Origin of the sequence: Streptomyces griseofuscus (assembly GCF_014673495.1) — a bacterium.
GTDB classification, from domain to species: Bacteria; Actinomycetota; Actinomycetes; order Streptomycetales; family Streptomycetaceae; genus Streptomyces; species Streptomyces murinus.
In genome coordinates, this window is the sequence record NZ_CP051006.1 from 1,655,500 (window position 1) to 1,767,645 (window position 112,146).

Here is a 112,146-nt window from a genome sequence, read left to right on the forward strand (position 1 = left end):
GGCCGGGTCTGCCGTACGGCGGGCTACGGCGTCCCGCAGGACTTCGGCGGCCATGGCATCGGCCGCCGTATGCACGAGGACCCCTCGGTCCCGAACGAGGGCCGCCCCGGCCGCGGCTTCCCGCTGCGCCCCGGTCTGGTCCTGGCGATCGAGCCGATGCTGATCGGCGGCGGCCGGGACGACTACTACGAGGCCCCCGACGGCTGGACCCTGCGCACGAGCGACGGCTCCCGCGCGGCGCACGCGGAACACACGGTGGCGATCACGGAGCAGGGCCCCCGGATCCTCACGGCACGCGTCCCCGCCTGAGGGGCGCCCGTTCCTCCGCTCGGGCGAACATGCCCAGCCCCCTACTTCATGCCATCGTGGGCATGAGCAGCCCCACTCCGGGTTACCCGGCGGAGCCACCGTCAGCGAAGGAAAGCATCGCCATGACCAACGGCTACCCTCCTGACCCCTTCGGCGAATTCCTCGCCCGTTTCTTCAGCGGCGCCGCCGGAGGCAACAGCGCGCCCGGCCCGCGGCACATCGACATCGGCCGGCTGCTCAGCCAGCCGGCGCGGGAGCTGGTCAAAGGGGCGGCGCAGTACGCCGCCGAGCACGGCAGCCGGGACCTGGACACCCAGCATCTGCTGCGCGCGGCCGTCTCCGCCGAGCCCACGCGGAGCCTGCTGACCCGGGCCGGGGCCGATCCGGACTCGCTCGCCACCGAGATCGACGACCGGGCGGGCCCGGTGCAGCATCCGCCGGGCGAGGTGCCGCCGCCGACCTCGCTGTCCCTGACGCCCGCGGTGAAACGGGCCCTGCTGGACGCGCATGACATGGCCCGCTCCAGCGGCGCGGGCTACATCGGCCCCGAGCATGTGCTCAGCGCGCTGGCCTCGAACCCGGACTCGGCGGCGGGGCACATCCTGCACGCGGCCCGCTTCCCGGCGAGCGGGCTGCCGCCGGAGCCGGCGGAGGGCACCGGGCAGGTCCGGGTGGAGCGGCAGCGCTCCACCGGCACGCCCACGCTGGACAAGTACGGCCGTGATCTGACCGAGCTGGCCCGGGAGGGCCGGGTCGACCCGGTGATCGGCCGGGACACCGAGATCGAACAGACCATCGAGGTACTGTCCCGGCGCGGCAAGAACAACCCCGTGCTGATCGGCGACGCGGGCGTGGGCAAGACGGCCATCGTGGAGGGCCTCGCGCAGCGGATCGCCGACGGGGACGTGCCGGACCAGCTGGCCGGGCGGCGGGTGGTCGCCCTGGATCTGACCGGGGTGGTGGCCGGCACCCGCTACCGGGGCGACTTCGAGGAGCGCCTGAACAACATCGTGGAGGAGATCCGCGCCAACTCCGACCGGCTGATCGTGTTCATCGACGAGCTGCACACCGTCGTCGGCGCGGGCTCCGGCGGCGAGGGCGGCGCGCTGGACGCGGGCAACATCCTCAAGCCCGCGCTGGCCCGGGGCGAGCTGCACATCGTGGGCGCGACCACCCTGGAGGAGTTCCGCCGGATCGAGAAGGACGCGGCGCTGGCCCGCCGCTTCCAGCCGGTCCTGGTGCCCGAGCCGACCGTCCAGGACACCATCGAGATCCTGCGCGGGCTGCGCGACCGCTACGAGGCGCACCACCAGGTCCGCTACTCCGACGAGGCGCTGGTGGCCGCCGTGGAGCTGTCCGACCGGTATCTCACCGATCGGCGGCTGCCGGACAAGGCGATCGACCTGATCGACCAGGCGGGCGCCCGGGTCCGGCTCGGCGCCCGTACCAAGGGCACCGATGTACGGGCGATGGAGCGCGAGGTGGACCAGCTGGTCCGGGACAAGGACCAGGCGGTCGCCGACGAGGACTACGAGCAGGCCAAGCAGCTGCGCGACCGGATCGCGGAGCTGAAGGGGAGCATCGCCGAGGCCAGCGGGGGCGAGCAGGCCGACGAGGGGCAGCTGGAGGTCACCGCGGAGTCCATCGCCGAGGTGGTCTCGCGGCAGACCGGCATCCCGGTCAGCCGGCTCACCGAGGAGGAGAAGGAACGGCTGCTCGGTCTTGAGGAGCATCTGCATCAGCGGGTCGTCGGCCAGGAGGAGGCCGTCGCGGTGGTCGCCGAGGCGGTGCTGCGCTCGCGCGCCGGGCTCGCCAGCCCCTCCCGCCCGATCGGCAGCTTCCTCTTCCTCGGTCCGACCGGTGTCGGCAAGACCGAGCTGGCCCGCGCGCTCGCCGAGGCGCTGTTCGGCAGCGAGGACCGCATGGTCCGCCTCGACATGAGCGAGTACCAGGAGCGGCACACCGTCTCCCGGCTGGTCGGCGCCCCGCCCGGCTACGTCGGCCATGAGGAGGCGGGACAGCTCACCGAGGTGGTGCGCCGGCACCCGTACTCGCTGCTGCTGCTGGACGAGGTGGAGAAGGCGCACCCGGACGTCTTCAACATCCTGCTCCAGGTGCTGGACGACGGCCGGCTCACCGACTCCCAGGGCCGCACGGTGGACTTCACCAACACGGTCATCGTGATGACCAGCAACCTCGGCTCCGAGGCGATCACCCGGCGCGGCGCCGGGATCGGTTTCGGACCGGGTGGCGCGGAGGCCGACGAGGAGGCGCGGCGGGAGCAGATCATGCGGCCGCTGCGCGAGCACTTCCGGCCCGAGTTCCTCAACCGCATCGACGAGATCGTGGTCTTCCGGCAGCTCACGACCGGGCAACTGCGGCAGATCACCGACCTGTTGCTGGAGAGCACCCGGCGGCTGCTGGACGGGCAGGGCGTCGCGGTGGAGTTCACGGACGCGGCGGTCGACTGGATCGCCGAGCGCGGCTATCAACCGGAGTACGGCGCCCGGCCGTTGCGCCGCACCATCCAGCGCGAGGTGGACAACCGGCTGTCGCGGCTGCTGCTGAACGGCACGATCTCCGAGGGCGGCCGGGTCACCGTGGACGTCAGGGACGGGCAGCTGGACTTCCGCACGCCCGAGGCGCCGGAGGCCGCGCAGGCCCCGCCCGCCGGATGAGACCCGTGCGCGAAGGTGCCGGAGGCGAGCCGCCTCCGGCACCTTCGCGCAGGTCGTGCGTACGGCGGCTACGGGGCCGGGTCGACCACCATCGCCGAGCCCCCGCCGCGTCGTACCTTCTCGGCCGCGGCCAGCCACTCGCCGTTCGGCAGCCGCTGCACCCCGGTCGCGGCGCCGATCTCCGGGTTGAGGGTGAAGTGGTGGCCGATGGCCTCCAGCTGCTGTCTCAACGGGCTGTTGTACAGGGCGGGTTCGAGTTCGGTCTGGGCCGCGTTGCGCTGGCTGGCGCGGGGCGCGGCGATGGCGTCGACCAGCGGCAGGTGCCGGTCGAGGAACTCGGTGAGGGTCTGGAGCACCGTGGTGATGATGGTCGCGCCGCCGGGCGAACCCAGCGCCACCACGGGCCGGTTGCTGCCGTCGAGGACGATCGCCGGCGAGATCGAGGAGCGCGGCCGCTTGCCCGGACCGGGCAGGTTCGGGTCGGGCACGGACGGGCTCGCCGGGGTGAAGGAGAAGTCCGTCAGCTCGTTGTTGAGCAGGAAGCCCCGGCCGGGCACGGTCATCGCGCTGCCGCCGGTCTGCTCGATGGTGAGGGTGTACGAGACGACGTCACCCCACTTGTCGGCCACCGTGAGATGGGTGGTGTTCTGGCCCTCGTACGTCGTCGGCGCCGCCTTGCCGCCCTTGGCGCAGTCCTTCGGGTGGTACGGGTCGCCGGGGGCGAGCGGGCTGGTGAGGACCGCGTCGTCCTTGATCAGGCAGGCCCGCGAGTCGGCGAACCTCTGCGAGAGCAACTGGCGGGTGGGGACCTTCTCGTAGGCGGGGTCGCCGACCCAGCGGCCGCGGTCGGCGAAGGCGATCCGGCTGGCCTCGATGAAGTGGTGCAGATACTGCGCCTCGCTCATCTTCGACAGGTCGGAGCTCTCCAGGATGTTGAGCGCCTCGCCGACCGTGGTGCCGCCCGAGGAGGACGGGGCGATGGAGTAGACGTTCAGACCGCGGTACGCCGTCCTGGTGGGCGCCAGGAGCTTGGCGCGGTAGACGGCGAGGTCCTTCTCGGCGAGCTTGCCGGGGCGGGCGTTCCAGCCGGAGGCCGGGTCCACGGGCGGGTGCTCGACGGTCCTGACGATGTCGTCGCCTATGTCGCCGTGGTAGATCGCCCCCATCCCTTTCTTCGCCAACTCCTCGTAGGTCTTGGCGAGTTCGGGATTCTTGAAGGTCGAGCCGACGGCCGGCAGCTTGCCGCCGGGCAGGAACAGCCGGGCGGTGTCCGGGAAGTAGCGGAACCGGGTCTCGTTGCCGGCGGTCTGCGAGCGGAAGGTGTCGTCCACGGTGAAGCCGTCGCGGGCGAGCTTCTCGGCCGGTTTCAGGACGCTGCCGAGCTTCTGACTGCCCCACTGGTCCAGGGCGGTCTGCCAGGTGGCGGGGGTGCCCGGGGTGCCGACGCTGAGTCCGCTGCTGACGGCGTCGTTGAAGGAGAGCGGTTTGCCGTTCTCCACGAAGAGATCGGAGTCGGCGCTGCGCGGTGCCGTCTCGCGGCCGTCGATGGTGTGGACCGTGCGGGTCCGCGCGTCGTAGTAGACGAAGTAGCCGCCCCCGCCGACGCCGGACGAGTAGGGCTCGGTGACGCCGAGCGCGGCGGCGGTGGCGACGGCGGCGTCCACCGCGTTGCCGCCGTGCTCGAGGACCTCGATACCGGCGGCGGTGGCGTCCTTGTCGACGCTGGCGACGGCACCGCCGTAGCCCACGGCCACCGCTTGTTTGCCGGTCGGCTCGCTCGCCCTCGGGGCGGGCGGCGGTGCCGCGGCCCCCACCGTCACCACGGCGGCCGAGACCACCGTCAGAACCGCCAGTCTCCGCGTGCCTGGACGACCCATCCGTACCTCCCGTCGGGACAGTCAGCGCAGCGTAGCCAGATTGTCACTTTAACGACAGTAGGCCTGGGCCGCTCGCCACACGACCGACACAGTTCGAACACCGGTACGCCCAGGGCACCCTGGCCCGCTACCATGCGCGGCCATGAACGACGACGTGCGCAACATCGTCCTGGGCCTGGTGGCGACCGCCATCTCCGCCTCCCTTGGCTGGCTGGCCCGTACCTGTCTGTGGCGCCGCAGTCTCCGGCGCGAGCAGACCTTCTTCGGACTGCCGGAGCACGCCGAGTCGCTGCTCGTCGTCAACCGGGACCCGGCCGCGACCGAGCCCGCGGTGCACCGCTACGACGTGTTCGCGCTGCTGGAGTTGTCCGCCCTCATCAAGGAGTGCGGGGCACACGCCGAGGTGGCCACCCAGGACACGGTCCGCCAGGGCTTCGGCGAGCGCACCGAGTTCTGCGTGGGAGGGCCGGCCTCGAATCGCCGTACGGCCGCGCACCTGTCGGCCATGCTGCCGGGGCTGCGGATCACCACCGACCCCGAACCGGTCGCCGAGCGCGGCATGTTCCGTATCGGCGGGGAGGTGTACCGGATGGAGCGGGGCGTGTCGGAGTACGTGCTGCTCGCGCGGGTCACCACCGAGGGCCGGGCCCGTCCGGTGTTCCTGTTCTGCGGCCAGAGCGCGGTCACCAATCAGGCCGCGACCCGCTATCTGGCCCGCCATCACGCGCGGTTGGCCCGCAAGTACGGCGACGGCACGTTCGTACTCCTGCTGAAGGTCCTCAACTCACAGGCGTACGGGCCGGACGTGGTGGAGTTGGTGGCGGATGTGACCCGGGCGGCGCGCAGTCCGCTGCCGGAGCCCGAGCCGGAGCCCGCGAGTTCCGCGTGAGGCGGGGCGGTGACGGCCCGTCGAGCGCAACTCGTCCGGCGCAGCTGACCTTCTCCTCGCCGGTGCGAGCAGTGATCTCCGGCTGCCGCCGGACGAGCCTGGCCCGTGTGAACTGCCGCCCCTCTCACGGTGCGGGGGCCATGGGGTCCCCACCCGGCGGCAGTGTCTCCGTCCCGGTGCGGCGGGGCTTGATCACCTCACCACGGGGCGGAACGCACCATCGTAGTCGAGACGTCGGGGGCCGGGGTTCCCGGCATGGGGGTAGGGCCTGTCCGACCGTTCCCGTCGTCGCCCGTCGCGCGGCAGACGGGAACGGTCGGGCAGGCCCTGAGGGCCGGGGGAAGTCGCCGGGGCCGGGTGCCGGAGGTGTCCGCGGGCCCCGGTAACCGGTGGGCCGCGAAGGGGTGTGAGGGACGGGTATTGACGGGGCGCCGGGTGAACCGGCCGGTGCGCGTTGCCTGGTACGCCTTCTTCCAGTCGCCGTTCCTCGGTTCGATCAACGGATCGACGGCCATACGCAGCCCTACTCCACTCTCCGCTGGGTGGTGGTTGCCGCAAACTATCCAGCCGGGCCCGGGAGTCGGAGGGCGACACGGCCTTTCCGGCATTAGCCGTATTTAAGGCCGTGTCGGAAAGGGCGTGGCCCCAAGGCCGCCGCGGGTTCAGACCTCGGCGATCTCCGCGTACAGCTGGGACAGCTCGGGCACGCCGGTCGCGGCCCACTGGCGGCCCGCGTCCACCACCTCCACCTCGCGGCCGGAGGCGAGGCGCAGGACGGGCTCGCCGCCGGCGCTGATCCGCCAGGCGGCGCCGGGCACGGTACGCACCACGACGGTGCCCAGATACAGCGCGGCGTCATGGCCGAGCCAGGGCAGCGTCTCGGCGTCGTCGCGCCAGCGCGGGACCATCTGGTCCAGGGCCTCCAGGGAGGCCGGGGTGTCGTCCAGGCGGACGCCGCCCCGGGCCGCCTGGGCACGCAGCAGATCGCACTCGGACAGCAGCGCGGCCACCGACTCGGGGTCGGCGGGCAGCGCGGGGTGCTTCTTGTGCCGTGGGCCCAGGAACGGAAGGTTCATGGGACCCAGCGTGGCATCAGACGTCGAGGTCGACCACCACGGGCGCGTGATCGGAGGCGCCCTTGCCCTTGCGCTCCTCGCGGTCGACGTAGGCGTCCTTGACGGCCCCCGCGAAGGCCGCGTTGCCGTACACCAGGTCGATGCGCATACCGCGGTTCTTGGGGAAGCAGAGCTGGCGGTAGTCCCAGTAGGTGAACGGGTGGTCGTACTTGAGCGGGCGCGGTACGACGTCGTCGAGGCCCACCTCGCGCAGGGCGGTGAGGGCGGCGCGCTCGGCGGGGGTGACATGGGTGGCGCCCTCGAAGGCGGCCCGGTCGTAGACGTCGTCGTCGGTCGGCGCCACGTTGTAGTCACCGAGGACGGCGAAGGGCCGGCTGCCCTGCGCGTCGCCGAGGACGGCGGCGCGCAGGGCCTCGAACCACTGGAGCTTGTACGCGTAGTGCGGGTGGTCGACCTCGCGGCCGTTGGGCACGTACACCGACCACACGCGGACGGGGCCGCAGGTGGCGGAGATGGCGCGGGGCTCGGTCACGCCCTCGTACCCGGGGTCGCCGGGCAGTCCCCTGACGACGTCCGCCAGACCGACGCGGGAGAGCACCGCCACGCCGTTCCACCGGCCGGTGGCGTGCACCGCGGCCTCGTAGCCCAGCTCGCGCAGCGGCTCGATCGGGAACTGCTCCTCGGCGACCTTGGCCTCCTGGAGGCAGAGCACGTCGGTGCCGCTGCTCTCCAGCCAGGCCAGCAGGCGCGGGAGGCGGGCGGTGATCGAGTTCACGTTCCAGGTCGCGATGCGCATGTCTCACAACCTACCTGGCGGGTACGACAACCCGGCCCGCCCCGCCTCACAGCCGGGCCGAGGCCCCCGGGGCGAGCCGCTGGTGGTCAGTGCCGCCGAGGGCGCCGATCTGGTGGTCGTAGATCGGCCGGGCCAGGTCGGTGAGCAGGGCGTCATGGATGTCGTAGGCGCGCTGCGGGCGCACCTCACGGACGTAGTCGATCACCTCGGCGATCTTGTTCCAGGGGGCCATGACCGGGAGCATCAGCGTCTCCACGGGCTGGTCGGGGACGGTCAGGGCGTCGCCGGGGTGGAAGATCCTCCCGCCGTCCAGGAGGTAGCCGACGTTGGTGATGCGCGGGATGTCCGGGTGGATCACGGCATGCAGCTCGCCGTGCACCTGTACGTCGAAGCCGGCGGCGGTGAAGGTGTCGCCGTGCCCGACGGTGTGCACACGGCCGGGGAACGCGGCCGCGATCTTCTCGGCGACGGACCGCAGCGTCCAGATCCGGGCGGCCGGGTTGTCCTCCATCGCCGCCCGCAGCCGGGACTCCTCGAAGTGGTCCGCGTGCTCGTGCGTCACGAGGATCGCGTCCGCCCCGAGCGCGGCGTCCTGCTCGCTGAACCCCCCGGGATCGATGACGAGCACCTGCCCGTCCTTCTCCACCCGGACACAGGCATGGGACTTCTTGGTGAGCTTCATGCCTCACCATCCTGCCGGAGGGGGCGGGGGGACGCCCGGGGGGTGGGGCGACGCCCGGGGGGGGCGGACGCCCGGGGGTAGGCGGACGCCTGGGGGTGGGGCGACGCCCGGGGGGGCGGACGCCCGGGGGGTGCCGCCCGGGGGCCCCGGGAGGGAGGCCGGCGCGCCCGGGGATAGGCCGACGCCCGGAAGGGGGGCCGGCGCCCGGCGGGTCGGCCGACGCCCGGGGGGCCGACGCCCGGCGGGGGCCGACGCCCGGCGGGGGCGAACGCCCCGGGGGGGTCCGCGCCCGGGAGGGGGGCCGGCGCCCGGGGATAGACGGACGCCCGGGGGGGGGGCCGACGCCCGACGGGTCGGCCGACGCCCGGCGGGGGTCGACGCGCAGGGGCCGCTGGATGTTCGCGGGGCAGGGGCTCTTCCCACCCCGCGGACGGTCGGTTTCGCGGCTCACTCCGCGGGGGTCGTCTCCTCCTGGATGATCTGCTGGGCCACCTTGAAGGCGCTGGTGGCGGCGGGGAGGCCGCAGTAGAGGGAGATGTGCAGGAGGATCTCGCGGATCTCGTCGGGGGTGAGGCCGTTGCGCAGCGCGGCGCGGGTGTGGGAGGCGAGTTCGTCCAGGTGGCCGCCCGCGATCAGCGCGGTGAGCGTGATGCAGCTGCGGGTACGGCGGTCCAGGCCCGGCCGGTCCCAGATCTCGCCCCAGGCGTAGCGCGTGACGAACTCCTGGAAGTCCCTGGAGAACCGGTCCGCCCCGGCCAGCTCCTGGTCGACGCGTGCGTCACCGAGCACCTCGCGGCGGATCTTCAGCCCGGTCTCGTACCGGCCGGCCCGGTCCGCGGGCGGCGCGGTGGCGGCCGGCGGAGCGATCTCCGCGACCGGGACCACGGCCTGCGGCGGCACCATCGGCGGCGGCGCCGTGACCTGAGCCCCTGGCAGGGCGAGCTGGCCGGTGTCGTACGGCTGCTGCCAGGCCGTGGCGAAGTGGTGGACCAGCAGATCGGTGACGGCGGCCGGCTGCTCGACCGGGACCAGATGGGAGGCGCCGGGCACGACCGCGAGCCGCGCGTCCGGGATGCCCGCGACCAGGGTGCGGGCCTCGGCCGGGCCGGTGACCTGGTCCTCGGAGCCGACCAGGACCAACGTCGGCGCCGCGACCCGGCCCAGCTCGGCCCGTACGTCGAACGCGGCGAGGGCCTCGCAGGAGGCGATGTAGCAGCCGGGGTCCGTGGTGCGCACCATCTGCACCGCCCACTCGGTGATCGCGGGCTGTGCCGCCGAGAACCCGCTGGTGAACCAGCGGTCCGGCGAGGTGCGGGCGATGGGGTCCAGGCCGTTGGTGCGTACGATCACGCCGCGCTGGCGGAACTCGTCGGCCGTCCCGAACCGGGGCGAGGCCGCGACCAGCGCGAGGGAGGCCAGCCGCTCGGGGTGCCGCAGGGCCAGCTCGATCCCGATCGCGCCGCCCAGCGCACAGCCCGCGTACCCGAAACGCTGCACACCGAGCGAGTCCAGGGTCGCGAGCAGCCGGGCGCTCAACTCCCCCACGGACCCGACCGGATGCGCGGGCGCCCCGCCGTGCCCGGGCAGATCGAACCGGAAGATCCGCCACTGCTTGGCCAGCTCCGGAACCTGCCGGTCCCACATGTGCCATGTGGTACCCAGTGAGGGACCCAGGATCAGGACCGGAGCGTCTTCTGGCCCGTCAAAGCGGTATTGCAGGGTGTTGGGGGGTGTCTCACTCACGCCCCAGACCCTCTCACGTCTCACGAAATCTCACACGGCCAGGTGAACCCGGCGGCTCGTGACCCTCGCGGCGCGGCACGCCCGGCACCGCCGAGACCCTCATGGGTCCACGTACGGGTTCTTCGATGTGCACGCCTGACCGTGGGGACAGCGCGTCCTCCCGGCTCGCGCACCCTCCCAACCCCTGCGCCGCACAGCTTCCCACCCTCGGCGGGGCTTCCAGACGGTCTCGTTTGCAGCAAAGCGTGTAGTGCCGTCCCCAAGGATCGGCATGACGCACCTGAATACCTTCCAAGACACCCGAGCAGCGTGCTGAAGCCGACGAAGTCATCTGGGGGCCGTACCGCTTCAGGCCCGGAGTCGATTACGCGGATGCACTGGGCCGGGCGGTCCCCCCGTTCCCCCTCCTCCCCGGCGGCCGCACTCGGCTCGCCGTAGACCCCTCCCCGCGGCCCTCCTGGCACGAAGGCTCCGACGGCGAGCAGGGCTGGCGCGACCGCTACCGCACCTCTCCCATCCGCCTCTGGGCGACCTGCACCGTTCCGGATCACAAGCCCTGGTCGCTCGCTTTCGCGGTGCCGCAGGACGGCGGCTGGGCCCTCGGCGGCGCCTGACCCGGACGGGGGTCGGCCTCACTACTGGCCGTCAAGGTCGAGGCGTGGGCCGGTCTTGGCGTATGCGGCGTTCCCAGCGAACTGGTACTTCTCCCAGGCGGACTGGCGGGTGACTCCGAGCGCGTCGGCGACCTTCTGCCAGGGCTCCTTCCGGTGCCGAGCGCGAGCCACAGCGATCACCCTCAGGGGCTCGGTTCGCCCCTCCAGCTCACGCAGCGCGGCCAGGGCGGCGCGCGGGACGCGGGGGCGCACGAAGCTCGATTAAGAGCACCCGGCGCGGGGGCGAACGCACAATCAGCCCCTAATTAGCAGGTCACAAGCGTGTCGGGTCCAAGACCATGCGAGAAGAACAAAAGTGCGAGAACTTCGGAGATGCGAAACCGTTTGACATGCGAGAAATTTCTAAGGTTGGCTGGCCGCCAAACCACCAACCTGGACGGGAGTTGCCTCCATGGCGACGACGACCGCCCCGGCCCCCAAGGGCGCCGAGGGCAAACGGGGGACGAAGACCGCCCCCGTCCGCAAGGTCACCGTGCGCAAGCAGCGCGGGAAGGACGCGCCGCCGCAGTACGAGCCGGTGCCGCACGACGACCGGCCCGTCTACTACCGGAAGATTCCGGTGGGCCTGCTGGAGGTCGACCCCAGCCTGGACTCCCAGCGGATGTTCCAGCGCCCCTGGGCCAACAAGCTGGCCAAGATCTGGAACCCCGCCGTCCTGCTCCCCGCGATCGTCGCCCGGCGGTCCGACGGCCGGTACTACGTCCTGGACGGCCAGCACAGCAATCAGGTGGCCCTGGAGAAGCACGGACCGGACTTTGAACGGCACTGCCTGGTGTACGAAGGGCTGGACATCTCCGAGGAGGCCGCCTTGTTCCTCGCCGCGAACCGCGACCGCAAGGCGGTCAAGCCCGCGGACAACTACCGGGTGGCCCTCAAGGCCGGCGAACCGCTGGTGACGCGGATCGACGCCGAAGTGCGGTCCTGCGGTCTGACCGTCACCGGCAGCAGCACGGTCAACCAGGTGGGCGCCGTCCAGGCCGTCATGGCCGTGGGCGAGAAGCGTGAGGGACTGCTACCCAAGGTCCTCAACACCGTGGCCGCCGCCTGGGGCCGGGACGCCTCCTCGTGGGACAACATGGTCCTCCGCGCGGTCGGCCTGGTCATCGACAACAACTGGGACAAGGTCGACCTCGATCGTCTGGCCAAGGCCCTGCGCAAGTACACGGTCCGCCTGTGGAAGACCAACGCCATCCGCATGACGAAGTCCGGCGGCGGCTCCCAGTCCCGTTCCCTGCCGCTGGCCGAGAACATCATCACCGAGTACAACAAGGGCGAGACGGACCCCGCGAAGGTCCTGATCGCGCCCGTGGGCCGCGCCTCCCGCGCGTAGCCGTCCCCAGGCCGGTAGGCCCCACCCCGATGCCGACGGGGTGAGGGCCTACCGCGGGCGACCCTACCCGTGGGCCCGGCAGCAGCCCCGGCTCACGCTGGTCCCCGGCCTGGGCCACGCCGCACAGATGAAGAGTCTGCGCCAGGCCCTCGACGGCGCCCAGGACGTAACCGCAGCGCGCCGGGAGAGCGAGAGCCGGGTCAGCGCACGTGATCAATTTCAGCGCCAACGGCTGTACCGATGTTCCAACCGCCGTCCCAGCCCCCTGCGATCAGCCGTAGTACGCGTCGCGCGCAGCGGTGAACGCGACCGCTGCCCTTTCGACCTCTTCGAGGGCAGCCCACTGCTTGTCGGTCAACTCCTCCTCGGTCTGGTCAATCGGCCAAACCTCATCGAGTTCCCGACGCTTCGTCGCGAACTCCGCCCGGGCTGCCTGATAGATTTCACGCTCCTGCTGGTTCATGGCGCAAGGCTACGGCAGTTTCCGGAGATCAACCGTCAGTCACCATCGGGCTGATCACCGCGGAGAACTGGCGACAGTTGAATACGCGAGCCCACCAGTACCTCGCACACACGGCGGGCAAGCTCTGCCTTGCCTCGCAGGAGGGGAGACGTTGGCGGTAGCCTGGCCGCCCCTCCCCCTTGCCGTCGCTGGTCCACAGCCAGCAGCGACCTCCGGGTCCACTCGATTTGACTGCCATACGGCTGGGCAGGTCGCTAAATCGGCAGGCCGCCTGAGTCACGCTTGCCCCTCCGTCGCAGCACCGTGCAGGCCGTCCCACGTTGTGGCGGCTCCGCGGAGGTCCTCCACGTCCGGCTTCACGTACCACTTCTTGGTGGTCTTGACGTTCGTGTGCCCGGCCCACCGGGCAAGGATGTGATCCGGCACGCCTTTGTTGGCGAGGTATGTGAGGCAGGAGGAGCGAGCGTCGTAGAGGCGCACTCTGCGGAGTTCAAGGATCTCCATGAGCCGGTAAGCGCGTCTGCGGAGCTGCTTGATCGTGAAGGCTTCCCCGGTCTCATGCACCACGACGTATCCGGAATCTGAGTAAGCCTCACCGAGGACGAGCTTCTCCTTGGCTTGGAGAGCCCTGAACGACTTGAGGGCAGCCAGCACCGGTGCCGGCAAAGGAAGATCCCGTTCCCCGGCCAGGGACTTGGTGTCCTTCTCTACAACGTACCGGTTCCCCATCATTGTCCGCGTGTTGGCTATGGTGATCGTGGCGGCTTCCAAGTCCACGTCTTCCCATCGGAGTCCGCAGACTTCAGCCGGACGTAGACCCATGAGGGACAGCAAGAGAGCAGCGTAAAGCCGTTCTGTCCGGACACCGTGAATGAACGTATGAATCTCCTGCACGTTCCACGGCTTCACCTCCTGCTTCTTCTTTCGCTCTTCTTTACGTGCTCTGCGTGGGATGGTCACATGTTGGGCTACATTCATGGTTACTAGCCGACGCGTAACGGCTCGATTCAGGGCGTCCTTCAATCGGGCGAGACTCATCTCCACGCTGGTCACTCCAAGCGGAGTACCTGCTTTGCCACCGCGCACCCGCCCATGCTTCAACGCCCAGTGCATCCAATTTTCTACATCTTCCTCGGTGAGTTCTTGAAGCCGGATGCGCCCCAACCTCCCCCGAACTCGATCGAGGGTAACCCGATAGTTGTAAATAGTGGTCTCTTCCAAATCCTCTGCCTTCATGGCCAGCCACTGATCAAGCCACTCATTTACATTTATCTGGTTGGGCGGTACGAACGTCCCTTCCTCGCGGCGGTTTGTGATGCGCGCGTACTCAGCCTTCGCCTCCTTGAGAGTGGCGAACGTACGAGTCAGCTGTTTGCGCCTCCCGGTGTCAGGGTCGATGCCTACGTCGACTACGAAACGGTAGCGCACCTGTCCCCTGGAGTTGGGTGGAAGCTTCTTGATCGGAACGGACAGGGGGTACTCACTCTCCTTCAAGGGGACCTGCACGAGCAGGGCGCCGGATCATCTGGCTGGCACCAGACCAGTGCCATTCCGTTTCACGGGCTGCTGAGTTCGCTGCAGCTCCGCCGCCAAGCACAGCCGCGCATGCGAACGTCCTCAAGGAACCTCACGATCGCCGGTTTTGCTAACCGGCGATCGTCGTCTATGTTGCGCACCGCATCACGAAGGCAGCATCGGCTTAGGCTCGCCGCAGCCAGGGCCAGCCGACGCGCAACCAGGTGCGCGTCGTCCGTGGCGAGCACGAGCAGACCGTCATCGGTGAGGCGGTCGAGATTCCGGGCAGCGAGTCGCTCGTCCTGATGGTGAGTGCCACTTGCCGTGTTGCGTCGCCAAGACGTGCCGCACGGTATGCGAGGGCGGCACTGACGCTGCGATAGCCGGGTTGCAACAGGTCCTCGCCGAGCAGGCCAGCCACGCAAAGGCAGACGTACAGCTCGGCGGAAAGGGTCCCGTAGTCGCCCGCTGCTTGGCTGTACCAGGCGTTCAGACGCGCCGCGGGTATAAAGAACGGGTGCAGTGAAGCGAGCGGATCGAATAGCGGGGTCAGACAGGCGGACCTCCCCAAGTAGGAGCCCTGCCAGCAAGGCAGTCAAACGGGTGCAGGATTTCAAGGCATTGCGCAACCCGAGCCGCAGTGGACCATCTGCACATCCTGGCTTGGTGTTTTCCGGGACGTTGTACGTTGACATGGTCCGGACGGAGGTATCCAGTCCTGTGGTCCTATTTCTCGTCTGCCGTGAGCGAATGGCCGCCGACAGCCAGCAAATCCTCCTGTCGTGGGCTTGTGAAGCGCACGAGCCCCGGCGCCTGCCTCATGCAGCCGCACGACCTCGTTGACGAGAACCTGCCACCGCGGTGCCGAAGCGACGCGCCACCCCGCATGGCCCACCGGCACCTGACTGGTACAGGCACGTGGTCGAGCCTCACTCGCCTTGAGCGGTGGCTACCAGCTTTCGGTGTGCCCTGGACGGCTGGGTAGGGTCGCGGTACCCGAGCTGGAGAGGCAGTTGCATGGCCCACGATATTGTGATTGCGCAGACGACCAGCGACGACGAGGGACAGGCGACGATGCTGGCCCGAGGTGCGGTCGAGAGCAAGCTGGCAGCGGGAGTCCACATCGATGCGCCAATCACCGCCTTCTACTGGTGGAAGGGGAAGGTCGAGGCGGCGCGGGAGTGGCGCATCTCGTATATGACTACGACAGACCGTCTTCCCGCGCTAGAAGCGTGGGTGCACGAGAAGCACTCGTACGACGTCCCCCAATGGATCACACTGCCCGTAACCGGCGGGTCGGAGGCGTACCTGTCCTGGGTCTTCGAGGAAACGGAAACCGACTGAGGACCCACGGGCCGGGCGTCGGCGGCGTTGGTGCCCTGGGCTTGCCGCGTGCCACCCGAGGTGGATCAGGATGCGAACCGCCGGAAATGAACGGCAAGTTCGTGCTCGCTGTCAGGGAGCAACGCTGCAATAGCCGCCGCCCGCTCCTTGCCCATGGTGTTGGGCTTGGCCTGTGCCGCCGCAGCGAACTGGCGGGCCACGTAGACGCCTTGGCCGACGTCGCCCCCACGCAGTAGGGCCGACGCCAGATCACCGAGGACTACGGCGCCCCCGTCCGGTAGCCCGTCTCCGAGGCGGTCGACCGCGGTATCAGCTGTGGACGTGAGCTCGGGGCGCCTCAGCTGGCCGTACACGGACAGGGCCAACGAGTCCATGCGGTATGGGGTCACGAACCTGACCCATGCCTGCTCGCTGGTGTGGTCCGCGAAATCGTAGACGAAGCGCGCTCGGTCTAACGCCCGGAGCGCCCCGACCTCGTCGCCGGCCGCCGCAGCTTCTTCCGCGTGCCTGCCGAGAACCCAGGCCGCAGCAGTAGCGTTGCCGTGGCCTCGCACGTCGTTGGCGGCTTGGGAGAGGAACTCCATCTTCGCCTTTGGCGTCAAAGCGCCGTAGCTGCTGTAGGTCAGGGCCAGGGCTCGAAGTGGAGGATGCCCGGCAGCCGCCGCGCACTGCGACGTGACTTTGTAGTAGGCGTTGGCTTTGTCGTGCTCCCCCAAATCCCAGGCCACCCAACCGGCCAGAGCGGCGGTTTCTCCAGCGGCGATAGTGAGAGCGCCTTCGTGTTCGCCTGCACGAGGCAGGGCCGCAGTGATCGCGTCAAGATGCGACTCGACCGTTTTCTGCAGCCGCCGTGCGCTGAGGTTGAGGTCTGAACGTGCAGTTCAGCGGCTCGGTCGATGAGCGCGGCAGCAGCGGGCGAATCGATCTTGGTCCCCTTGCTGAGGGCGAAGGCGAGGCGCCCCCAAGGCTCGGCGGCCACGCTCACGCCGATAGTGGCGCTAACCAGGAGCGTGCGACGCTTCACGGCGTCTTGGTCCTCCCCTGCATCGGCATGCTCCTTTCTTTTCCGAGCGCGGGCGGCCCTGGCCTCTCGCTGTAGTTCCTCGAAGGGGACACCGCAGGCCGCCGCTATGTGGCCGATTGTGTGGTTGGTAGGAATGTTCTCGAAGTTCTCATAACGGCTGATCTCTCGGCGGGTCATGGTGTCCCGGCCGGAGACAGCGTTGATCGCCTCCGCCTGCTCCTCCTGCGTCCGGCCCGCTTCCTGTCGAAGCCGGAGGAGCAGGTCGGCGAACGGGTCTGGCATGAGTGTGACCTCTGTCGGTGGACGGAATCCCATCATGGCCTCAATTCCCCCCTGCAGTTTTCCCCTTGACGCGAACTTCCCCCTCTGGATTCCCCTGGTCGACGGCGTCGCAGCACGGTGCCATAGCCCACATGACCAGGCTCCAAGAGGCGGCCCCGCCTGGCGGGGGCATCCGTAGCTGTGCGGCTACAGCAGGCGCGTCATGCGTCAGGCCGGTTCAGGAAGACGGGGCCGGCGCATGGGCGAGGGCAGAGGTACCGGCGGCATACCATGCCTGTCAGGCGGCCCTTCTCCCCGACCTTGCGAAGGTCGGGGAGATGCGGCGCATAGCCAGGGCGTTCCTGCGGCGGTGCCGTGTTTCAGAGCCGGTGGCGGGGTTCGTCGTACTGGCCGTTTCGGAGCTGGTCACCAACGCCGTGGTCCACGGTGAGGGCGAAGTCGTGCTCCACATCACGGTGGCCGTCGACGTGGTGCGTGTCTCGGTAACCGACCACAACCCGGCGCCCGCTGTGCTCAAGGAAGCCGGACTCGACGGCGAATCGGGGCGCGGGATCCGGCTGGTCGATGCGATCTCAGACGCATGGGAGAGCAACGGCGAGGAGACGTGGTGTGAGTTCCGAGACGCGAGGGCTGCAGCTTGAGCCAGACCTCCAGTTGGGTCCCGACGATGCAAATGGCAAGCCGGGCAGCTCAGTCGCTTCTGTCATACAGGGCGCTCCAAGGGCCGTTCGCTTGCCTTCGCCCAGTAATTCGGTTCGAGCATCTCGCCGGGCCAGGCGGGCTGACGGATCGGGCCACGAGGCCCCATCTGTTCGAAGTACGGTGCCAAGTCGATCACGGGCGTTCCGTCTACAGCGTCGAGATCGGTGACCAACAGGTCCCGTCCCTCGACCTTGAGCAGCCGCGGGTAGCTGATCGCCAGTTGATTGGGACGCCGATGGTTGCGGTGGACGAAGGTACCGGTCGACGGCCAGGCCGGATTCCCGCGGGGGCTGCGTGCGTGGAGTTGGACGTCTTCCGGTCGCGACAGGTGGAAGAGCCAGGTCACCGTCAGGTGGGAAAACTCTTCGATTCCCTGCAGCGTCTCAAGGGGGTACGCCTCGTTGAGTCGGATGACCGACTCGACTCCGCCCTGGTAATCGTCCTGAACGCGGGTGTGGCCCCCGACCACCGTTGCGATCGATTCGACCTCGTACGTTGCCATCGGCGCTCGTTCCTCTCTAACGGGGTCGCGTGTTCAGCAGCTGCCGTCAATAGCTGCGGACGTGCCCTGTGGTCAGCCTATGGCGCGCAGCATTTCCCGCGCCCGGCGGTCCAGTTCAGCGACGTGGCGGCCACCACGTTGCCGCACAGGCGAGAGGTCGCTCTGCATGCGGACGATGACGTCGCGGGCGCGGCCGGACTGGACGCCAGCCATGGCGTCCAGTGCTTGTCCCCAGGTACCACATGCCTCATCGAGGCGTCCCTGCTGGACCTGGACAGCACCGAGGTAGCCGAGGGTCACACTGTGGGTACGGGCATACTGCTGCCGCCGGCGGGTGGCGACGCTGCGCTGGAAATGCAACTCCGCGTCGAGAGGATTTCCCAGGTCCCGCAAGGCACACGCAGTCTCGTGGGCGAGGGAGGCTTCCTGGAAGAAGCTGACGCGGTCGGGGGCGTCCTCGTTATCGGCACGTGCGAGGTCCCTCTCCGCGCGACTGATGGCCGCGAGAGTGCCGCGGCGGTCGCCGCCGGCGGCCAGGGCGCGGGCATGGACTACCGCGAGCAGGGCCTTCTCCCGCGAGCTGGCCTGGCCGTAGTGGGTGCGGGACGTGGAGGCGTCGGCCAGGTCGAGCGCTCTGCGTGGGTGCCCGAGGTCGACTGCTTGATGGGCGAGGGCACGCAGGATGTGGCCGCCCAGCGGTCCGTCTGCGGCTTCGGCCGCAATGCGTGCGGCGAGGGTGAGGTAGCGCTGGGCGGTCCGATGCTCTGAGGCGTCGAAGGCCATCCAGCCGGCGAGGTAGGTCATCTCTGCCACGGCCGAGTACGTATCCCGGCGGTGCCGTTCCGTTCGGAACCTGCTGCCCAGGAGCGGCACCGCTTCGTCGCGAAGATGGCCGGCCAGGGCCGAGCGCCCCGAGGCTCCACCGCGCTGCTGGTCCCTCGCGGAGTAGAAGGTGGTCAGTTTGCGGACATCGTCGATGTCAGCCTGAGTCACCAGCCGGGAGGAGACTGCAGGGCGCGAGGCCGCCGCGGCCGGGGCGGCTGCCCACCAGGGAGCGGCAGGCAGGACGAGGCCGGCGGCCGAGTACGCGGTGGTAGCCAACAGCTTGCGTCGGTGCATGTCCAGATCGTCGCTTCCCAGCTCGGCCAGCACGGTCAGAGGGTCGACGCTCCAGTCAGAACTACTGTTAGTGGATCCTGTCGGCCCATCTTCCAGTCCGAGGTCAGCGAGGGTGAGGCGTCGGCCGAGCCTGCGGGACAGCGTCTCACGCAGGATATGAGGCGCTCGTCCACTGGGCTTCGTGCCCTGGACCCACATGGCGATGTGGGAGCGGGAAATGGCCTCCAGTTCGCGTACACCGCTCTCCGCGGCAACGCGAGCGACCGCGGCGGCTGCTTGGGGCTGGGACCAGCCCGCTTCGCGCAGGAGCGCGGCAAGGGCGACGTTTCTCTCACGGGCCATGTACTGCCCCTCGGTTCCGAAATGATCTTTGACGCCTTTGACGACCTTGAGGGCCGCGTAGGCATACCCCCTGACAGGGATTCGCGGTACGCTCAACGTAGCCGCAGGATCACTCACCTTGCACGTCAGTTGCCTGCGGTCCACAGCGTTCCTCGCTCAAGTTGGCTTGATTCACTTAGGAGTTGCGTCATGCGTCCCTCGCTAGCCCTTCGCCGGGCGTGCCAACTCAGTGATCAGGGAAGGAGAAGCCACGCCCTTGGTGAGCCCATCCTGCGACGGGACCCGGCGGCCTCGGCGACGGAAACGGTGGCGCTCGTGCTGGGCGAGGACTCGCCGTTACCCGATACTGCCGCCGATGTGGAGGACCTCGCACTGCGGCTGCGAGGACACGTCAGCCAGCTCGGAGCTCTGACGCCTTCGCAAGAGCCAGCCCTGCTCCGTGCGCAGCAGCTCTGTTCGGGCGGCCTCCCCGATGGCTACATGCCCAGCAGGGTTCATCTGGTCAGGCTGGCCGAGGCGACCCAAGACCTTATCGCTGCCGTGCAGGCCCACGACGTGGCCCCTGCGAAGTCGGTCCAGAGACGGCGCTGGTGGAAGCCGCCGATCAACGTGCTGCGCGGCGCGGTCTTCGCTCTCGCCCTCGCGTGCGTGGTTCTGGCCGCGTCGGTGCCCCGGACATGACCGCCGCCGGGGCAGTTCTGATCGCGCTGATTCTCGGTCCCATGGCGTGGCTGGCTCTTCGTGGTGAGCGAGTAACCGACCGCATTGCTCCACGGGACGTGGATCCCCGGCCGAGGCAGAACAGTCCTCCCCCGGACCGGTAACCACCGTGCCTCTCTCACCGACACTTCCCGGCCGCCCCGGCGGCCCCGAAGCCACCCCCGGGTCCACGGGGACTACGGAGACCCACACGATGAAACGCCTCCCGCGCATCGAGCAGTACGGCCTGATCGGCGACATGCAGACCAGTGCCCACGTCTGCGATGACGGTTCGATCGACTGGCTGTGCCTGCCCCGGTTCGACTCGTCGGCCGTCTTCGCCGGCCTGCTCGGCACGCACAAGCACGGCACCTGGCAGATCGCCCCGGCCGCGCCTGGCCCCTCCGGGCCCAGAGCGGTCGCCGAGCGCCGGTACCGCGGTGACACGCTCGTTCTCGAATCGATTTGGCGCACACCGGACGGGTCGGTCCGCGTCCTGGACTTCATGCCGCCTCGCGACGGGGCACCGCAGGTGATCCGGATCGTCGAGGGCCTGGTCGGCGAGGTTGCGATGGTCTCGGCCATGTGTCCGCGGCCGGGATACGGCAGTGTCAGCCCGTGGATCCATGAGGCCGGTGGGCGCATGGTCGCGGAGGCTGGCGCGGACGCGCTGTGGCTCGACACCTGCGTCCGGCAGGTGGAGAAGGACGGCGTCGTCGTCAGTGCCTTTGCCGTCCGAGCCGGGCAGAGCGTGGCGTTTGTGCTCAGCTGGTCCCCGTCCCACGCACCGGCTCCGGGGATCCCCGATGCGAACGCGGCGCTCACCGAGACACTCGCCCTCTGGCAGGACTGGACGCGGCAGTGCGCCTACGACGGCCCCTACCGTGAGGCCGTGGTCCGGTCTTCGATCGTGCTGAAAGCGATGACCTACGGGCCGAGCGGCGGGATCGTCGCCGCGCCGACCACGTCGCTGCCCGAGGAGATCGGCGGCGACAGAAACTGGGACTACCGCTTCACCTGGCTGCGCGACGCGTCCACCACCTCGGCGGCGTTGCTGGGGACCGGGTACCGGCAGGAGGCACAGGCGTGGCGGCGATGGCTGCTGCGTGCCGTGGCCGGGGACCCGGAGAACCTGCAGATCATGTACGGAATCACCGGAGAGCGTGACCTGCGGGAGCGGGAGCTGCCGTGGCTTCCCGGATACGAGGGCTCGGCCCCAGTACGGGTGGGAAACGGGGCGGCGGACCAGCTCCAGCTCGACGTGTACGGCGAGGTCATCGACACCCTGTACCTGCCGCACCAGAGCGGTGTCGCCCACTGCGCCGACACCGCGGTCCTGCACCGGCGGCTCATCGAGCACCTGGCGCGGCGCTGGCAGGAGCCCGACGAGGGCATCTGGGAGATCCGCGGGGGCCGCCGGCACTTCGTCCATTCCAAGGTGATGGCCTGGGTGGCGGTCGACCGCACCATCCGCCTGGCCGAGGCCGGCGCGCTCGACATGGACGTGGCCCCTCTGGTCGAGCTGCGGGCGACGATCCACCGGGAGGTCTGTGACAAGGGCTTCGACCCCGTGCGCAACACCTTCACCCAGTCCTACGGCTCGAAGGAACTGGACGCTGCCACGCTGCTCATCCCCCGCACCGGCTTCCTGCCACCCGACGATCCGCGCGTCATCGGCACAGTGGATGCCGTACGTCGTGAACTCTCCACGGACGACGGGCTCGTGTACCGGTACCGGACCTGCGGTGAGGCCGCCGGGGTGGACGGCTTGACCGGCGACGAGGGCACCTTCTTCCTGTGCGCCTTCTGGCTCGTCGATGGCCTCGCCCTGACCGGCCGCCTCGACGAGGCCCGCGCCTTGTTCGAACACCTCCTCGCTCTGCGCAACGACCTCGGGCTCCTGGCGGAGGAGTACGACCCCATCCAGCAGCGCCAGCTCGGCAACTTCCCGCAGGCGTTCAGCCACATGGGCCTGATCCAGAGCGCCCTGCTCCTTCAGCAGATGGTGGCGCAGTCCTCCCGCCGCCAAGGTGGCGTCGCGGTTCCGACGCCCCGCTCGGCCTCCCGCAGCACGCGCCAGAGCGCCGCAGACCTGACGCCGCAGCACGCTTAGCCACCCCACCCCCCTGACGAGGATTTCCATGTCTGACAGCGCCTTCCTGGCACGGCCAGCCGCTACCAGCCACCGCAGGCGGCGGCCCCCGGTCGACGCGAACACGCTGTACCTCGCTCGCCGCGCAGTGGCACTGCCTCTGGTGCTCCTTGCCGCGCTGCTGGTCGCCGCCTTCGTTCTCCGGTCGGTGTCCGTCGTAGGCACCGGCTGGGTCCTGGCCGGCCTCGTCTGCGGACTGGCGGGGGTCGCCGCGGTGGCGGCACGCGGAGCGCGCGCCGTCGCCAGAGCCGTGCAGTCGGCCGTGGAGGATTCCCAGGCGGCAGCGCTGCAAGCGGTCGCAGTGGCAGCGGCAGCCGTCGAGAAGTCAGTGCAGTGGTCGGCGGACCAGCTGTGCCGCGGAAAACGCCCGCCGTTGCCAGACCCGCAGACCCCGCGGTCGCCCCATCCGAACGCCGGGATCGACAACGCCCTGAGTGCCCTCCAGGCGCAGGCCATCGCCTCGCTGATCCGCGTGCACGACGAGTCCCAGTCCGTCGTTCTCCTGGAAGTGCTTCGCCGCCTGGCCATGCGCGAGCACGCCCTGGTCAGCAAGGCACTCCAGGCGCTGAGCCAGCTGGAGATGCTGACCGACGACCCGGAGCTGCTGGCCCAGATCTTCGAGATCGATCACCTCGTGACGCGGATGCGCCGCCAGGTCGAGAGCACGGCGGTCCTGGGCGGGCAATCCCTGCGCAGCGTGCGCCGGCCCGTTCCCGTCACGACGGCCCTGCGCGGCGCCGTCTCCGAGGTCGTGCAGTATCCGCGGGTGGCCGTCGCGGCCGGATCTGTGGGCGCCGAGCTGGGTCTGCCCGGCCATATGGGCCCGGACCTGACGCACCTGCTGGCCGAGCTGATCGAGAACGCCTGCGAGTGCTCGGATCCGGCGACGCGGGTGATGGTGCGCGCGCAGCGGGTGCCGCACGGGCTGGCCATCGAGGTCGAGGACCGCGCCATCCCCATGCCCCCGCAGACGCGGGCACAGATGAACCACCTGCTCAAAGCCCCGGACGAGGTCGACGTCAGCGGCCAGGTCCGGGCCGGACAGCTCGGCCTGCTGGTCGCCGCGAAGATCGCACAGTCACACGGGCTGTCCGTCCTCCTGCAGGAGAACCCGACGGGCGGCACCACCGCCCTGGTCGTCATACCGGCACGCCTCCTGGTAGCAACTCCATCGGTCAAGGACGCGGACGCACTGCCGCCCGAGGAAGCCCGCACCTCCGGGCGGCACCCGCAGGTGGCTGCGGCTCCTGCCGCCCCGAGGGCGGGTCAGGCCGCACGCCCCGGCGCTGCTGGGGCACCGATCGCAGCGGGGCATTCGGCCGACGTGCCCGCTCTTCCCACGCGCACAAGCAGGCCGGACTCTTTCCGTCCGCCACACGAGCGGGAGCAAGCACCCGTGGCCGCGGCAACGCCCGGGCTCGCAGCCGCCTTCCGCAACGGCCTCCGGGCCGGCGGCACCGCCGGTTCCCTTCCTGCCTCGGCAGAACACCCCACACCCTGACCCGACCTTTCGCGTTCCCGGTGGCCGCGTACGTCCGCTGGCCCTTCCCCCTTCTGGAGCGATCCCTATGAACACCCACCCCGCGACGAGCAACGTGACTGGCGATGCGCCCGCATCCGCGACCACCACAAGCGGACAGCGGGACGGCATGGCCTGGCTGCTGCGTCAGTTCGCCGCCGAGACGCCGGGCGTCACGCACGCCGTCCTGATCTCGCGCGACGGACTGCGGCTGCTGGACAGCGACGTCGACAAGGACTGGGCGGACGAACTGTCGGCCGCCTTCAGCGGGGTTGCCTCCCTCGCAGCGAACATCACCGGCCCCAGCCACAAGAAGAGGCCGGCCCGGCAGGTCATCATCGAGCGCGACGACTGCCTGTTCTTCGTCCAGAGCGCCGGCCGCAGCGCGGCCTTCGACAACCACCCCGGCAACGACCGCGGTGAGGTGGACACGATCCTCGCCGTCATCGCCACCAGGGACGCCGACGCAGGCACCGTCGGGTTCGAAATGGGCCGCCTCGTCCAGAAGTTCGCCCCGTACATGCTGATCTCCGTCCGTGTCAGCACGGACGGAGAAGTCCGGTGAGCACGCCCGGCCCCGCGGCCGAGCAGGCGGTGTTCGTGCGGACCTACATGCTCACGCGCGGGCGCACCAAGCCGCGGCACCTGCTCGGCCTGGAAACCGTGCTGGAAGCGGGACCAGGCAGGCCCGGCCCGGCGCAGGCCGAGGAGTGCGAGGAGATTCTCGCCCTGTGCCGGGAGCGCCGGCGGTCGGTGGCCGAACTGGCCGGCCGACTCTGCCGGCCCGTGACCGCCGTCAAGATCCTCGTCTCCGACCTCCTGGACGCCGACGCCCTGACCGTCCCCCTGCCCCACCCCTACGCCGATACCGGCGCGGGATCCCGTCCCTCTACCCAACTGCTGGCAGCCCTTTCAGCGGGCTTGAGGAGGAAGTGGCCTGATGCCATCGCCTATCCCCAGGCCGGATGACCCGGCCACCGTTGGGCCGCACCCGCAGGCCGGTGCGCCGACCGTGCTGAAGATCGTCATCGCCGGGGGCTTCGGCGCGGGCAAGACCACCGCCGTGGGCGCCGTCAGCGAGATCACACCACTGAGCACGGAGGAGTACCTGACCGAGGCGAGCGCGGGCGTCGACAACCTGGCGGGCATCGAGGCCAAGCAGACCACCACGGTCGCCTTCGACTTCGGTCGCCTGAGCCTTCCCGACGCGCTGACGCCCCTGGAGCTGTTCCTGTTCGGCACGCCCGGCCAGGACCGGTTCGTCGATCTCTGGTACGACATCTCCCGCGGTGCCGTCGGCGCGGTCGTCCTCGTCGACACCCGCCGCCTGGAAAGCAGCTTCACCCCCGTCAGCTTCTTCGAAGACATCGGTCTCCCCTTCGTCGTCGCCGTCAACCAGTTCGACGGGGCGCACCGCTACCACCCCGAGCAGGTCCGCACCGCTCTCGGACTCCCCGCCGCCGTGCCGGTGGTCACCTGCGACGCCCGCGACCCGAATCACGTCGCCGGCGTTCTGCTGACCCTCGTCCACCACGCCGACGCCGTCACGAGCCGCGTTGGTCACACACCTTCCACCACCCTCCAGGACGCCTGATGTCACAGCACCCCAGCGACTCCTACCGCACGCCGCAAGCCGCCGCCCCATCCGCACGGTCCTTGCCGCGACGCGACATGCGGGACGCCCACCGTGGCCTGGTCACCCCGCCCGCCACCGCCCTCACCAGCCAGCCGCCCCAGCGGGCGTCGGAGCTGGCGCAGCGTTACGAGCTGCTTAACCGCTTGGGCGTGCCCACCGTGCCCAACGAGGATTTCGACGACCTGGCCCGCGACATGGCCACACAGGCCAGATTCTTGTACGGGTTCGTCAACCTGTTCCTGGAGGAGCAGACCTTCATCGGGCTGCACCAGCCGCCCGCGGACAGCGGATACGTGATCGTCGGCCGCACCATGAGCCGGGACCACGGCTGGTGCCCGGAGGTCATGGCCCGCAAGAAGGCCCTCCCCCTGCACGACGTGCACGCGTCCCCGCGCTTCAGCGGCAACGCGGTGGTCGACGCCGTCGGGATCCGCTCCTACTTCGGCGCCCCTCTCATCGACGACAGCGGCACCGTGCTGGGCACGGTGTGTGTCATCGACCCCGAGAAGCGGCCCCTGGCCGATGCCCGCCGTCTGCGGGACATCGTCATCAACGCCGCCACGCAGGTGCTGGACCACATCGCCCGCGCCCCCCTCCGCTAAGCCGTCCATCCCCAGCCGCTCCACAGCGCGACCTTCACCAGGGAGAGGGAGACCATGTCCACCACACTGCCACCGGCACTGCGTCCCTACCTCACCGCCCGCCACCACCTGCTGTGGCAGGAGGCGGACGCCTTCGCGGCCGAGTACGTCGCGCCGCGCGTCGCGCGGATGGAGGCCGCCCCAGGCAGGGTGGAGCGCAAAATCGCCGAGTGGACGGCCGCGCGGGGCTGGTTCGGCGTCACGGTTCCGCCGGCCTTCGGTGGGCTGGGCGCCGGGCATGTGGCCAAGACGATTCTGGTCCATCGCATCGCGCGGGTCTCTGCGGCTGCCGCAGCCATCCTGCAGGCCAGTTTGATCCCGGTCGGCGCCCTGCTGCGCTGCGCCACGCACGAGCAGAAAAGCCGCTGGCTGCCCCGCATCGCGGGCGGCTCACTGCTCTTGTCGATCGCAGTGACCGAGCCGCTCGGCGGCGGACACATCGGCGGCATCGAAACCATCGCCGAACGCTCCGGCAGCCAGTGGGTGATTACCGGCAGCAAGATCCACATCGGCAACAGCCACTTGGCGGGAGCCCACCTGGTGATCGCTCGCACCGCCCAGCCGGGTGTGAGCAGTTCCCAGGCGCTGACCGCGTTCATGGTCGAAGCCGACCGCCCCGGGCTCACCGTCGCCGAGCACCGCCCTGCCCTCGGCCTGCACGGTTTCTCCGCCGGCCGCCTCGACCTCGACCACGTCCGCGTCCCCGAGGACCACGTGGTCGGCGAGATCGGCCAGGGGCTCAGCGTCGCCCAAAGCGGCAGCATCCTCTCCGGGCGCCCCAATCTGGCCGCGCTCAGCCTGGGTCTGCACGAAGCGGTGGTGGACATCACCACCTCGTACCTCAAGACCCGGCCTCGGTACGGAAGCGTTCTGTCCGACCTCCCGGTCATACGGCACCGCATCGGCCAGATGGAGGCACACCTGCGTGCCGCCCGCGTCCTGGCCTACCAGGCCGTGCATCTCCTCGACCTCGGCGTGCCCTGCGACGCGGACCTGATCACCGCCAAGCACCTCGGCCACAAGTGGGCGGCCGAGGCCGCCCAGGCCGCGATGGAACTGCACGGGGCACACGGACTCGACGGCGGCTACGTCCTCCAGCGGCTCTGGCGCGACATCCAGCACACCTACGCGCCCGCCGGGACCGGTGAGGTCCAGCGCCTGCGCTTGGCCGAGACGGCTCTGCACGAGGACCCCATCCAGTGGTCCGAGCACGTCACCGCGCAGACCGACTGGGCTCCCGATCCCACCCCCGCATGAAGCCCCCGTGCGCGGCCCCCGTGAATCCGCAACGCCGCGCACGGGCCCGCCGCCGGCCCGACACTGCCCTTCCCCCGGGCAGGCGGGGCCGGCGGCACCACAGCACACCACCGAACCCGGAAGTGACCATGACCGCGAACCCCCCGACAGTGCCCGAGCAGGCCACCGTGGGAAGTGCCGTCGCTTTGAAGCAGCAGCTCGAAGGCGCTTTGAGGGAAGCCGCCTTCACGTCGTCGGTCGAATCGGCCGACAACGGGACGGCCCTGAAGCTGACGGTGTACAGCAGCAGCTACTGTCCCTTCGAGGACACCGTGGAAGCCGCCTCCGAATGGCTGCGTGAAGTCGGCATCAACGCCACCGCCGCACGGGACGAGGAGACCTTCCGGATCGTCCTCACCCTTCCCACCGCCGACTCCGTGCGCACGCTCATCGCGACGCTGCTGCAGCCCTGGATAACCGCCCGCACCACCGCCAAGCATCTCGACGACGTGCTGTCGGACCACGGACTCGACGCCACGATCGACGTGGGAACGAAGGCCCTCAGCCTCCACCTGGCCGAGGACGAGCTGGACTCGGCCGTCACCCTCGCGCGGCTCCTCGGCGCCCCGGACATCGGAGAAGATCTCCAGCTCCACCGCCGGCGCGGGGTTCGCCGGCTCACCGAGCGGATCCTGTGGCTGATCACCGGAGTCGTCGGATCTCCGGTGTCCGCAGACATCGAGCCCGCCTGCGAGCACGAGGTCGACCGCCTCACGATCGGGATGAGCCTGGAACAGGCGCACCGTCTGACGCAGCGCCTCCTCCTCGCAGAGGTCGCCGACCCGACCGCACGGCTCCAGCGGCTGCTCGGCAAGACAGTGGGGACGGGCGTCCATGTGGCGTCGAAGCCCAAGAACACATCTGGATCCGACCGTCTCACGATCACCCTGAGCCCCGAGCAGGGGCGCCACCTGACGCACCGCCTGGACCCGGACAGCGACGCCATCCCGGCTCACGAGCTGACCACACACTGATCTGGACCTCACACCATGACCACCACGACGTCACCGACCAAACGACTCACCCAGGCGGAGAAGGATCTCGCCCTGCCACTGGCGGCCGGCCTGGGCGTACACACGATCGCCGCCAAAGAGTGCCTGGCCTCCTCGACCGTCAGGAGCCGTGTCAAGGCGTTGCGATCGAAGCTGGGCTGCCCCGGCGCACCACTGCACGTCCTCGTGCACGCCATCCTGTCTGCCGGGCATGCGCCGAACCCCGTAGCCCCCAGGCCCGCCCCCGACGTCAGCTCCGAGCAGGCGAAGCTCTGGCGCGCGCTCGCCAGCCACAAGCTCGCGCTCGACATCGCACACGCCGCCGGCATCGCCCCCGCGGATCTGAAGGAACAGACCGACCAACTCCTCACCGCCGTCGGCACCACCGATCTCACGCAGCTCGTCATCCTCGGCCACGCCTGGGACAAGCTCCGCTCGGACCACGCGACGCGGAGCGGAGCGAGCCTGTGAGCATCCCTCCGACTCTCGCGGGCCGCGAGGAACCACCGTCCGCGGCATCCTCCATCCCGGCGCCCCCAACCGCCGTGTACGAGGTGCGCACGTTACGCACGGACGCCGAGCATGAGGAAGCTGCCGCCCTTGTCCAGGACCGACAGCGCTGGCTGACCCTGCACGGGCTCCCCGTACCCGCCCGAGCCGACATCCCGGCGCAATTCCGCGAGCCGCAGACCCGGTCCGCCGGACTGTTCGAGGACGGGAAGCTGCTGGCCTGCATGATCCCCGAGCATGCCCCCGACCTCGGATGGGGCAAGGGGCCGTGCCTCTTCCTCCGCAGCGTCCACACCCTGCCCGACCAGTCCGACGGCATCACCCGCCTGATCACCCTGTGGGCGTCCGACCTGGCCGCCCGGCTCGATCTCCCCGTCGTACGGGCCGAGACTCTAGCCCGCCACGCCCTCGAAGCCGAACCCCTCGCTGCCCTCCTGCGTCGGTTCACCGACATCGGCTGGGACGTGTGCGGATCCGGCCCCGGACGCGACGGCGATCGAGTCGCCCGCCTCGAACTCCAAGCGGAGCACCGCCCCACGCTCAGCGCGATGATCAGCTGCCAGGTCCACGTGCCTCGACCGACCTCCGATGATCGGAGCGACACGTGACGAGCGACGAACCGCAGCGGCCCGACCTCGCCCGCGAGCTGATCGCCCGCGCCACGGAATCGGCCGCACACCGGGCCGCGCACGTGCGCGGCCAGCTCGACGCCGTCCAGCTCGGGCGGGCCCGGCACGCCGACCACGCTAATACCAAGGTGCTGCGCCGCATCCTGGCCGAGTACGACTGGCCCGGCCACTGCCTCGTCGGCCCCGACGCGGCCCGTGCCGCGTGGAGCATCGCTCTGCACAGCGACTACGACCCCGCCTTCCAGCGCGCCGCCACCACCCTGCTGGGACGTGCGGTCCAAGACGGCGACGCGTTGGTCCAGCACTGGGCGCACCTGTACGACCGCGCCCTCGTCACCAGCGGGCGCGACCAGGAGTACGGCACCCAGCTCCTGTTGCACGCCGACGGCATCGAGCTGTGTCCGCTGCGCGCGCCGGAGTCCGTCGACACACGCAGGGCCACCGTCCGTCTGCCGCCGATCGCTGTCGCTGTGAAGGCGATGCGCCGCCGGTACGCCCCTGACGGCTCTGCCGATGAATCCCCGACCGTCGTCCTCGCGGGGGCCGCGTGAACACGCGGAACACCAGCTTCTCTCCCAGTCGGCCTTCCGGCCGCAACTCCGCTCTGCGAAAGGATCGTTGACCGATGAAGCTCACCACCGCCGTCCTAGCTGCCGGTGCTGCCGTCTCCCTCACCACCGCCGTGGTCGGAGCCGCCCGGCTCAGGCAGGACGCGCGGCACCAGGCCGAGCGCAACGAGGTCATCGTCACCCGCAACCAGCTCGACTGGCTGGCGCAGATGTCCACCGATGCCAGCCTCGCCAAGCTCTGGGTGCCCGAGGGCATGGACGTCGAGGAGTACATGCAGTTGCTCAGCGCCAACCAGCTCATCTGCATGCTCAGTCTCCGCGACCGCCTCGGCTTCGTCCGCGACGGGCAACTGCCCTTCTACGCCTCGATGGTCATGAGCAGCGACGTCTGCCGACGGTACTGGCACCGCTTCGGCGATCTCCGCGCCCGGGAGGCCGAGGGCGACCAGCGGGCCGAGCACTTCACCCATGTGCTGGACCAGGCCGCGAAGAACCAGCCGCACGCGCAGCCCGCCGCAGCCTGACGGCACCACCCCGGTTCCCAGGCGCGCGACTGCTCAGGCGACTTCGCAGCCTGTCGGCGTCTGGCAGCAGACCCCGGGGCCCGACCGGGCCTCGGCATCCCGCACCATCCGCCACTCCTAGGAGGCATGCATGACCGCCGTCCAGGCCGAGAGGCCGACCGCTCCCGCACAGACGGACCTCGTGAAGGCCGATGCCGACCCGTTCGGGCTCGACATCACCTTCATCGAGGGCACGCCGGCGACCGAGACGGTCCTGATGTGCAGCACGGGCGACACCTGCGGCAGCTCCTGCCCCAGCGCCTGCACCACCTCGTAAGCCGGATCACCCCGGCAACGCGGGCCGGACGGGGCTCTCCCCGTGCGGCCCGCCCCTCCCGCCTGCAGAAGATAGGAGAGCCCTGATGACACGGCACCGGCCCAGCCTGTACGAGGCCGCGGGGCAGGCGATGCTGCGCGCCGCGGTCCACACACCCGAGCCCGCCATGCCGCCCTGGCCGACGGCCACGGCGCCCGCGGAGGAGTGGCGCGCGTGGCTAAGCACGGTGTGGTCCGATACCGGCTTCTGCCGGACCGTGTCGCAGGCGAGCCTGAACCTCGCCGAGCAGGTGCAGGCCATCATCGAAGGCCGCACACCGAAGGTGCGCCGGATGCGCCGGGCGGCGCTGTCCACTGCGCGCTACGCGATCCGATATGCACGCCGCTCCACCCCTTATGGCCTGTTCGCCGGCGTCGCCCCGCTAGCCTTCGACCGGACCGCGTCCGTTCGTATCGGGGACGAGCACCAGGTCGTGGTCCGTCCCGAGCCGGCCGGTCTCGATGACGTCCTCAGCACCTGGGAGAGCGACGCGGCGCGCATGGCCGACGCCGAGGTCTGCGTCAACACCCTGATCTATCAGCGTGGCCGGCACATTCACGTACCGTCCGAGGGCGACGCCGAGTTCCGCCTCGCTCTGAGCCCCGCACTGCGCCTCGTACTGGACCTGGCCCGGTCACCGGTCACGTATCGCCAGTTGTCCGACAAGCTGGCCGCGGAGTTCCCCGCCGTGGACGGCGCCGCGCGCGAACGGCTACTCGGTGAACTGCTGCGGGTGCGGTTGTTGCGCTCCTCGCTGCGCGCGCCCGCAACCGTCGCCGACCCAACGAACGTCCTACCGCCTGCGGCGCGCGCTCAGGCAGCCGGGCTGCGCGCCGCATGCGACCTGCGGTTGGACGCCGACGTGCGGCTGCCCGAGCAAGTGCTGACCGAAGTGCAGACCGCCGCGTCCGTTCTGGCCCGCCTGGTCACCCATCCGAACGGGACACCGAGCTGGCGGCGGTGGATCGAGCAGTTCTCCGAGCGCTACGGCGAGAACACCCCGGTGCCGGTGGACGCGGCCACGGACCCCGACCGGGGCGTGGGTTTCCCAGCAGGATTCGTCACGGCGAGCGAACCGCCCCGGCCGATGTCCCGGCGCGACCGCCTGCTGCTGGAGCTGGCCGGCACCGCCGCCACCGAAGGCAACCGCACCGTCGCGCTGACCGGGGCGGTGATCGAGGAACTGGAAGCAGCGGCTGGGGACAAGCCCCACGGCCTGGCACCTCACCTCGAACTGGCAGCCCAGGTTCACGCCATCTCCGTTGCGGCCCTGGACCGGGGCGACTTCCGGCTGCGCGTGCTGACCGTCTCCCGCTCCGCCGGATCGATGACCGGCCGGTTCTGGCATCTGTTCCCCGGCACCGAGACGGCGTACGCGAACCTGCCCACGGTCGATCCGCAGGCGGAACTCGCACAGCTCTCCTTCCACGCCGGACGCGTGCCGGCCGACCTGCTCACCCGCGCGCCCCAGGCCCTGCCCCGCGTGGTGAGCGTCGGCGAATTCCGCCGTCCCGCCCCGCATGTCCTCTTCCCCCGCGACCTGTCGGTCACCGTCACTGACGGCCGCCCCCAGCTGGTGGAGTCCGCCACGGGCAAGCCGCTTGAGCTGCTGGCCCCCACCGCCATCAACTTCCTGTGGAACAACTACACCCCGCCGATGGCCCGCTTCCTCGGCGAGATCAGCCGAGCGGCCTCCCCGCAGGTCACCTGGTTCGACTGGGGCGCCGCCTGGACCCTGCCCTCCATCCCGGCCCTCACCTACCGGCGCACCATCCTCACCGCTGCCCGGTGGAAGGTCCGCAGCCGCACGTTGCCCGCCCGCACCGCCCCACTCCAGCAGTGGGCGGACCAACTCCACGCCTGGCGTGCCCGGTTCCGGGTACCGGAGCGAGTCCTGCTCGCCGAAGACGACCAGCAGCTGCCCCTCGACCTGTCCCGCGACGTCGACCTGGACCTCCTGCGCGCGTACCTGGACGCCAGCCCCTTCGGCATCGCCAGCCTGCATGAAGCTCCCCCGCCGGACGCCGACGGGTGGATAGACGGCCGGGCCCACAGCATCGTCGTCCCCCTGGCCAGGCGCTCATGACCACGACCACCGTGCCCCGCACGCAGGACCTGTCCGAGGGCGCCCTGGGGATGGCCCTGCTCGACATCGAGCGCGGCGACCTGTCCACCGCACGCCGCCACCTCACCGAGGCCACCGCCCGCGGGGTCAGCACCGGCAGCAACGCCAGCCTCTTCCACGGCGCACCCGCCCTGGAGTTCGTCCTGGCCCGCGCCCACGGGGCCGGCGACGACGTCCGCGCGGCCGTCGACCGCGTCGTGGATGCCCGACTCGCCGCCGCCCACCGCCGTCAGGCGGCCGGCGTGCTGCCCCACCTCGCCGAATGGGACCTCATCCGCGGCCTGACCGGACTCGCCGCCCTCCTGCTCTCCCGGCAACCGCCCGCTCCCCGGTTGCCCGACGTGCTCGCCTGCCTCGTCGCGCTCGCCCACCCCACCTCCGGTGGGGGCCGGATACTGCCCGGGTGGTGGTCAGCGGTCGGCCCGGACGGGAAGGAGATGGCCGGCGGTCACGGCAACAACGGCATGGCCCACGGCATCGCAGGCCCCCTGGCCGTGCTCTCCCTCGCCCTGCGCGCCGGAGTCAGCGTCCCCGGGCAGGAGGAGGCCGTCCGCACGTTCGCAACCTGGCTCGACCGGCACGGCGTCCACTACTGGTCCACCGCAGCCCACCTGGACGCCGAGCAGCCGCCCGCGCCGGAGCCGGCCCGCCAGTCCTGGTGCTACGGCCAGCCCGGTATCGCCCGCGCCCAGCAGCTCGCCGCGCTTGCCCTCGGCGACCTGGCCCGGCGCCAAGCAGCTGAGGACACCGTGGAGGCCGTCCTGAGCGACCCGCTGCGGCTCGCCCGGATCACCGACTCCGCGCTCTGCCATGGCTGGGCCGGGCTGCTGATGCTCACCCGCGCGGTCGCCGCCGACAGCCCCGCGCCCGAACGCTTCACCCCGATCATCCAGGACCTGCACCAACGGCTGGCCACCGGCTGGGAGCACCTGCCCAAGCTCGGCTTCATGGAAGGCCGCGCCGGCGCCCAACTCGCCCTCCAGGCCGCCGATACCACCGGCTGGAGCCGCGCCCTCCTCCTCACCTGACCCTCACACCCGCCGCCGTGCAAGGAGCTTCCTATGACCTTCGACGACGAGAATCTGCCGATCCCTCCGGCCACGTCCTGGTGGCACGCATCTGTGGCCTTCACCGATCCGCAAGTGGACGCTGCTCGGACCCTGGCGACCGCGCTGGCCGGGCGCCGCTTCCACTTCCTGCGCAAGGACGCCGGCGTGCGCCTGCGCACCGAACAGCCCGCCACCGGCCTGCTGGACCAGCTCGTCGCCGACCGCGTGATCACCGGCTGGACGGGCGGAATGTACGAGCCGGAGACCCATGCGTTCGGCGGCCCTGAAGGCATGCAGGTCGCACACGACGTGTTCTGCGCCGACAGCCCGGCCGCGCTCGCCGAGACCGGCACCCCCGGCGCCCGCGAGCGAAGCGTGATGCTGCTGTCCGCCATGATCCGCGAGGCCGGGCTGGACCCGTTCGAAGCCGGAGACGTGTACGCCCAGTGGGCCGCCCTGCGACCCCCCGTCACCCCGCCCCAGGGAGCCGCCCTGGACGGAGCCGTCTCCGCGATGCGGCGGCTGATGAACGCCGACGCCGCCCTGCGCCCCAACGCGGAAGTCGGCTGGGGCGAGCGCGTCGGCGCGTTCGAGGACGCCGGCCGCCGCCTGCACCGGCTCGCCGCCGACGGCCGACTGATACGCGGAATCCGCGGCGTCATCGCCCACCACGCCATCTTCGCGTTCAACCGTGCAGGCGTCCCTGCCGAAGTGCAGGCCGCCACCGCGTGGCTCGGCCGTCACGTCGCCTTCTCCTCTGGAGAAGGCGACGTGTCTACCCGCAAGTCCGCCTCTGCGGAGCCTAGCCTCCCCCGAATGGAGACCACCGTGACACCGGTAACCGACCCTGACCAGCTGCGCGAAGACCTCGCCCAGCGGCTCGTCAACAGCGGCCACCTGCGCAGCAAGGCGGCCATCGACGCCTTCCGCACCACCGACCGGCACGCCTTCCTGCCCGGCGTCGACCTGGGGAGCGCGTACAAGGAGGACGCGGTCCCGATCAAGCACGACGAGCACGGTGAGATGATCTCCTGCATCTCCGCGCCGTCCATCGTCGCCACCCAGCTCGAACAGCTCGGCGCCCAGCCCGGCCACAAGGTCCTGGAAGCCGGAGCCGCCACCGGCTACAACGCCGCCCTCCTCGGCAAGATCGTCTTCCCCGGCGGGCAGGTCTGGACTCTCGACGTCGACCAGGATCTCGTCGCCGGCGCGAGCCGGCACCTCGCCGAAGCCGGCGTCGACAACGCCACCGCGGTGATGGCCGACGGCGCGGCCGGACTGCCTGAACACGCCCCCTACGACCGGATCATCTTCACCGTCGGCGCCGGCGACGTACCCGTGAAGATCCTCGACCAGCTCGCCCCCGCAGGCCGCCTGGTCCTGCCGATGCGCATCCGCGGCAGCATCTCCCGCTCCTTCGCCTTCGAACGCGACGGCGACACATGGAAAACCGTCTCCTGCGAGATGGCCACCTTCATCCCGCTGCGCAAGGGCGTCTGCGACGACGTGTACACCCTCGTGCCGATGGCCGGCGAGGGCAACGTGCGCCTGGAGACGTTCAGCGAGCAAGACGTCGACCGCGACGCCCTGCATACCGTCCTCGACGAGCAGCAGACCAAGATCTACACCGGGGTGAAGTTCCGGCAGGGCTCGGCCTGGGAGTGGCTGTACCTGTACCTGGCCTGCGTGCTGCCCAACGGCCTCTCCCGTCTCCCGGGACAGCGCCCCGGGTTTACACCGCACTTCCGATGGGGCTCCATGGCAGCCCTCGACGGCGGGTCGCTGGCGTACCTGACCATCCGGGAAGGCGAGGACGAGAAGGGCCGGTACTGGGAGGTCGGCGTGATCGGCCACGGCAAAAGCGGCGCCGACCTCGCCGAGCGCGTCGTGAGCGAGATCCGCGCCTGGGACGCGAGTGGCGGCAACGACGCCCCCGAACCGGGCTTCCGTATGGCCACCGCGGACTCGCGTGACCATCTGACGGTGGACGACGCGCGCTTCGTCATCGACAAGCCCTACAGCCGACTTGTCGTCGACTGGACGCGCAAGGGCTGAGCCGATGATCCCCGCGATAGCCAGCCGCGTCCCCCTGGTCCGCCGCACCAAGGCACCCGCGCTCCCCTTGGAGGAGCGCATCACCCACCTCACCGGGCTGACCGTCGCGCCCGCAGGTGCGAGCCACCACGACCTGGTGGCCCGCACCTGCGGGGTCCTCAACTACGCCGCGCTCATCGCCTCCGACATCGGCCTGCCCGACCTGGCCGAGGAACTGTGCTGGCGCCAGCACCACGTCTTTGCCAACGCCGGACACCTCAGCGGCCGGGTCGCCGTCATGTCACTCATGCCACTCGTCAACCTCGCCCGGCTGCGGACTCGCGCCGGCCACGGCGAACTCGCCTACAGCTTGTTGCGCTGCCTCAACGACGCTGCCCGGCACCGGAACAAGACCGACATCGACGGCCGCACCGTCGACCTCTCATCGCTGACCGGCACGGACGAGGACCACCGCACGGTGTGCCAGGAGCTGTACATCACCCTGCTCGTGGACGGCGCCCGCGCCCTCGCTCAAATCGGCCGGTGGACCGAGGCAGCCGACGCCATGGCCCAGCACCGCGGCATCGGCAACCGCCTCCTCGACGGCCGGCAGATCAAGATCATGGCCCTGATGGAGCAGGGCCTGGACCAGCAGGCCCGCGGCCTGATCGACACCACCCAGCCCACGGCGCCCTGGGAGAGTGCCATCGCCCTCCTCCTACACGCCCACTGCCGGCCCGAAGACACCCCCGTTCCTGAACCCGACCTTGACCGCACCCTGGAAAAGGCCCTCCAGCTCCTTGCCCACCCCGATCCGCCGACCGCCGCCTTCCAGACCCGGACGGGCCTGTCAGCCCTGGAGCTGGACCGCACCGGACGACATACCGCCCGCATACTCGACTCCCTCGTCAGCGTCGCCCGACTCGACGCATACGCCGCACGAGACGCACTGCACCACACCGTCGCCGCGTCCGCCCTGGACGACGGGGCGACAGACGCGCTTAACGCAGTGGTCGCCGCGGCCGGACTGGGATCCGGCGTCCTCTCCGCCCACCACCACGAGGCTCTGACAGACGCGGTCGACCACGCCGAGACAGGACTGGAACGGCTGCTGCAAGCCAGCCCAGATCCCCACTAGAAAGGGGCTCCCAGGATGATCCGCCGTGCTGCTCACGCCGGTTGGCGCATTCGGCGGTTCGGCCATTGACAGCGGATACGCCGGTGGTGGCCCTCTCAACGGCGGCAAGCTCGCGCAGGTCGGTCTGGATGGCCTGGGCACCCGGCGGCCCCATGAGGGGCCACCGGTCGAGGAGCCGCAGGGGGATGCCGGAGGCTGCGAGGTCTGCGGCCAGGCGGGTGTCGATGGCGCCGGCGGCCCCGGTGATCAGCAGCGTCACGGCCGGTGGTGCAGCGCTGCTGCGACTCCCTCGTCGCTGGCGGTGTAGGCGATGCCGCGCAGGACGGCGACGGGAGCGCCGCGCCCGCGCTGGCCGAGGATGATTCCGGCCGCGGCGGCGATCAGGTCGGTGAAGGTCTCCTCCTGCCGCTTTCCGCCGTGTTCGGTGATCCGCAGCGGGGCGATGCCGGCGGCGCCGATGGAGATGACGGTGGCCCCGCGCCGGTCGGCGCGGCCGTCGGAGTCTGCGACGACTACCGCGACGTCGGCACCGGTGTGGGTGATCAACGCGTCCCGCAGGGCGCGGGCGGAGGCGTCCGGGTCGACCGGCAGCAGCCAGGCGCCCTCGGTGCCGGCGCGGTCGATCCCGGCGGAAGTGAGCTGGTAGCCCAGGCGGTGCCGGGCGATGATGGGGCCCTTGTCGGTGGCCAGGAAGTAGTCGCTGGCGGAGTCGAGGATCAGCTGCACGAGCGGGGCCGGCTTGCCCGTCTTGCCCGCCAACTCCTGGGCTTCGGGGCCGGGGGTCACGGTGCCCAGGTCGATGTACCGCTTCTCGGCGATGGAGACGGCTTTGCTCGCGATGACGACGATGTCCCCGTCCTGCAGCGCGGTATCGGTGCGGGTGAGGACGTCGGTGATGGTGGCGGCCAGGTCGTCGCCCATCTGGAGTTCGGGGAACGGTTCCAGGGCGAAGGCCGAGAAGCCGGAGGTCGGGGTGGCGGTCATCGGCGGGCTCCTGCGGGAGTGAGGATGTAGTGGTGCAGGCGGGCGTGGGCGCCGGCGAGTCGTTCGGCCCGCTGCCGGGTGGTGGCGTGCTGCCCGAGGGTGAGCCAGTCGTGGACGCGCCGGAGGTAGTACGGCCACAACCGGCGGGCCGCTTCGGTCGCCGACGCGCCAGAGTTGACGGCGTGCCAGGCGTCCGCGGCGGGCAGCGGCCAGGGGCGTTCATCGTATCCGCCGAGGTGTGGGCCAAAGCTGTCCAGCGTTGTCAGCATGGTCGCGAGGCGGGTGGGCTCCACTGCACGGTCAGCAACCCGGTACGACGCCTGGTTCTGGCCCCGGGGGACGGGCACCGGGCGGCGAGCGGCGGTCAGGTGCAGCAGCACGGGGACGGCCTGCTGGTAGATAGCCGGGAGGTGGGGGAAGGACCCGGCGTGCTGCTTGGGCCGGTCGAACCGTACGGAGACGATCGGCCCAATGGTTGCGACGGTCAGCAACAGGAAGGCGTCGATGCCGTATCCGTCTACGCACGCCGCTACTTCTGCGGGCAGCGCCGCGACAGCTCGGAGGGCGGCGTCCAGGGCGGCAGCGGAGAGGGTGATGTCCCCGGCCAGCGGCTGGGGCACGTCGTGGCCGCTGGTGGCGGCGATCAGCGGCCGGGCGAGGTGGTTGGTGAGGTTGGCCTCGTCCCAGTAGCGCGGATAGTCGGCGATGGCCACCGCAGCCCCGGCCCGGACGCGGTCCAGTAGCGCGCGGTAGACGGCCGGATCGGGATTGCGGGTATCGGTGTCAGCGATCAGCACTGCTTCGGCCGTCGCGATTTCGCTGCGACAGGCGGCGGCCAGGATCTGGGTGCCCTTGCCTCGCACCAGGTCGGTCAGCGGCACCTTCGCCGTCGTCGTGCCGGTGGCGGCGAACTGCCGCGCGGTTGCCGGGGTGTCGGAGGAGTCGGCGTGGACGATGACCGCCCCCAGGTCGTCGAGGGCCGCATCGACGGCCGTCGTGACGGCGGCGATGGTGGCGGGCTCGTTGCGGCTGGGCAGAATCGCGGCGAGGCTCATCCGTTCTCGTCCTCCTTGCTCAACAGGTCGGCGGCCGTCTCGGGATCGGGGGCGTGCAGATAGTCGAACTGGCAGCTGGCAAGCCGGGTGATGAGGTGGCTGCGCCAGCGGGCCAGCCCGGGGGTGTCCAGCGGCCACACCGGCCCGTACGGAACCCCGGTGACGCCGTTCAGCGGGGTGGGCAGGCCGGAGATGGAGCGGCCCAGCAGCTCGTGCAGCCGCAGCCGCTCGTTCACCGACAGCGGCACTGCGGGCGTTATCGACGCCGTGCCCAGGGCGGGGTGCACGGCCAGGTGCACGATGTGGGCCAGCGGGGCAGGGCCGACGGCGAACGGCTCCAGGGCACGGTGGGGCTTCGGGGCCAGTGGCTGGGCCGGGTCGCGGACGGCGGCGGTGGACTTGCCCGGCCAGACCGCCACCGTGCCGTCGCCGCTCTCGCCGAGGACGACGAGGTCGTCACCGGCATGCGTCCAGCCGCGTGCCGCGAGGGCGAGCGCGGTGGACGTCTTGCCCGCGCCTTTCGTACCGAGCAGCAGCACCGCTCGTCCCTCGGGCACTATCAGCGCGGTGGCATGCACCGTGATCTTGAGCTGCTGCTGGCGGACGCGTTCGAGCGCGGTGTAGGTGACGTACGCCAGCGTGTCCGAGGCGGTGACGGACGGGGGAAGCCGCAGGCGCACGGTGTCCCCTGTGACGGTGACTGCTGCGGAGCCCCTGGTGACTTCGACGTCGACCGATTCCGTGGCGGAGGCGGCCGTGAGGCTCCATCCGCCGGGCAGGGCCCGGTCGGCCGCCCGCGCGGCCGTGGCGTCCAGACGCTCGGGCAGGGCGAGGAGAGCGGAAACGTGGCCGGTGGCGAGCCGGTGGGTGCTCACCCCGCTGCTCGCTCCAGGTCGGCCAGCAGCTCCTCGACCGGGGCGACGGCGGGCAGGTACTGGCCGGCCAGCAGGTCCTCCATCCAGTCCGTGCGGGACAGCGTGGCCCGCACCAGCTCCTCGGCCGCCCCGGGCGGTGCCTGGTTGACCGTGGTGATCTCGATCGAGGCGGGCTCGTCGTACGGGGCGCCGTTGCGCCACAGCAGCGCGATACGGCAGGGCCCGAACTCGGCGGCCACCGCGCGGGCGGCCTCATCGGCGAGCCATCCGCCGACCTTGCCGACGTGGTAGGCCGGGTTCTTCCCGAACGTCGCCTCGTTCCCGGCCAGGTGGGCGCCGCTGATCACGCCGGTGCGGGCGTTGCCCCGGCCCACGAGGCCGTCCTCGCCGTAGTCGACAGCCGACCCCGACAGCGTGAAGTACTGCCCGGAGAGCGGTCCGGTGCGGGAGTTGCGAGTGTTGCACACCACCGTCACCCGGCCCGGCAGCCGCTGAGCGAGCAGGTTGGTCAGCTCGCCGGCCGTGGCGGTGACCGCGTCGTCGAACTCGGCGGAGCTGCTCAGGTGCCCGGCCAGGGCGGGCACGCACACGGTCACCGTCCAGTTCGAGCTGTCGCGGACGGCGAGGGCCTTGATGTCGCTGCCTGCCCACGGCAAGCGGCGGAACCACGCCTCGGCCAGCAGCACCACGGTCTCCGTGACCGTGCGCGGGACCGAGCCGACGAGGTAGGCGGTGTCATTGGAAAACGCCCTTCGCCGCTCGGGCAGATCGTCCGGGGAGCGGGGCGCGAACCAGTGGGGGAACTTGGAGGAGTCGGTCGTCTCGTGCCTCACCTCCAGCTTCACCCGGCCGAAGCCCGGCAGGGCAATGCGCAGGTGGTCGACGACGGCCTGCTCCAGGATCTCTCGCACCGGCAGCGGGCGGCCGGCGAAGCTGGTGGAGATCCGGCCGCCGAAGACGACCCGCAGCGGCCGGTCGTACACGCCGTCGGTGTCGGTGAAGGCGGCCCGGCCGCCGAGGACAGCGACCTTGTCCAGGTTGTGGTGCAGCACCGCCCCCGCCACGTCCAGGCAGTGCCGGCTGTAGCGGATGGAGGCCAGCTCGGCGATGCCGTCGGCGAGGGTGTCGGGGTGGCCGATCCCTTTGCGTTCGACGACCTCGACCGGCAGCTCATGCGGCAGCGGCGTGCGCGGCGCGGACAACGCGGGCGTCGCGGTAGACACGGTCAATCACCTCCAGCGGGCGCCGCAGCGCCGTCAGCGGGAACAGGCATGGGTGGGCGGGACGGCCCTCGGCGGCGTCCAACACCGCGGCGTACATCGCGCGCCGCAAGGCCGCGTGCGTAGGGGCGGCGGCGATCTCGCCGAGTCCGGCTTCGAGGTTCCGGCCGCGAACGGCAAGGCGGCGCCCGTCGGCGAGGTGGAGGACGAGTTCGTGGGCCGGCGGGCCGTCGTGGTCGACGCGGGCGTCGATGTGCACCATGGCCCCGCCGGCGAGGACGATGGCGGCGGTGACGTGGTCCTCGGTCTCCGCCAGGCACCGGTTTCTCTGGGGGCAACCGTGTGGCGCGAGGCGAGTGGAGACCACTTTGTGCAGCTCAGCGCTGGTGTGATCGACAGTATCGTGTGCAACACCTGTGGCGCTACTGCCGGGTCGCCAAGCGGGATTGCCGACCCGGCAGCGGAGGTTCGGTGTCAGTGTTCGGCGCCCTTCGCGCGGATGTCGGAGGCTGGCGGCACGGGGGTGGAAACCAGCAAGAGTGCGGCAAACGCAAGGGGAGCGGCTGTCTGGTACCCGATCCACACCTCGCCCCCGGCACTGCCGTCCTGCCACGCCATCAGTAAGCCGGCAAGCGCCGTCAGCACCCAGCCGCTGTCGTAGGCGACCATGAGCCGCATGTAGGTGCGGATCGGGTGACTGCGCACAAACTTGATCTCGATCCCGCCGCCGATCAGCAAGGCGACGCCGGAGACGGCCATCAACCAGGCGGACACGCCAAGTAGATCGCCAAGCCAGGAAGCGCCAATTAAGTAGGCGGCACCGAGCACTACCTTGAAGACACCGTCAGCGATGATCCCCGCCAAGCGGCGCGTCGCTGACGGTGTCGCAGCCTGGGCCTGCGTCATGAGCGTTCCTCCCTGATGCCTGTCCCACTCCCGTAACGTTGTTACTAGAATAATGGAATTATGAGAATGACGAGAGCGGAAACCAAGGAACGCAACCGCCGCGCCCTGCTGGATGCTGCCTTCCAAGTCGTCTCCCGGGATGGGCACCGCGCAAGGCTCGACGAGATCGCTGAGCAGGCCGGCCTGACGACCGGCGCTGTCTACTCACTGTTCGGCAGCAAGGGCGGCCTGGTAGCAGCCTTGGTCACCGACTACCTGCGGCCGCACTATGAAGAGATCGAGCAGGTGATCCCCGCAGAGATGGATCTCCTGGAAGCGGTTGAAGCCTTTGCCCGGTACTACCGGCGCAGCTGCGATGCCCCGGCCGCGATCTCTGCCCTGTCGTTGCAGATCACCCTGCTGGACATGGCCTTGCACGACCCCGAACTCGGTTCCCAGCTCGCCGCGTCCGTCCAGACGCAGGAGAGCCACCTGATCGCGTTGTTCACCGGCAGATCACACAACGGGAAAGCCGTGACGTCGCATCAGGCACAACGTCTGGTTACCGCGCTCAGGGCACTGTTCGTCGGTCTCACGCAGGGAGTCATCCTGGGCCTCGCCCCCGGTGCCGACGAGCAGTACTTCGCCGATACCGCCTGCGCCCTGGTGTCCAACGCGACCCTCATCGATCAGGACGTCGACGCCCCTGCGTGATTCAGCCGCGTTGGTTCAGGGCTCTGGTCAGATCTCGGTTGGCCTCCCTCGCGGCATCGAGATCGGACCGGGCCTCCTCCAACGCGGAGGTCAGTTCGACGTTGTGCTGCTCCAGCCTCGTGATCTTCCGCTGGAGCTCGTCGATGTCCGCTGGAGCTCCGAGCCCTGACTCCTGCCATGCCTGAGTTCCCAGCGCCTGCGACAGCCGCTTCTCCAACTGCTGGACGCGGGCGGCGAGGCGGGCGTTGCGAGCCTGGGCGTTCGCGAGGTCGGCTTGGAGCGAGGCTCGGCTCACTGGCGAAGTGCCTGCCGGGTCCTGAGTCGCAGGTTCGAGCTCGGCCGCGTGCACGATTTCCAGCAGGTCGCGGTGACGGTAGAGGAAGCTGCGATCGACTCCGGCTTGCCGGGCGATCGCCGAGACGCTGATGGGCGTGCCGTTCCTCGCGGCGTTCTTGACTGCGGTGGCGACGCGCTGGCGGCGTCGCTCGGTGTCGGCCTGCCGGCCGTCGCGCATGGCAGGGATCACGGGAGCCTCCAGGGCCTGACGTCGGGAAGCGGCTGGCCGACGCGGGGCATGCCCAGCATCACTGAGCGGCCGCGGCGTACCACGGCGACGGCTTCTTCGATCTGGGCACGTTCTTCGTCGGAGAGGTCGTCCAGGTCGGCCTTGACCCGGTTGATCAGACGGCGGACCCGGCTGATCTCTTCCTCGGAGGGCATCGCTTCGCTGCGGGCCCAGTCGTCGGCCTCGAAGGCCGACATCAGCCGCTCGCGGCTGCGGAGAAGATCAGAGAGGTATCGCTCCAGGTCAGGCAGGTAGGAGACGTCGGTGCGGAAGTGGTCGCAGCCGATGCAGCGGAAGCGGAGCGGGCAGCTCTGGCCGCCAGCCGCGACGTTGTGGGGTTCCAGGCAGATGCCGTAGGCAGTGGCGACTTCGCCGATGGCCCGCCGTACGTGCTCGGAGTCCAGAAGTCCTTGTGCTTTGCGCCAGACGCGGGTGCCGCGGCGGTCGAACTGCAACGCGGTGACCCGGTCGACGGCCTCACGGCGTCGACCCTGGCTGACCCGGTAATAGCCCTGAGTTGTGGAGAGTTCACGATGGTCCATCAAATCCATGAGCACGTCGGGGTCGACGTTGGCGTCCGCGTGCCGCTGAGCGAAGGAGTGCCGGTAGGCGTAGGGAAAGATCTTGGACTTGTCGAACGGCAGCAGCTTCGTCACCAGCTGCCCGTCGACCTCGACGACGACCGGAATCATGATGTCGGGCAGAGTGTTGACCCAGGCCCGGTGGGCGTCGCCGATCGAACCGATCGGCTTCGTTCCTGCGGGGTTGGCCACCGGGCTCGGCAGCAGCTTGAGCTTATCGGCCGGAGTGTCGGGGAAGCGTTCACGCACCCGCTCCTGCTGTTCCATGATCACGGCGGCGGTCGCCTTCGCGATCGGCAGACGACGGCCCAGCCGGTAGTTCTTGGAGTTGTCATAGATCAGGACCAAGGTCCCGTCCGGGTCCTTGCCCAGGCACTCCAGCGCCAACGTGCTGATCTCGTCCGGCCGCCGGCCGGTGTCGACAAGCAGCTCGGCCGCGACGCGATACTCGCGGTTGCTCATCTTCTCCAGCAGATCGAAGTTGTCGCAGAGTTCCCGCATCACCTCGTCCGGCAGGTCCCGTCCCGCCTCGGTGTCCTCGGGCTCGTCGGGGATGTCCTCCATGGACAGGGAGAAGTCCGCCGGCAGGCCCTCCAGCATCTGGCCGGGGCCAGTGAGACCCAGGACACGGATCCGGTTCACGATTCTGCGGACGTAGCGGATCACGTTGACCCGGTGATGAGCCCCGAAGACGCCGGTCTCGGCGAGGAACGCGACGCGGTTGCAGAAGCTGACCATGTCCGTGCGGCTCAGAAGCCGAATTTCGTGCCCCTCGTCGTCTCGCTGCAGCCGCAGGCTGTCCGAGAGCTGTTCCATGCCGCGGATCATGTTCTGCATGGAACTGGCGACATGCCGGCCGCGGCGCCGAGGGAGTTCGTCATAGGCCCAGACCTTGACCGCCTCCCGCAGGGGACGCTGGTGGATCCGGCTGAACGTGAGCGTGCCGTGGTGGCCGAAGACGAACAGGTCCCAGACGTCCTTGAGCCGCTCGGTCTCCGCAGTCGCCCCCAGCCTGCGCAGCGCAGTCTGTGCACCACGGATGATCATCCGCAGGTCATCGACCATCCCCGCGCGGATCAGGTCGTCCTCTCCCAGCATCTCCAGGCTCGGGACCTGGAGCAGACGCAGCTGATCGCTGATATGCCGCATCCGGTGATCCTTGGTCTTCGCCTGCCGGGCGGTGCGGACCTGAAGGCAGTAGAGGAGCTCCGCGACCAGCCGGTCAGGCAGCCCGCGCAGGCTGACTTCGCGGTTGACCGGCACCGACGACGACGTCAGGCGCCACCGTTCCTCGTCTCCGTCGAAGGTCCCCAACCGCCGTTCGCGGTTGAGGCGGCCTCGGTGGACCTCGCAGTAGCGGGTCCGTTCCGAGCCGCGCAGCCGGTAGCAGGCGGCGACCTGACAGGGTCCGAACCCGGGCAGCCCCTGCTGCGGGGAGTTCCGCAGGAAGTCCTCCACGGTCAGCTCGGACGAGCTGTGCCAGCGCGCCTGGTGAGTGGTGCAAAGACCATGAGTGACCAGCCGGGGCGGTCGCTGACAGCCCGAGACACGACAGAGGACCTGCCCGTCGGAGCGGTGATAGGCACTGTCCCTCGGGACCGCGGCGAAGTCCTCGAAGGACAGGCCGGACCGCCGCCAGCGGCCGATGCAGCCGACACAGACCGGTTCGCCGAGCGGGGTGCCCTTCGTGCAGCCGGGGATCTCGCAGTCCGGCATGCCCAGCACCGGATGGACCTTGGGGTAGCGCACGACACGCGACTCCCAGTCCCAGCTCACCAGGCTCAGGAACTCGGCGTCCAAGGCGTCGATGATGACCTGGGTCCGCAGGTCCTGAAGCTCATGGGCCAGCGGCAGAGGTGCCCCGATCACTTCTCCACCGTTTCGTGCAGGGACCGCGGGGAGGGGACACGCTCGATCGCCTCGCGCAATCGGGCCCGGTCGGGAATCAGGTAGGGCCTGGGCGACTCCGGGTGTGTCTGGCCGAGCAGGGCCTGCACCTCGTCCGCCGACCCGCCGGCGTCCGCGACGTTGCTGCCGAAAGCCCGGCGGGCCATGTGGGGGCCGACCTTCCGCGACAGCCCGGCCCGCTGGCTCAGCCGCTCGAACAGCTCGCCCAGCGCGTCCGGCGGCATCGGCGCCCCCAGCGGCTCGCGAAACAGGTTCACCAGCAGGAAATCGCTGCCGCCCGCCCCGAGTACTTCGTGGCGCTCATCGACGTACTGGTCGAAAGCCTGGACCACCAAGAAGTCCAACGGCTGTGTCCATGCCTGCTTCGACTTCGACCAGGCCCGGTTGCTGTTGTCCCGCCGCCGGACGTGGAGGTGGGCACCGCTGTAGTCGCAGCCCAGGGCCCGCGAGTCGGGAAGCAGGTGACAGTCACTGCGGTGCAGGCCGGCCGCCTGGCCGCGGCGCAGCCCGACCCGGCCGAGCAGCAGCACGATCAACCGGTCACGGGCGTTGCGGCACTCCAGGAACATCGCCACCAGCTCTTCGTCGGTGGCCCGGTCCACCTCGGCCTCCGGCTCCTGGCTCCGGTGGACAGCTCGCAGCCGGTAGGACAAGCCGGAGTCCTCGCCCTGGGCCTCCACCGGCAGGTCCCGGCTGTCCGCCAGCTCGTAGATCTGTCCGAGCACCGACCGCGGTGCCTCACCGACCGACACCGCGTAGGACAGCAGCCCCCGCACCGCCGTCAGGACGCCGTTGACCCGCCGCTCTTTGCGAGCCGGGTCGGCGCCTGGCCCCAGCACCACCGGCGCCGGGTCCTCATCCAGCGAGGACGGCGTGTACTTCAGCCAGACCATGAACAGGCCCAAGTCCCGCGCGGCGACGGACCATTCGCGCCCGGTTGACCGGCACCACCGCAGGTACAGCGCTATGCCGCCCGCGTACGCCTTCGTCGTCAACTCGGACCGGCTTCGGCCGAACCGCAAGAACCTCAGCCACTGATCAGCGATGAACACGACCTCGTAGCCGTCATCGACGACCGTCCAATACCGCACGCCAGAGGGCAATCTGACAGGAAAGGCACGCAATGCAACTCCATGATCTGACGGTTGATGCAACAACCCGCCACAGAGCCGCACCCCCAGAGAACGATCTTCAGAAGATCAACATAGCCCTCCGGTACAACGTCCCACCACATAGAGCCAGCCCCCAGAGAACCCGGTAGTGCACCACCTTGGCGTCGATCGCCTCGACGTCGCCGGGCAGCAGCCGAAGGGTGACGGCCAGGCCGTGGATGGCCTGCTGGTGCAGCACACCGCCTGCGGAGGCGTAAGTGCGTCGCCAACCGCGGAAGTAGCCGGGATCCCGCCGTACGGCCAGCAGCACCTCGGTCCTTACGACATCCGGAGGCTCGGCGAGCAGTGCGTCGAGGCCGGGGGCGAAGTGCGGCTGGAAGGCAACGAAGATGCGTTCGTCGCCAGGCCGGGGCACCAGGGCGGCGGGGTCGATGGTGCAGGGCTTCTCCACGAGCACGGCGGCTCCGGCCTGGGCGGCGTCCCGGGCCGCGGCGAGCGCGGTCCCAGGCGGGGCGGCCACGACCACCAGATCCGGTGTCGTGGCCGTCAGGGCCGTCCGGCAGGAAGCGAACAGCGGGATGCCTGGAGGCACCTCGGCGCGCGGGTCGGGGTCGGCGACCGCGGCAACCGCCAGGCCAGGAGCGCCGACGAGGGCGGCCAGGTGCTTGGCTCCGACCTCCCCGGCTCCGACCAGCAGCACCCGCTTCACGCGATGCCGCCCGGGACAGCGGAGCGCAGGAACGCGGCGCCGGCAGCGAGTGCCTCGGTGGGCGTGTCGCGCACATGGGTCTCCAGCGCGTACGGCAGAGCCGGCCGGGCCGCGTGCAGCAGCGGCAGTACCTCGCCATACGGCACCACGCCCTCGCCGGCCGGACAGAACGCCCGGCCGCCGCCGTCGGTGGGCCGGTAGTCCTTGACGTGCACGTAACCCACGTACGGGGCCAGAGCGCGGACCACCTCGGAAGTGGCCTGGCCGACTTCATGAAGGTTCGCCACGTCCAGCCACAGCCCCAGGCCCTGCCCGTGGTACCGGTCCAGGATCTGCAGCAGCGGCTCGGCGTGGGCGACGGTGCACACCGGCTCGTTCTCCAGCAGCAGCCGCACCCCCGCGGCATTCGCCAGCTCCAGGGCCTTGGCCAGCAGCGGATCGCCGAACAACTCCTCGGTCAGCTCCGGCTCGACACGCAGGTGGGAGAAGACCCGCACGACCGGAGCGCCAACGATCCGGGCGACTTCGATGACCCTCTCGACCCAGCCCAGCCGCTCCTCGGGCGGGACCCGGGTGGGGAAGCCGAAGGTGTCCACCCGGCCGGGCCGAGCCTCGGGTCGGCACCACTTCCACAGCGGCGAGGCCAGCGCCGCCACTTTCAGGCCGCGCTCGTCGGCCATGGCGCGGATGCGCCGCAGTCGGTCGGTGGGCAGGGTCACCGCGTTGGCGCCCTCGGCCGAGCGGATCTCCAGATGCCCGATGCCCAGCTTCACCGCCAGATCCATGCCCGGCGCTGGGTCGGGGCCGATTTCGTCAGGGTTGAGTACCAGCGTGCTCGCCGACGGTGCGTCCACGGCCGTCTTCTCCTTCGGGTGAGGGGGGAACGGATGCCTCGTGCCGGGGCGCCTTCTTCCGGCACGAGGGGCGTCCAGGGCTGTCAGAGCGGGCTCAGTCGTCGCCGCCCGGCGGGGCGGCTGCGGGATCGGCGACAGAGGCCGAGGGGGCGGGGGCTGCGGCCCCCAGGCGGGGACCGGAACGGGTCAGGCGGTCAGCTGCGGGCCGACCGACCCCAACCCGCGTGGGCTGGCGCGACAGCCCACGCGGGAGCCTTCAGCTCACGGCCCTCAGATGCCCCGGCCGCGCAGCCAATGGCACGTCCAGGACCGCGAGGACCAGGTGGATCGAGTGGCCCGGGTCCGCGAGAGTGCTGACGTCATGTCGCATGCCACGCGGCACGATCAGTACGTCGCCGGCCCGCATGATGATCTCCGTGGCCTCGTCATCCCCGTCCGGCCAGAGCAGCCACCGCTTCATGCCGCTCATCTGCACGACGACGCCATCCCACGTGTCGTGATGCGGTCCGAGGGTGCTGTCCTCGCGCCGTGACTGGTAGATCGTGCAGACCACCTCACGGCCCAGCATGCAGGCCAGGCGCAGCGCCGTCACGCCGATCCAGCCACCGCTGAGCAGGTGCACACTCTCGTACACCTGCGTCCGCGGTTGCTCCGCGAGCTCGCGCTCAAGGTCATCCGCTCTGGACACGCGCGTGAAAGCGTGTCCGTCGGCCAGGGCCACCGTCTGGACGGGGCGGCGGGCGCCCCCCACGGGCAGAGGCAGACGCTCCGTCCAGGACGGTTCCATCGCGGCGGGCACGTACAGGAGCGCATCGGGGGGCAGTCTGATTGCCGGCAGGACGATCGACGCCAGCCGTGCCAGCACTTCGGCAGAGATCTTGTGTGACAGAGCCTCCGTCGTGATCGCGCCCTCACGCATAGCTGTGCATCTTTTTGTCGCCGAGTTCGAACATGTAGCAGCCCTTGATACTCGCCGCCTGGGCGTGGGCGATGAGCGCGCCGTCCTGGGGGTTGACGACCTGGGTCTCGTGCAGCACGTCCCGGCGGTCCACCTCGGACAGGCGCACCGGGCGCAGCTGCACAACCCGGCGCGCGGCGTCCACCTCCTGCACGAGCACCTCGCCGGCGTCCAGGTCCAGTTCCGACGGCGCGTACAGCAGCCGGAACGCAGCCCCGAGCGGGTGCCCGGCCAGCAGCCCGTTGACATCGTGCAGCAGGTTCGTCAGGTCCCTGACCTGCTCGGAAACGGTCACGGTCATAGCAATCTCCTCTTCTTTAAGACCAGTTGGCTTGTGAATCGCGGCCGGTGACGCAAGCGGCGTACTCATGCACGAACGCCTCCACGCAGGCGGGGTGGAAGCCGCTCCGCCAGCGCACTCGCGGCCCGTTTTTCGTGCTGTGTCATGAGCGCGGTCCCACCAGCACGTCGCACCACACCGGGAGATGATCCGAATGTTTCCGGGCATCAGGGGTGTCGTGGATGCCGTAGCCGACCGCCTCCATGCCAGCGGTCAGGGTGTAGTCCAGGCGCCAGGGCACCCGCTCGTTCTCCCAGAAGTAGCCGACGCTCGCGGCCTCGCGGTCACCGAACATCGTCTGCGGGTCCTGCCAGCCGGAGGCGAGCAGCACCTGGACGGCACGCCGGTCCGCAGGGCCGAAGGCGCCGTTGGGCAGCACGATCCGGTACCGCGATTGCAGGTTCTCGGGGACGCGTGACCAGTCGTCCAGATCCCTGTCCGGCGTGTTGAGATCACCCAGGAGCAGCGCGCCCCGCGGCACGCCCGGGAAGGGACCCCCGTAGTCGGTCAGCATCCGGGCCTCGATCAGCCGTGCGTCGCCCGAGGACCAGCCGAAGTGCGTGGCGAAGACGGTGAAGTCGCTGCTCGGGTCGTCGCCGACCGCGGCCGGGCGCAGCAGGGCCCGGATCAAAGCGTGGTGGAAAGTGCCCTCGCCCACGCTCCACCAGTCGATGAGCCGGACGGTGGAAGGCCGGATCAGCAGGGAGGTGCCGTTCGGTGGGCTGGGGACCCTGCGGACGCGCGAGGGCACCATGGCGACGGGCACCATACCCAGCGTGCGAGCCATCCAGGAGAGGTGGTGGTTGGCCCAGCCCGTGCACTCCTGGAGGCTCAGGATGTCCGGGGTCAGGCTGGCAAGCATGTCCGTCTGCGCGCGAAGGCGCGTGTCGGTGCCGGCGTCGAGGCCGCCGTTGAGCATGTTGTAGGTCATGGCACGCAGCCGGATCGGCGCAATGCTAGTCATATGTACCCCAGCAGGGGCCTAGTCGAGCAGCGACGGCAGATGGTCATGGGGCTCCTTGCGCACGTTCCAGAGTCGGTTGGTGACCGCTCCCCGGCCGCGACCGTGACGTCCGGCGGCCGGGGAGCGGCGCTTGCCCCGCCCCCTGGACGGGCCAGATCAGGGGGCAGGAGTCTCATCAATTCCGCAGGGCTACGCCGACCAAGGCGCTGTCCCTGGTGAGGCGGTACACGGTCATGTGCCGCCAGTGGCTGGCCAGCTCATCGATCGCCGACTTCGGCAGACCGCGGCGAGCTACGCCCGGCCGCGTCAACTCGGACACGGTCGTCGTGATGTGGAGCACTCCGCCCGGCCGGAGCCAGCGGCGCAAATTGGCCGTGAAGCGGGGACCGGCCACGAACTCATAGCTGAGCCTGCACGTGACGAGGTCTACGGGGCCTGGGTCAGGGACCAGCGGTCGCGGGCTCGTGACGTCGTACAGGCGGAAGTCCAACAGCGGGACATCGGCGTGGGCCCAGCGCGCGGACGCGATGGCGGACAGGCTGTGGTCGAGGCCCGTGACCTGCATCCCCCAGCTGGCCAGGTGGGCACTCAGCCGACCGGTGCCGCAGCCGACGTCCAGGACGCGCATGCCGGACTCGGCTCCGGTGGTGGCGCGCAGCATCTGCCGCTCGATGTCGGAGGGCGGAGGCGTGGTGTAGCCGGTCTCATAGAGGTCGTCCCAGTAGGCGGCCATCTGCGTCTCGATCAGGGTGTCGGTGCTCATGCGTTACCTGTCTCCTGGTCAAAGGGCGTGACCGGCTCAGCCGTGACCGTCTGGAGCCTGCTGATGTCGTCGTGAATGGTGAAGCCGAGGAGCATGTACGCGGCGAGGTGACCGGCCACCAGGAGCGTGGCTGGGACCGCGCCTAACAGCTCGCGCCTCACTCGGCCGGGGCTCAGGGGGGGTCTTGCAGACATGACTCTCGATTCAGGAGGGCGAGGAAGAGGCGTCGGCCGTGGGCGGGGCAGAGGGGACGGCCGACGCCAGCTCATCGGGTTGTCGGCGCACACGAGGCGGCCTCGGCCGCACGCGCGCGCAGTGCCTCGTAGAGGTGCTCGGGGTCCGCGAGAACCGGGCCGCCGTAGTCGGGAGGGATCAGCCAGTAGTGCCCGGGGGGCGAGGTGCGGTCCAGGCTCGGCACAACGATGCACTGGGTGAAGGGCGGGGTCCCGCCCTGGCACACCACGCCGACCAGGCCGCTGTCGCGTGGCCAGTACCCGGACGTGCCGGGCGGCACCAAAAAGTAGATGGCCGGCAGGAAGGGGTCGCACCAGACCGCCCCGACTCCCAGCGCCTTCACCGTGGAGCGAAGCTCCTCCGGCGCGGTGAACCCGTCGCCAAGAGCACTGTAGGGCGCGCGTACGGCGTCCCACACGATCCCGGCTGTCAACGGGGCTACACCGCGCTCCGCCCACCCCTCGGGCGTGGGCGTCGGCCTTGCGGCCCGGAGCATCCACTGCGTCGCCCGAACCCGACGCTCCAGGGCCTCCCCGCGCGACGGGGGCACCGCGCGTCTCACGGCGGTCACCGCTCAGCACCTGCCTCGGGCGCAGGCCGGCATGCGCGGGCATCTGTGGCGCGCTCGTCGCACGGGCATCGCCTGGGTCGACGTCGCACAACGGTCGTAGACGTATGCAAGCGTGAGCGATGCAGTCATTAAGAACCCCCTGGTCAGTTCAGGTCGGCGACTACAGGCCCGACCGTAGTGACCAGGGGGTGATGCAAGTGCTACAGAACGTAGGACTTTTGATGGTCAGACGAGGCCGAGCCGGATGCCCAGCTCGACCAGTTCGCCCCTCTTCTGGGTCCGGATCATCGTGCCGACGGTCTCCCGTACGCCCGCGTGCATCCGGGTGGCCTGGGGTGCCAGCCGCTCGGCCTTGATGAAGGCCCCCAGAGCTTCCTGTCGCTGCCCGTTGTAGAAGTAAGCGCGCCCCACATCGATGAGGTGGTGGGAGTGGCGCTCGGGGGAGAACTCGGATGGCAGGCGTACCTTCCCGGCGCGCTCCACCGCTACGCGGCCTCGACCCATCTCCACCGGCAACGACACCCCCCAGATCGCCACGTTGGTCGGGCCGAACTGCAACTCGAAGTCGTTGCGGTCCTCGCCCAGCTCCTCGGCCGCGACCTTCGCCTTCTCCCAGTGCTGCTCGGCCACGGCTGCGGTTTCCGAACGCACCGAGTTCAGTGCGGCCTTCAGGTGGAACGCCCCTCGTAGGGACACCACCTCAGGGCTGGCCTCGCGCACCGCGCCCAGCTCGGTCAGGGCACTGTCGATGACGGCGCCCGCCTCGTCGTGCTCCCCTATGCTCAGGAACTCGCCTGCGTCGTACCACCTGGAGGCCAGAACCCGCAGCGGGTCCTCTGTCTCGCATGCCGACCAGACCACCCGCTCGGTCGCCAGCGTGGCATCCGAGATGTGGCCCAACTTGTACAGGTACTGCATGGCGCACTCGTAGCCCGAGGTGAGCAGGCCGAACGTCTCCCTGCGCTGGTCGCCCTCGCTCACCTCGCAAGCCACCTGGAGGTCGCGAAGCAGCTGTGGCAGCACCGCACCAGACCGCGCAAGTGCGGCGGCCTGCCGGAGGGCGTTCGCCTCGCCCACCCGCCGACGTAGGTCGACCAGGTCGACCGCGGCGACCTCGTGGTCCGCCGGCCTTGTTGGTCGGCCATGCCGAAGAAGGGCCCGGCGTACACCGGCAACCGCCGCGACCGCGGCCTGCCCGTCAGTGTCGGAGGTCAGCGGCATGTACGGGGCCCCGGTGATCTCCGTGGGATGGCAGTCCAGGGCCTTGGCGAAGGCCAGCACGATCGCTGACCGGTCCAGGCTCCTGCGCCCTTGCTCGTACGCTCGCACCGCGGAGATCGAGAATCCGGTTTCAGTGGCCAGGCGTTGCTGTGTCCACCGGCGGCGCACGCGGAGGCGGGCAAGACGCTGCCCGTTGCTCTCCACGCCCCTGCCGGTGTCGGCGTAGTGGGGCATACTGGCTCCATTCCTAGCGTCCACTAGGACGGTACCCCTCTTGGGGGGACCGGGGGCTGCGAACTTCCCTCGATTCCTACCGACTTGCAGTGGCGCTCGCATCGGGGCCCGAGGCTCTACGGTGCCAGAGCGGACAACCGCGTATCGGTGAACGCGGTAGGCAGAGTTGCGCTCCGGCTAGGTGGTTTCGTTTGGATCAGCGGGCGGACCACAGGAAGATGCCGGCGATGTGGAGTCCGGCCAGGTAGATGGTCGCGGTCTTCTCGTAGCGGGTGGCGATGCCGCGCCACTGCTTGAGGCGGTTGATGCACCGTTCGACGGTGTTGCGCTGCTTGTAGGTCTCGCGGTCGAAGGCCGGTGGTCTGCCGCCCCGGCTGCCTCGGCGCAGGCGGTGGCCGCGTTGGTCCGCCGGCACGGGGATCACCGCACGGATGCCGCGCCTGCGCAGGTGCTCGCGGATCGCCCTGGACGAATACGCTTTGTCCGCCAGGACCACATCCGGCCTGGTGCGCGGCCGGCCACGCCGTCGGGGAACACGCACGCGGGCCATGACATCGGTGAAGGCCGGTGCATCGCCTGCCTGTCCGGCGGTGAGGACGAACGCCAGAGGCCGGCAGCGGGCATCGGCCGCGAGGTGGATCTTCGTCGTCAGTCCGCCGCGGGACCGGCCGATGGCGTGGTCAGCCGGTTCGCCGGCCGGGGCCCCTTTTTGCGGGCTCCGGCCGCATGCTGGTGAGCCCGCACGATCGTGGAGTCCACGGACACAGCCCAGGCCAGATCCTCGTCGGCGTCGGCCTGGGCCATCAGCGCGGTGAAGACCCGCTCCCAGGTGCCGTCGACGGCCCACATCCGCAGCCGGTTGTAGACGCCACGCCAGTTGCCGTACTTCTCCGGCAGGTGCACCCACTGCGTTCCGGTCTGGAACTTGAACGCGATCGCGTCGATCACCTCCCGGTGATCCCGCCACCGGCCGCCCCGCTTCGGCGTCCGGTCAGGGAGCAACGGCTCGATCCGCGACCATTGCACATCAGTTAACGGCACGCCCAGACCAACGATCGACTGATCCAAACGAAACGGCCTAGCTCCCAAGGGTGCTCCTGGTCGCTGGCCACCGCGCCCCCGGCACTGCTGTCTGGTATCAGTGAAGATGGCGACGGCTTCGCCCAACATGGTGAACAGCCCTGGGGCGAGTTGGCATGGCCGGCCAATCAAGGGTTATGGAGCCGCTAGGGTCGCGGAGCGTGACGGAGAAGAGAGCGCGGCGCTGTTTCTGCGGGTGTGGCGGGAACGCAGAAATGGGCAGTTGGTTTGTTCGGGGCCACGACGTCACCGCGGCCACCGCTCTGCGCGCCGTGGAGGCCCTGCGCCTGCCACACCAGCTGATGTCGCTGGGGTACGGGCCGGAACGCTCGGTGGTCGAGGCGGCTGTCCAGGAGGCGGGCTGGGTCCGCTGTCCGGGGTGCGCGTACGTCGGACCGTCGACTGCCCACACCTGCACTGTCGGCGCCCCGGCTGGTGCTCAGTCCCCTGCCTCACCTGAAGACGGGTTGGAGCAAGCGCGGGAACCCGCGCCGCTGGGCCCCGCGGCAGCGTCGCTGGCCGAGTCCGGGGCTGCCAAGGGGCGCTTGCTGCCGAGGGCGGACGATTCGACTTGGGAGGCAGTGCCGCTGTATCTGCGCCAGCAGCTGCGGGGGCCCGCGCACCAGCTCGTGTCGCCCGCACAGGGGCCGCTGACGGCACGAGAGAACCGGCGTCTGCTGGGCGCGGTCCGGGCGGCCAGCAGGATGCGGATGACTGGGGCGCACTGGGTTTTGCTGCTCACGACCGGCCGGGAGTCGTTCGGCGGCCCACGCAGCCAGCGGGCCCAGCGATTGTACGAAGCGCTGGAGCAGGTGGCGGCTGAATACGCGGCGCCCGGCGCACGCCCCGGCCGGCCCGCAGGTTCGCCATGTTGAGCGAACTGTTCGCCACCTTCACTGAAACCGGACAACTGCGTACCGGTGCTCCCGCATGCTCAGCGTTGCGCTCCGGCTGGCTTCCAACGGCGATCCTGTTCGCTAGCCGCCGCCGATGAAGCCAGCGGGCCACCGCGTGTCGATGACCGCCGCCAGGTCAGCGCGCCAAGTGGAAGACAGCCGCGGCCACGATGGTGCCGAGGATGGTGCCTGCGATCACTTGGTTGCGTGTGTGGTCGCGTAGTTCGACGCGGGACCAGCCGACGAGGATGACCAAGAGGAAACCGAGGGCCATCCACGGGCCATAGGTCTGCACGAGCATCGCGCAGGCACCTGCGGACACGGCTTGGTGGACGGAAATCTTCCAGGCGAAGGTGATTGCGGTGAGGATCGCGAGCGTCACGAGCATCGAAATGATGAGGCCCACCATGGTCCGCGGCGCCCCCGCGACGAGCATCAGCACGATGCCGGTGGCTACTGAGAGCAGGATGACGGCCATCACGACTAGCCGTGCTGGCTTTGCTCCGACGTGTCTGTCGCCCCAGTGGCCTTTGCGGATGCCGTACTTGATGAAGGTGATGGGGATGACTGCCGCGAAGAGGGCGCCGACCATACCCCAGGCGACACCTGTCCATCGTGCGGTGTGCCAGCCGACCAGCAGGGTGACAGCGATGATCCAGTTCTTCGGCTCAAGCCAGTCTGTGATGCGGCGGGCCAGCTTCGACTCACTGGGGCGGACATCAGTTGTCATGTGAGGAAATCCTTTCCGAAGCGCCCTGCTCATGAGAAATGGACGACTGCTCTTGCCGGACGAATTCGAAAACGACTGGCGAGGAGAGGTACGCGTGGGCAACAGCGCGCAACCATTGCAGTTCACTGTCTCTGTCTCGCCCAGTGACGCCAAGGGGTGGATATTCAACTCCCCGCAGCCGCTTGCCATTTCGGGCGCTCTGAGCGGCTGCACGCAACCAGCAGGCTTCCGCCACTGCGTCAGAAAGTTGCGCGTCGACCCCTTCTTGGCGAACGAACCTCCGAGCCTTTGCATGTATGTCTACTGACACGTATTCGCGAAGTGCCAGGCAGGCATCTTCGATTTCGATGACGCACCGTTCCAACCGGAAGGGGATACGCCTTCTGCCTACGGAGGTCGCGAGCACCACGTACGGGGCGGCTTCCGTGAGCTGCGCCCAGAGGGGACGCAGCTTCCGCAGAGTGCTCCACGCCACGACGTACTCCACGGCGACGGAGAGAGGAGGCAAGCAGACGCCGAGCGCGACCGACAGGGCCGTGGCCTGCTTAAGCGTCGTGGAGAAGAGATTCTCCAAGCCCGGATAGCTGGCTCCGGAGGCGAGGTGGACCGTCACGAACACGATGCGCTGGAGGGCGTAGAGGCTCCCGAGCAGAGTCCCCAAGCCCAGGAATCCGAGGCCGGCCTTCCCAAGGAGTGTCCGGCTATGGCGTACGCCGCCGAGGAACAACCACGTCGCCACGACCATGGCGACACCGATGTACAGCGTGAAGACCGTCATATAGAGGAGCGGAAAGAGGGCGTCACGACCTCCCCCAAGCCTGACCGGCCCTCCCGGCGTCCAGTTGGCCAAGGCGTAGAAGGCAAGCATGAGGGGCAACGTCACGCCAGCGGCCACGAGTCGGGCGCGGCGGGCCAAGCCCTGCGGTCGAACGACTGCGATGACAAAGTCGAGCAGGTATGCCGCCGAGGTAACGCCGAGCATCTGTTTGAGCAGCGGCGACAGCCTGACATCTGCACCGACGATGGCATCGACTGCCTCTTTGACCTGCGAAACCTCGAACGTCATTGCAGCCGCGAGAGTCACCAGGGTCAGCGCCAGACTTCGCTGCTTGTGGGAGTGCCGGAGGGACGGCAGCCGCCACAGAGCTACCAGCCACAGGGCGCCGGCGACGATGGTGGGTGTGCTCATGAGCGGCGGTTCCTCCGTGGGTGGAGCAGGGCGTCGTCGAGGCGTGAAACCGCGCCAGACCGGCCGCTTTCTCGGCCCGAGTGGGCAAGATCGTGAAAGAGCTCTCCCAGGCAGGAGGCTGCCATCTCGGCGTCGTACTCGGTCTCGCTGTCGTAGCTCGTCCGACCGAGAGCGGAGAGCACCGCAGCGGGCTCGACCCCGTCAGGGAGGACTCCCAGCAGGGACTTGACGACGCTCTCGTTGCTCCCGGCATGTCCGAGCAGCAGGTGCGCTAGCTCGTGGCGCACGATCTGAGCACGATGCCGTTCGCTGGTAGCAGCGACGTGAAAGACGTAATCCCCGTGGTCGAACGAGAGAACCATTCCACAGGGAGCGTTGGCCCCTCCGGTCTCAGGCAATTCGTGGAGGTACAGAGGGCGGCCACGCTTGACGGCGAGCTGTCGGCATATTTCATCCACCGCGTAGGGGTCGGATATCTCGACCCCCCGCAACTGCTCCTCACACAGTCGCCTCAGTTGCGCCTCTCTGCGCGCAAATTGCCGTTTGAACATGGACGAGATCCTTGCTGTAGCCCCCGAATGAGCGCTGGCACGGCCCGCGCTAACCGGAACCCACCATTCCGCGTGGTTCGAGCGGAGCTTCGCATACGTCCAGATGATCGCCCAAGGCGATCTTGAATGACCACGCGCGGCATACCAGTCAAATCCGCCCAGCGGGTGAGAGATGTCACATCACTGCCCGGGCTTGTCGAGCCCTTCCCACCGTCGCGCTTGATTGATCACATCCGTGATCATCCTCAAACTGTCTGCCGAGAGGCCGTTGGCTCGAAGCGCAAGGCCGCGCACGTCGCTGTCGGCCACGGCCTCGATCAGCTCCATGGAGGCGCGCACCTTTTCAGCCTCCTCCGCGTCGTAGTCGGAGAAGAAGTACTGCTCTTTGACGTGGAAGTGGCCGGCAAGCCGTTCCACCGTCGTGTAGGTGGGGTTGGGCTTGACCCCGGTCCGCAGCTGCGAGATCGCACTCTCGGACACGGAGATCGCCCGGGCGACCTCGGCGTTGGTGTAGCGCTTGCCGGTCTCCGGGTTCGTCACGGTGTGGAACAGGTGGTTGAGCTTGTCGGCGAATGAGCGCCGAGCGTCGGCCGCGCCGCCGGGCGCCGCCGCCGGTCCGCTGGACTCCACCATCACCGACTCCTCTCGTCTAGACGCCGACCCCGGACTGTACTGCAGTGTAGTTCCCGGAGCCAAAGACCGAGAGGCTTCACTTCAGTGTTGACAGATCAGGATCACTTTGGCGTAGGTTTTGGATCACGGCTTCACTGAAGTGTTGCCGCGTGGGTAGGGCGCGGTAGGCGCTCCTTGCCCGGCCTTCGTAACCTACGTACGCGCTAGGACCCGCCCATGATCGCTCCGCCTTCGTCGCAGCAGCTCACGCGACTACTACAGGGTTTAAGAACCAACTCTGGACCTTGACGCGGAGCCGTGCGTATGTTCGTCGTCCCTGCCGGGCAGATCGCCCGCACGGACAAGCACAGGAGCAATGACGTGCACAACTTCCGGGCCTCATAGGTCCCCGGATACAGCGACGGCGCCCGAGAGCTGCAACTCCCGGACGCCGGACGCCTAACGGCTGTACCGCCCCGGCAAGGGCGGAGATCGCCACCATCACCACGCTGATCCCTTCCACGGGGCGTCTCAGCGTGGCAATACCAAAGGAGATTCTTGCATGGGCTCCGCCCTGCGCAAAAGGCCCTTCCGTCCGGCCTGCGCGGCAGCTAGCTCCGCCTCGGCGCCTCAGTGCCCCGAGCCGGACCCCACCACCCTGGCCCAGATGAGCCGCACCTCCCGCCCGCTCACCGGGAGCGGCCGATGAGCAGCGAAGCCCGCGAGTGGGTGTGGGAGCACAGCTCCAGCCGAGGGGCTGCGCGACTGGTCCTGCTGTCGATCGCCGACCGGGTGGCCGACGATCAGTGCATCTCCTGGGCCTCGCTGTCCAGCCTGGCCAAGCGCACGCGCGCGTCGGTCTCCACGGTGCGTGAAGCCGTCGAGCGCCTGCTCCTGGCCGGCGAGCTGGAGCAGCTCGACGACCTGGTCGGCCCGCAGCGCAGCACGGTCTACCGTCTGCCTCTCGCCGCCGAAGCGGTCGCGCAGGCGCTGCGAGAGCAGCGGGAGGAAGAAGGCGACACGGCGGTATCGAACGAGCCCGCTGCCCCCGCGCGGCTCCGGCTGTCGGCTCTGCGGCGGTACGGAATCCGCCCGCGTGAGGTGCCGGAATCCCCCGCGAGGGTCCGGAAACCGGCAGTACCGGAAACCGGCAGGTCGCGGCGGAAGCCGGCACGGCGACGTACCGGTCACCGGCACAGCGATGTACCGGCTACCGGCACACAGAACCCTAGTGAACCTGATTTGAACCGGAGGTACAGCAGTGGTGGTGCTGCCGTCCTCTCGGCTGCCGAGTGGCAGGTCGACCCCGCCACGCACACCTGGGTCCGCCAGCAGGGGCACCTCGACCGTCTCGGCGAGCACGGCTTGCGGGCCGCCGACGCGAAGTGGCGTGCACACCGGGCGGACCATGCTCCGAGGCCGGCGGAAGCCTGGGCTGCCGACTGGCGCTCCTGGATCGCCCGGGAGCACGCCCCCAGCCGCCCGAACCTCTACGCCGTGCCCGGCAAGAACGCCGTCGCGCCGGGGGGCATGACGCGGGCAGAGGCCCACACCGCCGCCCTGCTGGCCGCCCTGAACGAGCCGACCGGAACGGAGCAGTAGCCGTGGACCGCCGCGAAATCGCCGCCCTGCTGGCCTACATCGGCCGACTCGACCCCCGCACGATCCGCACCGACCAGGGCGAGGCCCGCGACCAGCTCGCCCAGTGGCACGAGCTGCTCGGTGACGTGCCGATGGCCACCCCGCATGGCTGGGATGCCCGCGTCGCCGCCCGCCAGCACATCCGCACCTCGCCATATCAGATCCTGCCCGCGGACGTGGCCCGTCCCTGGGAGAGCTACCGGCGCGACCGTCTGGCCCGGCACTCCGATCCCACGCCGTCCGCCGACCCGGACGACCAGGCCGCCTGGACCGCTGAGCTGGTCGGTACCCGACGCGCCGTCGCCGCCGGCATCGCCCAGCCAGCGCAGGCCAGAGCCATCACCAGCGGTCGCGCCGGGATCGACCCGAGGCTGAAAGCGCGGCTGCGGGAGGTCGGCTCCTGCATACCGCCCGCCGCCCGCGCAGCCCTCGCGCCCTACCGGCCCGCCCGAGCCGCGCGCGAGGCGACGGTCGCCCAGGGGCAGCCCGACGCCTTGAGCGTCCGGTGCGAGTGGTGCCTGGCCCAGCCCGGCGAACCTTGCCGCCGCCGAAGGATGGGCCCGAACGCCGGGGTCCTGGCGCTCACCCCACGCGCCACCCCGCACCCCGGCCGCCTCGACCTCGCCGCCGCCCAGCAGGCCCAGCCCACCGAACAGGTCCAGCAGCCCGCCCTGGCCTGACGGGCGCACCCGGCGCGTGCACGCCGTCCGCTGCACCGCCACCCCACATCACTATCCCGCACGGGCTGCGGCGCACGCCCAGCGCCGCAGCTGGCACCCGACGCCGCAGCCGCCGAGCATTGTCGTAACCGGCCGGCGCGGCAGCACATCGGAGACCCGCCTTGCGCCACATCACCACCCACGACACGCCGGCCACCGGCCTGCGCGGCATCGGAGACACCAGCTGGCACACCCGCGGAGCGTGCCACGGCATGGACGTCGAGGACGCCGACGCCGTGTTCTTCCCCGGTCCCCGGGATCACGAGGAGATCGCGGAGGCGAAGGAGCTGTGCGGCTGGTGCCCCGTACGCCGCGAGTGCCTGGACTTCGCTCTGGAGAACGTCCTCAAGGAGGGCGTCTGGGGCGGGCTCACCGAGGCCGAGCGACGCCCGCTCCACGACAACCTGCACCGACGCCTGGACTACCGGCGGGTGACCGCCGTCTTCCAGGGACGCGACGTGCACCTGACGGAGGCCGAGCGGCAGGTCGTCATCGACCACGCCTACGTCCGGGGCTGGCAGCCCGACCGGCTCGCCGGCGCCCTGCAGATCAGCCACAAGCACGCCCGCGACCTGCTCCGCCAAGCGGCCAACAAGGTCTTCGACCGCGATCGCAATTACGGCGTGCCCCGCTCCAAGAAGAAGCGGAAGAAGACCTCCAAGGCCAAGGGCACCCCCGCACCCGCAGTTTCCGGCACTCAGCAGCCGGCAGGCCGCCCGGCAGCGTCGACCCCGGCGCACGCCCTTCTCGGAAAGGCAGCATGACCCACCCCGTCCTCGCCTTCGGTGCTACTTCGGGCCTCCCCCTCGTCCTCGCCGCCGTCGTGCCCGCCGCCCTCGCGCTGACCGCCTGGGCCATCCGGCACCGGGGAACCCGCCCGCAGAAACGTCTCGGCGGCCCGGCGGTCAAGGTCGCCGCCGTCGCCGCCCTGGGTTGCACCGCCTACAGCGCCGACACCTCGTGGCGCTTCGCGGCCGACTACCTCGATATGGCCGGCACCGCCGAGCGCGCCGGTATGTTCGCCGCCGCCGAACTCGCCTTGTTCGCCACCGCACTGATGGCACGGCAGAACCTGGCTGCCCAGGGCGCCCCCGGCCTGCCGGGCACGCTGGTCTGGGTGATCACCACGGTGCAGGTGATCCCCGCCTACGCCGAGAGCGGCCCCATCGGCGGCACCGTCCGCGCCTTCGTCGGACCAGTCATGGCCGCGATGCTGTGGCACCTGGCCATGGGCATCGAACTGCGTTTGCGCGCCCCCGGTGCCGCGTCGAACGGGCTGGTTGCCGTGCTGGGCCGGGAGGCACGCGAGCGGCTGCTGTCCCGCCTGGGCATCGCCGCGCGGGACCGCGACGCCGCGCAGATCACCCGGGACCGGGCCACCGCCCGAGCGGTCACACTCGCCGCCCGTCTCGCCGAGCGCACTCCCGAGCAGCAGCGAAACCGTCGCGGCCGGCGGCTGACCCGACGCCTGTCGAAGGCGGTCGGCAGGGCCGCGGTCGGCACCGATCCGCTCCAGCGGGCACAGCTGCTCGACCAGCTCGCCGCCCGGCGACACGCTCTCGCACTCGCCACGGTCTCCCTCCCTTCTCCCTGGTCCCCGGCGGGCAACGCGTCGGTGGCCACGGTCCTCCCACAGCCGGACCCGAATGTGGCGGCGGTCCCCGCCTCCGGTCCCGACAGTTCCGACGAGCCGGTCCGGGACCGAGGACCGGGGACCGCGTCGGGACCGGTCCCCAGTGAAGCGGCTCCGGAGGCGGAGGTCGGGTCCGGGACCGAGGGAGACGGAACGGGGCCGCTCGCGGCGACCAACGGCCTTGAAGACAGTGCTGTGCCGGGGACCGGTCCCAGCGATCCAGAAGCCGCAGAGCCGGACGCAGTAGACACGAAGCCCGACCGCAACGCACACGAAGCAGCAGCTCAGAGCGCGAATTGCCGGGAACCGAACTTCGCGACGTCCGGGACCGAGAGCACCGAGGACCGAGGACCGACCACCAGCGAGTCCGGGACCGACACCACCCAGGACCGAGGACCGACCACCAGCGAGTCCGGGACCGACACCACCCAGGACCGAGGACCGACCACCAGCGAGTCCGGGACCGACACCACCCAGGACCGAGGGCACAAGGTTCCGCTCCGCCGGAAGTCGGTCCGGAAACCTCGCACGAATAACAAGGACCTGCGTGCCCGGTCCCGCTCGCGCCAGACGGAGCGCGCACGCGAGCTGGGCGAGCCTGAGCGCCAGCTCGTCCACGAGGTACGCCCCCACGTTCCCGCCCTGCTCGAACGGGACGGCAACGCCGCGATCACCCGGGTGCAGCTGCGCGAGATCATCCGCCGCCAGGGCCTGACGGGGGTCGGCAACGACCGACTCGGCCTCGTCCTCCAGGAGCTGCGCAACGGAGACATCACCACCACAAGGAGCAACGTCCGATGAAGACCTGCCACCAGTTCAACACCGTCCGCGCGGAGTACGAGCGCGAGATCGGCTTCATGCTCGCTCACTCCGAGCGGCACGCGGGCAGGCCGGCGGCGAAGTCGAGCGCGAAGCAGGCCGCCTCGGCGAAGCAGCGCATGGCCCGCGCTCTCAGCAGCCACGTCGGGCGCTGCCCCGAGTGCGGCTGAACCGGCCAAAGCAGCAGCACAAAGGCCCTATCCATCCACGGTGGTCCGGCTTCGCGCCGGGCCACCCCCCTCTCGTGCACAGGAGTTTCAATGACGACCTCGTCTGCACCCGACCGCTTCGAGGACCGCTTGGTCTGGGCGTTCATGCACACCTTCCTGACCTATGGCTTCCTCCACTCGGCCGTCGACGGCCCGGACGGGCAATGGTTCGTCCAGATCAGTCCCACCGAGCGCGTTCATCACCTCACCGACTCGGAGGACGCCTTCGACTTCGTGCTCGAAATCCTGGAGGTCATCCACAGCACCCAAGGCGGCGGGCAGTGACGGCCCCGCGCTCCACCCCCGCCCCAGACGACCGTTCGCCGAACTCCAACTCGGTCTCGGGGCGAGCAAGTTATCGGCCAAGCTACTCTTCCCCGTCGGGGAAGGCAGCTTGGCCATCTCCCGCCCCGGGGGTGGCGGGAGCGGTCCAGCACCGGGGGGCGCTGGACCGTCAGGCGGCGACCGAGGGCGGATCGCAGCCAGGGGTGGAGGAGCAGCCGCGAAGCGAAGCGCGCACCGCTCCAGCGTCCACCGCTCGTAAGCGCTCCCCCCAGAGGGCCAAGCGTGCGCGCATCTGCAACGTCCGTCTCAACGACGACGAGTGGAGTCGTCTGACCACCGCAGCACGTACCTCGCGCAAGACCCTGCCCGCCTACCTAGTGCGCGCCGGTCTCGCCGCCGCCGACGACGCCGAGAACACCGGTGCGGTCATTGCAGGTCACCGGGACCTGATCGTCGAGCTGTTCGCCGCGCGCCGTCATCTCGGGCAGGTCGGCAACAACCTGAATCAGGTCGCACGCGTCCTCAACAGCGGCGGACAACCCGCGGAACTCGACGCCGTCGTTTCGGCGGTCCAGCGAGCGGTCGCTCGCGTGCAGGCCCTCACCGACCGGCTGCTGGCACAGGATTGACCGAGTTGCTCATGCAGACCACGAGGCGCCGCCAGCCAGCAGGCTTCGGATGTCGCGCCGAACAGCTTCCTGGAACCGGTCGCGCAGCGTGCCGACCTCGTCCTTCAGCGCGAGGAGCGCCGGGGTGGCCTGTGCATCCGCGATGGCCACGTATTCGCTCGCACGTCGCAGACCTCGAAAGATCTCGTCTGCTGCCCGAACGACGTCGAGTGGAGCCAGGACATGGATTCGCTGGCGCGTGCCGCCGAGATTGAAGCCGGCGAACGCAGCTGCAGCCGCCATCTCACGTTCCTCAACCTCCGTGGTCTGCAGCACGCGCAGCAGGTCCCTGCCCGTGTCCTCCATCGCAACCAAGTACTCGGCGTACAGCTCCGTACGTAGCTCCAGCAGGCGCGTGACCGCCTCCCGACGCCAACGCCGCCGGTCCGCCAGGGCCGTCGCACCGGCCCCCAGCAGAACTCCAAGCAGCGCGGCAAGCGACGATATCCAACTCATTCGTGAGCACTTCCCGCACCGCGCGCGTGGAACGCCTGCTTCCCACTGCCCATCCCCGTTGATCAACCAGTCGAGGCCAGCAGCATGATTCCCCGGATCCAAAAGCGCGGCCAGCGGACCACCGGCCTCCTGTACTACCTCTACGGGCCGGGCAAGTCCGAGGAGCACACCGACCCCCACCTCGTCGCCTCCTGGGATCACAACGCTCCCGACCCCGGCCGCGACGCCACCGCCACCCTCAAACAGCTCCAGCAGCTCCTGGACCAGCCCGTCGAGAACATCGACCCCTCGCAACGCCCGAAGAAGCATGTGTGGCATCTGTCCGTGCGCAATGGCAGCGAGGACCGGATCCTGTCGGATGAGGAATGGGGGGACGTGGCCCGCCGGATGGTCGCCGCTGCCGGGATCGACGACCCCGCGGCTGGAGCGGGCTGCCGGTGGGCTGCTGTGCGGCACGCCGACGACCACATCCACATCGTCGCCACCCTCGTCCGCGAAGACGGGTACAAACCCGACCTCGACAACGATGCTCACCGCGTCCACGCCGAGGCCCGCGCCCTCGAAGCGGAGCTGGGTCTGCGGCGCCTCAACAAGGGTGACGGCACCGCGGCGAAGCGGCCCACCAGCGCCGAACGCCACAAGGCCGAACGCCAGGGCCGCGAGCGCACCGCACGCGAGGAGTTGCGCGAAGCCGTACGGCGGGCAGTGGCCGGTGCGGGGAGCGACGAGGAGTTCTTCGACCGGCTCGCCGCCGCCGGCCTCCTGATCCGCAAGCGCGTCGCGCCCTCCGGCGACCTGCTCGGATACAAGGTCGCTCTGCCCGACGACCTGAACAAGGACGGCGAGCCGGTGTTCTTTCCCGGCGTCCGCCTTGCCCCCGACCTGTCGCTGCCCCGCATCCGCGAGCGCTGGACCGGTGGGGCCCAGGACGTTCCAGCCGCCGGGGAGGAGGCGATCCGTACGGGGCCGGGCGGTCCGGCCTCCGCGCGCCGCGGGACGGCGTCGGCGGTGTGGCAGGCCGTGTTCGTCGTCGAGCACGGCGAGGACGGGGTGGCCGCCGCACACATCGCCGCGGTCGGCGAGGTCCTGGACGCCCTCGCGACGACCTCAGCTGCCCACACCCGCCGCGAACTATGCGACGCGGCGACGGCTTTCGAACGGGCCTCGCGCTCTCACATCCGCGCCGTACGCGGGCACGATCGAGCCCTGCGGCAGGCCGCCCGCGATCTCGTCCAGGGCGGCCCGGCCCTCGGCCGCGGTGAGGACGGCGCCACCACGGCGATGGCGATCGACATGCTGTTCTTCCTGATCACCGCCGCCGCGCACTGGCATGCCAGGAAGGGGCACGCCCAGCAGGCCGAGGCCGCCGCCCGCGCCGCCGAGCACCTGCGCACCGCCTACCGGGCCGCCGCCGCCCAGCCGCTCGGTGTGCTCTACCAGCGCGGCCGGGGTCTGAGCCGGCCGATGCTCCAGCGGCAGACGGTGCTGCTGCGCGAGGCGCTGCCGGAGCTGGCCGAGCAGATCCTCGCCGAGCCCGGCTGGTACGCCCTGGCCGCGACGATCGCGGAGGCCGAAGCCGCCGGCCACGACCCGGCTGCCCTCCTGGCCGACGTTGCCGCACGGCGCGAACTCGACACTGCTGACTCCGTCAGCGACGTGCTCGTGTGGCGGATACGGCGGACCGCCGACCTGCCCGCCGACGCCTCCCACCTGCCCGAGGCCAGCACGGCAGGGAACCGGTCCACGACACGCGGGACGACCACCAGGCCCTCCGCACCCGGCGGACGACGTAGCGCAGAAGAGAGCCCGCGGCAGACCCTGTAGGCCGCCGGATGCCGGGACAACGACGTGCGATCAGGCACGTCGTGACAGCACCGCCGCCCTGCTGACCTGGCCGGAAGCACTGTGGGCGTTGTGAATTGAAACAACCGATGGCGCGGGGCACGATCATGAAGCGCGCAGGACGAGATGACGAGGCTGAGGAGAACGCCAGGGTGTTTCACCGCATACGCCGCAGGGCCAAGGAGCCGAGCCAGGCTCAGAGGCAGTTCGCCGAGCTGCACGCGCAGCTGCAGGGCCAGGTCCCGCCCGGCTTCGGAAGCCCGGCGCCTGGGCCGGAGCCCGCCGAGCCGGCCGCCGTCGTGGACGACTTCCTTCCGCCGGAACTGCGCGTGCCGAGCCACGACCAGGTCGAAGGCAGGATGATGCCCTGGGCGCAGCCCCTCGTTCTCGACGGCGAGATGGCCGTCTGTGCCGAGTGCGGCGCGTACCGGGACTGGCTCATCCTCTCCACCCGTGGCGAGATCTGGCTGCGCTGCCGGGCCGGCCACCAGCAGCTGGAGACCCGCATCGACACCGCCTGGTACAACCGGCACTCCGGACCGGCGGACGGGACGTTCGCGACGTTCGAGGACTGTCTGCGCCACCTCGGGCACTGACCACCACTCCTACGACCCCACCGGGCCCGCGGGCCCGCACTGACCACCCGTCGCCTAGCCTCAAGGGGTCAGTTCCGTCATGCGCGTTCGCGTCGCCACCACCGCACTCGGCATCACCGCCGTCCTCCTCGCCGTGCCCGCCTGCTCCACCGCCACCACCGGCTCCAAGCACCAAACGTCCTCCTCCCGTACGGGAAAGCCGACCGAGGCCGTCCAGCACCCGGCCGTGCTCGGGGCTCGCCTGCTCGACCAGAGCGACCTTGGCAGCGGCTACCTGCCCAAGCCGGAGCGTCCGGCCCAGCACGACGACGTCACCGTCATCGGCTGCCCAGCCCTGAGCGAGCTGGGCGGGGACGCAGCGACTGGCGGCACGCTCGCCTTCCCGAACAAGGCGAAGGCGGACTTCACCTACGGCGGCAGCTCCTTGGAGATCTCCGAGGAGCTGTACAGCGACAGCGCGAAGAAGCTCTCCGACGGCATCACCCGGATCTTCGACGCCATGACCGGCTGCCCGACCTATCAGGTCGTCCCGGACGGCACCCCGATCGACGTGACCTCGCAGAAGCTGCCCGCACCCCAGCTCGGGGACGAGCAGTGGAGCCAGCTCCTGACGTTCACCGCCGGGGGACGGAGCACCGTCGTCAAGCAGACCGCGATCCGCGACGGCAACCTGCTGCTGGTCGTCTCCGGCTCCCCGGCCCTCGTCGACCGCCACCTCGACAAGGCCCTCGCCAAAGCCACGCCAACGGGCTGACCCGCGTGCACGCCACGCTGCTGCCCCCGACCACCGCAGGTCGGGGGCAGCCGTGCGTTACTGAGTGGCTCGTCGAGCGGCGCGAGCGGCTTGGCCTGGTACCCAGGCTCGGACCTGGCGGGCTGTACGTAAAACACGCTCGGGAAGCAAGAAAGTCCGGCACCCCAACTGGGGTGCCGGACTGCGATCGTCGAGAAATACGAGCTGGGCGTTAGATGGCCGGCGCGCGCAGGAGGCGCTCCCGGGTGGCCTCGGGCAGCACCCTCCGCAGGACCGGTGCGGTCGAGCTGAGGGAGGCGGCGAAGGCGGCGACGAGATCGTGCGGGACGCTCGCGGCGAACGATGCCGCCCACAGACACGGTGCGCCGAGCGCGGGCTCGGCCCACGCCTGCCATCCAGCTGGTCCCGTCTCGTCGTCCTCGGCGGACAGGGCCCGCGGGTCGGTGTCCTGGATGAGGGGCGGGACCTCGCCGAGGCTGATGTGCGAGGTGAACGTCGGGTCCGTCGCCGCCGCCTGGGGCTGGTCGATGTCGCGGAGCCATCCGTGGGCGGCGACAGCGTCGAGGACCAGCTCGGGTCCGGCGAGCGGCACGGCAGGCTGGTGGCTTGCGTCGAGCGCGACGAGGAAGTCGACCACCGCTTCGCCGGGGACATCGCGGGTGAAGTAGGCCGACCACTGGGCGAGCGGGCTGCTCGCCTCGGCTCGGGCGGAGATCTGCCAGGCGATCGGCAGCTCCCCCAGGTGGAACGGCTCGTCCGCCAGACTCCACTGGGCCCAGCGCAAGGCGTCGGGGCTGATATGCAGGACGGTGCTGCGCAGAACCTGGCGGTCCTCCGGGGCCTCGTCCGGCTCATGCCGTCCACGGACGGTCGTCAGACTCGTCCAGCCCAGGCCGCCGAGCGCGTCGGCGACGGCGTCGTAGAGCCGTCCATCGTCACCGGCCAGGTGCCGGGGACCGACCCAGAACGCGGGCTGGCCGCCGCACGGGCTGGACGGGCCGGGCGGGAGGTTGGGGTACAGGGGCGCCTCCAAGGGCTCGGTGTGGGGCTAGTTGCCGCCGGCGCGGCGGCGGGGGCGGCGCGGGGGCGCCTGGACGGGGCCCTGCCACGTCAGCTCGATGGCGACCTCCGGTGGAAGGTGGCCAAGCTGTGCGTCTGGGTCCGATCCCTCGGCGAGGTAGACGACGGTCCGGCCGGTCTCGTCGACCGACTGCACAACCTGCGCCAAGCGGTGCGCCATCGGGAAGTAGGGGTTCATGGCCTGGCGGACCGGAGCGCTCCGGTCGCAGCCGGACAACAGGTCGATGAGATCACCGACGGTCATCTCGGGGGTCGTCACGGACAGCCTCCTGGACTTCAGGGGGAACGCGGGCGGTGGAACGGGCCGACCTTCGGTACGGCCAGCACTCACAAGGCGGGGACTACGTGTCGGTGTCCGCGCTGTCAGAGGCGGCGCGAGGTCTCCAGCACACGCGCGACGGCGGCGGCGACGATGTCGGCCGGCGTCTCGGTATCGAACGACACGTGGTAGCCGCGGACCTTGGCGGTCCCGGTGACAGCGATCTTCCATCCCTCGCCATCCGTGCCGGGGCGGCCGAGCGGGAACCAGCCGAGGTAGAACCGGCCGTCCTTGCTGCTGACGTGTACGTCCGCACGGTCATCGACGACCAGGTGGAAGTCCTCGGCGGAGAACTGGTCCATGACCACGGTCGGCTGGCCGGGACCGAGTTGCCACTCCCGCGGTCGCAGGGCTTCGACGGTGGTGGAGAAACCGGGACCCGAAGGGGCTACGGTCACGGGCAATCACCTCTCTGACCTGGGTTTTCTTGCAAGGTCGTCTACGTTGACATGCCCTCGCGCCCGTTGGCCAGTCTTTCCGCGATCTTTCCTGTCTGCCCCCGGCGAACTGCAGTCGGGGGACATCAGTCGCGGGTGGGCCAGAAGAACGACGCGGGGAACCGGACGGAGGCCAACCGCACCGCCTGGATCAGTCCGAGAACGGCTGCTGCGGCGCGAAGGGCTTCGTCGTAGGAGCCGGTACCGAGGACTTCAACTGAACATGCGCGGCAGTCTCCGGGGGCGCAAGCGTGGCTGGCGCTGGGGTCCTCGGTGCCTCGTACGTGCACGAAGGCGTCCGTCCGCGTTGATCACCACGCAGTGGTGGTGTTCCTTGCCGATGTCCACTCCGGCCCAAATCTTGGGCACGGCCACCTCCGCCAGCTTGCCGTCACACCCGTCACCCGCAGACGACCTCGCCGACGTTGTCCTACAGCAGCGATCGAGTCGCGTCTCCCAATTGGCGATCGAGTCGTCGCGGGGCTCCGAGCGGCCAAGTCTCTTACGCCATCGAAGCGGCTCAGAACCTAGAGCCGTACCCAGAGCCCCAGGCCCTCCGATCTTACGAATGATCAGGTCAGACCCTCGCGTAGAAAGGTAGGACAGAACCTAACTAGTCGACGGAATCCGCAGCGATGCCACACACCGCTGCCCTGCTCGGCAAGATCTCCGCCGTCGCCGGAACCGTCGGCCGCAGCCGAGGGCAGCATCGCGGCATCTGCCCGCACGGCTTCCGCCGCCTGCGCATCCAACCAGGGTGCGACTGGCGGGCCGGTGTCACCCTCGCGACATCCGTTCTACCACAGATGCACTTTGTGTAACTGCTCCAATACTTTCCGTGGCTTGTCGTGGACTGCACGACGCCCGGAACCGAGGGGAGAACTCCATGCGACGCATGTTCACCAAGGTGGCCGGCTTGGCTGCCGTCGCCATGCTGTCCTTCGCAGCAGCACAGCCCTCTCAGGCCAGCGCCCTCAGCAACCAGTCAACCCGCGCCGCCGCCGAGGCTCCCGCGTACTTCGTGATGACCGACATCACGCGGGAGCAGTTCGTCATCAAGCTGACGGAGAGCGGGGACATCAAGCACGCACGGGAACTCGTCCACGGCGAGACCACCGACCGGCCCCACGTGATCACGCGGATCGTCAAGCGGCCAGCCGCCTACAACCCGCGCTGGAGCTTCCACGCCAACCCGGACACCATCCAGCTCTTCGATAACGCCTTCGAGGTCTGCGACGCGACCATCCCGTACGTGGAGGACCACCTCGACGAAGCCGGAGGCCCCTTCCTGCCCGGCCTGCTCTGGTGCGACTGGACCTCGCGCATCATCAGGGAGATCCCCGCCCCGTAGGTGACCGGCCGGGCTCCCGGCGCCGTGCACGTCGCGGCACCCGGCCCCAAGCAGAACTGTTCGGGCCGACCGCGAACGCCGGTCCGAACAGGGTCAGCGTACCGAGGCCAAGATCACTAACGGGCACGAGCGGTTGAGGCTGGGGAGCGGTGCGATCGGCCGCTCTCCATCGCGCGGGCGCAGGAGGCGCTGAGCCTCAGCAAGGTTCACCACGTACCCGTGAGGCTCCCAGATGTACCCGCTCCACCGCTGGATGAGGCAAGGTGCGTCGGGATTGAGCTTGTGTTTTAAGGTCTGACCTCGAACGATGCCCCGAACGTGATCGCTCATACGTGGATTCCGGGGACGTGAACACGGCCTTCGCCTGATCCTGTGCTCCGACGAAAGAGGCACTTGACCAGCACGAAGGCCGTGGGGGAATGAGTCTGCTGCATCACGATGCCGGGCGGGATGCGTTCGCTGTGGCGTCACACTTCCGAGATGACTTCTACGCGTGCCTGCGCGCGTATGGCGACGAACTGTTCGAGCTGACGGACGCCCTGCTGTGTGCGGACGGGCCGGTGAGGACGCCGGTGGATCTGACACTGCTGGCCGAGCATCGCCGAGGGCACGGCGCGTTGTACGCGGCGTTGAACGAAGGCCGTATCGACGTCGGCCGGCTGCGGCGGACGCTTGCCGCATTGCCGCAGCCACAGGCCGCCGACCACCGACTCGTCTTGGCCGTGGACGTGACCAACTGGCTGCGGCCCGACGCCGAGTGCAGCCCGGATCGCCTGTTCTGCCACACCTTCGGCCGAGGCCGGGACCAGCACCTGATGATCCCCGGCTGGCCGTACTCGTTCGTCGCCGCCCTCGAATCAGGCCGCACCTCCTGGTGCCAGCTGCTGGACGCAGTCCGGCTCGGGCCCGAGGACGACGTCGCCGAGGTCACCGCCGTCCAGGTCCGCCGCGTGGTCGAAGACCTCATCGCCGACGGTCGGTGGCGCGAGGGCGATCCGGACATCCTCGTCGTCTTCGACGCCGGCTACGACGCCCCGCGCATGGCCCACCTTCTCGACGGGTTGCCCGTCGAGATCCTGGGCCGGATGCGCTCGGACCGCGTCATGCGCCGGCCCACACCCACACAGCTGGAGTACGCCAACGCCTATCCCCGAGGCGGGCGGCCGCCGAAGCACGGCAAGGAGTTCCGCTTCGCCAAACCCGAGACCTGGGGCGAGCCCGATGCGGCGACCGTCCAGGTCACCGACCGCTACGGCACCGCACAAGCGATGGCCTGGGACCGTCTCCACCCGAGGCTCACCACCCGCTCCGCCTGGATCGACCACGACCGCGAACTGCCCATCATCGAGGGAACGCTGATCCGCCTGCAGGTCGACCGCCTACCCGGCGGCGGTGACCCGCTTCCGCTCTGGCTGTGGTCCTCCGCCACCGGAATGACTGGCACTGATGTCGATCTGCGCTGGCAGGCGTTCCTCCGGAGATTCGACCTGGAACACACGTTCCGGATGATCAAGCAGACGCTCGGCTGGACCCGCCCGAAGCTCCGTACCCCAGAAGCGGCAGACCGCTGGACGTGGCTGATCGTCGTCGCGCACACTCAGCTCCGTCTTGCCCGGCCACTCGCGGAGGACATCCGCCGCCCCTGGGAGAGACCGGTGGAACCGAACAGGCTCACCCCGGCCCGGGTCCGCCGGGGGTTCAGGAACCTCCGCCCCCACCTGCCCTGTCCGGCCCGTGCACCCAAACCCACCCGGCCCGGCCCCGGCAGACCCCTCGGCTCGAAGAACCAGCGACCCGCCACCCGCTACGACGTGGGCAAAACGGTCAAGCGACCCGAGAGCATCATCGAACGGAACCGAGCCAGACCCTGACGAGGCCGTGGGAGACCGTTTGCTTCAACCTCGGTGGTCACGTCGCGGTGGGGACGTAGGGCGCTGCTGCGACCTGGGCCATCGTCCGAAGATTCGCAAAGTAGGAGGCGCAGTACTCCTCGTTGATCAGAGGAACGATCTTGTCGAGGTCGGCGATGCAGCCCCAGAGGTAGGCGATGCCACTGCCGTCGAGCCCGCCCTTCAGCTCCCTCTGCACGAGGCCGGCGACGTCGGCGTCCAGGAGGACCAGATCCACGCCGTCGAAGTCCACACCGCGGAAGCCGTCGGGGAACAATGCACGCAGGTGGTCCTCCCACAAACGGGCGAGTCCTCCTTCGGGCTGTGCTCCGCCCACGTCGGCGGCTGTCGCCTCTGCCGCGGACGGTGGGCGAAGGAGCAGGGAGACGGCATCGAAGACGGCACGCAGCATTGCGACGGCCCGGACCGGGCGGAGGGCGGCACTTGACTCGGCGCCCTGCGTGAGCTTGTCGCGCAGCAATCGGCTGCGGTCGAGTTCGATGGCGAGCTCGGCCGTGATGAGCCCGGCGTCGGTGGCCCGCTCGATGAGGACGTGGAGCGGTTCGTTCGTGGCCAGACACTCAGCGAGGACGTGCTCCAGGGCGAACAGGGAATGCGTGACGGCGACGGTGGCGAACTCGTACCGGTAGTAGGAGTGCCGGATGAGCTCGCGGGAAGTTTCCAACGCGCTCATGACGTACATCGACGCGCCGCCGGGCAGCACCAGGTCGGCAACCAGAGCGTGCATCTCCGCATAGTCGAGAACGAGGTCGCGGGCGCGCGGGTCTCGTCCCGGCAGGAGGAGCGGGTCGGGCGGCGGTGGCAGGGTATTCACCGGTGCAGTCTTGTCGCCGTAGGTTGTCGGTGCCATCGGATTTGCTCGGGGCGGTTGGTAACCCGCGGCCGCATCTCGCCAGCGGGTCCGACCTTAAAGAACAAGTTGAGTGCCTGTTCCTGAAGTTCCTGCCACCGGTCTGGCTGGTTGCCGCACAGATCACAGCGGTTTTCGAGGTTCTCCGCCGTCCTTCCGGGGCTCTCGCAGCCGCTGGGGGAACAAGAAGTTCTCCAGGGCGTCCAGCCCGAACAGCATGAGCACGAGGAGTACCGGCAGGAGCAAAGCAATCACGACCATGACGCCTCCCGGTGGAGCAGTGATCACGGGAACGCGGTGGCACAGACTCCCTGTCAGACTGGGCCGAACGAAGGAAGGGGGCTCGCCCGGCGTGGAAGCGATGCGGCCGTTCGGGTGACGTTTGCCGTCTGGTGACCAGGCCACTGAGTGTCTGCCCAGCCTCAGTGCCTGTTTCCGAGCTGGCATGACATGGCCACCTGCAGCCTCTGGGCGTTTGCCCCCGTGGTCAGGGTGAGCAGCGTGGAGGTGCCGGTGCCGATGTTCACGGTCGCGCCGGGCAGGAGCTTGCCGGTCTTGTCGTCCTTGGCCTGCAGGAGGGCCTTGGCGGCCCTGAACGGGTCGGTGATCGTCAGCCGGGTGGCGTTGCCCGGGGTGACGATGACGTCTTGGTCCGCGGCGACCTCGTAGAGCGGGCTGCCGGACCCCGTCTGCTTGAGCCGGTAGATGCCCGGCGCGAGGTCAGGAAGGTCAGCTTCCCCTGGGCATCGCTCCGGCGGCGTCCGGCTTCCTGGCCGGTGGAGTCGGCTTCTTTCACGCCGCCGAAGGGGGACCGATGGTGCACTTGCCCGCGCCGCTGAACAGGTTGGTGCTGAAGGTGCCGGCGAAGGGGCCGTCCGTCACCTAGGCCGTTTCGTTTGGATCAGTCGATCGTTGGTCTGGGCGTGCCGTTAACTGATGTGCAATGGTCGCGGATCGAGCCGTTGCTCCCTGACCGGACGCCGAAGCGGGGCGGCCGGTGGCGGGATCACCGGGAGGTGATCGACGCGATCGCGTTCAAGTTCCAGACCGGAACGCAGTGGGTGCACCTGCCGGAGAAGTACGGCAACTGGCGTGGCGTCTACAACCGGCTGCGGATGTGGGCCGTCGACGGCACCTGGGAGCGGGTCTTCACCGCGCTGATGGCCCAGGCCGACGCCGACGAGGATCTGGCCTGGGCTGTGTCCGTGGACTCCACGATCGTGCGGGCTCACCAGCATGCGGCCGGAGCCCGCAAAAAGGGGCCCCGGCCGGCGAACCGGCTGACCACGCCATCGGCCGGTCCCGCGGCGGACTGACGACGAAGATCCACCTCGCGGCCGATGCCCGCTGCCGGCCTCTGGCGTTCGTCCTCACCGCCGGACAGGCAGGCGATGCACCGGCCTTCACCGATGTCATGGCCCGCGTGCGTGTTCCCCGACGGCGTGGCCGGCCGCGCACCAGGCCGGATGTGGTCCTGGCGGACAAAGCGTATTCGTCCAGGGCGATCCGCGAGCACCTGCGCAGGCGCGGCATCCGTGCGGTGATCCCCGTGCCGGCGGACCAACGCGGCCACCGCCTGCGCCGAGGCAGCCGGGGCGGCAGACCACCGGCCTTCGACCGCGAGACCTACAAGCAGCGCAACACCGTCGAACGGTGCATCAACCGCCTCAAGCAGTGGCGCGGCATCGCCACCCGCTACGAGAAGACCGCGACCATCTACCTGGCCGGACTCCACATCGCCGGCATCTTCCTGTGGTCCGCCCGCTGATCCAAACGAAACCACCTAGTGCTCTGACCGGGAAGGTTCACCGGGTTGGTGGTCGTGGCGGTTGGATGGGCGGTGGCATTCGTCTGTCCGATCGCTGGGGGTGTGGTGGCTGAGCCTGTCTGTGTGCGCAGATTGACCGACCAGGAGGGGCAGAAGCTGCAACAGATCGTGCGCCGGGGCAGCACCAGTTCGGTGCGATATCGGCGCGCGATGATGTTGCTGGCCTCTGCCGGCGGGAACCGGGTCCCGGTGATCGCGAAGCTGGTGCAGGCCGACGAGGACACCGTCCGGGATGTGATCCACCGGTTCAACGAGATCGGCCTGGCTTGCCTGGACCCTAATTCGTTGGTAGCGGCACCGGCGCGGCTTCTCGGAGCATTGCCGGGCTGTTCGAGTGCGGGACTGAACCGTACTTGTGAGCATTGGGACCTGACGCCTTACGTCTTCCTGGCTTCGAGCCCTCGCGGGAGAGCGGCCCAGGTCCCCGTGCTCATGGTGGTGGCGGTCGCGTGGACGCCGGGCGGACGACCTATACGAGCCCCGGCCTGCGAGGCCTCTAGGTAGATCGGTGACGTTCTGCTCTTCACGGCCGCTACCACCCATGCGGGATCACTCGTTGATGTTGGTGGTGCGAGCCCGCTTCACGGTGACCTCTTGCCAGTCCCGAGCCGTCGAGCTCTGGGCAAGACCGAGGCCCGTGGCGCGCGCTGGCGTCGCGAACGGCTTGTGAGATGTCGGACCGAAGAGTCCTGGAATTAGGGAGCCGCGTGGCCCGCATGCGCTCGTGACCAGCGCAGATACCAGCGCCAAGGGGAGGAACAACTTGATCTATTGCGGGATCGACTGGGCCGAAAAGCATCACGACATCGCCCTCATCGACGACACCGGGCAGCTGCTGGCCAAGCGTCGCATCAGCGACGATGCAGTCGGCTACCAGCTACTGCTGGACCTGCTTGCCGAGTACGGCGATACCGAAGAAGCCCCCATCCCCATCGCGATCGAGACCAGCCGTGGACTCCTGGTTGCTGCCTTGAGGCAGGGCAAGCGGAAGGTCTTCGCGGTCAACCCGATGGCCGCCGCCCGATACCGTGACCGGCACGGCGTCTCACGCAAAAAGTCAGATCCAGGCGACGCCCTGGTCCTGGCGAACATCCTGCGTACCGACATGCCCATGCACCGCCCGCTGCCGGACGACACCGATCTGGCCCGCGCTATCGCTGTCCTGGCCCGTGCTCAGCAAGACGCCACCTGGAACCGGCAGCAGATCGCCAACCAGCTCCGCTCCCTGCTGCGCGAGTACTACCCCGCTGCCCTGGATGCCTTCGCCGGATGGCAGAACGGCCTGTGCCGTCCCGAAGCCCGCGAACTACTCAAGGTGGCCCCGACGCCGGCCCAGGCCGCGCGGCTCACCCGCGCACAGCTCCGCTCCGCCCTCAAGCGTGCCGGTCGTAGCCGTGGCATCGAAGCAGAGGCTGAGCGGCTCCGCGAGATCTTCCGGGGTGACTACGCGAGTCAGCCATGGCTGGTCGAGGACGCACTCGGCAAGCAGGCCCTCGCCCTTCTGCGGCAGCTCGAAGCCGCCTGCCTCGCGGCTGACGAACTCACCGAGGCGGTCGAGGCGTCTCTTCTCCAACACCCGGACGCTGACGTGATCTTGAGCTTCCCCGGTCTCGGGGTTCAGCTCGGTGCCCGAGTACTCGCCGAGATCGGAGACGACCGTCAGCGATTCGCCGACGCCCGCGGCATGAAGGCATACGCGGGATCCGCCCCCGTCACCCGCGCATCCGGGAAGAAACACCACGTCGGACGCCGCATGATCAAGAATGACCGGCTCAACCACGCCGGCTACCTGTGGGCCTTCTCCGCCCTGCGGTCCTCACCCGGAGCCGACGCCCACTACCGTCGCCGACGCGAGCAGGGAGACTGGCACGCAGCCGCCCAGCGGCACCTGTTCAACCGAATGATCGGGCAGCTCTACCACTGCCTCCAGACCGGCGAACTGTTCGACGAAAACGTCGCGTTCCCCTCCCAACTGGCCGCAGCAGCTTGACGACTTGGCATCGTGAGATGTCTCAGTGGGCGGGAGGCCGTCCCCGCCCGCTCAGCCCTGACGACGAGGACTTCGTCATCCAGACGGCCACCACCCGCCCGACCAAGCTCGGCCAACCCTTCACCGCTGGTCGGTCCGCAAACTCGCCACCCGCCGCGGCATCACCTTCCAGCGCACCAAGACGTGGAAGGAGTCGCCCGATCCCGAGCGCGACGCCAAGCTCGACCGCATCGAGGAGGTGCTGGAACGCTTTCCAGACCGGGTCTTCTCGTTCGACGAGTTCGGCCCGCTCGGTATCCGCCCCACCGGCGGGTCGTGCTGGGCCCCTGCCGGTCACCCCGAGCGACACCCCGCGACCTACCACCGCACCCACGGCGTCCGCTACTTCCACGGCTGCTACTCAATCGGCGACGACACGCTTTGGGGCGTCAACCGTCGCAAGAAGGGCGCGGCGAACACCCTGGCCGCACTGAGGTCGATCCGTGCGGCCCGCCCGGACGGCGCCCCGATCTACGTCATCCTGGACAACCTGTCCGCCCACAAGGGTGAGACGATCCGGCGCTGGGTGAGGAAGAACCGGGTCGAGCTGTGCTTCACCCCGACCTACGCGTCCTGGGCCAACCCGATCGAGGCCCACTTCGGGCCGTTTCGGCAGTTCACCGTCGCCAACTCCAACCACCCCAACCACACCGTCCAGACCAGGGCGATGCACGCTTACCTGCGCTGGCGCAATCAGAATGCACGTCACCCGGACGTCCTTGATGCCCAGCAGAAGGAACGCGCTCGCATACGCAGCGAGAAGGGCATTCGCTGGGGCGGCAGACCCGCGCTCGCGGCGTGAGGAGCCCCGAGCAGAGCTATTCCGCGACGTCCTCGGACGCCCAGATCCGGAACAGCGAGAGCGCCTCGGCCAGATTGCCGGGCCCACAGGCGACGTGAAACGTCTGCTCAGACGTCCACGCCATAACCCAGTCGTGCTCGCCTCGAGTGACCTGGTGGCGGGGATGCTCCCGGTCAGCCAACGCTGTCTCCTCAAGATTGATCTTGACGAACCACCCAGGGTTGTCAGTCGTCTCGACCTTCACGCCCCATTCGTGTTCCCAGTCGCCATCGCACTGTGAGGAATACCAGCTCTGCAACCACTCAAGGACGTGCTCGGGTCCGGACATGAACGCGATGGTAGGCGAACCACATGCGGATCAACGGACCCGGTGAACCTTCCCGGTCAGAGCACTAGCCGGTCACGTTCGCGTCATTGAGGACGGTCTTGTCGATGGTCAGATTGAAGGTGCTGCGCAGCCGGTAGCCGTCCACGGTGGTCCACTCGATCGTGCCGGTGCCGCTGCCCGTGCCGCCGCCGGACAGGCAGCCCAGGGTGACACCGTCGAAGTCAGCCGTGATGCACGCGCTGCTGATACCGATGTCGGTGTTGTCATTGCAACGGCCGTCCCGGCCTTGGTAGGAGACGTGCTGCTGGCGCGGCCAGAGCTGCACACCGGGGGTGAAGTGGGTCCGACCGGAGGCCGAGCACGAGATGGTCACGTTCGGGGCGGCGGTTGCGACGGTGGGTGCGGTGAGGGCCGCACCCGCGGACAGTGCGGCGCAGGCGACGGCAGCGGCCAGGACACGCGTACGGGAGCGGACAGCACGGAGCATGGCGCGAGTTTCCTCTCCAGAAGGCGAGCGGCGGTCACAGACCCGACCGCGAGGACACAACCCAGCATTCCGATTACGTACAGAAACTTCACTACTACTATTGGTAGTGACTGTGGCTGGTCGGAGCATAGGCCAACGGCACTTCCTCCCCCAGCGTGCACACCCGCCTCCAGGACACTCCCGCACGCCCCTCGCCCCCGCTACGCCCTCCTGGTAATCCTCCATGGACCGGCATGCTCTCCATGAACACCCCACGGGCGGCGATCCGGCGGTGTGACTAGTTCGCCCAGGGAGTGAAACCGAGGCCAATCGCCACGTGCGGCGCCGCCCCAAGGGCTACGAAGATCACAACCCTGTTCGTGATCTTCGAAACGGAGACCCGGCTGTGCGCCTCGCCCGTACCCGACGCACCCTGCTCGCCGCCCTGTTCGCGCCCCTCGCCCTGCTCACCCCCACCACCGCCCACGCCGCCCCCGCGGCCGCCGGGAACCTGCCCGCCCGGCACGCGCCCGGCGAGACCGCCACCCTCCCGGTCCGCGACGCCCTCGCCCAACTCACCGTGGCCGACGAAGACCGCACCGGCTACACCCGGGACAAGTTCAAGCACTGGACCGACGCCGACAAGGACGGCTGCAACACTCGCGCCGAGGTCCTCCTCGAGGAAGCGGTCACCGCTCCCGAGATCGGACCCAAGTGCGCGCTGACCGGGGGGAGCTGGTACTCGCCGTACGACGACCGCTACCTCGACAGCGCGAGCCAGCTGGACGTCGACCACCTGGTCCCGCTCGCCGAAGCCTGGGACTCCGGCGCCTCCGCCTGGACGGCGAAGGAACGCGAAGCCTACGCCAACGATCTCGACGACTCCCGGGCCCTGATCGCCGTCTCCGCGGCCTCCAACCGGTCCAAGGCTGACAAGGACCCCACCGAATGGCTGCCCCCGTACACCCCGTACTGGTGCGAGTACGTCACCAATTGGGTCGCCGACAAGACCCGCTACCAGCTCCGCGTCGACCCCGCCGAACACAACGCGCTCGCCACGCGTCTCGCCGACTGCCCCGACCGGCCCATCACCGTCACCTTCGCCCGCTGAGCAGCCGGCCGGCCCGTCACCACGGCGGAAGGTAGGTGACGGGCCGGACAGGGAGACGGTATACGGCGGCGGCCGGCGGTACACCCCGAACCAGCGCACCACCGGGCGGCAGAGATGCCGGTGACCACCTCCGGGTTTGTGCAGCTCAGCCACTGGTGGTCGAACTCTAACTGGCGCAACAGCTGTGGTGCTATCGCCGGCTGGAGGGCTGCGGACGCCGGTCGGGCGGGGAATGGGCCGGACGCCGGTGCGGGCCCCCGGCCGTGTTTCGGCAGGGGGCCCGCACGGTCCATCGGGGCGGGGGTCAGCTGGGCTGGTCGCCGGTGTAGCGGTAGATGTCGCCGGCGCTGTTGATGTGCCATGCGTTGCCGTCGGCGCCGGCGGCGATGTCGGTGGCGGTGCCGGGGATCTTGATCCAGGGGTTGGTGCCGCTGGCATCGTTGTTGGTGTACCGGTAGATGCTGCCGGCGGGGTCGACGCCCCACACGTTCGTCCTGGAGCCCACAGCGATGCGCTTGAGGCTGCCTGGGACGCCCACCCACGGGTTCGAGGCGTCCTGGTCCCCGGTGTACCGGTAGACCTGGTTGCCGCTGTTGACGCCCCAGACCGTGCCGTCCGCGCCGGCGCCGATGTCGCTCAGCCCTCCGGGGACCTTCACCCAGGGGTTGGCGTCGAAGTTGGTGTACCGGTAGATGGCGCCGGCGGAGTCCACCCCCCATACGCTCGTGCGGGAGCCCGCGTCGATGCGGACCAGGCTGCCGGGGATACCCTTCCACGGGTTCACGCCGTCCTGGTCCCCGTGGTACCGGTAGATCTGATTGCTGCTGTTGACCCCCCACACTGTGCCGTCCGCCGCGGCGCCGATGTCGCTCAGGCCCCCGGGGATGTTGATCCAGGGATTGCCGTCGAAGTTGGTGTACCGGTAGACGGCGCTCGCCGCGTTCACCCCCCATACCGTCGTCCTGGACCCTGCCGAGATCGCCGCGAGGCCGCCCGCGACCTTCACCCAATCAGCCATGGAACCCCCTTCGTTGCTGCTGACGTCACTGCCATCATGGACGGCGGAAGAAGCAGGCAAAGAGGTGAATTTCTGTTCTATAAGCAAATAAGCCCGTAAGTCGATGTTTAGTTTCCCGCAGCCCTTGCGGGACCGAGGAACGCGACGGCCAACCGCAGAGCAGCTCGGCCCAAAGCACCGTCGCTCCCAGGAGGGATCGACAAAATCGTCGGTCCATGCCTGCGACGGTTCGCAGGCACGGGGCCCAGAGCGAGCTTCCGGGCTCGACGGCAGCCGCGGACGCACCAGCCCCCGATCTGCATGACGTTAAGACGCGCCGCGGCCGGGACAGAGCGCAGCTCGTCATTCCCCGCTGCCGGAGCACGGGTCGCGGAGCGGCCGCAGGCCGCCGGGCAGGTGGGGGGGCTGGAAGGAATGCCGGCCGTGCATGTTGATGTGGTGCCGCACGAACGGCGAGAAGGCGCGCGACATCTTCGTCGCGGACATCGAAGCCGTCCGCACGCAGCTGGTTGACGGCGGCGTCCATGTACCGCCTGTTGAACAGCACCAAGGCGTTCAGCACGAGGCCGAGCGCGCCGATTTGGTCCTCCAAGCCGTCCTGGTAGCGCTGGTAGAGCTGCCCGGCCCGGCCGTGGAAGACCTTCCTCGCAAGTGCGTGCGGACCCTCCTGGAGATTGGCCTGCACCTTGATCTGCCGCCGGTAGCCGGGCTCGTCGGCCAAGCGCAGGATGTGCAGCGTCTTCGCGATCCGCCCGTAGTGGGCGATCGCATCTCCGAGCGGTGTGGGGCGACCTTCACGGGAGAGCATCCGGATCACGTCGTACGCGCGGACGGCTCCGGTGTGGATGGAGCCGACGATCCGCAGGATGTCCTCCCAATGCCGCTCGATCCGGGTTCGTGACGGTCACGGTGACAGGGGCGCCGGGGCCTGCGGTGAACGTCTTGATCGGCTTGTAGGGGTCGTAACCAGCGGGGGCCTTGATCTTCTTGACCCAGAACTTCGTGCTGCGACTGGACACGGGCAGGTCACCGGAGGCCGTGTCCGTGGCGCCCGTGGTCAGGGTGAGCAGCGTGGAGGTGCCGGTGCCGATGTTCACGGTCGCGCCGGGCAGGAGCTTGCCGGTCTTGTCGTCCTTGGCCTGCAGGAGGACCTGGGCGGCCTTGAACGGGTCGGTGATCGTCAGCCGGGTGGCGTTGCCCGGGGTGACGATGACGTCTTGGTCAGCGACGACGTCGTAGAGCGGGCTGCCGGACCCCGTCTGCTTGAGCCGGTAGATGCCCGGCGCGAGGTCAGGAAGGTCAGCTTCCCCTGGGCATCGCTCCGGCGGCGTCCGGCTTCCTGGCCGGTGGAGTCGAGCAGCAGGAACGCGGCGCCGGGCAGGGCGTCTCCCGCCGTGTCCTTCGTGGTGATCTCGACGCTGCCCGCGTCCTGGGCAGGAGTCTCGGCTGGAGCGGCGGAGGCCGAGGGGGTCGGTGCGGGGGCTCGGCGCTGGCGCCCAGGCCAGGGTGCCGGCCACCGTGACGGCGACGGCAGCAGCGGATCGAACGATGCGTGCGTGCACGAGGAAGGGGACTCCTTGGGGCAGGGGACGAGGAAGGTCATCGGGTACGGCCGGGGGTCGGGGCCGGAGGTGGCGGGGTGACGGGTGGGTTGCCGTGCTGTTGCTTGCCTGTCGGAGTGGCGAGGTAGAGGGCGCGGCGGGTCTGGGTGGGGACGTCCTGGAGGGTGCGGGGCAGTGGCTCGGTGGAGATGAGTGAGGCGGTGAAGGCCGCGACGAGCGTGGTGGGCGTGCCGAACGAGAAGCGCGCCGTCCAGTGCGGCTCGCTGGGATAGCCGCCCCAGGCCCGCCAGGCCAGTTCGCTGGAATCGCTGGTGGCGTAGCGGTGGCGTACGCCGCCGAGTCCCTCAGGGGTGAGGAAGGTCTGGGTGCCGTCGGTCTGGACGGCATGGCTCCAGCCGCGGGTGAGCAGCGGCGCGTACGCCTCGTACGGTGCCGTCTCGTCCTGGAACAGCCGGTCCTGGTCGCTGTACCTGTCGTCGAGATAGAGGTCGAGCAGCTCGCTGTGGACGTCGTGCAGCACTTCGGCGGGGGTGGTGGCGTCGAAGGTGATCCGCCAGCCGGGCGGGGTGAACGGGGCCCGGTGGGCGTTGATGGTCCATGTGCCCTTGCCGGGCTTGTCGGGCTGGGGGTCGAAGGTGGTTTGCAGGCGTAGGCACGGGCTGAATGCGGCGGCCGTGCCTTCTTCGGTCTGGGCGAACGGCCAGCCGTCCTCGAAGGCGAAGGCCCACACGGCGCGGGGGTCGACGGCGCCGGGACCGGCGAGGTGGCGAGGCAGGACCTGCACGCTCTGGGCCGCGTCAAGGTTCTCAAGGGGATGGGTGAGCACGGGCGGGGCTCCTGCGGGAAGGACGGGCTGCCAGGGAAGGACGTGGCTCAGCGAGTGCGGGCGCCGCCGCGCGCGGCCGGCAGAGCGGGAACCGTGTGTGTGCTCCTGTTGGCAGCCCAGCCCGGCGCGGACGCCGCCCACGCGCCCGGGAACCAGACAGCGGTGTATCGCTCGATGGCGTCGCGGACCCCGGTGAACTCAGCTCCTTCCCAGGGTGGTTGACCGGGGCGGTGGTACTTGCTGAAGGTGCCGTGATCGGAGCTGTTCAGGGGCCTGTTGCTGGCAACGTCGCGGCGGTGGAAGGTGCCGTGGTCCAGGAAGCTGAGGGTGACCGCATCGATCTCGCCGCGGTCCGGGTGGACGACCGCGAGGCGTAGGCCGCCGTAAGTGTCCGCGTAGATGGTGCGGGTGAAGTCGATTCGGAGCCGAAGGTGTGTGCCTGGAGTCGGCGCGGCGAGGTAGGTGTTGCCCACGACCGTGCCGTCGCGAAATTTACCGACCTGCCCAGGCGCCTCCGCGTCACCCGTCTGGGTCGTCTCATGAGCTGACCCGGGCGGGTTAACCGGCCGGGCTCGTAGTGTCCGGCACGTACTCAAAGGAGTCATGAGCCGTAGCGTGCCAACGCCACCGGACAGCTGGGCTTTCCTGCTCTGCTCGCTCCGGGGTCCGGTGTCCGGGACCGTGTCGGCGGGAACTTGGGGTGGGCGGAGCATGACGCGACCCGGTTTGGTCGTTGGGGACCTGCGCGTACAGGTTCTGACGCGTGCCAGTGGGGGCCGGTCGTACACGATCGTGTGTGCTGACGGGTCCATCCATGATGAGGCTGATGACTTCCTCCGGGTGTATGAGGGGTCGGGAACGCAGAAGACGTACGCGTACTCCCTGGTGGACCATCTGCGGTGGTGTCGCCGGGAGAAGCTGACGGCAGATAAGGCGGCGTTGAGGGATCTGCTGCGCTACATGGGGGCTGTCGGGGCGCAAGTGCCGATGCCGTGGGGGCAGCCCTGGCGCCTGCCACCAAAGCGTCCGTACGGTGCGTCGGCACTGAAGGTTGCCGCGGCCTGCCTGAAGGGCTTCTACCTGCATGTCTGCACAAGCAGCGGCGTGAACGCTGAGCTGCGGTCGGCGCTGGCGGTGGAGCGCCTGCCGACGAAGGCGGACCGCCGCCGGGCCTTCCTGGGTCATGTGGCAACGTCGATGCCCGCCAACCCGCTCGCGCCGACCGGTCGGCCGACCCGGCGGCACCCGAAGATGCTGCCGGACGGCGCCAGGCCGAGCCTGCTGGAGTGCGTGAACACAGCGCGAGACGCCATGGTCGTGCAGTGGCTGTCGGACACCGCCATGCGCATCGGCGGTCTGACCGGCCTGCACCTGGTCGACCTGCACCTGCGGCGAGACGCGGCCTGCGGAGAGTGCCGGGACCCGCACGTGCACGTCTGCCACCGGGCGGGCAACCAGAACCGTGCGGCGGCCAAAATCAAGCCGGACTGGCGAATGGTCGACGGAGTGATCACCGGCGGTGAGATCTACCGGGTAAGCCCGGCGATGATCAGCCGCTACTTCACCTACATGACGACGGAGTACAGTGTCGCGGCCGGGCACGGCATACTGCTGATCCAGCTGAATGGGCCCCGGCGCGGCGAGCCGTGGTCCGCCGACGCAGCGCGTGGGGTGCTGCGCCGGGCCAGACGTCGTGCGGGGCTGCCGGGCCGCATCAAGCCCCAGGCGTTCCGGCACCAGCTGACCAACGACGTGCTGGACGTGTCCAAAGACCCGATGGTGGCCAAGGAGGTCGGTAACTGGGCCTCGGCACGCATGGTGGACGAGGTCTACGGGCATCCCGACCTCCACTCCCCGGAGTTCTCCGCCGCCTTGCAGACCGTCTGGGGTGAGGAGGAGTGAGCGCCCCGGCCCTGGCCCTTGCAACGGACTCGACCGCCGGGACTCGCACCACGTCCGATCGGCTGGAGCTTCTCCAGGCCCTGATCGCCGGGCCGTCCTTCGACCCGGTGCTGCGGCCTGACGTCATCCGGGTCCCGCGTGATTACCCTGTGTACGGCTGGCGGTGCGGGGTCCCGGGCTGCGAGCGCAGCCGGGATACTTGGCGAGACTACTGCTGCGGCCACGCCGCGCAGTGGAGCCAGTTCCAGCGGGAGGGCCGCGACATCGTCGCCTTCCTGAAGGATGCCGTGCCGCTCAAGCCCCGCGGTGGACGCCACCTCGGCAACTGCGTGTTCTGCCCGGAGGTGCCGGCCTATAGCGGCAACTCGCTGTGCTTCCTGCACTCCGCTGCTCTGGTGAAGTGGAGCGCGTTTCAGCGCCGGAACGGCAGGCCGGACGACTACGAACTCTGGGCTGCCCGGCAGGAGCCGCTTCCTCGTCTCGATGAGTGCCTGGTGCCCTCGTGCCCGGAGGGAGCGGGCCACTACATCGGCCTGTGTCCGTACCACTTGTTGCGCTACACCCGGGAGGGCCGGCCGGGAAACGCGAAAGCGATCCACCAGCGCCCCCGCCGAGGCGCGCCCGCGACGTTCACGGTGAACTACGTCGACCAAGCTGCCTTCCGCGGCTGGTGCGCAAAGGCGACGCCGGCCGGGCGCACGGACGGGGTGCTGTCCCTGCGGGGGCTGCGGCCGCTGGCCCGGGCCGAGGTCAAGTGGGTGCTGCACCGGCATGCCCAGGGCCCTGCTGAAGGGGCACACTGGCCGATCAGTGTGGTGCAGCGGCTGGTAACCGAGTGCCAGAGACAGGAGATCAACTCCCTGGCCGACCTAGGAGCTGTCCGGCGGATCATGGGCGGAGCCATAAGCGGATCGCTGCTGCGGTGACCGTGCCGTGGAAGACGTAGGCCCGTTTCTCGTAACGGGTGGCGACAGCGCGGAAGTGCTTGAGCCGGTTGATGGTCCGCTCGACCTCGTTGCGACGCCGGTAGCGCTCGCGGTCGAACCCGACGGGTCTGCCGCCCGTGCTGCCTCTGCGCCGACGGTTGGCCCGCTGGTCCCTCGGCTCGGGAATCGTGTGTTTGATCCTGCGTCTTCGCAGGTAGCGGCGGTTGCGCTGGGAACTGTAAGCCTTGTCGCCGCTGACGTGAGCGGGCCGGGTCCGGGGCCGTCCGCCCAGCGGCCGGGTGACTCGGATCCGGTCCAGGACCTCGATCATCTGCGGGGCATCGCCCCATTGACCCGGCGTGAGCAGCAGGGCCATGGGACGGCATCCGCCCTCGCCGGCGAGGTGGATCTTGCAGGTCAGACCGCCCCGGGACCGTCCGAGTCCCTCATCGGGGCGGTGGTGCCGGGGCGTCGTCCTTTTTTCGGAACCCGCGGCCTGGCCTTGCGGGCGCCGGCCGCGTGCTGGTGAGCCCGGCAGGACGTCGAGTCCACTCCGACCATCGACCAGTCGATCCGCCCCGCAAGGTCGGCGTCGGCCTGGACCGCTTGCAGGATCCGGTCCCAGGTGCCGTCCGCCGACCAGCGGCGATGCCGTTCATAGACCGTCTTCCAGGACCCATAGCGTTCCGGCAGGTCACGCCACGGGACACCGGTCCGAACCCGGAACAGGATCCCGTTGATCACTGTGCGATGGTCGCTCCACCGGCCTCCCCGACCGCCCGCGGACGGCAGATGCGGCTCGAGCAGCGACCACTCGCGATTCGTCAGATCCCCCCGACCCATGCTCGATCCAACGAGCAGCCAGTCAGAAAGTCACATGATCCGCCGGACAGCTCCTAGACCCGCCAGGAAGCCGAGGCCATGCTCGTCGACCTCACCCACCGCTCGACGCCGGCGGAAGGAGGCTTCTGCACCTTCCAGCCTGTCGTCGACGGAGGCGCCTGCCCCTGGAACCTCGACTGCCACAACTGCGACAAGTTCGTCATGACGGGCGCCGACCTCGTCTACTGGCACCGCAAACGCGAGCACTGGCGCATGCTCGCCGAGGGCGCCCCCGACCCGGCCACCCGGGACTACCTGCACAAATACTTCGACCCCACCGCCCGCGCGATCGACGGGCTGGAGCGCGCCCTGGCCGCAGTGGGCCTGCTCGAAGAGGCCCTCAGCCTCGACCTGCGGCGTCCCCAGGACTACTACGGCCGTGTCTGGTCCGCCGCCTTCCGGGCCGGTGAACTCGTCCACCAGCAGGACGAGTCCGCCACCGAGCTCGACGACCTCAGCTCCCAGACCGACTGAACGAAGCCCATGACTTCCCCGACAGCACCCGCTGCCGCCATCGCAGCGCGGCGCCGACAGACCGAGCGCAAGCTCGCCGACGTGCAGACCGCCATCGCCCAGCTCCGCCGCGAGAGCGGCCAGCTCACCATCACGACCATTGCCCGCCGCGCCGCCGTCTCCAGCACCTTTCTCTACGAGAACCCCGAGGCCCGCGCCCTCTGCCAGAACGCGGTGGCCGCCACCCACGCGCGACGCGCGCAATGCAGCGCTGACGATCACGACCGCATTGAGGCGACCTGGCGCGAACGCGCCCTCAACGCTGAGGAGGGCCTGACCCGGCGCACAAGGAGATCCGGTCCCAACGCGCCCGCATCGGAGAGATCATGGGCCAGCTCCGCGACACGGAGACGGCCACCAGCAGCGGTGAATCGGTCCAGGCCGTGGTCATCGAAAACGCCACCCTGAAGCGCCGTATCCGCCAGCTGGCACAAGAGCACCGGGCTCTTCAGGAACGTCTCGAAGGCTGCCGCGCCAACCTCCGACACGCGGAGGCCCGGATCGGCGATCTCGAAGCCGAGCTTGCCGAGCGTTCCCACGAAGGTCGCCACTGAGACGATGCGTGTGATCACGTCGGCGCCGAAGACTTCTATCCGTAGCTGCGGGGGCGCACGCCGCCGTCTGTAACGTGCCTGGTTTCACCCCCTGTTGGGGTGGTCACGTGCATCATGGAGGGCACGACGTGGAGTGGCCAGCCCGCAGAACGCGGGGGCATAAGCTGCGTGTGCATCAGACGAGACCGCTGGCTGACGCGTTCAGCCGCGCTGAGCAGAGGAGTTCCGTGTGGAGCAAGAAGTCGCCGCGCTGGCGATGACCGGCGCCACCACCATCGTCGCCGCGATGGCGACGGGTGCCTGGGAGACGGCGCGCAACGCGACGGTCGCGCTCTACCGCCGTTATGTGCCAGCACAGCAGCGTGCAGTCGAGGGCCAGTTAGACCGGAGCGCCAGCCGGGTGGAAAGGGCCGACGATATCGATGGCGAACGCGGACGCCAGCTTCCTCGTTGGCAAGACGAGCTCGAGGACTTCCTCCAGCAGAACCCGCAGGCCGCTTCCGAGTTGAAAGCCGTAATCGACCGGATCCGCCAAGACCTGCCCGCGGCACAACAGAGCTGGGCGCAGACCAACATCGCCCGCGAGCACGGCATCGTCAACGCCGTGCAGTACGGCAACCAGCACAACTACTACATGGACTCGCCCCCCGGAACCGACACCGTCAACGGCCAGGGCTGAAGGCCGGGTGAGGTGAACGGATGAGTGAGGAGGAGCCGGGCGCCTCCCGCCATCGGGAATCGGCCGTGTTCACCCAGGACGTCCGAGCCAGCCGCGACGGCCACGTCAACGCGGTGCAGCACGGCGACCAGTACAACTACATCTACCGGAACGAACCACCCTACCGCGTGGAGCCATTCTCCCCGACGGAAGCGGCCCCGGTCCCCAGCCTCCTCCGCGTACCCAGCCGGTTGCTGGCGGCCCGGCATCGCATCGTGCCGTTCCGCCCACGTCCGGAACTGGACCTGCTGGAAGCCTGGCGGGACGAGCAGGCGCCAGGGCTGTCGGTGCGGCTGGTGCATGCCGAGGGCGGCCAGGGCAAGACGCGCCTCGCCATCGAGTTCGCGACCCGCTCGGTGAATGCCGGATGGTCCGTCGCTCTCGCCCGGCACCGGTCGGAGGCGGCTTCGGCGGGCGGTGGCGACGAGCACCTGACCGTACGCGCGCCGGGCCTGGTGCTGATCGTCGACTACGCCGAGCGATGGCCCCTGCAAGACCTGATCACCCTAGTCCGTCAGCACCGCGACGCCGCGCGAGACCGGCTGCGCGTCCTGCTACTCGCACGCCCTGCTGGCGCCTGGTGGCAGGGCCTGTCCCACCAGATGTCCAAGCTGGACATCTACGACGTTGACGCGGTCAGACTTCAGCCGGTCCCGAACACCCCAGAGGGGCGCCTCGAGATGTACCGGGCGGCCCGCGACCAATTCGCCGAGGTCTTCGGGCTCGAGGAACCGGCAGGCGTCGAACCCCCCAGCGACTTCAGCGACCCAACGTACGCGCTGACGCTGACGGTGCACATGAAGGCGCTGGCCGACGTCGACGCGGCGGCCCGCGGCCGGACCCCGCCGGTTAGCAGCGATCAGGCCGGACTCTCGTCGTACCTGCTGGACCGTGAGCACGACCACTGGAGGTCCGCCCACAATGGCGGACACGGCCCGGTGCGCGCCACCGCGCAAACCATGGGCCGCACGGTGTACGTCGCGACCCTCACCCGCGCACTGGACGCCGCCGACGCCGCGACCGCGCTGGCCCGTACCGGCGTCGCCGACACCGCGTCGGCAGCGGGTGTGCTGCGCGACCACGCCTACTGCTACCCGCCCGAGGACCCCGCCCGGATGCTGGAGCCGTTAGGCCCCGACCGGCTCGGTGAGGACTTCCTCGCGCTGACGCTGCCCGGCAGGGAGGAACAGTTCGGGTACTACGCGACCGATCCCTGGGCGGCCACCGCACCCGGCCGGCTGCTCACAACCACCGTGGACCGTGCCGACTACCCGCCGTTCACCCGCCAGGCCGTCACTGTCCTGATCGAGGCGGCCCACCGGTGGCCGCACATGACCGCCCTGCATCTCCAGCCGCTCTTGCGGCAGCACCCAGACCTGGCCCTGACCGCGGGCAGCGCCGCCATCGCCCGCCTCGCCGAACTCGACGACATCGACCTCGCGGTGTTGGAAGCCGTCGACGCAAGGCTGCCCGCCGAAAGCCATGTCGACCTCGACCTCGGCGCCGCGGCACTGGCCCAACGCTTGATCTCCCACCGGCTCGCCACCGCCACCGGTCCCGCCCACCGAGCCGACCTGCTGCACGACCTCGCCTACCGCATGACCATCGCCGGCCTCCACGAATCGGCCCTGGAGCCCATCGAGGAGGCGGTGAGAATCAGGCGCCAGCTCGCCGAGGCGAACCCCGACGAGCACCTGCCCCAACTTGCTTCCGCGCTGACCCAGGCAGGCAACGTCCTCGCCGAACTGGGCCACCAGTCGAAGGCCCTGGCCACCAGCCAGGAGGCTGCGGAGATCAACCGTCAGCTGGCTTCCACCGACCCTGCTGCCGAGCGTTGGTCCGACCTGGCCCGCTCGTTAACAAATCTGGCGGCACGTCTCGCAGAGAGCGGATTCGACCAGGAGTCCATCGCGCCGGCGCAGGATGCGGTGGAGATCCGGCGCCGACTCGCCGAGGCAGACCCCGGCAGATACCTGCCCGAACTCGCCCTCACGCTGTCCAATCTCAGCGCCCAGCTCTGTGACTTGAAGCGGACGCACGAGGCTCTCGCCTCCGCGCAGGAGGCCGTCGCGCTCTACCGGCGGTTCGCCGAAGCCGACCCAGCCAGCTACCTGCACCCGTTCGCGGCCTCGTTATTCAACCTCTCCTCCATCATCAGCTTGGCCGGTCGCCGACGGGAAGCCGTGTCCCTCAGCGAGGAGGCAGTGCAGATCAGACGTCGGCTGGTGGAGGCCAACGCCGCCGCATACTCACCTAAGCTCGCGCTCGCACTGACCAGCCTCGCCCACCGGTATATGCAAGTGGGTCGTAATTCCGATGCGCTCGTCACCGCGCAGGAGGCCACTGAGCTGTCCCGACACCTGGTGCGCACAGCTTCGGCCGCCCGGCATCTGCCCGATCTCGCAGTGAATCTGGCGACACTCAGCCACTGCCTCCGGAACGTCGGGCGCCGCGCCGAGGCCGCAGCAGCGGTGGAGGAGGCGATCGCGCTCCACCGGGAACTCGCCGAGGCCGACCCGGTCGCTTACCTGCCCGACCTCGCGTACACGCTGATCTACAGCCACGGGATTCTGTCCGCCGACCGGCTCGGTGAGGGGGTGTGTCTGTACCGGCAGCTGGCTGAGGCCAACCCCGGCCGCTACACGCTCAACCTGGCCGATGCGCTGGCGAACCTCAGCAAGGCGCTTGCAGACGCGGGACGACCTGCGGACGCGGTAGCCCCGGCCGCGGAAGCCGTCGCCCTCTACCGCCCACTGGCGAAGGCCGACCCCGTCGCGAGACTGTCCGGCCTCGCTTGGGCGTTGACCACCCTCGGACACTGCATCGCTGCGACAGGACGCGTGGCCGAGGCGCTGCCGTCGGCCGAAGAAGCCGCCGAAATCTACCGCCGCCTGGCTCGGACCGACGCCGCTCCGGCCGTGTACCGAGAGTGTCTCATCCTGGCACTGACCGAGCTCGCCACGCGTCTGCGGCAACTGGGACGCCTCGAAGAGGCCGACGCCCACACCGCGGAGGCCTCCGAGGTCCGCAACGCCCCACCGGAGCCAGCCACACCCGCTCCCGCCCCCCAACAGCTGCCGATGTGCAGCAGCCAGGAGGCCAGCACTCGATGACGTTCACCGCGATCCCCATGTTGCGTCCGCCGGCGACTATGCCGCTGAGAGCGCCCAGGGCGAGACCGACCGGCTTGTAGGCGATCTTCGACGCTTTCATCGGTGGCATCGGGCGCGTCCTCTTGCTGCCGCACCGCTGGACCGCTGTCACGATCGGAGTTACGGAGGCAGCGCACTCCTTGGCGAGAGCCGCTGCTCGGCTCAGACCGTCGTAGGCCAGCGCGCGGACCAGGGGGAGCCGACCATCACCCTGGACACGCCCGACCGCCGCACAACGCGAGCGGCCAATTCCGTGGCAGAGACTCCAATGCCGGCGAGGACCGGAATCTTCGGTGCGGCATGTCGAACCGAAGCGACAAATGAGGCGAGGGAGTCCAGATCGATATCATCCGGGATAGCCTCTGCGCTGCCCCGCAACCGCCGGAGCGTAGACGAAGCCCGTCGCGGCGCGGGACGTAGCAGCGAATTCAGCGGGCGACGCATCACGGGCGGCCAAGAGAGGAGCACTGATCCCGGCATCGGCGGCCGCCCCCGTTATGTTTTTCGCGGTCCTGCAATGGGGCCGCTGGCCTCCGGGCCCGGTATGACTGTGTCCCCTCTGTCGAACGAATGACCTGGGGGGTGGTGTCGCCGGGCCCGGGAGGTGCCGTCGGAGACGCTGATGAGAGACCCGGCCACCGCCCGGCCCGGCGCAATGCCGGGCAGTTCGCGGGCGGCAGGTCTGCATAACGTGGATGCGCGAGCACGGTGCCACCGCCGAGGCCGGCGCGGTCAACACCTCTGGAGTCGTGCGATGTTAGACACCGAAGACATAGGCGTCTTCCTCGGGTTGGACGTCGGCAAGACAGCCCACCATGGCCACGGGCTCACGCCGGCCGGGAAGAAGGTCTTCGACAAGCCGATGCCCAACAGCGAACCGAAGCTGCGGGCCGTGTTCGACAAACTCAAGGCCAAGTTCGGCACTGTCCTGGTGATCGTGGACCAGCCCGCCTCGATCGGCGCCCTGCCCCTGACCGTCGCCCGCGATGCGGACTGCGAGGTCGCCTACCTGCCCGGACTCGCGATGCGACGGATCGCCGACCTCTATCCGGGAGAGGCGAAAACCGACGCGAAGGACGCGGCCGTCATCGCGGACGCCGCCCGGACGATGCCTCACACTCTGCGGTCGCTGGAGCTGACCGACGAGATCACTGCCGAGCTCACGGTGCTGACCGGCTTCGACCAGGACCTCGCCGCCGAAGCCACCCGAACCTCCAACCGGATCCGCGGCCTGCTCACCCAGTTCCACCCCAGCCTTGAGCGCGTGCTCGGCCCGAGACTGGACCACGCCGCCGTCACCTGGCTCCTCGAGCGATACGGATCCCCGGCCGCACTACGGAAGGCCGGCCGTCGCAGACTCGTCGAGGTGATCCGGCCCAAGGCCCCTCGCATGGCCGCCCGGCTGATCGACGACGTCTTCACCGCACTCGACGAGCAGACCGTCGTGGTCCCGGGAACCGGCACCCTCGACGTGGTCATCCCGTCGCTGGCCCGCTCGCTGGCCGCGGTCCACGACCAGCGCCGGGCCCTGGAAGCCCAGATCAACAGTCTGCTGGAGGCTCACCCTCTTCACCAGGTCCTGACTTCGATGCCGGGAGTCGGAGTCAGGACCGCCGCCGTCCTGCTGGTCACCGTCGGCGACGGCACCAGCTTCGCCAGTGCCGCCCACCTCGCCTCCTACGCCGGCCTCGCCCCCACGACCAGGTCGTCGGGAACCTCGATTCATGGCGAGCACGCACCACGAGGAGGAAACAGACAGCTCAAACGCGCAATGTTCCTCTCCGCCTTCGCCTGCATGAACGCCGACCCGGCATCGCGCACCTACTACGACCGGCAAAGAGCCCGCGGCAAAACCCACACCCAGGCCCTCCTCCGACTCGCCCGCCAACGCATCAGCGTCCTGTTCGCCATGCTCCGCGACGGCACCTTCTACGAATCCCGGACCCCCGACGTCACTCTCGCCGCATGACCGCCCCAAACACCCGCATACCAGGCACCACGTCCTTGACGAAGGACATAGAGACACCCCCCCTGACCACCAGGGACGTCGCAGACGAGGCAACCCGCAGCGCCCGCTGATGCCAGCGCATGCGTCATCCGCTCAACCCCATGTGCCTCGACCGTTGCCCAATAGCTCATGACGATCACGGGCTTGCCGGTCACAGCGGACACCTGCTGCGCCGTCGCCAGCGTGGTCTCCACACCGTGACCAGCACGGATCGCACAGCGATGTGCTGCGGCAATTACTCCGCCGTCGAGCCAGGGATCGACCGTCGGCGTTCCCACTTCCAGCACCGCCGCACCGCTCTCCACATACGCAACGAAGGCTTCGACGTCGCCGTGGTGGTCCGGAAAGCCCGCCGCTGAGAACGCGCCAAGAACCGGCCGAGGATCATCCACTGCTCGGCTAGCAGAGCGGTGTTCCTACGGCTCCCCGCCTCGCTGGCCGTGTCGCGTACATCTACGCGATACGTCACCGCAGGTCACCTGTGATCCGGTCACTCCAGCGGTCGGAAAAGCTGTAGGGGAGGCGGAGTTCGGCGAAGAACTCAGGGGCTCGCAGGGCCAAGGAGGATCTCCGGTCGGGTCAGGCGCGTGCTACCGGCGCGGGCCGAGCAGGGCCGGTCGGCTGGTGGTGCTCCAGCGCGGGATGCTGGCCGGGGGTAGCGCGGCCGGACGGCGGGAGGAGACGGCCCGCTGCACGTCGAGCGGAGTGGGAGCCGGCGGGCCGGGCGGGAGGATCGGGGTGAGCTGGGCCATTCCCTTGATGTAGCTGGAGGTTGCCTCGCGCCACCGGGGCAGGGGCGCCGGATCGGCGACGCATTCGGTGACGGCGGTGAGCAGGGCGACGGGGGTGTCGGTGCTGGCCGTGGCGTACCAGACGGGCCGGTCGACGGACGTGCCCGCCCACAGCTGCCAGCGGGCCTCCCGCGTGGTCAGCTCGGCTTCCGGGTCGAGGGCGCCGGTGGTGAACTCCATGCCGGCATGCCCATCCGGAGCCTGGACCGCGAAGACGCCCCAGCGCGGACGGTCGATCTCCCAGCCCTGCTTCAGCAGGGGCACGACCGCGAGGAAGGAGTCGTGCTCGTCGGTCCCGGAGACCGGCCGGGCGAGGTAGGCGTCCGGTCCCTGCTCGTACGCGGTCGCGAGGACGGTGGTGAACGCGGTCACGAACTCGGTGGGGACGCGGTCGTTGAAGCAGACGCCCCACGCGGGCGGTCCGAAGGAGTCCTTGTAGGCGTTGATGCGCCAGAGTCCGTCGTCCTCGCCTTCGGGCAGGTAGCCCAGGCGTACGCGCCGGTCGGGAGCGCTCACGAACACGTTGGAGTCCTCGTCGTACCGCAGGTCCCAGCCGAGGTCGAGCAGCGGGGCGAGGGCGGGGTCGCCGGTTCCGGTGGTGGAGGCGAGGTGGCGCGGCCAGACGTAGACGTCGCCGTCGATGTCGCGGTGCGGGTCGGTCCGTGACGTCATCGGTCCGCCCTCGTGGTGACCGTGATCTCGTCCGCGGCAAGGTCGAGGCGTTCGGTGACCTCGGCGGTGGTGCGGCCGGTGACGATGTAGAACCCGGCCCGGGCGGTGAACAGGTCTCCCTCGGGCGGCAGGACGAGCTGGTCGCCGATCCCGCGGATCCACTGCACTTGGCGCAGCCAGGGGGTGTGGGCGGCGAACGGCTGGTTGACGTGCCGGGCGGTGAGGGTGCCGGAGGCGTCCGGGTAGAGCATGCGGATGCCCGCGGCTGCGCTGCGGGTCGGGGTGAGGTCCGGTGCTCGGCCGCAGGCGAGGTCGGCGGCGGCCCTGGGCAGGTCGATGCCGGTGGCGAGGCGGACGAGGTGGCCGATCATGTCGCCGCCGATGCGCGCGTTGACCTCGATCAGCCGGGGCCGGCCGTCCACGAGGCGCAGCTCGACGTGCTGCACGCCGTCGGTGATCCCCACCGCTTTGACCGCGGCGGCGGCGACCGGGGCGACCTGGGGCAGGAGCGGGTCGGCGGCGTCGACGGTGTGGCCGGTCTCGTCGAAGTACGGTGCGGGGCCCAGGTGTTTGCGGGTCACGGCGACCGCGGTGGTCACGCCGCGGTGGGTGACGCATTCGACGGAGACTTCCGGGCCGTCGAGGTACTCCTCGACCAGGACCCCGGTGTCCTCGCGGCTGCGGCTCGCGCCGGCCGAGGCGAACGCGAACGCGGCGGGCAGGTCTTCGGGCTCATCGACGCGGATCACGCCGATGCTGCCGGCGAACGCCGCGGGCTTGATGACGGCCGGGAGGCCGAGGGTCATCGTCGCAAGGCCGGCCTCCAGCAGGGTCCGTGCCTTCATCGAGGCGGCCGAGGGCACGCCGTGGCGGGCGAACAGGGGGCGGGCGGTGGCCTTGTTGCGGCAGGCCCGCATCACCTCGACGGACGGCGAGGGCAGGCTGAGCGTGCGGGCGAGTCGGGCGGTGGGGACGAGGTGCCACTCGTCCCAGGTGACCACGCCGGCCAGGTCGTGGCGTTCGGCCAGCGCCCGGCCGGCGGCGAGCAGCGCTGCGGGATCGCTCAGATCGGCCACGGCGTGGTCGATGATGAACGGCTTCTCCCACGACGGCTCGGTGCCGGTGAGCAGGACGACGTCGTACGCGGCGGCCACCTGCTCCAGGCAGTAGCCCCGATAGGTCTCGTCACCGGGAGAAACGACGAGGACGAGGGGACGAGCGGACAAGAAGAGGTTCTCCGTATCGGTGGACGGCAGGGTGAGAAGAGGAAGGGTGTCTCAGGCGGCACGGCGGCGGCGCAGTTCGAACACCTGAGCCCAGTGGGGGTGTTCGTGGAGCAGGCGGCGGGCGTAGAGGGCGGTGTAGTTGTTGTTCAGCCCGTCGACTCCGTCGGGGAGTTGGCGGCGCAGGTCCTCGAACAGGTCCTTCACGCTGACGCGTTTGGCGCCGGCGACCAGGCGGCGGGCGGCCAGGTGTTCCAGGGCCTTGTAGATGTGCGGGTGGTGGGCGTCGAAGGCGTGGAACTGCTCGGTGATGGTGCGACCGGTCGCGCGGTGCGATCCGAGAGCGGCGATGGACATGAAGGTCTCCACGGGCTGGGCGTGCAGCGGGTTCAGGTGCGCAGGGCGGGGTCGGTGCGCAGGCGCGTGAAGGCGAGGGCTAGTCCGAGGGCTTGCAGGGCGGCGCAGGCGGTGATGACGTGGCCCAGTGCGTCGGGCGGGGTGAGTGCGGTGAGCGCGCCGGCGGCGGGGAAGGGCAGCAGGAGGATGAGGATGGTCGCCGACAGGGTGCTGCCGAACTTCTCCGGTGGGATCAGGCGGGAGCGCAGGGTGCGAAGGACGACCGTCATGCCGCCGTCGGCCGCCATGAGGACCGCGACCAATACGAGGTAGGACGGGTAGTCGGGGGCCTGGGCGGCGGCGAGACAGCCGAGCGAGGCGAGGGCGGCGCAGGAGGCGCCGACCGGCCACAGGCCGAAGCGGTCGAGCGCGAAGCGGCAGAGTGTGACGGCCAGGAGCGTGGCTGCGGCAGCGGCGGACCAGACGAGGCCGACGGCGGTGGTGGACTGCCCGAAGTGCTGGACGACGATCACGGGGCCTGCCGCTTGGAGGAGGCCGGTGGCCAGGTTGGACAGGGTCAGCCCGGCCACCAGCCAGCCGAGCGCGGGCAGCGAGCGGATGGTGCGCCATCCGGTGAGCAGTCCGGCGCCGGCCTGCCGCTTCGGCGCCCGGGCCGAGGCGACGGGCGAGGGTGGGGTGCGCAGGGCGAGCAGCGCGGCAAGCAGCGAGAGCACGGTGACCACCGCGAGCATCGATGGCGGCCCGGTGAGCAAGAGCACTCCGGCGAGCGCCGGACCGGCCAGGGTCGCGGTCTGGTCGATGCCGAGCAGGACGGCCTGGACACGGTGGGCCCGCCGTCCCGCTCGGCGGCCGGCGGCGGCGCCCGCGGTCTCGGTCGCGATGTAGCTGAACTGTGTGAGCACGCCGGTCGTCGCCGCCAGCACCATCACGGTCGCGCTCGCCAGGGTGCCGGACGGGTGGAGGTGAAGCAGGACCGCGCCGGCGGCCAGCGCCAGCGCCCGGCCCAGGGAGGCGAGGTGGAAGACCACAGCGGCACCGCGCCGGTCGACCACCGAGCCCGCCCATCCGAACGCAGCCAGCCGCGGGATCCACTCCAGGGCGAACGCGGCGCCCGTCAGCGCGGCGGAGCGCGTCGTGGTCAGAACGAGCAGGGGGATGCCGTAGGTGGACATCGCGAACGCCAACGCGTCCGCCGTGCGCGGCAGATAGATGCTGCTCATCAGCCCGCCGGTGTGGCGTGCCTGCCGGGGTGTGACCGAACCGTTCACGCGGCCAGCTCGGGCTCGGGCACCCTGGCCACCTGGAGGTTGCCGGCCAGCCACTGGATCAGGAGCGTGCGCAGACGTGCCAGGTCCGCCTCCCCACGGTCGGCGCAGGCGGTGGTGAGCGACGGCGCCACGAGGTCGAGGACGTACTGGATACGGCCGCTGAACTCACAGACGGGTGCCGGGAGGGCATGACGCCGGGCCCAGCGAGCCATCACGTCGTACAGGTCCGCCAACTCCGTCCCTGCCGCGGTCAGTTCCAGGGCAGCGCCGGGGGCGCTCCGCACGAGGCCGTGGGTGCGGGCCGTGTCGGATGCGCTGCGCAGTTGCTGCGCGGACAGGTCGGGCAGGGTGCCGGCGAGCCGTCGCGGCGGTATGGCGCCGTTGTCGTCGATCTCGGTGATCAGGCGGACCAGGGGTCGTGAGGCGAGTACTTCGATAGCACGCTGCGCTTCGGTAGAGGTGAAGGCCGTGTTCATCGGCGCGGGCCTCCCGCCGGGATGGCGGCCTTCGGGCGCGCGGTCGTGGCGTGCGAGAAGAGGTCTCCGTTGCGCCAGGCCGGAGAGGGTTGGGCCGCCCGAACGGTTGGGGGTGCCGTGGGGGCCAGCCTCGACTGGCTGCTGGTCCACGGCTTCGGCACGGGATTGGCCTGCGGGTGCCCCCAGATCGGGTGCTGGGCGGCCTGCTCGACGGGCTGCCCGGCGGACCAGGCGGACACCGCGCCGAGCATGGGGCCCAGGGCGTCGCCGGCGGCGGACAGCCGGTAGGGCTGGCCGTTGCCCGCGGTGTCGACCAGACCGTCGGCGACGAGCTGCCGCAGCGGCGGGTAGATGTTGGTCCAGTCGCTGCTGGGCATCACGATCCGGGCCAGAACCCGGGCGCTGACCTCCTGGCGGGACTTGAGCACCCACAGGATGGCGGCGGCGTGGCGCCGGGTGAGCAGGGTGAGGCTGTCCTCGATCTGCTCGATCGCGGGCAGCGGGCGCTCCGCCGTCTCCAAGTGCTCCTCGGCCCAGGTGACGATCTTCGGCAGGATGGGCAAGAGGGCAGTGGCTCGCTCGGTGTGGCCGTAGGTCACGTGCCGGGCGCTGTGCTCGGTGCGTTCGACGAGGCCGGCGTCGCACAGTGACTTGAGCTTGGGGTGGAGCTGGCCGTTCTGCAGCCAGGACACCTTGGCCGCCAGCTCGCTGTAGCGCAGCGGCGGGCCGGAGAGGGCCAGGAGGATCCTCACGTTCCAGCGCGGGGTGATCATGGCGAGGGCCTCGGTGACCCGGGCGATGTCGGCGTCGACGTCAGGGGGCAGAGCGGTGATGGCCAAGGGAGGAACTCCTGGGTGAAAGGAAGAGGGGATGGCCTGCGGGTCAGCGGCTGTGCGCAGGACTTGGCGCCACAAGAGGCGGAGCCGCGGCTGGCGGCGAGGGGGCCGGCGGGGTAGGCGTCGGGGCCGGGACGCGGGCCAGGCTTTGCAGGACGGCGGCGACCGATTTGGCCTGGGCCTCGCGGACGGCGACGGCTTCGGCGAGGCGGCGGGTCGCGTCGAGGAGGTGGGAGACCTCGTGCGGGCCGATCTGCCGCCCGGGGTGGATGAGCCGGGCGAGCTGGTCGCGGTGGAAGGCGATGCTGCGCTCGGCGAGGGCCAGGGCGTCGTGCATACCGAGCAGGGCGGAGAGCATGCCGGGCGGCTGGTCCTGGGCGTGGGCTTCCAGGTCGGCGAGTGGTGCGCCGTACAGGTCCTCGATCCGTCCGGCTATGTCGGTGGGCGTGAGGTGGGGCAATCGGTGGCTTTCACGGTCGGCGGGCCCGGGCCGCCCCGGCACTCGGAGGTGCCGGGGCGGCAGGCGGGGGCAGGGTTGCGGTGGCCCTGAGCTGCGCCGTGCGGACAGGCCGGCCCTGCTGGGATGGCGGGGGCATGGTGCGCAGCAGTTCACCGAGGGCGGCGCGGTAGCCGTCGCGGGCCTCCAGCGCTGCCTGCAGCCACTGCGCGTCGAAGCGGAGCTTGTCCGCCGACAGGTCACCCATGTCGCGGTCCGGATCCATGTCGGCATGGACACGGTCGCGGACGCGGACGACCTGCTCCTCGGCGAGCGCCAGGAACGAACGCAGCTCCAGGGCGCGGGTGAGCGCGGGCGAGGCACCTGGGCCGGCAGCCGCCTCGTACAGCTCGGAGACCGGTTTGCCGAAGACCTTGTGCAGGTCGTCGTCCACGGTGCTGGCCTTGTCCCGGCTCATCGGACGGCCCCTGTGGACCGCCAGGCCGTCGCCGGTGCGGCTGTGCCGGCAGGCCGGTTGGGGGCGCTGGTCTGGATCGCCGGGCCGGTGCGGGGCGGCCGGAGGCGGGCCAGGCGCTCTGCCGCGAGGTCCTTCTTCCCCGGAGCGTCCGGGTCGAGGAGCCACCGCACGACCATCGCCCTGCCGTCGCGGGCGGTGACGGCCGCGTTCACCCGGAGGGCGAGACCCATCGTCGGGTCGTCGACCTCGCTGGGCTGGCTTTGCAGTGCGGCGAGGAGGTCGTCCTCCGCTCGCTCCAGCACCAACTGGGCCTCGACGAGAAGGCCGTGCCACTTGACGATGCCGGTGGCGTCAGGATTCGCGGCCGGAGCGGCGGCGACCGCAGCCTTCAACTGGTCCATGCCCATGCCGAACCGCGTTTCGACCTGTTCGGTGAGCACTCCCACGACATCCGCAGACTCATCGGATATGCCGTCGGACAAAAGAGGTCTCCTGTTCTGAAAGGCCGATGCCTCGGGGAAATGTGACGGGCAGCCCAGCTGCCTGGCGGGACGTGCTGAATTCCGTTCAGTCCGTGCACATGCGGACGTCGCGGTAGACGTACGTGCCGGAAACCCAGCCCTTGACACCGGTCGTCTTGTCCGTGATGTAAAGCCAGTTGCCGCTCTTCTTGGCGACGCTGAACTTGTGGCCCCGGTAGAGCACGCCGAGCGCGGTGGACTTGGTGGTGGCCTTGGAGCGGATGGTCACGGCCTTGGTGTGCACCTCGTACGGCAGCGGCGGCTGGGAGGAGCAGCTGCTCGTGAGGGCGGCGGGAGCGGGGGCCGCGCTGGCGGTGGTGGCGGCCAGCACCGGCAGAGCGAGCGCGCCGAGCATGGCTGCGGATACGGCAATTCGGGTGGAGCGCATGCGGAAGAAACCTCCGTGAAGGTGTGGGTGTGGCGGGGAAGGGGGCCGCGGGATTGTCCCGGCGGCTGTATAAGAATCCGGAGAATCGCCGGTTTGGCTAACCGGCGATCGTCGGCTATGTTGCGCCGCTCGCGTCGGGCTGAGCGCTCAGCGCGAACGGCCCGGCGGGCGCGGGACAGGGGCCTTCGGCAAGCTGGCCGGGCGGCTGGCTGCGGCTGCCGGGCGGACCGGCGGAAGAGGGCCGGCCTCGCCCGCGAGCCGGTCCTCGCACCACCGCAGGGCTTCACCCACCGTGTCGAAGCCGCCCTCGCGCAGGGTGTGCGTCCACGTCTCGGCGTCGACCTCTTCGACCAGGACGCGGAACGGTGAGGGAGCTTCCTCGTCCAGGGCACGCAGAGCCACCACGGTGACCATGTCGTCCGGGTCGTCGCTGGTGTAGTAGTAGCCCATGGCGTAGTGGTTGCCGTCGCCGGTGAGGCGCCGCTCCAGTGTGCGCGTGGCCTCATCGGCCGGCGGTGGGCCCAGCTCAGGGTCGAGGGCAAGGGCATCGGACGGACAGCCGCGGTGGATGAGCCAGGACTGCGCCATCGCGGGCAGCGGCAGGGGGGCATGCTCGAAGCTGAACGTCCGCTTCTCCTGATCGCGTTGCAGATGCACGGCGAGCACCTGCGTCAGGCCGGGATGTCCCCAGGTGGCGGTACGGTCGAACAGGACGTAGTAGCTGCTCGGGCCGTCGTGGTGTTGGGCGAGTGGGACGAGCATGTCCTCGTGGACGGCGACCTTGCGGTAGAAGTCGAGGAATTTCTCCTCGTCGGCGTCGAGGCCGTCCAGATCGAAGTCGACGTGGGGGATGGACTTCCGGTCCGGCGCCGGTTCGGTGGGAGACAAAAGAGCCTTTCGGTGAAGTCAGCGCCGCGGCGCCGGGTTGGACGGCGATGCGCCGGGGCGAGCCGGAACCTTCGGTGCCTGCGTCGTGGCAGACCGGCGGGCAGCGGACATCGCGGCCCGTCCGGCGTCGGTGAGCGCGACCGGCTGGCCCGCGTGCACGGGGTGGCCGGTGTCCCGGACGACCAGGCCGGCATCCTCCAACTGCTGCAGCTTGGCGTGCGGGATGCGGGTACCGGAGGCGGCTGTGACGGACATCCGGCCGGTCAGCAGGTGTTCGTGGAGCTTGGCGCCGCCGGCGATGGCGAGCAGCGCGGCCTGGTCGTCCGGCGAGAGCTGCCGGGCTTGGGCCGCGGAAGCCGCCGCTGCGGCTTCGATGGGCTCCAGGGCGGCGAGCACCTGCTTAGCCGCGGCGTCCCGCGTGGCGGCGGCCTCTTGCAGCTGGTCCACGGTGCGGTCGATGCGCGTGAACAGGGCGCTGTCGACGTCGAACTCGCCGCTGGACAGTCGGCTGAGGAGGCGGAGGTAGAAAGTGACGCTGGTCTGGGCCTTGGCCAGTTCACCGTGCCGGTCGACCAGTTGGGCGTGCTGGTCGTCGAGGACGCCGCGGTCGCGGTAGGTCCACAGGGTGTCGATGTCGTGGCCCGTGACCGCTTCGATGCGGTGGTCGAGCTGCGTGAGCACACGCCGGGCGGGTGTCGGTGCGGGTTGAGGGGGCATGGGCGGCGCTCCGTGCGTTCAGCGGGTGGGATGGTGCGCGGGGTTGAGTGCAGGACGGGGCAGACCAGGCAGCGCAGCAGGCGGCGGGCCGGGCCGGGGCACGGGAGTGCGGGTGGTCAGCTGCGGGGAACGGGAACGGGCCGCGTGGGTGCGGGCGCTCAGCGGCCGTCGGGTCATCCCCAGGCGGCGGCCGACCTCGTCGTAGACGTCGTTGCCCACGCGCGGCCGGATGGCGACGACGTGGATCTCCTTGGGATGCGCGGACTCCGCGGGTGCCGGGCGGACGCCGTAGACGACACGCCATTCCCTCCGCGCGTCCACGAACAGCTTCCGGAAGCCCTCCAGATCACCGTCGAGGCGCAGCCCGAAGCGCTGTGCGTTCACGACTTCCTGCAGGTAGACGAGGGCGAGATCCCGGATATCGCTGGGGGCCTGGAGGAGATCGGTCAGCGCGCGAGGATCGAAGCTCAGCGCGAAGGCGGGCTGTCCCACTCCCTCGGTCACGACGTCGGCTCGTCCGGCTCGGCGGCCTCCGCCGTGGCCGCCGCCTCCGTGCGCACGGACGGCGGCGGGCCGGGCAGAAGACGATGCGCGGGCCGGTCGGGAGAGGTCATGCAGGCCGACAGCGGTCCACCCGGCGCACGGATCGCGGCCACGGCGTGGGTGAGGAAGTCCCGGTGCCACACGAACATGCCGGCGAGCCCGGCTTCGGGGTCCTTGTGCTGCTGGTAGGCGAGCCACAGGGCGTGGAGCCAGGCCACGACGTCGTCGTGCTCCTGCCACTGCAGACACCAGGGCGCCGCGGTGGTGACCTCGGCCCCGTAGACCGGGAGGAAGAAGTCGTCGACCCAGTCCGAGAGGGCATCGAGTTCGTCTTCCCGTTCCTCGCCTTCGAGTTCCAGGATCGGGCGGGGCTCCGGCGGGGCGGCGGCCGGAGGCCCGCCGAGTCCCGGCATGCCGAACGCGGCGAACGGTGAGCCGCTCGGCGCCGGCGCGGATGCGAGGTGGTCGAGCTGCTGAGCCTGTTGCGCCGACTGCTCCATGAGCCGCCGCACGCTCGCCTCGATTCCCTCCAACTGCGGATCCGGAATGCGAACCGGCTCCAACTCGCCGTCTTCAGTTGACTTTGCGGATTCGGACATTGACTGTTCGGCCTCCTACGAGACACGGGACGGGAGAGGCGTTTTCACACCGGCCGGGCAGCGAAATCGCACGTCCCTTACTGCGGTGCTTACGCCAGCGGGTAAGGCAAAGAGCCGGGTGCGTTGGCGGCCGGAGGAGACTTGGGTCAAACGGCGAGAACCACGTCGTCCTGTGTGAGGGTTTCGCGGATCGTCTCGGTGAGCCGGTCGGCCGCGATCGACGCGTAGTGCTCGGTCTTCTCCACACCGATGAAGTCCCGGCCTTCCAGCAGGGCGGCCACCCCCGTGGAGCCGGAGCCGGCGCAGAAGTCGAGGACCGTGCCGCCTTCGGGGCTGATCTTGACCAGCTCGCGCATCACCTCGACCGGCTTCTGCGTGATGTGCTGGCGCTTTGCCCCCGAGGGCTGCGAAGCCGAGTACATACCCGGCAGGTAGACCGGGTTCCGGGAGCCGTCGATCGGCCCCTTGGACGCCCAGACGATGAACTCGCAGTTCTGGGTGAACCGGCCCTTCTGGGGCCGGGCCTGGGGCTTGTGCCAGGCCAGCACACCGCGCCACAGCCACCCGGCCGCCTGGATCGCGTCCGTCGTGATCGGCAGCTGGCGCCAGTCGGTGAACAGCAGCGCCGTGCCACCGGTCTTGGTGAGGCGGTGGGCCTCGGTCATGATCTGCGTCAGCCAGAACCCGTAGGAGCGCTGGTCCATGTTCTCGCCGGTGAAGTCGGCGAGGTCGTTCTTGGCGTCGGCGGAGGTGTACTTCTGCTTAGCGGAGCGGGTGGTGCGCTCCTTCGCTGTCCGGCCGCCGGAGTTGTACGGCGGGTCGGTGATGACGGAGTCGACGCAGCCGTCCGGAAGGCCGGAGAGAACAGCGAGAGCGTCGCCCTGGTGCAGGGAAAAAGGCAAAGAGGAACCCCGATTCGGGTGCGGAAAAGCGGAGGGAAACGCCGCCTCGCACAGGAGTCCTCGCGGGCCGGAGATGGGCATGCAGAAGCCCATGGCCACAGGCAGAGGAAGGCGAGGGGGAGTCCAAAAACTGTAGAGCCGAATCCGCCGACGACCAAGAAGTGCCCTGCAGGGGGTCCGGTTTCCGGCACCTCACGCGGACTTTTTGGTCAACCGCCGATTGGCGCCTACTGTTTTTGGACCGCCCGGCGCACACCGCCGCTGGCTACCCCCTTGCCACACCTCACGGAGGTACCCCCTGCCCCGGCACACCTAGCTCACGGCCCGGCCATCTGGAGCGAGCGGCAACTCGCCCCGCACTGAACCGCCTTGATCGCCCACCCCGGCCGCCGCGCCCTTCCACCACGCGCCTGCGGCACGCCGGACACCGCACCCCCCCGAAGGACACGCTCATGACGTCTCGCTACCCACCCATGCCCGAAACCGCTGACCGGCGAGCGGTCCACTCAGGGTGAAGGGGCTCGCCGCCGGCATCGGTGTCGTCTTCCTCTCCCCCATCCTGATCGCCGGCAGCGGCATGATGCTGGCCTCCTCCGCCGACGCCGTGCAGAGCAGCGGCTCCTTCAGCGGCTGCCTCACCGACATCGACAGCGACAAGGTCGCCGAGCAGGTAACCAAGATCCTCGACGGCGCCTCAGGCAAGAAGGTCCACGTCGAGGGCCTGGACCTGCCCGCCGAGCAAGTCCCCAACGCCCAGACGATCGTGGCCACCGGCCTCTCCCTCGTCGTCCCCAAGAAGGGACAGATCATCGCGCTCGCCACGGCGATGCAGGAGTCGCGGCTGCGCAACCTCAACTACGGCGACAGGGACAGCCTCGGGTTGTTCCAGCAGCGCCCCTCCCAGGGCTGGGGCACCGCCGAGCAGATCCGTGACCCGACGTACGCGAGCGAGCAGTTCTACAAGCACTTGCTCAAGGTGGACGGCTGGCAGCAGATGACCGTCACCCAGGCCGCCCAGGCCGTGCAGAAGTCCGGTCTCCCGGACGCGTATGCGCAGTGGGAGAACCTGGCCACCGCGCTGCAGAGCGCCATCGCCAAGACCTTCCCCGGCGCCGGCGGCGACGCGGACGGCAAAAACACGGACCCGGGCGAGAAGCCGTCGTCCAGTACGACCGGCTGCGCGCCGGGCCAGGACGGTTCCGGTTTCGGCCGCATCCCTGAAGGGAGCGTCCCCAAGGGCTATGCGATCCCCAAGGACGCCGACCCGAAGGCACGCAAGGCCATCGAGTGGGCGATGCAGCAGCTCGGCACGCTCTACCAGTGGGGCGGATCCTGCACCAACGCCCACGGCCCCGACCCGATGGGCCGCTGCGACTGCAGCTCGCTGATGCAGCAGGCGTACACGCATGCCGGTGTCACGCTCTCCCGCACCACGTACACGCAGGTCAACGAGGGCAAAGCGGTTTCGCCCGCCCAGCTCAAGCCCGGTGACCTCATCTTCAGCCGCGGCACCGCCACCCGGCCTGAGCACGTCGGCATGTACATCGGCGAGGGCCTCGTGATCGAGGCGCCGCGCACCACCAAGCCGGTCCGGATCACCCCGATCAAGGACTGGGTGATCCTCGCCGCCCGCCGCGTCATCTGACGCCGCCTTGCCAGGGCACCGCTCCGGTCGGGCCGCCACCGCGGTGATCTCCCGCGCCCCGAGCGCATCTCCCCGACCCTCTCTGCTTCCCCTCTTCTCGCCGGCCCCCTCGTCTGGCCCGCGTATGCAAGGAGCCCCGCCACACCTATGTCCCTTCCTCTCGCAGACCGCGTCATCCAGCTCGCCTACGACCCAGGGATCTCGCCCAAGGGCGGCGGCCTGCCCGGCCTGAGCGTGCTGAAGAACGTCGTCGACAGCATCAACATGTTCGGGATCATCGCCGTCGTCGGCGCCCTCGCCGTCTCGCTCGGCGTGTGGGCCTGGGGCCACCACACCGGCGGCCACCAGGCCGAGGCCAACGGCAAGAAGGGCGCCGTCGTCGCCGCGGGCGCCGCCCTCGGCCTCGGCGCCGCGAACGGAATCGTCGCGTTCTTCTCCACCCTCGGCTCGCAGGTCCACTGATGCGGAACCGATTCCCCGCCCTCTCGCTGTCCTCATACGGCGCCGGCTGGCCGGCCAACCGGCGCATCGCCATCGTCGCTCTGGTCGTCACCGTCCTGCTCACCATCGCCGCAGCCGTCGCCTGGCTGTCCGGCAGCGGCAACGCCCACCCGGACCCAACCGCTGCCGGGCCCGCCGCGGCGCACAGCCCGTCCTCCTCCAAGGCCCCCGGCCCGAAGCCCGAGGCCGGTTCCGGTTCCGTGGCCAAGCCTCCGCAGATCTCCGAGCCGGTCGCCTACGCCCAGGCAGCGGCCCGGATGCTGTGGTCCTACGACACCCGTGACACCAGCCGCTACCAGCAGCTCGCCGGCATGCGCGCCTGGATGACAGCCGAGACCAAGTACGCCGACTGGGCCTCGGTCTCCGGCCAGGTGCCCGACCCGGTGCTGTGGTCGAGGATGGCCGACCAGGACCAGCGCGCCACCGCCCACGTCACCGAGGGCCACTATCCCGGCGCGTTCAAGCAGGCCCTGGCCGAGGACCCGTCCGCGATCACCGAGGCGTACATCTACGTCGTCACCGTCAACGGCACGCAGCAGATCGCCTGGAAGAAGGGCGGCGGCGGGGCCGAGGAACGGGCCGTGACCCTCGCCGTCCAGTGCCGTCCTGGCCACGACTGCACCCTGGCCGCCATCGCCCCGAGCGTCACGCAGTGACCCGCGCCTGACACAAGAAAGGAGAAGTAACTCCCCGTGGGTTTCTGTGATTACCCCCTGGCCAGCACGTTGTGCGCGGCCGGCGACGCGGTGGATTTCGCCTCGGACCCCGGCAAGGCCATCGGTGACTGGATGGCGAAGTCCGCCGGTGAACTGGCCGCCGCCGCGGCCGATCTGGCCGCCGAAGCGGTCGACACCACCACCAGGGTCGACCTCAACGCCGGATGGTTCCGTGACAACTACGAGATGTTGCTGCCCCTGGGCCTGGTCCTGCTGGTCGCCACGTTCTGCGCCCAGCTGGTCCAGGCCGCCATCCGGCGCGACGGACAGGCGCTGACACAGGCATTCACCGGCACCATGTCAGGGGTCCTGTTCGCCTTCTGCGCCATCTCTTTGACCACGGTGGCCGTCGAAGTCGTCGACGCTGTCAGCGACGGCCTGTTCAAGACCGCGCACCTGAACATCGAGACCGCCGTGCGCCGCATCGTGAAGGTCAGCCAGATCGGGTCGCTGTCCGGCCTGGGCTGGCTCGTGCCGGTCGTCGCCGGGCTCGGCGCCGCCATCGGCGCCTTCCTCTACTGGTGCGTGATGATGGTCCGCAAGGTCGGCATCCTCGTCATGGTCACCCTCGCCGTCTTCGCCTCCGCCGGCGGCGGCTGGGAAGTCGCCCGGCGCTGGCGCAAGGGCTGGATCGAGGCCACCGCCACCCTCGTGGTCTCCAAGCTCCTGATGACCGTGATCTTCATCCTCGGTATCGCCGCCATGGGCAAGACCGAGGCCAAGGACGGCACCGCCGCCCTCGCCGACGTCATGTCCGGCATCGTGATCATGGTCTTGGTGCTGCTGTGCCCGTACGCGGTCTTCAAGTTCGTGCACTGGGCGGCCGACGGCACCGACGGCGAGTCCATCCACCGTGCCGGCGGATCCGGTGCGCAGATCGCCCGTGCCCACGCCGAGAAAGCCGCCCGCAAGGCCGCCGCAGCCGCGGCCACCGCCGGAACCGGTGGCGCCGCCGCCGGCGCAGGTGCCGCACCGCAGGGCCCCGACGGCGGCGGCTTCCCCGGCGACATCGCCGCCCACCCGACCAGTGGAAGCGGCGAGAGCAAGGAAAGCTCGCAGAGCGGCGGGACGGGTGCCTCGCCCGGAGGCGACGCGGCCAGGTCCGGCCTGGAGAAGGCCGTCCAGCCCGCGCCGACCAGGGTGTCCGACGGCACCAGCGGCCAGCTGGGCGGCAGCCCGGGACCTGGCGGATCCGGCACCAGTGCCGCGTCAGGACAGAACGACGGATGGCAGTCCACTCCGCCGACCACGACCCCGCCGCCGCAGGGCGCACCGCCGTCCTCCGGAACGCAGCACGCCCCGTCCAGCGGGGCGAGCGGATCCCCGCCGCCCCCGGCCGGCCTCTGATCCCCTGACCGACTCCCGGGGGCGGGACATCCACGTCCCGCCCCCGGACTCCCCCCGCGCCTCCAGGACCCGCCCCCATGACTGATCTCTCCGTCGCCCCGGTCACGGTGAAGTTCCCACACCGGTCCCGCCGCGGCATCCTCCTCGGCCTCTCCCTGCCCCAACTCACCCTGGTCTCCTGCACGCTGGCGTTGCTGCTGATGACGGTGATGTCCACCGGACTGCTCGGCGCCCTCGCCCTGGCACCGCTGTGGGCGGCATCCGGTGCACTCGTCGCGATCCGCCGGCACGGCCGCTCCCTCATCGACTGGGCACCGATCGTCACCCGGTACGCGCACCGCCGACGCACCGGCCAGACACTCTGGCTCGCCCGTCCCGTCACCCGGCCACGGCAGGACGGCGTCCTCCACCTGCCCGGCACCGCCGCCTCCCTCAAAGTGGTCACCCCCGGCGACTCCGCCAACGGGGCCGCGGCCGTGCACGATCCGCACCAGCAGACCCTGACCGCCATCGCCCGCGTCAGCAGCCGCGCCTTCGCCCTTCTCGACCCGGCCACCCAGAACCACAACGTGAGCAGCTGGGGCCGTGCGCTCGCGGGCATCGCCCGCACCGGGCATGTCGCCACCGTGCAGGTGCTGGAGCGCACCGTGCCCGACAGCGGTGACACACTCACCCGCCACTGGACCCACAACGGGCAGCCCCAGACTCCGGTCGCCGGGCAGATCTACTCCGAGTTGGTCGCCTCTGCCGGCCCTACCGCCGCTCCGCACGAGACCTACCTCGCCATCTCCCTCGACCTCAAGGCGGCCCGGCGCCTGATCTCACAGGCCGGCGGCGGGCTGCCCGGCGCGTTCACCGTCATGGAGCAGACCACCGCGTCCATCGCCCAGGCAGTCCGCAACGCCGGCCTGATGGTCACCGGGTGGCTGAGCGCGCGGGAGATCGCCGCCGTCGTTCGCACCGCCTACGACCCGAGAGCGCTCGCTGCGCTCCAGCAGTGGTCCCAGACCGGCCGCGCCGAGGCCGATCCCGCGGCAGCCGGTCCCGTCGTGCAGGTCGAGGAGTACGACCGCCTCGCCACCGACAGCGCGCGGCACGCGACGTACTGGGTGGAGAACTGGCCGCGCACCGAAATGGGGGCCGGGTTCCTGCACGGGCTCATGTTCACGGCCGGCGTGCGACGCAGCCTCTCCCTCATCTACGTACCGCAGGGGCTCGAGTCCGCGCTGCGCGACGTCCAGCGCAAGAAGGCCGCGATCATCGCCGACGCCAACGAGCGCGCCCGCCGCGGGCAGGTCGACAGCGAGGAAGACTCCGTCGAGTACGCCGACGTCAAACAGCGTGAGCGCCAGCTCATCGCCGGGCACGCGGACGTCGCCCTGACCGGCCTGGTCACCATCACCGCCGAGACCGACTCCCTCCTGGACGCCGCCTGCGCCCAGATCGAGACCCACGCCGTCACCTCGGGCGTCGACCTGCGACGGCTGAACTACCAGCAGCCCGACGCGTTTGCCGTCGCCGCACTCCCCCTGGCCCGCACCACCCTGTAACTGCCGGTTCGCCCCCACACCCCGCTCCCGCCCCTTTTTGGCGGCAAGGACCTCCCATTGATCCCTCCCCGTCCCAGC

113 protein-coding genes and 8 pseudogenes (2 of these 121 cut by a window edge) are annotated in these 112,146 nt (G+C 69.9%); 56 read left to right on the forward strand and 65 right to left on the reverse strand.

Going from position 1 to position 112,146, the window contains the following annotated elements:
- Window positions 1–309 carry the end of a type I methionyl aminopeptidase gene (gene map, locus HEP81_RS07240; RefSeq protein ID WP_037659492.1) on the forward strand. 468 nt of this gene lie to the left of the window's left edge, so 309 of the gene's 777 nt are visible here — the last part of the coding sequence; the start codon falls outside the window, past its left edge; the stop codon is at window positions 307–309.
- 122 nt (window positions 310–431) lie between these two features.
- Entirely contained in the window at window positions 432–2,987 is a 2,556-nt protein-coding gene (locus tag HEP81_RS07245) for an ATP-dependent Clp protease ATP-binding subunit (protein WP_037659490.1), read from the forward strand.
- A 68-nt stretch (window positions 2,988–3,055) separates the two neighbouring features.
- Here HEP81_RS07245 and ggt read toward each other — a convergent pair whose 3' ends face one another.
- On the reverse strand, window positions 3,056–4,864 hold the full coding sequence (gene ggt / locus HEP81_RS07250) for a gamma-glutamyltransferase (protein ID WP_037659487.1): 1,809 nt from the start codon (window positions 4,862–4,864) through the stop codon (window positions 3,056–3,058).
- A 142-nt stretch (window positions 4,865–5,006) separates the two neighbouring features.
- Here ggt and HEP81_RS07255 point away from each other — a divergent pair, with 142 nt between their 5' ends.
- Window positions 5,007–5,753, forward strand: coding sequence for a hypothetical protein (locus tag HEP81_RS07255; protein WP_037659485.1), 747 nt, complete (start codon window positions 5,007–5,009; stop codon window positions 5,751–5,753).
- A 662-nt stretch (window positions 5,754–6,415) separates the two neighbouring features.
- Here HEP81_RS07255 and HEP81_RS07260 read toward each other — a convergent pair.
- The 5 genes from HEP81_RS07260 to HEP81_RS07280 all read right to left on the reverse strand — a co-directional run bounded on the left by HEP81_RS07260 (window position 6,416) and on the right by HEP81_RS07280 (window position 10,835).
- Window positions 6,416–6,829 carry a DUF6278 family protein gene (locus HEP81_RS07260; RefSeq protein WP_037659482.1) on the reverse strand — a complete coding sequence of 138 codons (414 nt, stop codon included), beginning with the start codon at window positions 6,827–6,829 and terminating at the stop codon, window positions 6,416–6,418.
- A 16-nt stretch (window positions 6,830–6,845) separates the two neighbouring features.
- Window positions 6,846–7,625: an exodeoxyribonuclease III gene (locus HEP81_RS07265; protein ID WP_037659479.1), complete on the reverse strand. Its 780-nt coding sequence runs from the start codon at window positions 7,623–7,625 to the stop codon at window positions 6,846–6,848.
- Window positions 7,626–7,671: 46 nt separating this feature from the next.
- A complete protein-coding gene (locus HEP81_RS07270) occupies window positions 7,672–8,307 on the reverse strand; it encodes an MBL fold metallo-hydrolase (protein WP_037659478.1) in 636 nt (211 codons plus the stop codon).
- Window positions 8,308–8,754: 447 nt separating this feature from the next.
- Window positions 8,755–10,050: a bifunctional 3-oxoadipate enol-lactonase/4-carboxymuconolactone decarboxylase PcaDC gene (pcaDC, locus tag HEP81_RS07275; protein ID WP_037661987.1), complete on the reverse strand. Its 1,296-nt coding sequence runs from the start codon at window positions 10,048–10,050 to the stop codon at window positions 8,755–8,757.
- Window positions 10,051–10,685: 635 nt separating this feature from the next.
- Window positions 10,686–10,835, reverse strand: coding sequence for a hypothetical protein (locus HEP81_RS07280; protein ID WP_190275955.1), 150 nt, complete (start codon window positions 10,833–10,835; stop codon window positions 10,686–10,688).
- A 280-nt stretch (window positions 10,836–11,115) separates the two neighbouring features.
- Between HEP81_RS07280 and HEP81_RS07285 the strand changes: the two genes are divergently transcribed.
- The gene (locus HEP81_RS07285; RefSeq protein ID WP_243279305.1) at window positions 11,116–12,054 is read left to right on the forward strand and encodes a DUF6551 family protein; all 939 of its coding nucleotides are present in this window, start codon (window positions 11,116–11,118) and stop codon (window positions 12,052–12,054) included.
- 271 nt (window positions 12,055–12,325) lie between these two features.
- On the opposite strand, the gene HEP81_RS07290 is transcribed toward HEP81_RS07285, so the two are convergent.
- Together HEP81_RS07290 and HEP81_RS07295 are read right to left on the reverse strand one after the other, a co-directional pair.
- Window positions 12,326–12,517 (reverse strand): hypothetical protein, encoded by a 192-nt coding sequence (locus HEP81_RS07290; protein ID WP_037661993.1) that lies wholly within the window; start codon window positions 12,515–12,517, stop codon window positions 12,326–12,328.
- 276 nt (window positions 12,518–12,793) lie between these two features.
- Window positions 12,794–14,011, reverse strand: a complete 1,218-nt coding sequence (locus HEP81_RS07295) for a tyrosine-type recombinase/integrase (RefSeq protein ID WP_243279306.1) — start codon at window positions 14,009–14,011, stop codon at window positions 12,794–12,796.
- Between the two features lie 1,038 nt (window positions 14,012–15,049).
- Between HEP81_RS07295 and cutA the strand changes: the two genes are divergently transcribed.
- Complete coding sequence (gene cutA, locus HEP81_RS07300) at window positions 15,050–15,376, forward strand: divalent-cation tolerance protein CutA (protein WP_037661995.1); 327 nt, start codon at window positions 15,050–15,052, stop codon at window positions 15,374–15,376.
- Window positions 15,377–15,441: 65 nt separating this feature from the next.
- Here cutA and HEP81_RS42605 read toward each other — a convergent pair.
- Window positions 15,442–16,682: pseudogene (locus HEP81_RS42605) on the reverse strand (helix-turn-helix transcriptional regulator).
- Window positions 16,683–16,813: 131 nt separating this feature from the next.
- Between HEP81_RS42605 and HEP81_RS42115 the strand changes: the two are divergent.
- A complete protein-coding gene (locus HEP81_RS42115; RefSeq protein ID WP_078967663.1) occupies window positions 16,814–17,323 on the forward strand; it encodes an ATP-binding protein in 510 nt (169 codons plus the stop codon).
- A 62-nt stretch (window positions 17,324–17,385) separates the two neighbouring features.
- On the opposite strand, the gene HEP81_RS07315 is transcribed toward HEP81_RS42115, so the two are convergent.
- Together HEP81_RS07315 and HEP81_RS07320 are read right to left on the reverse strand one after the other, a co-directional pair.
- Entirely contained in the window at window positions 17,386–17,886 is a 501-nt protein-coding gene (locus HEP81_RS07315) for an SAM-dependent methyltransferase (RefSeq protein WP_037662000.1), read from the reverse strand.
- 72 nt (window positions 17,887–17,958) lie between these two features.
- Window positions 17,959–19,347 (reverse strand): NsdA family TPR-like regulatory protein, encoded by a 1,389-nt coding sequence (locus HEP81_RS07320; protein WP_190276093.1) that lies wholly within the window; start codon window positions 19,345–19,347, stop codon window positions 17,959–17,961.
- A gap of 306 nt (window positions 19,348–19,653) precedes the next feature.
- On the opposite strand from HEP81_RS07320, the gene HEP81_RS07325 reads away from it, so the two are divergent.
- From HEP81_RS07325 to HEP81_RS07410, 18 genes are all read left to right on the forward strand, one after another.
- A complete protein-coding gene (locus HEP81_RS07325; RefSeq protein WP_243279311.1) occupies window positions 19,654–20,028 on the forward strand; it encodes a DUF6415 family natural product biosynthesis protein in 375 nt (124 codons plus the stop codon).
- A 232-nt stretch (window positions 20,029–20,260) separates the two neighbouring features.
- The gene (locus HEP81_RS07330) at window positions 20,261–22,159 is read left to right on the forward strand and encodes a glycoside hydrolase family 15 protein (RefSeq protein WP_037662002.1); all 1,899 of its coding nucleotides are present in this window, start codon (window positions 20,261–20,263) and stop codon (window positions 22,157–22,159) included.
- A 28-nt stretch (window positions 22,160–22,187) separates the two neighbouring features.
- Complete coding sequence (locus HEP81_RS07335; RefSeq protein ID WP_078967664.1) at window positions 22,188–23,699, forward strand: sensor histidine kinase; 1,512 nt, start codon at window positions 22,188–22,190, stop codon at window positions 23,697–23,699.
- A 67-nt stretch (window positions 23,700–23,766) separates the two neighbouring features.
- Window positions 23,767–24,282, forward strand: a complete 516-nt coding sequence (locus tag HEP81_RS07340; RefSeq protein WP_037662004.1) for a roadblock/LC7 domain-containing protein — start codon at window positions 23,767–23,769, stop codon at window positions 24,280–24,282.
- Entirely contained in the window at window positions 24,279–24,686 is a 408-nt protein-coding gene (locus HEP81_RS07345) for a DUF742 domain-containing protein (RefSeq protein ID WP_037662005.1), read from the forward strand. The genes HEP81_RS07340 and HEP81_RS07345 overlap by 4 nt, the downstream gene beginning before the upstream one ends.
- Before the next feature lie 43 nt (window positions 24,687–24,729).
- Entirely contained in the window at window positions 24,730–25,311 is a 582-nt protein-coding gene (locus tag HEP81_RS07350) for a GTP-binding protein (RefSeq protein WP_037662007.1), read from the forward strand.
- Window positions 25,311–25,955, forward strand: a complete 645-nt coding sequence (locus tag HEP81_RS07355) for a GAF domain-containing protein (protein ID WP_037662008.1) — start codon at window positions 25,311–25,313, stop codon at window positions 25,953–25,955. The genes HEP81_RS07350 and HEP81_RS07355 overlap by 1 nt, the downstream gene beginning before the upstream one ends.
- 54 nt (window positions 25,956–26,009) lie before the next feature.
- Complete coding sequence (locus HEP81_RS07360; protein WP_037662010.1) at window positions 26,010–27,251, forward strand: acyl-CoA dehydrogenase family protein; 1,242 nt, start codon at window positions 26,010–26,012, stop codon at window positions 27,249–27,251.
- A gap of 128 nt (window positions 27,252–27,379) precedes the next feature.
- Window positions 27,380–28,264: a hypothetical protein gene (locus HEP81_RS07365; RefSeq protein ID WP_157854582.1), complete on the forward strand. Its 885-nt coding sequence runs from the start codon at window positions 27,380–27,382 to the stop codon at window positions 28,262–28,264.
- 15 nt (window positions 28,265–28,279) lie between these two features.
- Window positions 28,280–28,753: a helix-turn-helix domain-containing protein gene (locus HEP81_RS07370; RefSeq protein ID WP_037662015.1), complete on the forward strand. Its 474-nt coding sequence runs from the start codon at window positions 28,280–28,282 to the stop codon at window positions 28,751–28,753.
- Between the two features lie 74 nt (window positions 28,754–28,827).
- A complete protein-coding gene (locus HEP81_RS07375) occupies window positions 28,828–29,400 on the forward strand; it encodes a hypothetical protein (protein WP_037662066.1) in 573 nt (190 codons plus the stop codon).
- Window positions 29,397–29,972, forward strand: a complete 576-nt coding sequence (locus tag HEP81_RS07380) for a DUF6624 domain-containing protein (RefSeq protein ID WP_037662017.1) — start codon at window positions 29,397–29,399, stop codon at window positions 29,970–29,972. Before HEP81_RS07375 ends, HEP81_RS07380 begins: the two co-directional genes overlap by 4 nt.
- A 74-nt stretch (window positions 29,973–30,046) precedes the next feature.
- The gene (locus tag HEP81_RS07385; protein WP_037662020.1) at window positions 30,047–30,514 is read left to right on the forward strand and encodes a DUF6082 family protein; all 468 of its coding nucleotides are present in this window, start codon (window positions 30,047–30,049) and stop codon (window positions 30,512–30,514) included.
- Between the two features lie 130 nt (window positions 30,515–30,644).
- A complete protein-coding gene (locus HEP81_RS07390; RefSeq protein ID WP_037662022.1) occupies window positions 30,645–30,830 on the forward strand; it encodes an FxLD family lanthipeptide in 186 nt (61 codons plus the stop codon).
- Window positions 30,831–30,915: 85 nt separating this feature from the next.
- The gene (locus tag HEP81_RS07395; protein ID WP_243279313.1) at window positions 30,916–32,955 is read left to right on the forward strand and encodes a lantibiotic dehydratase family protein; all 2,040 of its coding nucleotides are present in this window, start codon (window positions 30,916–30,918) and stop codon (window positions 32,953–32,955) included.
- Complete coding sequence (locus HEP81_RS07400; RefSeq protein ID WP_037662023.1) at window positions 32,952–34,022, forward strand: lanthionine synthetase LanC family protein; 1,071 nt, start codon at window positions 32,952–32,954, stop codon at window positions 34,020–34,022. The genes HEP81_RS07395 and HEP81_RS07400 overlap by 4 nt, the downstream gene beginning before the upstream one ends.
- A 33-nt stretch (window positions 34,023–34,055) precedes the next feature.
- Entirely contained in the window at window positions 34,056–36,098 is a 2,043-nt protein-coding gene (gene fxlM, locus HEP81_RS07405; protein ID WP_037662026.1) for a methyltransferase, FxLD system, read from the forward strand.
- Window positions 36,099–36,102: 4 nt separating this feature from the next.
- Window positions 36,103–37,215, forward strand: coding sequence for a hypothetical protein (locus HEP81_RS07410; RefSeq protein WP_037662028.1), 1,113 nt, complete (start codon window positions 36,103–36,105; stop codon window positions 37,213–37,215).
- 255 nt (window positions 37,216–37,470) lie between these two features.
- Here the strand turns inward: HEP81_RS07410 and HEP81_RS07415 are convergent, their stop codons facing one another.
- From HEP81_RS07415 to HEP81_RS07440, 6 genes are all read right to left on the reverse strand, one after another.
- Window positions 37,471–38,199, reverse strand: a complete 729-nt coding sequence (locus HEP81_RS07415; RefSeq protein WP_037662030.1) for a coenzyme F420-0:L-glutamate ligase — start codon at window positions 38,197–38,199, stop codon at window positions 37,471–37,473.
- Window positions 38,196–39,254 carry a glycosyltransferase family protein gene (locus HEP81_RS07420; protein ID WP_037662031.1) on the reverse strand — a complete coding sequence of 353 codons (1,059 nt, stop codon included), beginning with the start codon at window positions 39,252–39,254 and terminating at the stop codon, window positions 38,196–38,198. Before HEP81_RS07420 ends, HEP81_RS07415 begins: the two co-directional genes overlap by 4 nt.
- A complete protein-coding gene (locus tag HEP81_RS07425; RefSeq protein WP_037662032.1) occupies window positions 39,251–40,129 on the reverse strand; it encodes a phosphoenolpyruvate carboxykinase (ATP) in 879 nt (292 codons plus the stop codon). Before HEP81_RS07425 ends, HEP81_RS07420 begins: the two co-directional genes overlap by 4 nt.
- A complete protein-coding gene (locus HEP81_RS07430; RefSeq protein WP_037662035.1) occupies window positions 40,126–41,352 on the reverse strand; it encodes a methionine adenosyltransferase in 1,227 nt (408 codons plus the stop codon). Before HEP81_RS07430 ends, HEP81_RS07425 begins: the two co-directional genes overlap by 4 nt.
- Window positions 41,300–41,716, reverse strand: coding sequence for a hypothetical protein (locus HEP81_RS07435; protein ID WP_207748328.1), 417 nt, complete (start codon window positions 41,714–41,716; stop codon window positions 41,300–41,302). Before HEP81_RS07435 ends, HEP81_RS07430 begins: the two co-directional genes overlap by 53 nt.
- Window positions 41,717–41,823: 107 nt before the next feature.
- A complete protein-coding gene (locus HEP81_RS07440; RefSeq protein ID WP_037662037.1) occupies window positions 41,824–42,255 on the reverse strand; it encodes a hypothetical protein in 432 nt (143 codons plus the stop codon).
- Between the two features lie 66 nt (window positions 42,256–42,321).
- Here HEP81_RS07440 and HEP81_RS07445 point away from each other — a divergent pair, with 66 nt between their 5' ends.
- Window positions 42,322–42,948 (forward strand): TetR/AcrR family transcriptional regulator, encoded by a 627-nt coding sequence (locus tag HEP81_RS07445; RefSeq protein ID WP_037662038.1) that lies wholly within the window; start codon window positions 42,322–42,324, stop codon window positions 42,946–42,948.
- Between the two features lies 1 nt (window position 42,949).
- Here the strand turns inward: HEP81_RS07445 and HEP81_RS07450 are convergent, their stop codons facing one another.
- From HEP81_RS07450 to HEP81_RS07525, 16 genes and pseudogenes are all read right to left on the reverse strand, one after another.
- Window positions 42,950–43,474: a DUF6262 family protein gene (locus HEP81_RS07450; RefSeq protein ID WP_243279314.1), complete on the reverse strand. Its 525-nt coding sequence runs from the start codon at window positions 43,472–43,474 to the stop codon at window positions 42,950–42,952.
- Window positions 43,471–45,963, reverse strand: coding sequence for a site-specific integrase (locus HEP81_RS40920; RefSeq protein WP_207748329.1), 2,493 nt, complete (start codon window positions 45,961–45,963; stop codon window positions 43,471–43,473). Before HEP81_RS40920 ends, HEP81_RS07450 begins: the two co-directional genes overlap by 4 nt.
- On the reverse strand, window positions 45,960–47,093 hold the full coding sequence (locus tag HEP81_RS07460) for a tyrosine-type recombinase/integrase (RefSeq protein ID WP_243279315.1): 1,134 nt from the start codon (window positions 47,091–47,093) through the stop codon (window positions 45,960–45,962). The genes HEP81_RS40920 and HEP81_RS07460 overlap by 4 nt, the downstream gene beginning before the upstream one ends.
- A 100-nt stretch (window positions 47,094–47,193) precedes the next feature.
- A complete protein-coding gene (locus tag HEP81_RS42120; RefSeq protein WP_078967666.1) occupies window positions 47,194–47,823 on the reverse strand; it encodes a Gfo/Idh/MocA family oxidoreductase in 630 nt (209 codons plus the stop codon).
- A complete protein-coding gene (locus HEP81_RS07470; RefSeq protein ID WP_037662042.1) occupies window positions 47,820–48,677 on the reverse strand; it encodes a sugar phosphate isomerase/epimerase family protein in 858 nt (285 codons plus the stop codon). The genes HEP81_RS42120 and HEP81_RS07470 overlap by 4 nt, the downstream gene beginning before the upstream one ends.
- Window positions 48,678–48,933: 256 nt before the next feature.
- On the reverse strand, window positions 48,934–49,596 hold the full coding sequence (locus HEP81_RS07475; protein ID WP_037662043.1) for a JmjC domain-containing protein: 663 nt from the start codon (window positions 49,594–49,596) through the stop codon (window positions 48,934–48,936).
- Window positions 49,589–49,936, reverse strand: coding sequence for a hypothetical protein (locus tag HEP81_RS07480; protein ID WP_037662045.1), 348 nt, complete (start codon window positions 49,934–49,936; stop codon window positions 49,589–49,591). The genes HEP81_RS07475 and HEP81_RS07480 overlap by 8 nt, the downstream gene beginning before the upstream one ends.
- A 142-nt stretch (window positions 49,937–50,078) precedes the next feature.
- A complete protein-coding gene (locus HEP81_RS07485; RefSeq protein ID WP_037662048.1) occupies window positions 50,079–50,939 on the reverse strand; it encodes an endonuclease/exonuclease/phosphatase family protein in 861 nt (286 codons plus the stop codon).
- A 175-nt stretch (window positions 50,940–51,114) separates the two neighbouring features.
- Complete coding sequence (locus HEP81_RS07490) at window positions 51,115–51,702, reverse strand: class I SAM-dependent methyltransferase (RefSeq protein WP_051850568.1); 588 nt, start codon at window positions 51,700–51,702, stop codon at window positions 51,115–51,117.
- A 265-nt stretch (window positions 51,703–51,967) separates the two neighbouring features.
- The gene (locus HEP81_RS07495; protein ID WP_157854584.1) at window positions 51,968–52,369 is read right to left on the reverse strand and encodes a hypothetical protein; all 402 of its coding nucleotides are present in this window, start codon (window positions 52,367–52,369) and stop codon (window positions 51,968–51,970) included.
- Window positions 52,370–52,732: 363 nt separating this feature from the next.
- Window positions 52,733–53,962 (reverse strand): helix-turn-helix domain-containing protein, encoded by a 1,230-nt coding sequence (locus tag HEP81_RS07500; protein WP_037662053.1) that lies wholly within the window; start codon window positions 53,960–53,962, stop codon window positions 52,733–52,735.
- Window positions 53,963–54,158: 196 nt separating this feature from the next.
- Window positions 54,159–55,018, reverse strand: a pseudogene (locus HEP81_RS07505) (IS5 family transposase).
- Window positions 55,019–56,074: 1,056 nt separating this feature from the next.
- Complete coding sequence (locus tag HEP81_RS07510; protein ID WP_037664257.1) at window positions 56,075–56,668, reverse strand: phosphatase PAP2 family protein; 594 nt, start codon at window positions 56,666–56,668, stop codon at window positions 56,075–56,077.
- Window positions 56,658–57,857, reverse strand: a complete 1,200-nt coding sequence (locus HEP81_RS07515; RefSeq protein WP_037664255.1) for an MAB_1171c family putative transporter — start codon at window positions 57,855–57,857, stop codon at window positions 56,658–56,660. The genes HEP81_RS07510 and HEP81_RS07515 overlap by 11 nt, the downstream gene beginning before the upstream one ends.
- Window positions 57,854–58,408: a hypothetical protein gene (locus HEP81_RS07520; protein ID WP_037664254.1), complete on the reverse strand. Its 555-nt coding sequence runs from the start codon at window positions 58,406–58,408 to the stop codon at window positions 57,854–57,856. The genes HEP81_RS07515 and HEP81_RS07520 overlap by 4 nt, the downstream gene beginning before the upstream one ends.
- Before the next feature lie 180 nt (window positions 58,409–58,588).
- A complete protein-coding gene (locus tag HEP81_RS07525) occupies window positions 58,589–59,041 on the reverse strand; it encodes a helix-turn-helix domain-containing protein (protein WP_037664252.1) in 453 nt (150 codons plus the stop codon).
- Window positions 59,042–59,725: 684 nt separating this feature from the next.
- Here HEP81_RS07525 and HEP81_RS07530 point away from each other — a divergent pair.
- From HEP81_RS07530 to HEP81_RS07560, 7 genes are all read left to right on the forward strand, one after another.
- Window positions 59,726–60,622 carry a helix-turn-helix domain-containing protein gene (locus HEP81_RS07530; protein WP_037664251.1) on the forward strand — a complete coding sequence of 299 codons (897 nt, stop codon included), beginning with the start codon at window positions 59,726–59,728 and terminating at the stop codon, window positions 60,620–60,622.
- 2 nt (window positions 60,623–60,624) lie between these two features.
- Window positions 60,625–61,341, forward strand: a complete 717-nt coding sequence (locus HEP81_RS07535; RefSeq protein ID WP_037664249.1) for a zinc finger domain-containing protein — start codon at window positions 60,625–60,627, stop codon at window positions 61,339–61,341.
- Between the two features lie 161 nt (window positions 61,342–61,502).
- A complete protein-coding gene (locus tag HEP81_RS07540) occupies window positions 61,503–62,144 on the forward strand; it encodes a WhiB family transcriptional regulator (RefSeq protein WP_037664247.1) in 642 nt (213 codons plus the stop codon).
- Window positions 62,141–63,814, forward strand: coding sequence for a prolipoprotein diacylglyceryl transferase (locus tag HEP81_RS07545; RefSeq protein WP_190275956.1), 1,674 nt, complete (start codon window positions 62,141–62,143; stop codon window positions 63,812–63,814). Before HEP81_RS07540 ends, HEP81_RS07545 begins: the two co-directional genes overlap by 4 nt.
- The gene (locus tag HEP81_RS07550; protein WP_031102856.1) at window positions 63,811–64,002 is read left to right on the forward strand and encodes a hypothetical protein; all 192 of its coding nucleotides are present in this window, start codon (window positions 63,811–63,813) and stop codon (window positions 64,000–64,002) included. Before HEP81_RS07545 ends, HEP81_RS07550 begins: the two co-directional genes overlap by 4 nt.
- A gap of 90 nt (window positions 64,003–64,092) precedes the next feature.
- A complete protein-coding gene (locus HEP81_RS07555) occupies window positions 64,093–64,326 on the forward strand; it encodes a hypothetical protein (protein WP_037664242.1) in 234 nt (77 codons plus the stop codon).
- 203 nt (window positions 64,327–64,529) lie between these two features.
- Entirely contained in the window at window positions 64,530–64,955 is a 426-nt protein-coding gene (locus tag HEP81_RS07560) for a plasmid mobilization protein (RefSeq protein ID WP_167739899.1), read from the forward strand.
- A 9-nt stretch (window positions 64,956–64,964) separates the two neighbouring features.
- Here HEP81_RS07560 and HEP81_RS07565 read toward each other — a convergent pair whose 3' ends face one another.
- Window positions 64,965–65,450 (reverse strand): hypothetical protein, encoded by a 486-nt coding sequence (locus tag HEP81_RS07565; RefSeq protein WP_037664239.1) that lies wholly within the window; start codon window positions 65,448–65,450, stop codon window positions 64,965–64,967.
- An 84-nt stretch (window positions 65,451–65,534) separates the two neighbouring features.
- Here HEP81_RS07565 and HEP81_RS07570 point away from each other — a divergent pair, with 84 nt between their 5' ends.
- The 3 genes from HEP81_RS07570 (at window position 65,535) to HEP81_RS07580 (ending at window position 68,642) form a co-directional block, all read left to right on the forward strand.
- A complete protein-coding gene (locus HEP81_RS07570) occupies window positions 65,535–67,274 on the forward strand; it encodes a relaxase/mobilization nuclease domain-containing protein (RefSeq protein WP_037664237.1) in 1,740 nt (579 codons plus the stop codon).
- Window positions 67,275–67,444: 170 nt separating this feature from the next.
- Window positions 67,445–67,888 carry a hypothetical protein gene (locus tag HEP81_RS07575; protein ID WP_037664260.1) on the forward strand — a complete coding sequence of 148 codons (444 nt, stop codon included), beginning with the start codon at window positions 67,445–67,447 and terminating at the stop codon, window positions 67,886–67,888.
- A 79-nt stretch (window positions 67,889–67,967) separates the two neighbouring features.
- Complete coding sequence (locus HEP81_RS07580; RefSeq protein ID WP_037664235.1) at window positions 67,968–68,642, forward strand: hypothetical protein; 675 nt, start codon at window positions 67,968–67,970, stop codon at window positions 68,640–68,642.
- Window positions 68,643–68,853: 211 nt separating this feature from the next.
- On the opposite strand, the gene HEP81_RS07585 is transcribed toward HEP81_RS07580, so the two are convergent.
- The 3 genes from HEP81_RS07585 to HEP81_RS07595 form a co-directional block, all read right to left on the reverse strand.
- Entirely contained in the window at window positions 68,854–69,675 is an 822-nt protein-coding gene (locus HEP81_RS07585; RefSeq protein WP_037664234.1) for an SPDY domain-containing protein, read from the reverse strand.
- Between the two features lie 15 nt (window positions 69,676–69,690).
- Entirely contained in the window at window positions 69,691–69,981 is a 291-nt protein-coding gene (locus tag HEP81_RS07590; RefSeq protein ID WP_037664232.1) for a hypothetical protein, read from the reverse strand.
- Window positions 69,982–70,085: 104 nt separating this feature from the next.
- A complete protein-coding gene (locus HEP81_RS07595; protein ID WP_037664231.1) occupies window positions 70,086–70,439 on the reverse strand; it encodes an SPDY domain-containing protein in 354 nt (117 codons plus the stop codon).
- Window positions 70,440–71,364: 925 nt separating this feature from the next.
- Between HEP81_RS07595 and HEP81_RS07600 the strand changes: the two genes are divergently transcribed.
- Window positions 71,365–71,829 (forward strand): BP74-related protein, encoded by a 465-nt coding sequence (locus HEP81_RS07600; RefSeq protein WP_037664229.1) that lies wholly within the window; start codon window positions 71,365–71,367, stop codon window positions 71,827–71,829.
- Window positions 71,830–71,922: 93 nt separating this feature from the next.
- Here HEP81_RS07600 and HEP81_RS41365 read toward each other — a convergent pair whose 3' ends face one another.
- Window positions 71,923–72,159: a DUF6087 family protein gene (locus HEP81_RS41365; protein ID WP_243279316.1), complete on the reverse strand. Its 237-nt coding sequence runs from the start codon at window positions 72,157–72,159 to the stop codon at window positions 71,923–71,925.
- An 89-nt stretch (window positions 72,160–72,248) separates the two neighbouring features.
- Between HEP81_RS41365 and HEP81_RS07605 the strand changes: the two genes are divergently transcribed.
- Window positions 72,249–73,700 carry an NF041680 family putative transposase gene (locus HEP81_RS07605; protein ID WP_037664675.1) on the forward strand — a complete coding sequence of 484 codons (1,452 nt, stop codon included), beginning with the start codon at window positions 72,249–72,251 and terminating at the stop codon, window positions 73,698–73,700.
- A 37-nt stretch (window positions 73,701–73,737) separates the two neighbouring features.
- On the opposite strand, the gene HEP81_RS07610 is transcribed toward HEP81_RS07605, so the two are convergent.
- The 3 genes and pseudogenes from HEP81_RS07610 to HEP81_RS41370 all read right to left on the reverse strand — a co-directional run.
- On the reverse strand, window positions 73,738–74,466 hold the full coding sequence (locus HEP81_RS07610) for a hypothetical protein (RefSeq protein WP_243279240.1): 729 nt from the start codon (window positions 74,464–74,466) through the stop codon (window positions 73,738–73,740).
- A 246-nt stretch (window positions 74,467–74,712) separates the two neighbouring features.
- Window positions 74,713–74,850 (reverse strand): hypothetical protein, encoded by a 138-nt coding sequence (locus HEP81_RS07615; protein WP_167739910.1) that lies wholly within the window; start codon window positions 74,848–74,850, stop codon window positions 74,713–74,715.
- 215 nt (window positions 74,851–75,065) lie between these two features.
- Window positions 75,066–75,373: pseudogene (locus HEP81_RS41370) on the reverse strand (hypothetical protein); the annotation flags it as partial.
- A gap of 124 nt (window positions 75,374–75,497) precedes the next feature.
- Here HEP81_RS41370 and HEP81_RS07620 point away from each other — a divergent pair.
- The 4 genes and pseudogenes from HEP81_RS07620 to HEP81_RS07635 form a co-directional block, all read left to right on the forward strand.
- Window positions 75,498–76,357 (forward strand): annotated as a pseudogene (locus HEP81_RS07620) (IS5 family transposase).
- 105 nt (window positions 76,358–76,462) lie between these two features.
- Window positions 76,463–76,696: pseudogene (locus tag HEP81_RS07625) on the forward strand (helix-turn-helix domain-containing protein); the annotation flags it as partial.
- Between the two features lie 484 nt (window positions 76,697–77,180).
- Complete coding sequence (locus HEP81_RS07630; protein ID WP_037664493.1) at window positions 77,181–78,407, forward strand: IS110 family RNA-guided transposase; 1,227 nt, start codon at window positions 77,181–77,183, stop codon at window positions 78,405–78,407.
- A gap of 23 nt (window positions 78,408–78,430) precedes the next feature.
- A pseudogene (locus HEP81_RS07635) lies at window positions 78,431–79,248 on the forward strand (IS630 family transposase); the annotation flags it as partial.
- A 16-nt stretch (window positions 79,249–79,264) separates the two neighbouring features.
- On the opposite strand, the gene HEP81_RS07640 reads toward HEP81_RS07635, so the two are convergent.
- Both HEP81_RS07640 and HEP81_RS07645 read right to left on the reverse strand, forming a co-directional pair.
- The gene (locus HEP81_RS07640; protein WP_037664495.1) at window positions 79,265–79,576 is read right to left on the reverse strand and encodes an immunity 53 family protein; all 312 of its coding nucleotides are present in this window, start codon (window positions 79,574–79,576) and stop codon (window positions 79,265–79,267) included.
- Between the two features lie 64 nt (window positions 79,577–79,640).
- Window positions 79,641–80,063 (reverse strand): hypothetical protein, encoded by a 423-nt coding sequence (locus tag HEP81_RS07645; protein ID WP_037664497.1) that lies wholly within the window; start codon window positions 80,061–80,063, stop codon window positions 79,641–79,643.
- A 385-nt stretch (window positions 80,064–80,448) separates the two neighbouring features.
- Between HEP81_RS07645 and HEP81_RS07650 the strand changes: the two genes are divergently transcribed.
- Complete coding sequence (locus tag HEP81_RS07650; protein ID WP_190275957.1) at window positions 80,449–81,153, forward strand: HNH endonuclease family protein; 705 nt, start codon at window positions 80,449–80,451, stop codon at window positions 81,151–81,153.
- A gap of 304 nt (window positions 81,154–81,457) precedes the next feature.
- On the opposite strand, the gene HEP81_RS07655 is transcribed toward HEP81_RS07650, so the two are convergent.
- The 5 genes and pseudogenes from HEP81_RS07655 to HEP81_RS07675 form a co-directional block, all read right to left on the reverse strand.
- Window positions 81,458–82,171 (reverse strand): tectonin domain-containing protein, encoded by a 714-nt coding sequence (locus HEP81_RS07655; RefSeq protein ID WP_037664499.1) that lies wholly within the window; start codon window positions 82,169–82,171, stop codon window positions 81,458–81,460.
- Window positions 82,172–82,513: 342 nt separating this feature from the next.
- Window positions 82,514–83,063 (reverse strand): annotated as a pseudogene (locus tag HEP81_RS42610) (Tn3 family transposase); the annotation flags it as partial.
- Window positions 83,053–83,733: pseudogene (locus HEP81_RS07665) on the reverse strand (MSCRAMM family protein); the annotation flags it as partial. The pseudogenes HEP81_RS42610 and HEP81_RS07665, both read right to left, overlap by 11 nt.
- 37 nt (window positions 83,734–83,770) lie before the next feature.
- Entirely contained in the window at window positions 83,771–84,559 is a 789-nt protein-coding gene (locus HEP81_RS07670) for an SPDY domain-containing protein (protein WP_037664529.1), read from the reverse strand.
- A gap of 47 nt (window positions 84,560–84,606) precedes the next feature.
- Window positions 84,607–85,032: a hypothetical protein gene (locus HEP81_RS07675; RefSeq protein ID WP_243279317.1), complete on the reverse strand. Its 426-nt coding sequence runs from the start codon at window positions 85,030–85,032 to the stop codon at window positions 84,607–84,609.
- A 412-nt stretch (window positions 85,033–85,444) separates the two neighbouring features.
- On the opposite strand from HEP81_RS07675, the gene HEP81_RS07680 reads away from it, so the two are divergent.
- Both HEP81_RS07680 and HEP81_RS07685 read left to right on the forward strand, forming a co-directional pair.
- Window positions 85,445–86,461 (forward strand): tyrosine-type recombinase/integrase, encoded by a 1,017-nt coding sequence (locus HEP81_RS07680; RefSeq protein ID WP_243279318.1) that lies wholly within the window; start codon window positions 85,445–85,447, stop codon window positions 86,459–86,461.
- Window positions 86,458–87,387, forward strand: a complete 930-nt coding sequence (locus HEP81_RS07685) for a hypothetical protein (protein WP_037664532.1) — start codon at window positions 86,458–86,460, stop codon at window positions 87,385–87,387. The genes HEP81_RS07680 and HEP81_RS07685 overlap by 4 nt, the downstream gene beginning before the upstream one ends.
- Here the strand turns inward: HEP81_RS07685 and HEP81_RS07690 are convergent.
- Window positions 87,350–88,230 (reverse strand): IS5 family transposase gene (locus HEP81_RS07690; RefSeq protein ID WP_190275959.1). Its coding sequence is split into 2 segments (ribosomal slippage): window positions 87,350–87,870 and window positions 87,870–88,230, totalling 882 coding nucleotides; the frame shifts between segments, so codons are not numbered across the junction. The genes HEP81_RS07685 and HEP81_RS07690 overlap by 38 nt on opposite strands.
- 78 nt (window positions 88,231–88,308) lie before the next feature.
- On the opposite strand from HEP81_RS07690, the gene HEP81_RS07695 reads away from it, so the two are divergent.
- The 6 genes from HEP81_RS07695 to HEP81_RS07715 all read left to right on the forward strand — a co-directional run bounded on the left by HEP81_RS07695 (window position 88,309) and on the right by HEP81_RS07715 (window position 95,175).
- Window positions 88,309–88,743, forward strand: a complete 435-nt coding sequence (locus HEP81_RS07695) for a hypothetical protein (RefSeq protein ID WP_051850797.1) — start codon at window positions 88,309–88,311, stop codon at window positions 88,741–88,743.
- A gap of 9 nt (window positions 88,744–88,752) precedes the next feature.
- Window positions 88,753–89,190, forward strand: a complete 438-nt coding sequence (locus HEP81_RS07700) for a DUF6262 family protein (RefSeq protein ID WP_243279319.1) — start codon at window positions 88,753–88,755, stop codon at window positions 89,188–89,190.
- Window positions 89,109–89,336, forward strand: coding sequence for a hypothetical protein (locus HEP81_RS41380; RefSeq protein WP_243279854.1), 228 nt, complete (start codon window positions 89,109–89,111; stop codon window positions 89,334–89,336). Before HEP81_RS07700 ends, HEP81_RS41380 begins: the two co-directional genes overlap by 82 nt.
- A 229-nt stretch (window positions 89,337–89,565) precedes the next feature.
- Window positions 89,566–90,015 carry a hypothetical protein gene (locus HEP81_RS07705; RefSeq protein WP_037664537.1) on the forward strand — a complete coding sequence of 150 codons (450 nt, stop codon included), beginning with the start codon at window positions 89,566–89,568 and terminating at the stop codon, window positions 90,013–90,015.
- Window positions 90,016–90,035: 20 nt separating this feature from the next.
- Complete coding sequence (locus HEP81_RS07710; protein ID WP_051850798.1) at window positions 90,036–93,167, forward strand: tetratricopeptide repeat protein; 3,132 nt, start codon at window positions 90,036–90,038, stop codon at window positions 93,165–93,167.
- Window positions 93,168–93,960: 793 nt separating this feature from the next.
- A complete protein-coding gene (locus tag HEP81_RS07715) occupies window positions 93,961–95,175 on the forward strand; it encodes an IS110 family RNA-guided transposase (RefSeq protein WP_037664750.1) in 1,215 nt (404 codons plus the stop codon).
- On the opposite strand, the gene HEP81_RS42615 is transcribed toward HEP81_RS07715, so the two are convergent.
- The 16 genes from HEP81_RS42615 to HEP81_RS07795 form a co-directional block, all read right to left on the reverse strand.
- Window positions 95,136–95,606, reverse strand: a complete 471-nt coding sequence (locus HEP81_RS42615; protein WP_190275960.1) for a tryptophan synthase subunit alpha — start codon at window positions 95,604–95,606, stop codon at window positions 95,136–95,138. The genes HEP81_RS07715 and HEP81_RS42615 overlap by 40 nt on opposite strands.
- 198 nt (window positions 95,607–95,804) lie before the next feature.
- On the reverse strand, window positions 95,805–96,677 hold the full coding sequence (locus HEP81_RS07725) for an SPDY domain-containing protein (protein WP_037661143.1): 873 nt from the start codon (window positions 96,675–96,677) through the stop codon (window positions 95,805–95,807).
- Window positions 96,674–97,903 (reverse strand): ATP-grasp domain-containing protein, encoded by a 1,230-nt coding sequence (locus HEP81_RS07730; RefSeq protein WP_190275961.1) that lies wholly within the window; start codon window positions 97,901–97,903, stop codon window positions 96,674–96,676. Before HEP81_RS07730 ends, HEP81_RS07725 begins: the two co-directional genes overlap by 4 nt.
- Window positions 97,904–97,954: 51 nt before the next feature.
- On the reverse strand, window positions 97,955–98,257 hold the full coding sequence (locus tag HEP81_RS07735) for a hypothetical protein (protein WP_037661178.1): 303 nt from the start codon (window positions 98,255–98,257) through the stop codon (window positions 97,955–97,957).
- Window positions 98,258–98,289: 32 nt separating this feature from the next.
- Complete coding sequence (locus HEP81_RS07740; RefSeq protein WP_421673925.1) at window positions 98,290–99,477, reverse strand: MFS transporter; 1,188 nt, start codon at window positions 99,475–99,477, stop codon at window positions 98,290–98,292.
- 44 nt (window positions 99,478–99,521) lie between these two features.
- Window positions 99,522–100,001, reverse strand: a complete 480-nt coding sequence (locus HEP81_RS07745; protein ID WP_037661136.1) for a hypothetical protein — start codon at window positions 99,999–100,001, stop codon at window positions 99,522–99,524.
- The gene (locus HEP81_RS07750; RefSeq protein WP_037661134.1) at window positions 99,998–100,840 is read right to left on the reverse strand and encodes a winged helix-turn-helix transcriptional regulator; all 843 of its coding nucleotides are present in this window, start codon (window positions 100,838–100,840) and stop codon (window positions 99,998–100,000) included. Before HEP81_RS07750 ends, HEP81_RS07745 begins: the two co-directional genes overlap by 4 nt.
- A gap of 43 nt (window positions 100,841–100,883) precedes the next feature.
- Entirely contained in the window at window positions 100,884–101,297 is a 414-nt protein-coding gene (locus HEP81_RS07755) for a hypothetical protein (RefSeq protein ID WP_037661133.1), read from the reverse strand.
- 10 nt (window positions 101,298–101,307) lie between these two features.
- Window positions 101,308–101,751 carry a hypothetical protein gene (locus tag HEP81_RS07760; RefSeq protein ID WP_037661132.1) on the reverse strand — a complete coding sequence of 148 codons (444 nt, stop codon included), beginning with the start codon at window positions 101,749–101,751 and terminating at the stop codon, window positions 101,308–101,310.
- Entirely contained in the window at window positions 101,748–102,233 is a 486-nt protein-coding gene (locus HEP81_RS07765; RefSeq protein WP_037661131.1) for a hypothetical protein, read from the reverse strand. Before HEP81_RS07765 ends, HEP81_RS07760 begins: the two co-directional genes overlap by 4 nt.
- Window positions 102,234–102,318: 85 nt before the next feature.
- Window positions 102,319–102,660, reverse strand: a complete 342-nt coding sequence (locus HEP81_RS07770) for an SH3 domain-containing protein (protein WP_243279320.1) — start codon at window positions 102,658–102,660, stop codon at window positions 102,319–102,321.
- Window positions 102,661–102,807: 147 nt separating this feature from the next.
- A complete protein-coding gene (locus HEP81_RS07775) occupies window positions 102,808–103,548 on the reverse strand; it encodes a hypothetical protein (protein ID WP_037661128.1) in 741 nt (246 codons plus the stop codon).
- Between the two features lie 18 nt (window positions 103,549–103,566).
- Window positions 103,567–104,265 (reverse strand): hypothetical protein, encoded by a 699-nt coding sequence (locus tag HEP81_RS07780; RefSeq protein ID WP_037661126.1) that lies wholly within the window; start codon window positions 104,263–104,265, stop codon window positions 103,567–103,569.
- An 18-nt stretch (window positions 104,266–104,283) separates the two neighbouring features.
- Entirely contained in the window at window positions 104,284–104,769 is a 486-nt protein-coding gene (locus HEP81_RS07785) for a hypothetical protein (protein ID WP_037661125.1), read from the reverse strand.
- Window positions 104,766–105,308, reverse strand: a complete 543-nt coding sequence (locus HEP81_RS07790; protein ID WP_037661176.1) for a DUF4913 domain-containing protein — start codon at window positions 105,306–105,308, stop codon at window positions 104,766–104,768. Before HEP81_RS07790 ends, HEP81_RS07785 begins: the two co-directional genes overlap by 4 nt.
- Window positions 105,309–105,553: 245 nt before the next feature.
- Complete coding sequence (locus HEP81_RS07795; RefSeq protein WP_037661123.1) at window positions 105,554–106,309, reverse strand: DNA-methyltransferase; 756 nt, start codon at window positions 106,307–106,309, stop codon at window positions 105,554–105,556.
- A 511-nt stretch (window positions 106,310–106,820) separates the two neighbouring features.
- Here HEP81_RS07795 and HEP81_RS07800 point away from each other — a divergent pair.
- The 6 genes from HEP81_RS07800 to HEP81_RS07825 all read left to right on the forward strand — a co-directional run.
- The gene (locus tag HEP81_RS07800) at window positions 106,821–107,954 is read left to right on the forward strand and encodes a C40 family peptidase (RefSeq protein WP_037661117.1); all 1,134 of its coding nucleotides are present in this window, start codon (window positions 106,821–106,823) and stop codon (window positions 107,952–107,954) included.
- Window positions 107,955–108,101: 147 nt separating this feature from the next.
- Window positions 108,102–108,416 carry a DUF6112 family protein gene (locus tag HEP81_RS07805; RefSeq protein WP_037661115.1) on the forward strand — a complete coding sequence of 105 codons (315 nt, stop codon included), beginning with the start codon at window positions 108,102–108,104 and terminating at the stop codon, window positions 108,414–108,416.
- On the forward strand, window positions 108,416–109,111 hold the full coding sequence (locus HEP81_RS07810; RefSeq protein WP_037661112.1) for a flagellar basal body-associated FliL family protein: 696 nt from the start codon (window positions 108,416–108,418) through the stop codon (window positions 109,109–109,111). Before HEP81_RS07805 ends, HEP81_RS07810 begins: the two co-directional genes overlap by 1 nt.
- A 36-nt stretch (window positions 109,112–109,147) precedes the next feature.
- Complete coding sequence (locus HEP81_RS07815) at window positions 109,148–110,518, forward strand: SCO6881 family protein (RefSeq protein ID WP_037661109.1); 1,371 nt, start codon at window positions 109,148–109,150, stop codon at window positions 110,516–110,518.
- A gap of 77 nt (window positions 110,519–110,595) precedes the next feature.
- Entirely contained in the window at window positions 110,596–112,068 is a 1,473-nt protein-coding gene (locus HEP81_RS07820; protein WP_037661107.1) for an SCO6880 family protein, read from the forward strand.
- A 57-nt stretch (window positions 112,069–112,125) separates the two neighbouring features.
- On the forward strand, window positions 112,126–112,146 hold the beginning of the coding sequence (locus tag HEP81_RS07825; protein WP_078967616.1) for a DUF6238 family protein. Its footprint extends 423 nt past the window's final position; the window shows 21 of its 444 coding nt (coding positions 1–21); the start codon lies at window positions 112,126–112,128; the stop codon falls past the right edge of the window.

Excerpts from the sequence above, each read along its gene's own strand:
- HEP81_RS07500 (WP_037662053.1), bottom strand. The coding sequence starts at position 53,962 with ATGCCCCACTACGCCGACACCGGCAGGGGCGTGGAGAGCAACGGGCAG.
- HEP81_RS41365 (WP_243279316.1), bottom strand. The coding sequence starts at position 72,159 with ATGAGCGATCACGTTCGGGGCATCGTTCGAGGTCAGACCTTAAAACAC.
- HEP81_RS07290 (WP_037661993.1), bottom strand. The coding sequence starts at position 12,517 with ATGAACCAGCAGGAGCGTGAAATCTATCAGGCAGCCCGGGCGGAGTTC.
- HEP81_RS07510 (WP_037664257.1), bottom strand. The coding sequence starts at position 56,668 with ATGACAACTGATGTCCGCCCCAGTGAGTCGAAGCTGGCCCGCCGCATC.
- HEP81_RS07320 (WP_190276093.1), bottom strand. The coding sequence starts at position 19,347 with ATGGCCCGTGAGAGAAACGTCGCCCTTGCCGCGCTCCTGCGCGAAGCG.
- HEP81_RS07640 (WP_037664495.1), bottom strand. The coding sequence starts at position 79,576 with ATGTCCGGACCCGAGCACGTCCTTGAGTGGTTGCAGAGCTGGTATTCC.
- HEP81_RS07565 (WP_037664239.1), bottom strand. The coding sequence starts at position 65,450 with ATGAGTTGGATATCGTCGCTTGCCGCGCTGCTTGGAGTTCTGCTGGGG.
- HEP81_RS07355 (WP_037662008.1), top strand. The coding sequence starts at position 25,311 with ATGTCACAGCACCCCAGCGACTCCTACCGCACGCCGCAAGCCGCCGCC.
- HEP81_RS07770 (WP_243279320.1), bottom strand. The coding sequence starts at position 102,660 with ATGCGCTCCACCCGAATTGCCGTATCCGCAGCCATGCTCGGCGCGCTC.
- HEP81_RS07810 (WP_037661112.1), top strand. The coding sequence starts at position 108,416 with ATGCGGAACCGATTCCCCGCCCTCTCGCTGTCCTCATACGGCGCCGGC.
- HEP81_RS07530 (WP_037664251.1), top strand. The coding sequence starts at position 59,726 with ATGAGCAGCGAAGCCCGCGAGTGGGTGTGGGAGCACAGCTCCAGCCGA.
- HEP81_RS07485 (WP_037662048.1), bottom strand. The coding sequence starts at position 50,939 with ATGACTAGCATTGCGCCGATCCGGCTGCGTGCCATGACCTACAACATG.
- HEP81_RS07715 (WP_037664750.1), top strand. The coding sequence starts at position 93,961 with ATGTTAGACACCGAAGACATAGGCGTCTTCCTCGGGTTGGACGTCGGC.
- HEP81_RS41380 (WP_243279854.1), top strand. The coding sequence starts at position 89,109 with ATGGGCCAGCTCCGCGACACGGAGACGGCCACCAGCAGCGGTGAATCG.
- HEP81_RS07735 (WP_037661178.1), bottom strand. The coding sequence starts at position 98,257 with ATGTCCATCGCCGCTCTCGGATCGCACCGCGCGACCGGTCGCACCATC.
- HEP81_RS07655 (WP_037664499.1), bottom strand. The coding sequence starts at position 82,171 with ATGGCTGATTGGGTGAAGGTCGCGGGCGGCCTCGCGGCGATCTCGGCA.
- HEP81_RS07445 (WP_037662038.1), top strand. The coding sequence starts at position 42,322 with ATGACGAGAGCGGAAACCAAGGAACGCAACCGCCGCGCCCTGCTGGAT.
- HEP81_RS07600 (WP_037664229.1), top strand. The coding sequence starts at position 71,365 with ATGCGACGCATGTTCACCAAGGTGGCCGGCTTGGCTGCCGTCGCCATG.
- HEP81_RS07805 (WP_037661115.1), top strand. The coding sequence starts at position 108,102 with ATGTCCCTTCCTCTCGCAGACCGCGTCATCCAGCTCGCCTACGACCCA.
- HEP81_RS07270 (WP_037659478.1), bottom strand. The coding sequence starts at position 8,307 with ATGAAGCTCACCAAGAAGTCCCATGCCTGTGTCCGGGTGGAGAAGGAC.
- HEP81_RS07745 (WP_037661136.1), bottom strand. The coding sequence starts at position 100,001 with ATGAACACGGCCTTCACCTCTACCGAAGCGCAGCGTGCTATCGAAGTA.
- HEP81_RS07245 (WP_037659490.1), top strand. The coding sequence starts at position 432 with ATGACCAACGGCTACCCTCCTGACCCCTTCGGCGAATTCCTCGCCCGT.
- HEP81_RS07260 (WP_037659482.1), bottom strand. The coding sequence starts at position 6,829 with ATGAACCTTCCGTTCCTGGGCCCACGGCACAAGAAGCACCCCGCGCTG.
- HEP81_RS07605 (WP_037664675.1), top strand. The coding sequence starts at position 72,249 with ATGAGTCTGCTGCATCACGATGCCGGGCGGGATGCGTTCGCTGTGGCG.
- HEP81_RS07545 (WP_190275956.1), top strand. The coding sequence starts at position 62,141 with ATGACCCACCCCGTCCTCGCCTTCGGTGCTACTTCGGGCCTCCCCCTC.
- HEP81_RS07330 (WP_037662002.1), top strand. The coding sequence starts at position 20,261 with ATGAAACGCCTCCCGCGCATCGAGCAGTACGGCCTGATCGGCGACATG.
- HEP81_RS07265 (WP_037659479.1), bottom strand. The coding sequence starts at position 7,625 with ATGCGCATCGCGACCTGGAACGTGAACTCGATCACCGCCCGCCTCCCG.
- HEP81_RS07790 (WP_037661176.1), bottom strand. The coding sequence starts at position 105,308 with ATGGAGCAGTCGGCGCAACAGGCTCAGCAGCTCGACCACCTCGCATCC.
- HEP81_RS07315 (WP_037662000.1), bottom strand. The coding sequence starts at position 17,886 with ATGGCAACGTACGAGGTCGAATCGATCGCAACGGTGGTCGGGGGCCAC.
- HEP81_RS07695 (WP_051850797.1), top strand. The coding sequence starts at position 88,309 with ATGCTCGTCGACCTCACCCACCGCTCGACGCCGGCGGAAGGAGGCTTC.
- HEP81_RS07415 (WP_037662030.1), bottom strand. The coding sequence starts at position 38,199 with ATGACCGCCACCCCGACCTCCGGCTTCTCGGCCTTCGCCCTGGAACCG.
- HEP81_RS07340 (WP_037662004.1), top strand. The coding sequence starts at position 23,767 with ATGAACACCCACCCCGCGACGAGCAACGTGACTGGCGATGCGCCCGCA.
- HEP81_RS07440 (WP_037662037.1), bottom strand. The coding sequence starts at position 42,255 with ATGACGCAGGCCCAGGCTGCGACACCGTCAGCGACGCGCCGCTTGGCG.
- HEP81_RS07525 (WP_037664252.1), bottom strand. The coding sequence starts at position 59,041 with ATGGTGGAGTCCAGCGGACCGGCGGCGGCGCCCGGCGGCGCGGCCGAC.
- HEP81_RS07420 (WP_037662031.1), bottom strand. The coding sequence starts at position 39,254 with ATGAGCCTCGCCGCGATTCTGCCCAGCCGCAACGAGCCCGCCACCATC.
- HEP81_RS07335 (WP_078967664.1), top strand. The coding sequence starts at position 22,188 with ATGTCTGACAGCGCCTTCCTGGCACGGCCAGCCGCTACCAGCCACCGC.
- HEP81_RS07645 (WP_037664497.1), bottom strand. The coding sequence starts at position 80,063 with ATGCTCCGTGCTGTCCGCTCCCGTACGCGTGTCCTGGCCGCTGCCGTC.
- HEP81_RS07475 (WP_037662043.1), bottom strand. The coding sequence starts at position 49,596 with ATGCGTGAGGGCGCGATCACGACGGAGGCTCTGTCACACAAGATCTCT.
- HEP81_RS07370 (WP_037662015.1), top strand. The coding sequence starts at position 28,280 with ATGACCACCACGACGTCACCGACCAAACGACTCACCCAGGCGGAGAAG.
- HEP81_RS07710 (WP_051850798.1), top strand. The coding sequence starts at position 90,036 with ATGAGTGAGGAGGAGCCGGGCGCCTCCCGCCATCGGGAATCGGCCGTG.
- HEP81_RS07820 (WP_037661107.1), top strand. The coding sequence starts at position 110,596 with ATGACTGATCTCTCCGTCGCCCCGGTCACGGTGAAGTTCCCACACCGG.
- HEP81_RS07285 (WP_243279305.1), top strand. The coding sequence starts at position 11,116 with ATGGCGACGACGACCGCCCCGGCCCCCAAGGGCGCCGAGGGCAAACGG.
- fxlM (WP_037662026.1), top strand. The coding sequence starts at position 34,056 with ATGACCTTCGACGACGAGAATCTGCCGATCCCTCCGGCCACGTCCTGG.
- HEP81_RS07780 (WP_037661126.1), bottom strand. The coding sequence starts at position 104,265 with ATGCCCCCTCAACCCGCACCGACACCCGCCCGGCGTGTGCTCACGCAG.
- HEP81_RS07515 (WP_037664255.1), bottom strand. The coding sequence starts at position 57,857 with ATGAGCACACCCACCATCGTCGCCGGCGCCCTGTGGCTGGTAGCTCTG.
- HEP81_RS07550 (WP_031102856.1), top strand. The coding sequence starts at position 63,811 with ATGAAGACCTGCCACCAGTTCAACACCGTCCGCGCGGAGTACGAGCGC.
- HEP81_RS07490 (WP_051850568.1), bottom strand. The coding sequence starts at position 51,702 with ATGAGCACCGACACCCTGATCGAGACGCAGATGGCCGCCTACTGGGAC.
- HEP81_RS07390 (WP_037662022.1), top strand. The coding sequence starts at position 30,645 with ATGACCGCCGTCCAGGCCGAGAGGCCGACCGCTCCCGCACAGACGGAC.
- HEP81_RS07255 (WP_037659485.1), top strand. The coding sequence starts at position 5,007 with ATGAACGACGACGTGCGCAACATCGTCCTGGGCCTGGTGGCGACCGCC.
- HEP81_RS07740 (WP_421673925.1), bottom strand. The coding sequence starts at position 99,477 with ATGAGCAGCATCTATCTGCCGCGCACGGCGGACGCGTTGGCGTTCGCG.
- HEP81_RS07760 (WP_037661132.1), bottom strand. The coding sequence starts at position 101,751 with ATGAGCCGGGACAAGGCCAGCACCGTGGACGACGACCTGCACAAGGTC.
- HEP81_RS07615 (WP_167739910.1), bottom strand. The coding sequence starts at position 74,850 with ATGGTCGTGATTGCTTTGCTCCTGCCGGTACTCCTCGTGCTCATGCTG.
- HEP81_RS07360 (WP_037662010.1), top strand. The coding sequence starts at position 26,010 with ATGTCCACCACACTGCCACCGGCACTGCGTCCCTACCTCACCGCCCGC.
- HEP81_RS07555 (WP_037664242.1), top strand. The coding sequence starts at position 64,093 with ATGACGACCTCGTCTGCACCCGACCGCTTCGAGGACCGCTTGGTCTGG.
- HEP81_RS07480 (WP_037662045.1), bottom strand. The coding sequence starts at position 49,936 with ATGACCGTGACCGTTTCCGAGCAGGTCAGGGACCTGACGAACCTGCTG.
- HEP81_RS42115 (WP_078967663.1), top strand. The coding sequence starts at position 16,814 with ATGACCAGGCTCCAAGAGGCGGCCCCGCCTGGCGGGGGCATCCGTAGC.
- HEP81_RS07395 (WP_243279313.1), top strand. The coding sequence starts at position 30,916 with ATGACACGGCACCGGCCCAGCCTGTACGAGGCCGCGGGGCAGGCGATG.
- HEP81_RS07580 (WP_037664235.1), top strand. The coding sequence starts at position 67,968 with ATGCGCGTTCGCGTCGCCACCACCGCACTCGGCATCACCGCCGTCCTC.
- HEP81_RS07700 (WP_243279319.1), top strand. The coding sequence starts at position 88,753 with ATGACTTCCCCGACAGCACCCGCTGCCGCCATCGCAGCGCGGCGCCGA.
- HEP81_RS07365 (WP_157854582.1), top strand. The coding sequence starts at position 27,380 with ATGACCGCGAACCCCCCGACAGTGCCCGAGCAGGCCACCGTGGGAAGT.
- HEP81_RS07570 (WP_037664237.1), top strand. The coding sequence starts at position 65,535 with ATGATTCCCCGGATCCAAAAGCGCGGCCAGCGGACCACCGGCCTCCTG.
- HEP81_RS07520 (WP_037664254.1), bottom strand. The coding sequence starts at position 58,408 with ATGTTCAAACGGCAATTTGCGCGCAGAGAGGCGCAACTGAGGCGACTG.
- ggt (WP_037659487.1), bottom strand. The coding sequence starts at position 4,864 with ATGGGTCGTCCAGGCACGCGGAGACTGGCGGTTCTGACGGTGGTCTCG.
- HEP81_RS07410 (WP_037662028.1), top strand. The coding sequence starts at position 36,103 with ATGATCCCCGCGATAGCCAGCCGCGTCCCCCTGGTCCGCCGCACCAAG.
- HEP81_RS07610 (WP_243279240.1), bottom strand. The coding sequence starts at position 74,466 with ATGCACGCTCTGGTTGCCGACCTGGTGCTGCCCGGCGGCGCGTCGATG.
- HEP81_RS07385 (WP_037662020.1), top strand. The coding sequence starts at position 30,047 with ATGAAGCTCACCACCGCCGTCCTAGCTGCCGGTGCTGCCGTCTCCCTC.
- HEP81_RS07400 (WP_037662023.1), top strand. The coding sequence starts at position 32,952 with ATGACCACGACCACCGTGCCCCGCACGCAGGACCTGTCCGAGGGCGCC.
- cutA (WP_037661995.1), top strand. The coding sequence starts at position 15,050 with ATGGCCCACGATATTGTGATTGCGCAGACGACCAGCGACGACGAGGGA.
- HEP81_RS07725 (WP_037661143.1), bottom strand. The coding sequence starts at position 96,677 with ATGACGTCACGGACCGACCCGCACCGCGACATCGACGGCGACGTCTAC.